The organism is Archangium violaceum Cb vi76, from assembly GCF_000733295.1.
GTDB classification, from domain to species: Bacteria; Myxococcota; Myxococcia; order Myxococcales; family Myxococcaceae; genus Archangium; species Archangium violaceum.
In genome coordinates, this window is the sequence record NZ_JPMI01000220.1 from 57,672 (window position 1) to 171,812 (window position 114,141).

Genomic DNA, 114,141 nt, shown 5'->3' on the forward strand with positions numbered 1-114,141 from the left:
GATGAGCCATCCTTCCCAGCGCACCCGCGGGCGCTCCGGCATGTCCTCGCCGGAGGGCGTCGCGGGTGTCTCGTTCGTGGGGGCCGCTCCGGCGGGAGCGGGCGTCTCGGCCAGGGTGGGGGCTGGCTCGGGCGGTGTCTCCGTTTCGGGCGTGCCCATGGGGGCCTGGAAGCGCAGCAGGGTGCGGCCCAGCTCGATGACGTCGCCCTCGTGGAGCGGGGTGGGGGCCTTCACGGGCTTCCCGTTGAGGAAGAGGCCGTTGGGGCTGTCCAGGTCCTCCAGCAGGAAGGCGCCCTCGTGGTGGCGGATGCGGGCGTGGAGGCGGGACACGGCGATGTCCCGCAGGCGCACGGCCACGTCCCTGCCGCGGCCCAGCTCGGTGCTCGCCTCGGCGAGGGCGAAGGTGCGGCCCACGTCCGCCCCGATGAGGCATTGCAGGGAGGCGGCCCGTGAGGGCGGTGGCTCCTCCAGATCCATGAGGAGGTGCTTGAGCACGGCCACGGTGCCCACCTGCCGCTCGGCGTCTCCGTCCGGTGCCTTCACCTTCAGCCGCATCTCCTCGGACAGGCCCACCACCTCTCCCGGCAGCACGAGGCGGGGGACTCCTGGCGGCACCCCCACGCCCCCCACCGTGAAGGCGTGGGTGGCCTCCACCATCAGCCGGTGGCTCTCGATGCGCAGCGTCAGCAGTCCCGGGGGGAGTCCCTCGAGCCGGACGTGGTCCTCGGGGGCGCCCCCCAGCAGGTGGACGCCCTCGGCCAGCTCGAAGGGGGTGGCGGTGCCCATGTGCTCGAATTCGAAGTGCATGGCCCTGGCCGAGGCAAACCCGGTGCCGGGACGGGCAGGTGGAATCGCGGGGGGTTGCCGCTTCCCGGCCGTCTCGTCTCCGGCCCGTCGTCCACGTGTGCGGACGGGGCCCGGGTCCCTTCTCCGAGACATCCGGCCCCGGCGATTACCTCGTGGACGCTTCGCGGACGAGCCAGTCACGAAACGCAACGAGCTTGGGGAGCGTGGCGCAATCGGGCCGATAGACCACGTAGTAGGAGAGCACCGAGGAGAACTCCACCTCCGGGAACAGGCGCACCAGTCGTCCGGCCGCGAGGTCGTCATGCGCCATGATGCTGCGGGCCAGTGCCACGCCCTGCCCGTCGATTGCCGCCTGCGGCACGGCAGCGGAGTTGTTGATACGCGGGCCTCGCTTGGTGTCGACGTCCCTTGCGCCCGCCTTCGCGAGCCAGGCATCTCGCGTTCACGCCATCGTTGCCGGAGAACCTGGTGCGCGCGTGGCAGCACACCGCGACATGGATGGCGCCGCACGCGAAGTACGTCGCCGTCTTCGACGAGCCGTTCTGGCGCCGGCTCGGACTCTCAGGAGAGGCCCGCAGCAGGGTGGGGCCGCTCGCCGAGGTCCACGACGCTTCCGACTGCGGCGGCGAGGCCGCCCTGTTCGGTATGCGCGCAAGAGCTGATGGGACTCTTGGGGAGGCTCCAGCTCTCTCCCTCTACACGGTCCCCATTCCGCCTCTACGCCCGCGCATGTAGGCCTGGGGGCTGCACCCCATGTCGGTACGGAACGCGTACACGAAAGCGGACGTCGAGCCGTAGCCGAGCTCCATGGCCGTCCGGGTCACGTCCAGGCCGCCGCCCAGCAGTTCAATCGCCTTGAACAGCCGCAGGCGGCGGCGCCAGGAGCGCAGGCTCATGCCCACCTCCGCCTCGAAGCGGCGGGCCAGGGTCCGTTCCGACATTCCAAGCTCCCGGCCCCACGCCTCCGGCCCACGCGGGTCGGCCGGGTCCGCGTAGAGCGCCTCGCACAGCGCCGTCAGGGATGAGTCCCCACGTGGCCACGGGAGCGCGCCCGGGAGGGGCCTCGCGCGCCGAAGCTGGTCCAGGATCAGGTCCGTCACACGGCGGGCATAGCCGTCACGATCCTCCTCTCCCTCGAGCTCGGTGGCCTCGACGATGAGCGCCTTCAGAAGCGGCGTGACGCCGAACACGGTCGGACTCACGGGGAGGCCACGGCCGGCCTCGTCGGCGATCCAGAGACTGCGGAACTCCGCCCCGAGCAGTGAGCCGACCCGGTGCCGCAGGCCTGTCGGCAGCCAGACGGCCTGCTCCGGCGAGATCACGAAGGAGCGCCCCTCCACCGCCACCGTCAGCACGCCAGAGATCGCGTAAGCCATCTGGTTCCAGCGGTGCCTGTGTTCCGGGAAATAGTGGCGCGCCGGGATCGACTGCGCGCGCACGGTCATCGGTTGGGGCGGCGCCAGGCCGGGTGGTGCCTCGATTGCCGCCCATGCCATGCCCGGCCTCCCGTTTGGCTGTTGGTCTACATGATCTGGCAGGCTGTCGAAATACGGACAGGAGGCTTTCCCGTATAGAGATCGCTGGAACGAGCGCCGAAGCCCGCCCGCTCTCAGAGCGAGGAGCCTGCCATGACCCACCTCGACAGCCGAGGCCTGCCACTCTCGACCACGTCCGACCTCGCGGCCGGACGCTACCGGGAGGGGATCGACCTGCTCCTCTCGACCTGGCCTGGCGCCGCGGAGGTCCTGGAGGAGGCAATCGCGGCCGACCCGGACTTCGCTCTCGCCCATGCGGCGCGCGCGCGCCTGCATGCCATCCGTGCCGAACCGGCGAAGGCCCGGGCGCGGATCGCGACGGCGGAAGAGCTCGTTGCCCGGCGTGGGACCGAGCGGGAGCGGAGCCATGTGGACATCCTGTCCCTCGCCATCAACGGCCAGCCGGCAAAAGCGCTGGAGCGGGCGCTCGCACACGCCGACACCTGGCCGCGGGACATCCTGATCCTCTCGCTGCCTCTCGGCGCCTTCGGGCTCTTCGCCTTCTCCGGGATGACGGACCACGACCAGGCGCGCGTGGAGCTCTGCGAGCGCCATGCCCGGCACTTCGACGCCGACGATTGGTGGTTCCTCACCTACCGGGGCTGGGCCCATGCGGAGAACGGCAACGTGGCGCTCGGCCGGGCCCTCACGCAGCGCGGCTACGACCTGCGGACCCACAACGCGAACGCGGCGCACGCGCTCGCGCACGTCATGTACGAGAGTGGCGCAGGCGAGGAGGCGGAGAAGCTGATCGCGAACTGGCTGCCGGGCTATGACCGCGCCGGAATCCTCCATGGCCACATCGCCTGGCACTCGGCCCTCGGCGCCCTGGAGCGGGGGGATTCCGAGCGGGCCCTCGCCATCTACGCGGAGTATATCCAGCCGTCGGTTTCGGCCGGAATGCCGGTCAACGTGGTCAGCGACACCGCCTCCTTCCTGTGGCGGCTCCAGGCCTACGGCCACCCGGTGCCGCCGGGGCTGTGGGAGGCGGCGGCGGCCTATTCCGGGGGAGTCTTCCAAAAGGCTGGCTTCGCCTTCGCTGATGTCCACATGGCCCTCATCGCGGCGGCGACCGGCGACAGGGCCGCGGTGGAGCAGCGCGTGGAGGCATTGACGGGCCTGCTCGAGGCGGGGGCCCTGGCCGCCGGACCGGTGGTGCCGGCGATCTGCCGCGCCGCCCTTGCCTTCGCGGAGGATGACTACGCGGGCTGCGTTCGCCTCCTGAAGCCGCTCGCGGCCGAGGTCGTGCGTATCGGCGGCAGCGGCGCTCAGCGCGAGGTATTCGAGGACATGCTCCTCCTCGCCCTGATGCGGAGCGGCGAGGCCGTGAAGGCTCGTGAGCTTCTCGACCGCCGCCTGCACCGCCGCCCGTCACCGCGCGACACGCGCTGGTATGGTCTGCTCACGGCCTGAGGCTCCCCAGTGGTGTGACGCGCTGTGGCTGAGAGAAGTCGAAGAGCTGAGTTACGAGGAGATCGCCCAGGTGCAGGGCTGCCCGATGGAATGCCGGCGGCGAGGGCTTCCGAGCCCCGCTTCGCGCCTCCGGAATCCGATGGAGCCGCTCCTCTCTCCTGAGGAGGCCCTTCGCAAGGCCGGTTGCCTCGCCTGGGGCTTCTGGTTGCACGATTTGTTAGAGAACTTCTGGCGACCTACTTAGGATTCGCGGCCCCGATGCGTTCCGCCTCCCGCCTCCTGACGCTGCTGACGCTCACGCTGCTCGCCACCGCCTGTCGCGACGAGCAGGCCGGCCCGAAACCCCGCGCCAAGGCCCTGCCTCCGCCCGCCCAGGCCCGGGTGCTGGATGCCGCGCCGGCGGACCTCACGTACCGCGGCGGGGCCACGTTCGGCGGGGGCGCGGTGCGCTACCTCGGGACGCGTATCTCTCCGCCGGTGGCGGCGCCCGGGCAGCCGGTGAAGCTCGAGCACTACTTCCAGGCCGTGAGCGAGGTGCCTCGGGGCTGGCAGTTCTTCGTGCACGTGGTGGACGCCGCCAGCGGGCAGATGGTGGTCAACGCGGACCATGACTTCGCGGGAGGCGCGGCGCCCCTGGGCTCGTGGCCCGTGGGCAAGGTGGTGGAGGACGTCCACACGGTGCCGATGCCTCCAGCTCCCGCCCGGGTGCTGCTCGGGTTCTGGCGGGGAGACGAGCGCCTCGCGGTGGACGACCCGAAGGCTCACGGCGGCGACAACCGGATGCTGGGCCCGCAGCTCGGCGGCGCTCCTCCGTCCCTGCCCGAGTACACCGTCCGCCGCGCGGCGAAGGCCCCTGTCATCGACGGGGAGCTCGACGACGCGGTGTGGAAGGACGCGGCCCCGGTGGTGCTGCGCGGCAGCTTCGATGGCCGCCAGCCCTCGCTGCGCACCGAGGCGCGCCTGGCCTACGACGAGCAGCACCTCTACGTGGCCTTCGACGTGGAGGACCCGGACGTCTGGGGCACGCTGCGCGAGCGGGACGCGCCCATCTACGAGCAGGAGGTGGTGGAGATCTTCCTCGACGCGAACGCGGACGGGCGCACCTACAACGAGCTGCAGGTGTCTCCGCACAACGTGAACTTCGATGCGTACTTCCCCGCGCGCCGGCAGGGCATGGACCTGAGCTGGGACTCGGGGATGAGGACGGCGGTGAAGGTGCGCGGCACGCTGGACAATCCCGAGGACCGCGACGAGGGCTGGCGCGTGGAGATGCGGATTCCCTTCGAGCGGCTCGCCGAGGTGCCGAACCGTCCGCCGAAGAAGGGGGACCGCTGGCGCTTCAACCTCTACCGGTTGGAGCACGTGAAGCGGCAGCAGGTGGAAGGCCAGTCCTTCTCGCCACTCTTCGTGGGGGACTTCCACGCGCTGCCGCGCTTCGGTTGGCTCGTCTTCGAGTAGACGTTACGAGTGGGGGGAGATCTCCCAATGGGCGTCCGCGATGGAACGCTCGGTGGGGTCTCCCAGGAAGCGCAGGAAGCCGCGCAGCTCGAGGGTGTCGATGAGCTCCTCGGCCTCCAATTCCGAGAAGCCCTTCGTCTCCACGAGCAGGTTGCGCATGAGCGACTTGCCTCGCAGGTAGCCCACGGGCTCGCCCGGGGCCAGCATGTGCTTCAGGTCGGCGGTGAGCTGACGCAGATCCAGGTCGTCGGAGATCATCACCTCAAGGCTGGGGATGGGCGGCCGTGTGGGCAACCCTGGACGGGGGAATAGGGGGCTCGGCGGGCAGGAAGGTGCTCAGCCGGACATCGTGCCCATCGCTCTCCAGGGTGATGGCGCCGTGCACGTCCGTCCGCAGGCACTCGGTGCCCAGCGAGCGGTAGCGGGCTTCCACCTCGGGATGGGGGAAGCCGAAGCGGTTGCGGCGGCCCACGCAGAAGACGGCGAAGCGGGGACGGAGCCGTGTGAGGAACTCCTCGGTGGACGAGGTGCGCGAGCCGTGGTGCGCCGCCTTCAGCACCGTCACCGGCCCCAGCTTCCCACTGGCGAGCAGCGCGGCCTCGCCCTCTTCCTCCACGTCGCCGGGCAGCAACACGGTGACGTCGCCATGGCGCACGAGCAGCACCACGCTCTTGTCGTTCACGCCCTCCATCAACTCGCGGTCCTCGGGCGGGCCGAGCACCTCCAGGGTGGCCTCTCCCAGCCGGTAGGACGGATGGCCGAGCTGCACCTCCTCCACGTGCGCGCCGGTGGCCGCGGCGATGAGTTGTTTCGACAGGTGCCCGTCCGTGCTGTCCGCGGAGAGCCAGAGTCGTTCGGTGGGGACCTGTCCCAGGGCGGAGATGAGCCCGAGCGCATGGTCCGGGTGGGGGTGGGAGAGGACGGCCAGGTCGAGCCGCTCGATGCGGGAGGCGCGCAGGAAGGGGACGACGACGCGGAGCCCCGGGTCCGCGCCACCGGGCACGCCGCCCCCATCGATGAGCGCATGGTGTCCCCGGGAGCTGAGCACGATGCCATCGCCCTGGCCCACGGCGAGGAAGGTGATGCGCAGACCGGGCTCGGGGACGAGGCGCGGCACGACGAAGACGAGCGCGAGCCCCACGGGGAGGAGCAGGCCCCCCAGACGCGCGCGCCGCTCACCGAGGGCCCAGCACGCGAGCCCCGCGGCGTAGAGCAGGGAGGCCGCGGTGCCGAAGGCCGGCAGGTCCATGGTGGCCAGCGGCACGTGCGCGAAGAAGCGGGTGAGCCACAGCAGCACCTGCGAGGCCCACGCACCGCCCCACAGCAGCGGGGTGGCCAGCACGGGCGCCACGACGTAGAGGGCCGCGCCGCCCGCGGCGAAGCCGGTGAGCAGGCCGCACAGGGGCATGCAGACGATGTTGGAGACGAGCCCCGCGAGGCTCGCGCGTCCGAAGGTGCCCGCCACCAGGGGCAGGCTGGCCACCGTCACGGCGGCGCTCGCGCAGAACGTCTCCAGCACCGTCTCCCGGGTGCTCGCGAGCAGGCGCTCGAGCCGATGTTGTTCCTGTGGATTGGGCGGAGCAACGGGAAGGGCCTCGCGCAGGGCGGGGGTGAGCAGCAGCAGGCTGAAGACGGCGAGGAAGGACAGTTGCAGCGACAGGTCCGCGACGCTGGAGGGAGTCCAGGCGACGAGCAGCGCGGCGGCGGCGGCGAGGCTGTTGAGCCCATCGGCCCGGCGCCAGAGCGCGAGTCCCAGCAGCACCACCGTGGCCATGACGGCCGAGCGCACCGCGGGAGGCTGGTTGCCGGTGAAGACGACGTAGGCCCAGACGAAGGGGATGGAGGCGGGGGCGGCCAGGCGCCGGGCATCCACGCGCCGCAGACCCTGCACGCGCGCCCCGGCCCGGACGAGCAGCTTTCGCAGCAGCGCCAGCGTCATGAGCGCGAGCGCCGCCACATGCAGGCCACTCACGCTGAGTACGTGTGCCAGTCCACTGCGGGAGAAGTCCTCTTCCAGCCCGTCATCGAGCGCGGCGCGCTGTCCGGCGGCCAGGGTGAGGAAGAGGGCGGCGGCCTCGGTGGAGGGGGCCACGGCGTGGACGGCCGCTGTGAGGCCCTCCTGCGTGCGCACCAGGTGCTGGCGCCAGCGCGGGGGAGGGGAGAGCACCAGCAGGCTCGCGCCCTGGAAGCTGCCGGTGAAGGCGAGCCCCTGCCGCCGCCGGGTTGCGGAGAAATCCTTTTCTCCGGGATTCGACGCGGACTCGAGCGGCTTGAGCCGGGCCTCCACGCGGATGCGCTGGCCGGGCAGCAGTGAGGGGGCGGCCCCGTGGGCATACAGGCTCGCGTGGAAGCGGACGGGGTTGCCGGTGCCCTGTCCCAGGCGGGCCACGGCCAGGAGGACGCGGGTGGAGTCCTCGAAGCGGTCCACGCGCTCCACCTCGCCCTCCAGCACCGCGGTGCCTCCCTGCAGGAGGGGAGGCGGCACATCCACCCCGGCTTCCAGACTGGCCAGGCCCGCGCCCGTCAGCCCCAGACACAGGAGCACGCCCAGATGGGCACCAGGCAGGCGAGCGAGCGCCAGGGAGGCCGCACCCACGAAAGCGGCGGCCATAAGCTGAAATAATCCATTAAAGGCATCTGTTCTCAGTCCCAGACCCGCGCCGAGCATCAAGCTCACAGCGGGGAAGAACAGAGGACGCCCGGTCAGATCGCGCCACGAATAACGGCCCACGCCCCACCCCCGCCCACCCAACGACCCGATCCGTCCCGTCGTGGTGAATCGCCCTACCGGGCGACCGCACACACGTAAAGGCGCGCAGGCTAGTCAGGAATTTCCGGGCGGGTCAAGACTGCAATGTTGCTGTAAGGGGTGAATCGTGGTATTCGTGAGCAGCTTTCCGAGGCCGGGTGAGTCGAGCCAAGCCATCCTAGAGGAGGCGGTAAGAGTGCAGACGAGCTTCAAGACCGGCGACAAGGCTGTGTACCCTGGGCAGGGTGTGGGTGAGGTGATGGGGATTGAGCACACCGAGGTCGCCGGGCAGCGGCAGTCCTTCTACGTGCTGCGCATCCTGGAGAATGGGATGCGGATCATGATCCCCATCAACAAGGTCGGTTCGGTCGGCCTCCGGGAGATCATCAGCGAGGAGGACGTCAAGCAGGTCTACTCCATCCTGAAGGAGAAGGACATCTCGGTGGATTCCACGACGTGGAACCGTCGGTACCGGGAGTACATGGAGAAGATCAAGACTGGCTCCGTGTTCGAGATCGCCGAGGTTTTGCGCGACCTCTACTTGCTGAAGGGAGACAAGGATCTGTCGTTCGGTGAGCGGAAGATGCTGGATACGGCGCGCTCGCTGCTCATCAAGGAGCTGTCGCTGGCCAAGGACTGCTCCGAGGAAGAGATCGAGTCGGACCTGAAGAAGATCTTCAACCTGGCCTGATCCGCCCCTGGCGGAGGTAGAAAGCCCCGGTTCCCCGATGGTGGGGACCGGGGTTTTTTCATGTCCTTTTCGCATGTCTACTGAGTCGGAGCTTCAGGAGGAGCGAGACCGGCGCATCGCGGAGTTGGAGGAGCGGCTCCAGCGGCGCGGGGTGGGGGTGAAGGCCCCGGTGGCGGTGTTGGCGCTGGTGGTGGGTGGGGTGTTGCTGGGGCTGTTGTGGAAGGACCTGGCGTACTTCTTCTCCTCGAGCACGCCGGTGACATTGGGGGCGGAGGGCGAGTACCGGTACGAGGCGCTGGAGTCGAACCGCTACGTGCAGTTGCACGGGGTGCCGACGCTGCGAGGGGCGTACGGGAGGGAGGGCGAGGACGTCTACGTGGTGGTGGGGCTGCGGGAGTCGCCGTTCCTGGTGCGGCGGAGGGCGCTGACGGGGGAGGAGTGGTCACCGGGGAGGGTGCCGCCGAGGCCGGATCCGAGGCCCTTTGGAGTCAGGGGCCGACTGTTGGTGGAGGAGGACGCGGAGCGCTACCGGGAGGGCTTCAAGCTGCTGAGGGAGATGGGGGAGGTGCAGCCGAGGGACGGGAGGCTGTGGCTGGTGGTGGAAGGGGAGAGGCCGGGAGGGGACAAGGGGGTGCTGTTGGCGGCGCTCGTCCTGGTGGCGTTCATGCTGGGAAACGCCGCGCTGCTCTACCGGGGGCTCAAGGGGAAAGGGCCCAAGGGAAAAGGGCCCAAGAGAAAACCCAACTGACCCAATATCCCCTCTCCCCCCGGGAGAGGGACGGGGTGAGGGTATCCGGCCCCCGGGTTGCCCCCGTGCGATGCTCCCTCTCCCTCTGGGAGAGGGTTGGGGTGAGGGTCTACTTCCCTGCCTCCGCCTGAGTCTGCGCCTGAGTAAGCGCCTTGCGAATCCTCGGCGCGAGAGAGCCCCATCCCTGGGAAATCTTCTGATCCAGCTCGAGGGCGGCGGAGAGGTGCAGGACGGCGGAGGACGGGTCGCCGTTGGAGAGGGAGGCATTGCCGGCGCGCCACTCCTCCTGGAAGCGGGCGAGCGTGGTGGCGAGGGGTTCCAGCCGGGCACGCCGGGCGAGGGTGAGGGCGGAGTCGACGTGGCCCGCCTCGTAGTGGGAGAGGGCCTCGGCTTCGGCCTCCTCGTTGGAGACGAGTCCGGCCTGGGGCTCGGCGGGAGCGGGCTTCACGGAGGCCTTCCCACTCGTGGCCTTCACGCGCCCACCGGGCTCTCTTCTACCTCCAGGGCCAGCGATGGACTCGGCGCTGAGGGGCCGTGCTCCGGAGGTACTCCGCACCTTCGTGGCCGGAGCTGGAGCCGCGGGCACCGGCTCCACCGCCCTGGCCTCGGGAGGGGCCACCTCGACAGGGGGCACCACCTCGACGGTCTCGGCCTCTGCCTCGGGAACGACCTCCGCCGGAGTCTCGGCCACCGGCTCGGCCGCCACCGCGCCCAACCGCACGAAGCGCCTGGTGGCGAGCGTGAGGAACACGGCCACGAGGGCGCCGGTGGCGACGGCGAGCAGGAGGATGCGGCGGGAGCCCAGCCCCACGCGGAGTGACGAGCCCGTCCGGGTGGAGGAGGTCCGGGGGCGGGCGGGGGCGGGACCCGGTCCGCGCAGCTGGAGGATGGCATTGCCGAGGGCGAGCTCATCCCCGGAGCGGAGCTCCACCTCGCCGGAGAGGCGGGTGCGGTTGACGTAGGTGCCGTTCTGGCTGCCGAGGTCCTTCAGGGTGAGGCGGTCACCGCGGCGGGTGAGCTGGGCATGGCGGCGGCTGATGGAGGGGTGCTGCAGGCGCAAGTCCGAGGTGGAGGCACGGCCGAGCACGAGCACGCCCTGCTTGACGGGGAGCAGCTGGCCGACGCCGGGGCCGCGCTCGACGTAGAGGAAGGCGGGGGTGTGGCCGGGGTCCTCGTACTCGCCGGAGTCGAAGCGGGTGGGCAGCTCGCGGTCGCGGCCTTCGCGGGGGGAGCCGCCGGGGCCGCGGCGGGGGCGGCGGCGGGGGCCGGCGGGGAACTGGGGGACGCGCTGGGGACGGGGGTCGTCCGCCTGGAGGGGGGCCACCTCGTCATCGTCGAAGGGGAGCTCGACCTCCGGCTCCTGGCGCGAAGCCGAGTCCCCCGGCGGGCGCGGCGAGCGGGGCGGGCGCTTGGGATTGGGAGGACTCATGGGGGCGCATTCTCCCAGATTCGACGGCCGACGGAGATGGGGGCGGGCAGGGGAGCGGAAGGATAGTCCTTTTTCGGCGGCCTGGAGTGCCCACGGGGCGTCAGAGTTGTCTCACACTGTCAGGCACTTGTGGTCCTGGACGTGGGGAAGTCCTAGAGTCCGGCTTTCCAACCCTGGGTGGACCAGCGGAGGTTATCGCACGTGGCCGCAGCATCGATTCGCCTCTTCAACACGATGACGATGCAGAAGGAGACCCTGGAGCCGGCGGTGCCGGGCAAGCTGGGGGTCTACGTCTGCGGCCCGACGGTCTACAGCTACGTCCACATTGGCAACGCGAGGACGTTCACCTCGTTCGACGTGGTGGTGCGCTACCTGCGCTACCGCGGCTTCGAGGTGAAGTACGTGCGCAACTACACGGACGTGGACGACAAGATCATCAAGGCGGCGCACGAGACGGGCGAGGAGCCGGTGGCGCTGGCGGCGCGCTTCGTGGAGGCCTTCCGGGAGGACGCCCGGGCGCTGCACCTGCTGGAGCCGGACGTCTCGCCGAAGGTGAGCGATCACCTGGCGGAGATCATCGGCATCATTGGCAAGCTGGTGGACAAGGGCCTGGCGTACGAGTCGAAGGGGGACGTGTACTTCTCGGTGAGGCACTACCCGGAGTACGCGAAGCTGTCCAAGCGCAACCTGGACGACCTGTGCGCGGGCGAGCGGGTGCAGCCGGGCGAGCAGAAGCACGAGCCGCTGGACTTCGCGCTGTGGAAGGCGGCGAAGCCGGGCGAGCCCGCGTGGGACAGCCCGTGGGGCAAGGGCCGGCCGGGCTGGCACATCGAGTGCTCGGCGATGAGCGCGAAGTACCTCGGGGAGACGTTCGACATCCACGGGGGCGGGTTGGATCTGATCTTCCCGCACCACGAGAACGAGATTGCCCAGAGCGAGGGCGCGAGCGGGAAGACGTTCTCGCGCTACTGGATGCACTGCGGCTTCCTGGATCTCGAGGGGGCGAAGATGTCCAAGTCCCTGGGGAACGTGGTGAGGCTGAGGGACGCGCTCACGAAGGTGGATCCGGAGGCGTTGCGCTTCTTCTTCGTGGGGACGCACTACCGGCACCCGCTGAACTTCGCGGACAAGGGGCTGGCGGACGCGGAGCAGCGCATGGAGTACTTCTACGAGACGCTGCGCAAGGTGGACGAGCGCGTGAGCGGGAAGGACTTCGGCAAGGGTCCGCTGTACGGGGAGCCGCACAAGCACCTCACCGAGTTCGAGTCGCAGATGGATGACGACTTCAACACGGCGGGAGCGCTGGGGGCGTTGTCGGGGCTGTTCGCGCAGATGAACGAGCTGACGGACAAGCCGCCGGTGAAGGACAAGGCGCAGGTGGGGAGGACGCTGCAGGCGCTGCGTGAGGACGTGCGGAAGGTGTCGGGGGTGCTGGGCCTGTTCGAGGACGAGCCGGCGCAGTGGCTGCTGCGGCGGCGGGATCGGGCGGTGAAGGAGCGGGGAATCGACGTGGCGAAGGTGGAGTCGCTCATCCAGGCGAGGAACGAGGCCCGCAAGGCGAAGAACTTCGCGGAGGGAGACCGGCTGCGCGAGGAGCTCAAGGGGATGGGAGTGGAGATCCTGGACACGGCGGCGGGCACCGTGTGGAAGGTGGCCCCGCAGTAACCCAGCGGACCGCGGCGAAGCCTCATGTATCTTCGCGAGCACGTCGTACTGGTTGAGCATCGGGCCCCTCGGGTACCGGCTCGGGTGGGGCGATGGGGCAGGGCAGAGGGTCGGCCGTTCAACCATCCAGACGAAGAACCCCCCTGCTCCAGCGGTCAGGTCATGGTAGGGGCACACGAGCCATGAAGCGAACGCTGGTGCTCCTCGCCGCCCTGACCCCCCTGCCGCTCGCCGCCCAGTCCCAGCTCACGACACCGGCGGAGAAGACCGCCGCGCAGAGCATCGAGGCGGGGGACCTCCGGGCCCACATCGGCTTCCTGGCCTCGGATCTGCTCGAGGGCCGGGGCCCTGGCACGCGGGGGGACGCGCTGGCGCAGCAATACATCGCGGCCCAGTTCCAGCTCCTGGGCCTGAAGCCCGCGGGTCCCAACGGCAGCTACCTGCAACCCTTCGAGCTGGTCGGCATGACGGGCCACCCCGAGACGCTGACCTTCATCAACGCGACGGAGCGGATGGAGCTCCGGTTCCACGACGACTTCATCGCGAGCTCGGGGGTGCAGGAGGCGGAGGCGGTGCTCCAGGACTCGGAGCTGGTGTTCGTGGGCTACGGCATCCAGGCGCCCGAGTACCAGTGGGACGACTTCAAGGGGATGGACCTGCGGGGCAAGACGCTCCTCATCCTGAACAACGATCCGGAGGATGACCCGAAGCTCTTCGGCGGCAAGGCGCGGCTGCGCTACGGCCGGTGGGACTACAAGTACGAGCAGGCCGCGAAGGTGGGGGCGGCGGGGGCCATCCTCCTCCACACCACGCCGAGCGCGGGGTACGCGTGGCAGGTGGTGCAGACGTCCTGGTCGGGCGAGCAGTTCGAGCTGCCGGCCCCGGAGGGCACGCCGCGCCTGCGGATGAAGGCCTGGACGACGGACGAGGCCACGCGTCGGGTGCTGCGGCTGTCGGACGTGGACCTGGACTCGCTGCGCTCGGCGGCCCAGCGGCGGGAGTTCCGCCCGGTGCCGCTGGGGGTGAAGGTGTCCACGCGCTTCGCCAACCGGGTGCGCCGCCGTCCCACGGCGAACGTGCTGGGCCTGCTGCCGGGGAGCGACCCCAGGCTGTCCAGGGAAGTGGTGCTCTACACGGCGCACCATGATCACCTGGGCATGAAGGACGACGCGAAGCCGGGCGAGGACGCCATCTACAACGGGGCGGTGGACAACGCGTCCGGCGTGGCGGCGATGCTCGAGGCGGCCGAGGCCTTCACCGTGCTGCCCAAGGCGCCGCCGCGCTCCATCCTCTTCGCGTCGGTGGCGGCCGAGGAGCAGGGCCTGCTGGGCTCGCAGTACCTCGCCGAGCACCTGCCGGTCCCTCCGGGGCGCGTGGCGGCCAACGTCAACATCGACGGGCTCAACATCCACGGGCGCACGCGGGACGTGACGGTCATCGGCCTGGGCAAGTCCTCGCTGGACGGACCCCTGACGGCGCTGGCCCGGGCGCAGGGACGCATCATCAAGGCGGACCAATTGCCGGACCGGGGCTTCTTCTACCGCTCGGACCAGTACAACTTCGCCCGGCTGGGCATCCCCGCCGCCTACTTCAGCAGCGGCATGGACTTCATCGGCCGGCCGCCGGGGTGGGGCAAGGAGCGCCGCGAGAAGTGGGAGGCGCTGCACTACCACCAGCCCTCGGACGAGCTGGGCTCCGAGTGGGACTTCTCCGGCGCGGTGGAGGACGTGCGGCTCTTCTTCCTCCTCGGGGCTCACGTGGCCCGGACGCGTGAGCTGCCCCGCTGGAACAAGGGGGACGAGTTCGAGGCCCCCCGGCTCCAGGCGCTCGAGGCCCTGAAGAGCGAGGAGGCGAAGTAGCTCCCGCTTCGTCTTTCGGTGGGCGGATCGACGATTTGGACCCGGCATCCCCGGACTCCGGGTGTTAAACCCCTGAGCCATGCCTGAGTTCCAGATCGTCAGCGACTACAAGCCCCAGGGCGACCAACCGCGCGCCATCGGTGAGCTCACCGAGGCCCTGCTGCGCGGCGACCGCTACCAGACGCTGCTGGGCGTCACGGGTTCGGGCAAGACGTTCACCATGGCGAACGTCATCGCCAACGTGAAGCGGCCCACCCTGCTCATCGCGCACAACAAGTTGCTCGCCGCCCAGCTCTACGGGGAGTTCAAGGCCCTCCTTCCGCACAACGCCGTCGAGTACTTCGTCTCGTACTTCGACTACTACCAGCCCGAGGCCTACATCCCCACCACGGACACCTTCATCGAGAAGGACTCCTCCGTGAACGATGAGATCGAGCGCATGCGCCACTCGGCCACGCACTCGCTGCGCACGCGCGACGACGTGCTCATCGTGGCCAGCGTCTCCTGCATCTACGGCCTCGGTACCGCGCGCTCGTACGTGGACATGGCCGTCACCGTGAACGTGGGTGCCGAGCTCGGCCGCGACAGCTTCATCCGCAAGCTGGTGGAGAGCCAGTACGAGCGCAACGACCTCGACTTCCATCGCGGAACCTTCCGCGCCCGGGGCGACACCGTGGAAGTGTTCCCCGCCTACGAGGAAGAGCGCGCCGTGCGCGTCAGCTTCTTCGGCGACGAGGTGGAGAAGATCACCGAGTTCGATCCGCTGCGTGGCGAGACGCTGGGCGCGCTGGAGAAGGTCGTCATCTTCCCCGCGAGCCACTACGTCACCGAGGTGGACACCCGGCGGAACGCGCTCCAGACCATCCGCGACGAGCTGTCCGAGCGCCTCCAGGAGTTCAAGCGCGAGGGCAAGCTGCTCGAGGCCCAGCGGCTGGAGCAGCGCACGATGTACGACCTCGAGATGATCGAGCAGGTGGGGTACTGCAATGGCATCGAGAACTACTCGCGGCACTTCTCGGGCCGGAGCCCGGGCGAGGCCCCGCCGTGCCTGCTGGACTACTTCCCGCGCAACATGTTGGTGCTCATCGACGAGAGCCACCAGACGGTGCCGCAGATCGGCGCCATGTACCGTGGGGACCGCTCGCGCAAGGAGACGCTGGTGGGGCACGGTTTCCGTCTGCCCAGCGCCCTGGACAACCGCCCGCTCAAGTTCAACGAGTTCGAGGACATGGTGCAGCAGGCCGTCTTCGTCTCGGCCACTCCCGCCGAGTACGAGCTGCAGAAGTCCAAGGGCGTGGTGGTGGAGCAGATCATCCGCCCCACGGGACTGACCGATCCCGAGGTGGAGGTCCGTCCCGCGCGCAACCAGGTGGATGACGTGCTGGAGGAGGTGCGCAAGCGCGTGGCGAAGCAGGAGCGCGTCCTCGTCACCACCCTCACCAAGCGCATGGCGGAGGACCTCACCGAGTACCTCACCGAGGTGGGCGTCAAGGTGCGCTACCTGCACTCGGACATCGGCGCCATCGAGCGCACCGCCATCATCCGCGACCTGCGCAAGGGCGAGTTCGACGTGCTCGTGGGCATCAACCTGCTGCGCGAGGGCCTCGACATCCCCGAGGTGTCCCTGGTGGCCATCTTCGACGCGGACAAGGAGGGCTTCCTCCGCAGCCACGTGTCCCTCATCCAGACCATCGGCCGCGCCGCCCGCAACCTCAACGGCCGCGTCATCATGTACGCCGAGTCCCTGACGGACTCGATGAAGCTCGCCATCGAGGAGACCAACCGCCGCCGCGAGGTGCAGCGGGCCTACAACGCCCAGCACGGCATTACGCCCAAGGCGGTCAAGAGCAACATCCTCGACCTGTCCGAGCACCTCTACGACGCGGACCCGTCCGCGCTGCCCATGGCCGCGGATTCGGCCAACGACGTGCTGGAGCCCAAGGAGATCAAACGCCTCATCGGCGAGTTCACCAAGGACATGCAGCACTACGCCGACGAGATGCAGTTCGAGAAGGCCGCGGAGCTCCGCGACCGCATCCTCCTGCTCAAGGACATGGAGCTGGGACTCAAGCCGCCCAGCCGCACGCTGCTCAAGGCCCCGCCCAGGCCGGCCGACGAGAAGAAGCCCGGCACTCCCGGTCCCAAGGGCAGGCGCGGAGGCAAGGGCGGCGGTGGCCCGCCTCACGGCAAGACGGGCATCGGACCGAGGAAGAGCCGCTAATTCCGTATGGACGCGAAGCTCGAAGCCAAGCTGGAGTCGCTGCCCACCGAGCCCGGCGTGTACCTGATGAAGGACCGCCGCGGGGAAATCATCTACGTGGGCAAGGCGGTCAACCTGCGCAACCGCGTGCGCTCCTACTTCACCCGCACCGGAGACACGCGCGCCTTCGTCTCGCTGCTCGACCAGTTCCTCGGCGACATCGAGACGGTGCTCGTCCACAACGAGAAGGAAGCCCTCCTCCTCGAGAACGAGCTCATCAAGAAGCACAAGCCGCGCTTCAACGTCCTCCTCAAGGACGACAAGCAGTACATCTCCCTGCGGCTCGACCGGACCCAGTCCTATCCCCGCCTGGAGGTGGTGCGCCGGTACGAGAAGGACGGCGCGCGCTACTTCGGCCCGTACTCCAGCGCCAGCGCCATCCGCGAGACGCTGCGCATCATCAACCGCTACTTCCACCTGCGCACCTGCACGGACCACGTGCTCGCCAACCGCAAGCGGCCCTGTCTGCTCCATCAGATCGGCCGCTGCCCCGCGCCCTGCGTCTACCCCGTCCCCGAGCAGGACTACCGCAAGAGCGTGGACGAGGTGGTCCTCTTCCTCGAGGGCAAGGCGGGTGAATTGGTGGAGGGGCTGCGCTCGCGCATGAAGCAGGCCGCCGGCGAGCTCAAGTTCGAGGAGGCCGCGCGCATCCGCGACCAACTGCTCGCCATCGAGCGCAGCCTCGAGCGCCAGAAGGTGGCCACCACCGACTTCAAGGACCAGGACGTCTTCGCCTTCCACCGCGAGGGGGATCGGCTGCTCGTCTACGTCCTCTATGTGCGCCGGGGCCGGCTCAATGGCGGCCAGGCCTTCCCGCTCGGCAGCCAGGAGTTCCCCGACGAGGAGCTGCTGCCCTCCTTCGTCAACCTCTATTACGACCAGGGCAACTTCGTCCCCGAGGAGGTGCTCCTCCCGCTGGACGCCGAGGAGCGCGAGGGCCTCGAGGCGCTGCTCACCGAGCGCAAGGGCGAGAAGGTGCGCGTCATGGTGCCCAAGCGCGGCGAGAAGCGTGATCTGGTGGACATGGCGCAGAAGAACGCCGAGCAGGCCGTCATCGAGCGCCGCCGCACCAAGGACGAGACCGAGGCGGTGCTCTACCGCCTGAAGGAGCGGCTCCACCTGCGCAACCTGCCGCGCCGTGTCGAGTGCTTCGACATCTCGCACTTCCAGGGCTCCAGCATCGTCGCCTCCCAGGTGGCCGCCACCGATGGGGAGATCGACAAGTCGCGTTATCGCCGCTACCGCATCAAGACGCTGGAGACGCAGGACGACTTCGCCAGCATGCACGAGGTCATCTCCCGCCGGCTCGAGCGCGGCCAGGAGGAGGGGGATCTGCCTGATTTGTTGGTCATCGACGGTGGCAAGGGACAGCTCGCCAGCGCGCTCGCCGCCGCCAAGGACCTGGGGGTGGAGGGCGTGGACATCATCTCGCTCGCCAAGAGCAGGGACCTCGAGGTGCACGACCGGGACGAGGAGAGCGCCCGGAGTCCCGAGCGCGTCTTCATCCCCCACCGCAAGGACCCCATCGTCCTGCGGCAGAACTCGGCCGAGCTGTACCTGCTCGCCCGTCTGCGCGACGAGGCCCACCGCTTCGCGATCACCTTCCAACAGAAGTCCATGCGGAAGGGCAACTTCCACTCCGTCCTGGAGGAGATTCCAGGGGTGGGGGAGACGCGCAAGAAGCTCTTGCTGCGCCAGTTCGGCTCCCTCAAGCGGGTGCGCGAGGCCACCATCGAGGAGCTGGCCGAGGCGCTCGGGCCCACCCTGGCCGAGCGGGTTCACGCCGCCCTCCACGGCCACCCCGAGGAGGACTCGGAGGATCCCATCCGGGAAGCCTCCCTGGCGGATGCGGGTGCCCTGGTGGACGAAAAGTCAGAAGAAGGGTCGCCACCCGGCTCGCCGTGATTAATTTCCGGTCGAAAGCGGATGCGGCAAGAGCGCTGAATCCGCGATGTTCCTGGGGTTTTTCATTGCGGCTGGGCTTGGCGCTGATTTATAGCGGACACGTCCAGTCGAGACGTCTTCAAGGGGCGAGGGACCGATATGAGGCTCTATCCGAAGGTGATTCCGATCATCTCCCGGGAGGTCGTCCAGAGGCTGATGCAGGACGGGGATATCGAGGTAGAGCCGATGCGCGTGGCTGATGCCGAGATGGACCTGTCCGCCATCATGCGGGAGTACCTGGCGAACGAGGAGCGCGTGAATCAAGCCACGCGCGAGGCCCTGGAGCGCCGGGGCTACGACTACTCCAAGTTCAACCAGGTCAAGCGTGAGATGGCCGACGTTCGCGGCTTCAAGATGGGTGACGAGGGCATCGAATACGTCATCAACCAGATGATCGAATTCCTCCTCATCAGCCGCAATGTCGAGGAGGTGTACGCCGCCGACAACGTGCTTCGGCAGAAGATCCACGTGGTGATGAAGAAGCACCTGGACGTGGATGACGAGATCGACAAGGAGGCGCGTTCCCGCCTGAAGCACCTGCAGGAGGGCACCAGCGCTTTCGACATCGAGTACAACAAGACGGTGGAGCAGATCCGCCGCGCTCGGGGTCTCATCTAGCGGGCGAGGCGGGCGCTCGTCCGCCTCGCCGCTTGGGGCCGCCAACCACCGCCTCCGCTGCCTACCCTCCCTGGAGGAGGCAGCGTCGATGGCGGGATTCCTCTCCAGCTTCGTGCTCACCGGGCTGCTCGCAGCCAGCCCGGGGGGCTTCAGTTTCGATGGGCCCGAAGTGTCCGCGCGGACGACGGGCAACGTCGGTTTCTTCACACAGGGTACCATTCCCTTCACGGACCTCTTCGAGCGGGGCACCGGCTGGGCCGAGCTGTCCGTCCAGGACCGCATCGCGGACTACCGGGCCACCTATGGGGATGCCGGCAGCCTGGTGGCCACCTTCGACATCGGGGGTGACTCGTACCGGGTGGAGCTGGACCAGGTGGGCTTCCCACCGGCCCAGGCCCTGGCCACGAAGCCCGGGATGGGGCCCTTGCCGGGAGCCCCGGCCCAGCCCATCGCGGGCGGGGTGGTGTTCAATCAGGACATGCACGGCGGGGCGGTGCTCGGCTTCTCCAACACGTCGCGGGTGCACGCGGCGGCGGCGGTCTGGGGCATCGGGCGCGTCTGGCGCAATGGGGAGCTGCTCACCGACGCGGCCCTCATCCATGCCGCCGCGCTGGACCAGGGGTCGCACGCGGACGATGACACGTTCCGCACCCTGCCCGTGGCGCGTCCGGGAGACACCGAGCTGACCGTGCTGGCGTGGAACCTGCCCCTCCAGGCCGAGCCGCGCGGCTTCATCCAGTTCGACTTCGACAACGTGGCCATCACCGTGAATGGCCGGGACGTGCCCGCGGTCGCGGTGGTGCCCACGGCGGGCAATCTCGCTGGCGTGGCGCCGCCGAGCTCGCCGGTGCCGGGTGGCACCTCCCTGGGGGCCGTTACCAACAGCGCCCTGTCGCAGCAGGGCGTGGGGGGCTCCGGTGTGGCGGGGACCCAGCCCGGGGCGGTGGACGGCCTGTCGGATCCGGCGAGGACCCAGAATCTGGCGCCCGTGGCCGACACCACGCTGCCGGGGCCCGCCGCGCAGCAGGGGGTGGTCCTGGACCCCTTCCTGGACGCGGGCCGGGTGTCACCCGCCACGCAGGATCCCACCCAGCCGGGGGTGGCGTCTCCCGGGTTCACGACCACGCCCATCGTTCCGGATGCCTTCGTGACTCCGGAGCTTCCGGGGCGTGTGGCGCTCAACCAGAACCAGCCCGGGGCGCCCGGCCAGCTCGACGCGCAGTTCCCCGGCCAGCGGACGCCCATCGTCCCGGAGTCCTTCCAGAACAACCCCGCGCGCCAGAGCGGTGACCAGCAGCCCCAGCCCACGCTGAACGGCTTCGTGCCGCTGACGACGGCGACGCAGCAGCCCTCCTTCCTGTCCACCCAGGGCTCCTTCTCCGTGGTGCCGCTGGTGCCTGGGGTGGCCGGGCCGGAGTTCGCCTTCGGGGGGACCCGGGTGTCGGCCGGGGTGATTCGCACGCCGAGCCCGGCCCAGGTGCAGACGCCCGCGGTGCCGCTCGTGGCCACGCCCCAGCCGCTCAACGCGCAGCAGCCGGTGCCGTTCGTCGCCGGGCCGCAGCCGCTCAACGCGCAGCCCGCGGTGCCGCTCATCGCCGCACCGCCGCCGCTCAACTCGCAGCCCATCTCCGGCACGCTGCCCGGCGCCACCGCGCCGACGACGACTCAGGGCGCGGGCTCTCTGCCGGGCCTGGTGCCCTCCAACCCCAACGCGGGCGCGAGTCCCGCCGCGACGACTCCGGCCGTGTCGTCGCCAGGAGCCGCGCCCTCGCCGTGACCGTCGAAGGAGAGCGGGGCATTGCCGACGCCCAGCTCCTCGGCCAGGGCGGTGAGCACGTCCCGCGCCCCCTCCAGCCGCGCTTTCGGAACACGAGAGAGCGCGCGCTGCACGGCGGTCTCCACCGTGCCGTCGGCCGGGACACTCAGCCCCTGGCCCGCCTGGGTGAGGTAGAGGGGGGCCCTGCGCGCGTCGAGTGGGTCCGCCCTGCGCTCGACGAGCCCTCGCTTCTGCAGGCGCTTCATGACGCCGGTGAGCGTGCTGGGATGGACATGGAGTATCTCCGCGAGCCCTCCCGCGGTGATGCCGGGGTACTGGCCCACGAGCCGCACCACCAGCCGCTGCGGGCCCGTCAGCCCCAGCGTGGTCTCCATGTGCTTGGAGGTGGAGCGCAGTCCCTGGTCCACGGCCCATAACAGGCGCAGGAACTCCATCACCTCGTCCAACCGGGGGGCTTCGTTCCCGTTCGCGGCGGAGGGGGGGCTGGCCGCGTCGAGCTCCTTCAGGGGGGCCATGGGAAGCTCGTGGCCGGTTTGGCGGGCAGGGGCATCATCGGGGGCGTCCTTGGGGAAGGTGCTGCACGGTGCCAGTGGCTCCGTCTCCCTGAGCAATGCCCGTGCCTCGTCCTCTTCCCTGTATGGGGTGGTGCGTCAAAGCCCCAGGGCGTGGCAAAGCGCGCGTCCGGGTATGGCGAAATGCCGCTGTCGGCGCACGCCGCGGCACCTCCGGAAGGGGGGAGCGAAAAATTGACCCCCTGCTACCGGCCTGTAGCTTGTCGCACATGACAACACCCGCTGCCGCCCTCGTTGCCGTTCCCGCGACGCTGCGCCGCTCGGGGGCCGATCCGCTCCGCCAGTCGATGGAGCACCTCGGCCACGTGCTGCCCGTGCGTGCCGATTCCACCGTGCTCCTGGACTTCCTGGAGGACGACCTGCGCGAGGGGCTCGACGCGCTCGGGGATGTCGAAGCGCACTTCACCGACGTGCTCGACGCCCTCCATCCGGACGCGCTCTCCCCCCTGGGAATGCTGCAGGCGGGAGACGAACAGTTGGTGCTTCAACGGTTGGAGCTGTTGATGGACGTGGTGACGCGGGTGCGCCGCCGGCTGTCGCAGGCGGCGGGGTTGATGCGTCAGACGACTACCACTTGAGCTGCTCCTTGCCCTGGGCCTGCTTCGCCTTCTCGCCCGGGCGGGAGTACGAGGTCAGGGTGGCGCGCACCGCGCCCAGGTCGATGGTGCCCACGGCCGCGAGCGGCAGCCGGCGCGCGTCGTCGGTGATCCAGACGTGGACCTCGCGCTTCATCTTGGGGTTGTCCAGACGCACGGCGACGCCCTCCAGGTGCCAGGCGTCGAACTCGCCGAGCGGCAGGGACACGTGCTCGCGCTTCACCACGGAGCCCGTCATGCGCCACATGCGGCGCACACCGTAGACGTCGAAGCACACGGGCAGGCCCTCCTTCAGGGGCAGCTGGCGCATCATGTAGATGGCCCCGGCCACATCCATGCCCTCGTGCTCGTAGGATTGGTTGCTGCGGCCCGGCTTGCCCTTGACGACGTAGTCGATGCGGACGTTGCGCTCCTTGGTGTTGAAGGCCACGTCCACGGTGCGGTGCTGCTCGTTCTCCGTGGCCTCCTCGGTGTAGCGCGAGGGCCGGAGCGTCTTGGGGTGCATGTAGCTCATCGCGGTGGCGTTCACCCGGCGCACCTTGGAGAAGAAGGAGTTGGTCTGGACCTTGATCTGCACCGGCAGCGAGCCGTCCTTCTTCTTCTGCACGGACATGGTCATCTTGCCGGCGGTGGCGCCCATGGCGTCGAGGTCGAACTCGAGCTCCTCGCCTGGAGCGAAGGACAGCGGGGTGCGCAGGGTGGGCAGGCGCTGGGGGCAGGCGGGCACGGAGGGCTTCTCGGCCGGAGCCTGCTGAGCCGGGGCGGCGGGCGCCTGGGTGTCCTCGGGACCGTCCGCGTCGGGCAGCTGCGCCCAGGCAGCGGAGGAGAAGCTGAACAGGAGGGCTGCGAGGGCGGTGCGCATGGCGGTCATCCTTGATTCCAGGTGAGACGTCTCCAATTCACTTGGGACGGACGCCCGAACGCTTCGCGTATTCGGACGCTTCCCATCGTTTCCTCAGACGGAGGGTCATCTCCCGGCGTACCTGCTCCCACTGCCGGGCATCCGTCTCCACTTCATAGCCCGAGCGGGTGAGCCGCCGCGCGGCCTCTCGGGCGAATGTCCGCTCCCCGAGCGACTCCAGCAGCCTCAGGTACTCGTAGTCCTCGAGCCCCTCGCGGATGCTCTTGAGGCGCAGGGAGACCACGGGCTGGTGGCGGGAGAAGCCCGGCCGGGCCGGAGTACCCGGGTAGAAGAGGGTGCCGTCGCCGTTGCCGCCGAACTCGAAGACGTCCTTCCACGGGTCCTTGGTGTTGTAGGCGAAGACGGTGTCGAAATAGAGCTCGCCATCCACGCCGGAGAGGAAGGCCAGCGGCCCCATGGCGCGGTTGAGCGGGGTGGGGTGGTCCACCATGTACGAGGCCCAGCCGCTGTAGACCTTCTCGGCGGCGGCGTCCGGAGTGGGCCCGCCGTTGCAGCCGTGTGAGTTGCAGCTCTGGTACCACCACACCTTCACGTGGGGGTCGAGCTTGCCGCGCAGCGTCTGGAGCGGGACGACGTTGCGGCACGTCTGGGGCCCGGGGCGGGGGAAGAAGCAGTTGAGTGTGGGCGCGAGGATGTCCGCCGAGCCACGCAGCGCGTCATCCAGGGGGGCGGTGACGAGCACCGGCACGTCCTGTTTGGCCGCGCGCACGCGCAGGGCCTGGGTGCGGACGAGGGCCACGTCCTCGGGCTTGGGCTCGTCCTTGGCGTAGAAGAAGAGGCGGGCCTTCCAGCCCTTCTGGCGGAAGTGCTCGGCGAAGGCGCGGTAGTACGCGGACTTCTCGGCGTCGGTGCGGGCCGCCTTGCTGTCGCGCACGTCGGCGGTGGTGAAGCGGGCCCCCGAGTCCAGCGCGGAGCCCTCGAGGAAGGGCCCCAGCTCCGCGTCGTACGCGCTGAAGTCCACCACCGCCTTGCCGCCCTCGAAGCGCACCGGCGGCGCTTCCATGCTCATGCCATGGGCGCTGACCCGGTGGGCCAGCAGGGCGCTCACGTAGTCGCGCAGCAGCGCGCGGGCCTCGGGAGACTCGGGCTTCAGCCCGTGTGCCTTGGAGATGCTGTAGAGCGAGATGCCGAAGCTGTTGGGCAGCGAGGACGTGGCGGGCAGGACGAAGGGCTGCACCTCCGCGGTGAAGGGGACGGGCGCCAGCGCCTTGCCACCGGCCTCCACGTGCAGCGCGCCCTGGTACGTGCCCGGCACCTGGGACTCCGGGGCACACAGCTCCACGTAGAGGACGTTGGGCGCTCCCTCCGGCCCTGGCGGGGACTCCACCGGCACCAACGCGTCCGGCCACAGCCCCGTGGCGCCCTGGGAGTTGGAGGGCGTCTTCACGTCCAGGTACGCCTCGCGCCACACCGAGGCCTCCAGCGTCTTGCCCTCGGGCCCGCGCAGGGCCAGCCGCTTCACCTTCAGCCGCGCGCCGCCGGGCGGGAGCACCACCTGGGCGGCCTCGCACTCACCCCGCGCGAGGCTCAACCGGGCTTCCTTCTCTCCCTTCAGCTCGACGCCGGGCCGTACCTTCTCCAGCGCGGACACCACTCGAGGTTCGGGCGCCGCGGTCAGCATCTCCGCGAGCAGCCACCCCATCGCCCAACCCGCCCCCATGTCGCCCCCCTCCGCGGCCCCCGGCCGCTCTAGGTTCCGTTCCGCGCCGTCGCCATGACGGACGCCATGATCTTCCCCTGCTGGTACTCCGTCAGCTCCGCCACGATCGAGCCCAGGGCGAGCTCCGCCTCGATGCGCACCGGCAGGCGGCGCGCGTCCGCGGTGAACCAGGCCACCATGTCGCGCTTGGAGGCCAGCTTGCCGGAGAACTCCGTGTACACGCGCATGCGGAACACGTCCTGCTTGCCCAGCACCGTGTCCAGCGTCTCGCGGGCCTCCACCTTCGCCTTCATCTGGAAGGTCCTCGAGCCGGTGAAGACGGGGTACGCGTACTCCTGCCCCACCTCCAACGCGCGGTTGCGCAACGCGAAGGTGGCCCCGGCCACGTCGAGCGTGCCCTCGGCCAGCTCGTGGATGGACTCGCGAGGCGTCTCGCCCTCCTTCTGCTTCACCACCTGGGCGGACTTGCCGTCCTCGGCCAGCTTCACGCGCACGCGGCGGCGCTTGTTGTTCTGGTCCTCGTGCATGTCCGAGCCCAGCACCCGCTGCGCGCCGAAGTCCCAATAGGAGACGTATTTGTCCTTCACGGGCCACACGCCCGCGATGGCTTCCGACCTCGCCAACGACACGATGGGCCAGACGTCCTTGCCCCACTGCTTCATGGGGGCGCCCACCGTCACCTGCGCCGAGCCCGCCGTCATTCCGAGGTACTGGATGCGGTAGCGCGCCTGCTCACCGGGACCGAAGGCGGACCGCGGCCCACCCTGGGCGAGGGCAGCCCCCGACAGCAGGAGGCTCAACAGCATCCCGGTGAACATTCCCTTGGACTGCATGCGCATCAATGGCTCCTGGCAAGGTAGGCAGCCGCTGGCCGAGGTGCCAACCGCACCTCCAGTCGCGTTTCTCTGACTGCCTCCTCACGGACGAATCGCGGGGTGGCCCATTCAACCGCAGAATTCCACCCGGGTGTGCGCTGGTTCAGGGGCGGGGAGTTGCCGGTAGGACAGCATGCGGCCAGCCACGAGCCAGGGCCCGGGTGAGAGGGGGGAGCCCTTCCCCCGGCGAGGCTGCTAGCCTGAGCGGAGCCCGGCCGGCGTGGAGCCGGTGCCCGGCCCAGGAGGGACGCGATGCCGCTGGACTACTACGAGGACGAGGACGAGAAGGACTCGGGCTCGAAAAACGGCCGTAAGGACTTCGACTGCCCCGAGTGCAACGCCAACAACCCGCTCGAGGAGGCGCTCGCGGACGGCCAGGAGTTGCTCTGCAACTATTGCGGCTGCGAGTTCTCCGTGAAGGCCCTGGACAACGGCCGCTTCAAGTTCAAGGAAGTGTGAGCGGGCCGTGAGCCCCGGGCGGGGCCCTCGCGCTCAGGTGCGCTCGCCGAAGATGGCGGTGCCCACGCGCACCAGGGTGGCCCCTTCCTCGATGGCCAGCTCGAAGTCGTGGGTGGTGCCCATGGACAGGCCCGTCAGCCCGTGCTGGCGGGCCAGCTCCCGGAGGGTGCGGAAGGAGCCCCGGGCCACCTGCTCGTCCTCGGTGGGCGGGGGCAGGGACATGAGGCCCTCCACCCGCAGCCCCGGCAGCGCGCGCACGGACTCCAGGAAGGGCCCGAGCGCCTCGGGGGCCAGCCCGCTCTTGCTGGCCTCGCCGCCCACGTTCACCTCCACGTAGCAGGGAATGGGCGAGTCCTGCCGGCGGCGCGACAGCTCCTGGGCCACCTCCAGCCTGTCCAACGCGTGGAAGGAGAGGGCGGCCTTCGCCACGTACTTCACCTTGTTCGTCTGCAGCGGCCCGATGGCGTGCCAGCGCAGGCCCTCCAGGTCCGCCAGCTCCGCGGCCTTGTCCCGCAGCTCCTGGGCGTAGTTCTCCCCGAAGTCGCGCTGGCCCGCCGCGTACGCCTCGCGGATGAGGGCCGCCGGCTTCAGCTTGGACACGGCCACCAGGGTGACGGAGCCGGGCTCCCGGCCCGCTCGGGCACACGCCGCGGCCACCCGGGCTCGAATCCCCTCCAACCGCTCGGCGACTCCGCTCATGGCTTGCTCCAGGGAAGGGGGACGCCGGCCCGGGCGAGCAGCTCCAGGGTCTCGCCGAGGGGCAGGCCGATGACGTTGGTGGGGCTGCCCTCGATGCCCGCCACGAGGAAGCCGCCCTTGCCCTGGATGGCGTAGCCACCGGCCTTGTCCAGGGACTCGCCGGTGCTGGCGTACCAGGCGATCTCCCCCTCACCCAGGGGGCGGAAGGTGACGCGGGTGCGGACCACCATGGAGTGCTCGCCAGGGTGCTCGCCGGGGTGCTCGCCCCCGGGGCCGGCGAGCGCCACGCCGGTCTGGACCTCGTGTGTCCTACCCGACAGACGGCGCATCATGTCGCGGACCTCGGCCGCGTCGTGGGGCTTGCCGAGCAGCTCGTCGCCGAGGACGACGGTGGTGTCGGCGGCCAATACCCAGGCTCCGGGAGTGCGGGTGGCCACCGTTCTGGCCTTTTCCCGGGCCAGCCTCAGCACGTAGGCTGTGGCGGCCTCGCCCTGGTGGGGGGTTTCGTCGATGTCCGCCGCGGACACGTCGAAAGCCAGTCCGAGCTGGCCGAGGAGCTCGCGCCGCCGCGGCGAAGCGGACGCGAGAACGAGCCGGGTTTGACCCACTGAAGTGTGCATGTTACGGCTCGCCTCTAGCAGAACTGCGCCCTGGAGTGGACCCTGGATGAATCCCGCGGACCTGCTCGCGGCCATGACGCGCACGGTGGAGCAGTTGGCCGCCTACAACGACATCGCGAAGGCTCTGACCTCGACGCTCGAGTTGCGCGAGGTGCTGAACCTGATGATGGAGAAGGTGCGCGCCCTGCTCAGGCCCCGCAACTGGTCGCTGCTGTTGCAGGACGAGCGCACGGGCAAGCTCTACTTCGAGATCGCCGTGGGGGAGGGGGCGGAGGTGCTCAAGGGGCTGCAACTCTCCCCGGGAGAGGGCATCGCCGGGGCGGTCTTCTCCTCGGGGACGGCCCGGCTGGTGGAGGACGTGACGCGCGACCCGCTGTTCGCCTCCCGCTTCGATGAGGCCTCGGCCTTCCGCACCCGCTCCATCGTGGCGGTGCCGCTGATTGCCCGCGGGAGGGTGCTGGGGGTCATCGAGCTGGTGAACGGGGCGACGGACAGGCCCTTCACGCAGGAAGACCTGATGGCGCTGACGGCCATCTCGGACTTCGCGGCCATCGCCATCGAGAACGCGCGCAACTTCCGGCGGGTGCAGGAGCTGACGATTACGGACGAGCACACGGGCGTGTACAACGCCCGGCACCTGCGGGCGCAGCTGGAGCACGAGGTCCGGCGCTCGCAGCGCTTCCACCACCCGGTGTCGCTCATCTTCCTGGACCTGGACCGCTTCAAGTCCATCAACGACGCGCACGGGCACCTGGTGGGCAGCGCGGTGCTCAAGGAGGTGGGCGAGCTGCTCGTCTCCTGCTGCCGGCAGTTGGACTACGTGTTCCGCTACGGCGGGGACGAGTTCGCCCTGCTGCTGGTGGAGACGGGCACGGACGGGGCGATGACGAGCGCCACGCGCATCCGAGACACCTTCCGCAACCGGCGCTTCCAGGAGTCGGCGGGGTTGGACCTGCAGCTGACGGCGAGCCTGGGGGTGGCGACCTACCCGGAGCACGCGCTGTCGTCGGTGGACCTGGTGAGGGCGGCGGACTTCGCCATGTACGCGGCGAAGGCGCGGGGCCGGGACGACGTGTGCCTCGCGGTGCCCCACGCGGACCTGCCCGGGGGCGCGGCCATGATGCCCCGCAAGAAGTAGGGCGGTGGCGCGCGTCAGTAGACGAAGCAGTCGAACTGCTCGATGACCGCCCTGAGTTCTTCCGGGGTGGTCTCGAGCTTTTTCGCGACGGCGGGAGCGTACTTCGTCAGAGCCACTGTGGACGGCGGTTGGTTGTGCAACTCGTCCACGACGACACTGCCAAACAGACCGGGCCACTTGCCGCGACGTAGCTCTGGAGCCCGGCCGATGGGGTCCAGGAAGGTGAAGCAGGGCCACCTGGGAAATCGCAGGGTGCGGGGGTCACACCCCATGAAGCGGCAGCCGTCCAGGCGGGCTTCGGAGAAGTCGCAGTCCTCGATGGAGCCCAGTTGGTACTCCGGCCCCTTTCCGTACTCGGGCCAGTGCCCGAAGTCACATCCCGACAGCCGCCCCTTGAACTGGCAGCCCTTGAGTGAGGCTCTTATCCACTGCTGGTGGTTTTTCAGTTCCTGCTTCACCTCGAAGGTGCAGTCGGTGAACCGTACGTCGCGAATGAACAGGTTGCTGGCGGCCACCTTCAGCACCAGGGTGCAGTTCTTCAGCGTCAGATTGCGGCCCAGGAAGTAGAGGGTGCCTTTGTCCGTCAGTTCCAGCCGCTCGTGTTCCAACTGCGTGTTCTCGTAGAAAACCTTCTTGGCAATCATCCGCCGCCCTTTCAGAAGGTGAGCATCCGGAAGAACTCGCCCGCCATGCGCCGACCATGGTGCGCGAGGTTCGACGCCGTCCCGGAAAGAATCTCGTACCGGCGGCCGTTCGCTGGGTCAATGACGTCGACGCCCTTGCTCAGGCTGAAGTCGTAGAGATGTCCAAGCTGGTCTTTCACCGTATTTTGCACGAAGCGGCCCCGGGCCTCGCGCTCCAACAGGTGCGCCAGCCAGTATTTGCCCTTCTTGAGGGCCTCCTTGATTGCATCTCTCTCGTTGTCCGTGAGCCGATGAGGCCCCCATTGCTGGGCCGCCTCGGTGACCGCCTTCTGGAGTCTGTCGCCCACCTCGTCCGTGACGGGGATGTCGTGGATGGACTTGCCACGAGGCAGGTGCCACCGCTGCCCATTGGGCAGAAGGACCTGCAGGTTTCCACCCCGGTGACGGATGGCGACAATGCCCGAGGAGCCGCCTCCAGAGGCCGTACCGCCACCCCGCCCCTTCTTGAGCATCACCACTGCCAGGGGGCCGTGCGGGGTGGCCGCCACCGTCTCCACCGCCGCCACCGCTCGCGCCAGTGCGCCCTCCTGGGCCGCCAGGACTTCCACCCGCCCCAGCACCGCGGCGCCCCCCTGCGCCCGCCACTGCGCGCTCGCCAGCCCGTAGCCCGGTAGCTCGCGCACCCGCGCCGCTACCTCCCCCACTGTGCGACCGGTGAGCGCCCCCACTGCCAGAATCATCGCCCGCGCCGCGTCCGTGCCCAGCACCCGGGCGAAGCCCTCACCCGCCTCGCGCAACTCCGCGAAGGTGGTGGCCTCGTGCGCCCGGGTGGCCATGGCCGCCCAGCCGTCCATCAGTCCCCACAGCGTGTCCACGCCGAGCCACGCCACCAGCACGACGGACAGCCCGGCGGCCAGGAGCTTCGTCGTCGGCTCGGGCACCAGCCAGAGGGCCAGGTACGCCCCGAGCGTCCACATGCACGAGGCCACCAGCACCTGCGGGTCCAACTCCCGCCCCAGCGCCGCCTTCGTCTCCTCCAGTACCGAGCCAAACGCCATGGCCAGGGCCAGCGTGCGCCGGTCGTCCGTCTTGAGGTAGGGCCCGTCGTCCAACAGGCGCAGGCAGTCGCCCCCGCCTCGTCCCCAGGTGCACCACAGCAGGTACCTCTCGCGCAGGGCCTCGTCCGCCACGGGCTTCAACCGGCTGTCCTCGTCCTCGGGCACCAACGTGAGGACGCGGCCCTTATCCACCTCGGCCACCCACGTCCCACTCAACTGCTCCCACTCCGGGTGTTGCTCCACCTGGCCCTTGAGCCACTCGCGTGCGGCCTCGCGCGGGCTCTTGCCCTCGTGCTGCACCTGGTGGGAGATGTGCCGCAGGGCGCGCTGGAAGTCCGCCCGGCTCACCGGCACCGGCCGCGTGGTGCCACGGCCCGGCTCCACCACCGCCACCTCGTACACCACCGCGTCCACGAGCTCGGCGTCCGAGGCCGGGGTGCTTTCCTCCTGGGGAGCCGGTGGCGGGGTGAGCGACAGCGCGGCCCCCCGGCCCGAGAACATGCCGCCCGGCGGATGGCCCGTGGCACAGGCCGAGAAGAGCAACGGGACGAGCCACACCCACCAGCGGCGCGGAGGCCAGCCTGTCGGGTGGGAATGCTTCAGACGGGGGGACATGCCGCACCGCTCCCTCCAGCCGGGCCGGCTGGGGCCAGGGGTTTCCGGGAGTACACGGAAATGCGGAGGCGGCCGTCAAGCCATTGGGGTAGGGAGAATGCTGGAGGACGTAGCGGGTTGGCAGCGGACACGAGCACTACGGGAAGGTGACTTTCCCCAGGGTGACGGTGCGCTTCTGCTCGGCGTCCCAGAGCGTGAGGGTGTACGTGCCCCGGGCCTCCGTCTCCGACGCGGGCACCTCCACCACCACGCGGCGAGCTGACTTCTGCTCGTCGGCGACGGCCTCGCGTGGAGGGACAGGCTCCGGCTGCCAGAGGGGCAATGGCTTCAACACCTCGCCCTTGGGCCCACGCAGCACCGCGCCCGCCGCCATCCACGGCAGCGTGCCGGGATTCTCCAGCCACACCTCCACCGCCACCCGGCCCTCGGCGCGGTAGCTATAGACGTCACCCGGGCCCAGTGCGTTGCCCTTCGGCTTGGTGACGCTTTCCGACAGGTCCTTGAAGGCAATGCGCCCCTTTTCCAGCAACCCCGACGCCAGTACGCCCCGGAGCCCCTCGGGGGCGCCGCGCTCGGCGCGCAGTTGGTGCACCTCCTCCTGGCACTGCCGCGTCTCGGCCCGGGCCGCCTTCTCCCCCTCCTGGAAGGAGGCCACTGAGCGGGGCTGGCGAAACACCTTCACCTGCTGCATGCCCAGGGCCGGGTGGGCCAGCAGGACGAAGGTGGCGCAGGCGGGGGCCGCGTCATCCGCGAAGCACGCCTCCACCTGGAAGCGCTCCCCGGCCGCCAGGTTCTCCGGGGGAGTCAGTGTGAAGCTGCGCTGGCCCACCGACACATCCGCGAAGCGCTCCCGCTCCTCCATCCGCACGGACTCTGGCCGGAGCGCCGTGTCGAAGCGCAGCGTGAGGGGCAGGTCCGGGCTGATGCACACCACGGGCGGCGTCGAGGGGGGCTCGGCTGACAGCACGAGCTGGGGACTCGCCGTTTCACACACGTCCGGTGAGGACGGCTCGGCAGCCTGGGGGGAGATGGCGAGGAGGGCCAGCGCGAGCAGGCCCACGGGGGACGCAAGGAGCACGGGGAGACAACCTCCAGGGGAAGGCGAGGCGGGGTGACGGGAGGCGTTGGCCTCTACCACACCTCCCTGTTTCCGTGCCCCCCTGCGTCCTACTCGAAACGCTCCACCGCCCGGAGACCTTGTGTAGTGATGACCACGGCGGCGTCGGCGGGGCCGCCAACGTCGTCCCGGGGAACGCCGAGCGTCTCGCCGTCGCGGGTGACCAACTCCAGGCACACCGGGCGCGTCGTCCCGTCACGCCAGTTGGCCTGGGTGAAGCGGCCATACACGCGCTCCGGCCCGAGATAGAGCCGCCCGGTGAGCGTTAAATTGCTCAGCCGCTCAAAGCGCATAGCCCGCATCGGCGTGGACTCGCGCACGGTCTTGAGCAAGCGGCCCTCTTCTTTATCGGGCTCGCCGAAGGATGCGATCCCCACGTCCCCAATATCGATGCCCAACTCCTTCATCGTCTCCACGGCACCGGGAGGGCAGTCGGCGGGCCGGGGCGGGGGGCGCACCACCTGGGGCGTACTGGTGCAGCCGGTGAGCAGCACGGTGCAGAAGCCCACCACGCACATCTCCTGGCGGCCCGGCACACAGTGCAACGCCTTGCGCCGCGACCGGGCGGCGGGCTTCTCGTCGGGCTTCGAGCGGGTGTCGGTCTCGCGGAGCATGGAAGTGAGCGCGGGGGAAGAGTCCAGGAATGCAGCCGCGCTCCTTTCAGCTTCGGACGGCTCGCCCGGCTCCGCCACTTCGCGGACGAGCGCGGCTTGCAGCGTGGGGTTGCTCGCCCACCACCCGGCGGGTGATGGCACCACCGGAGCGGCCGATGCTGACGGGCGCTCGCCCTCGGACTCCAGGCGGGAGTGCAGCGCCCATGTGCCCGCCAGCACCAGCAGCAGTGCCACGGCCGCTGCCGCGGCGCGAACTGGCCGTCCTCGGCCTGACTTTCGCGCGGGGGGCATTGGCGCCACCGCGCCGTGCCCGGCTCCGGCGTCGTGTCTGGCTTCGGCGGCGGGCCCGGGTGCGGCGGCGGCCTCGTGCGCCGACACGGGCAGGGGCGGCTCATACAGCCGCGCTTCCAGCGCTTCCGCCATCGCCTCGAGGCTTCCGGCCGGCGCCTCTTCTTCCAGCGCGGCCACGGCGGCGGCGGCGGGTGCCTGGGGCGGGGGGGCGGGCTCACTCCGCGCTTTCTTGCGCACCCGCCCGCGCCGGGGCATCACCGCCTTCAGCTGCTGCTGGACGCGCTCCCACGAGTCGCGGTCCACCACCTGGCCGGGGATCTCCTCCGTGGTGCGCACCTCCGGGGCGAAGGGGTCCATCAGCGGCATGTCCCAGTCCGCCCCCGCCCCCGCCAGCGCCTCCTCCAGCGCCCCGGCCACCGCGTCCATGTCCGCCAGCCTCTCCCCGGGCGCCTTCTCCAGCATGCGCAGGCACACCTGATTGAGTGCCACCGGCACCCGCGGGTTGCGCTCGTGCGGCGCCAGCGGCGGGCGGGTGCGGATGTCCTCCACCATGCGCGGGTTGCCCAGGCGCGAGCCGAAGGGCAGCCTGTCCGTCAGCAACTCGTACAGCGTGACGCCGAAGGCCCACACCTCGTCGGCCACGCCCGGCTGGTAGCGCGCCTCCTCCTCCGGGTGCTCCCGGAGGAAACGGTACGTCTCGGGGCTGGTGTACTCGGGCGTCCCCGGCGGCAGCCGCCTCATGCGCGGCAGCGTGGCGCGGCCCTCCAGGTGGCCCACCCCGAAGTCCACCCACACCGGCCTTCCGTCCGCCTCCCTCACCAACAGGTTGTCCGGTTTGATGTCTCTGTGCAGCACGCCCCGGCGGTGCACCACCGCGAGCGCCCTCGCCGCCTCCAGCATCAGCGTGGCGCCCGTGCGCGCCGAGGGGTTGTGCTCCAGGGCATGTCGCAACAGCGTCCGGCCCTCCACGTACTCCATGACGAGGTAGAAGTAGCCCTCCTCCGGGTACGGCCAGCGCCCATGGCCCAGCACCCGCACCACGTTGGGGTGCTCCAGGTGGCGCAGAATATCCAGCTCCAACTCCCCCGAGTGGCTCACCGGCAGCGAGCGGAAGAGCTTGAGGACATAGGAGCGGCCCTCCCACTCGGCCAGCAGGACGTGGCCCTGGCCGCCCTGGCCCAGCGGGCCCACCACCCGGTACTGGCCCACCTTTTCATCGGGCTGGGGCAGTCTGTACACCCACGCTCTCTCCACTGGGGGGCTACCTCCGAAGTCCGGAGGCTAACATGACTCGTTGGCTCCTCCTCCGCTCCCGGCGCGCGGGCGGTCAGCCCTGGCACGATGTCCACAGGGCCTGAAAACAGGGCGCGGTGCTCCTCAGGTGTAGATATCTACACTTGGGGTAGGGTATGGACCCACATCGCCTGCGCACATGAACACACACGAAGTGTAGATATCTACACCTGAGCGGGCTTTGGCCCGTTGAAGCGCCTCACCGCCAGAAAACGCGAAAGGGGCGCCCCCCGAAGGGAGACGCCCCCTGGTCCGAGAGGCCGGGCCTCTCGTGACGGCTACCCGCCGGAGACCTGCTCGAGCGCCGCGGTGTTGGTCTTCACCTCGCCGCTCTTGCGCAGCGACTTGAGGAAGGAGTCGGCCACCTCGTACTGCTTGGCCTGCACGGCCTGCTTGCGCAGCTCCTCCTTCTTCTGGGCGAAGTTGGTGTCATCCGCCAGCTGGCGCTCGGTCACCTGGGCAATCACGAAGCCGTCGCCCACCGCGTACGCCTGGTCCAGCACCTGCGGACCCTTGCTGGCGAACACCGCCGTGAGCAGGTCCGGCGCCGGGCCCAGGTGGGGCACGTTGACGCTCGCCGCGTTGAAGGTGTCCGTCTGCACCGCCTCCGGACGCGTCTCCGTCTCGAAGCGCAGCAGCGCCGGCTGCTCCTTCTCCGGCTTGAACAGCTCGGAGATCGTCTTGCCGCCCTTCACCGCGGCCAGCGCCTTCTCGGCCTCGGCGCGCGCCGTCTCCTTCGCCTTGTCCTTCTTGTAGAGCGTGGTGGCGATCTCGTCCTGCACCTGCTCCAGCGCCTTGTCCTGCGCCGGCTTCTTCTCATCCACCTTCACCAGGTGGATGCCGAACTTCGTCTCCACCGGCTGCGTCACCTTGCCCGGCTCGAGCGCGAAGGCCGCGTTGGCCAGCGCCGGGTCCCAGTTGGCGCGCTCCACCCAGCCCAGATCCCCGCCGCTCGGCCGCGTCGCCTGGTCCTCACTGCTCGCCTTGGCCACCTCGGCGAAGTCCTTGCCGCCTTCAATCTCCTTGCTCAGCGCCTGCGCACGCTCCATCGCCTTGGCCTTCGCCTCCGGCGTGGCGTCCGGGGCCACCTTCACGAGGATCTGCCGCGCGCGGATGCGCTCCGGCTGCTGGTACACGAAGCGGTTGGCCTCGTAGTACTCCTTGATCTCCTTCTCGTGGGCCTGCTTGTAGGCGGTCAGGTCCGCGGCGCTCGGGGCCGGCACCTTGTCCGCGTACATGCTCGGCAGGAAGCGGGCGAACACGATGCGCGCCTGGTTGCCCTCCTTCTCGAACTTCGTCCGGACCTCGTCGTCCGACACCACGGCGCCGCCCTGCACCATGCCGATCATCTTCTGCGCCGTCAGCTGCCGGCGGAGGTCCTCCTCGAAGTCCGCGGGCGTCTGCCGGTAGTAGTCCCGGAGCATCTGCTGGTACATGGCGTAGTCGAACTGGCCGTCCTTCTGGAAGTCGGGCCGCTGCTGGAGGATCTTCAGGATCTCCTCGTCCGACGCCTTCACCCCATGACGCTCGGCCGCCTGGGCCAGGAGCTCCGTGTTCACCATCCGGTCCAGCACGGACTGCGGGAGGCCGAACTGGCGGGCGAGCGCCTCGGACACCGGCTGGCCCTGCGAGCGCAGGTACTGCAGCTGGTTCACGTACTCCCGCCGGAACTCCATCAACGAGATTTCCTTGCCGTTGACCACCGCGGCGGAGGACGGCGCGGCGTTCGGGTCGGCCCGGCCGAACCCCGAGCTGCCAGGTCCAAACTGGAGGGTGAACACCACCGCGATCGCGATGATGAAGAGGTAGACGGCGATCTTCCGCGGCTCGAGAGCGTCCTTCATGATGCCTTTTGCCTTGAGACGCGCCGGGTGTATCCCCCGTGGAAGGATTCGCGGCGCGCGTGTGTTGGGTGCCCGGTCGGATGGTGGACGATGAAACGCCACCCTCCGTGAAGACCTTGACTGCCTAGAGCAACACCCCGGAAAATGCAAGCGATTCAGAGTAGTTAGCGAGCCCCCTGTCGTAGCTGCCGCTCCCTCTCTCCTACACGGACCTTCACGAAGTGCTGTCGCTTCTCAAGCGCTACCGAACGCTTCTCATCGTGGGTGTGCTGCTGCTGTACCCGTTCGGGGCTTTCCTGACGACGGGCCGGCGGGGGCGCGATCCCAATTTCGTGGACCGGGCGGTCATTGGTGTCTCCGCCCCCCTGCAACGCGGACTGATTGGCCTCATCGATGGGGTCAAGGCCGTGGTGTACGGCTACATCGACCTGCGGGAGGTGCGTCAGGCCAACGAGGAGCTGCGCGCGGAGAACCTGCAGCTGCGGGCCACCGTGCAGGCGCTGGGCGAGACGCGGGCGGAGAACGAGCGGCTGAGAGAGCTGCTCGGCTACGCGGAGGCGGCGCCGGGGCCGGAGATTCCAGCGCGGGTCATCGGCGTCAACCCGGTGGCCAAGCTGCTGTCGGTGCGCATCAACCGGGGTGAGAAGGACGGCGTGTTCCGCGGCATGCCCGTGGTGACGCCGGACGGCATCATCGGCCAGGTGGTGCGCGCCACGGGCGGGTGGGCGGACGTGGCCCTGGTGACGGACCTGCAGAGCCGGGTGGGTGTGCGGGTACAGCGCTCGCGGGCGCGGGGCACGGCGGCGGGGGCGGGCAAGGGTCCGCTGCGGCTGGAGAACATGTTGCGCACCGAGGATGTCCAGGAGGGAGATCAGATCATCACCTCCGGTACGGACGGGGTGTACCCGCCGGGGCTGGTGGTGGGGAAGGTGACGCGCCTGGAGAAGACGGAGCACGGCATGTTCCTGGGTGGCGACGTGGAGCCCGCGGTGGACACCACGCGGTTGGAGGAGGTGCTCGTGATGGGCAGCCCGTTTGGCGCCCTGGTGCAGGGGTCCGCCGGTGGTTCCGGAGGTGAGCGTTAGATGAAGTTCCTGGTCACCCTCGGACTGGCGTTGTTGTTGCTCACCCTGGAGTCGGTGGTGGTGCAGCAGTTGGGCCTGGCCATCAGCCGCATCGACGTGACGGTGGTGCTCGTGGCCTTCCTGGCCGTGCGCGCCACGACGCTGGAGGGCGCCATCTCCTCCTTCTCGGTGGGCTACCTGCTGGACTTGATGAGCGGCCAGCCCACGGGCCTCTTCACCTTCCTGGCGGTGCTGACCTTCCTGGTGGGCAAGCTGGTGGTGAGCCTGGTGGAAGTGCGCGGCCGCGCGGCCTTCGTCCTCTTCGCCATGGGCGCGGACGTGGGCCATGGGCTGCTCGCCAGCTTCTTCACGTGGATGACCACGAAGGAAGGCGGCGTGGCCTCGTCGCTGTTGCCGGGCCTGCCGTTGCAGGTGACGCTCACGGGCGTGGTGGCGGTGTTCCTCTATCCTCTGTTGCGGCGCTTCGAGGCGTCGCAGGACCGTACCTCTTCCGCGGGGTTGCTGCGTTGACGCCTCCGACGCTGTCCGAGACGACTCCAGGGCGCGATCTCAAGCGCCGCTTCGTGTGGGTGGGTCTGGCCATGATCGCCGGCATGGTGGCGCTCGCGGTCCAGCTCTACCGCCTGCAGATCATCCAGGGCGAGGAGTACGCCGCCAAGAGCGTGGCGAACTTCGTCAAGGAGGTGCGCCTGCGCGCGGACCGCGGTCTCATCAAGGACCGGCGCGGCAGCATCCTGGTGGACAGCCGTCCCTCCTTCGACGCCTTCATCACCCCGGCCTTCTGCACCAACTGCGCCGTCGAGGTGCTGCCGCGCCTGGGCGAGCTGCTCGGCTGGGACGAGCCCACGCGCAAGAAGATGGAGGATCAGATCAAGGCGGCGCGCCGCACGGCTCCCTTCCATCCGTTGCCGGTGCGCATCGACCTGACGCGTGACGAGTACGACCGCATCAACGCCCGGCGCGACATGCTGGATGGCGTGGAAGTGGTGCCCGTGCCGCACCGCAACTACCGCACCGGGAGCGTGCTCTCGCACGTGCTCGGGTACATGAACGAGATCACCACGGAGGAGCTCGAGAGGCTCAAGTCCGAGGGTGCGCGCTACGCGCTGGGGGACTACATCGGCCGGCGCGGCCTGGAGCGCTACTTCGAGTCCACGCTGCGGGGGACGGACGGCGTGCGCAAGGAAGTCGTCAACGCGCGAGGCCGGGTGCTCGAGGAGTTCAGCGACAAGCTGGGCGATGACGCGGTGGTGCCCTCGCGGCCGGGCAACAACCTGGTGCTGTCCATCGACATGCGCCTGCAGGAGGAAGCCGAGCGTGCCTTCCCGGGCGCCGCGGGCGCGGTGGTGGCGGTGGACGTGAAGACGGGCCTCATCCGCGCGGTGGTGTCGCGCCCGGGGTTCGATCCCAACCTGCTCACCGGCCGCATCACCCCGTCGCAGATGACCTCGCTGGCGAGGGATCCCCTCCAGCCGATGATCAACCGCATCTCCGCGGACCACTTCAGCCCGGGCTCCACCTTCAAGGTGATTACCGCGCTGGCGGCCTACAAGTCGGGCCTCTTCCGGCCGGAGACGGTGGTGAACTGCCCGGGCGGTTACCGGCTCGGTGCGCGCACGTGGCGCTGCCACAAGGAAAGCGGCCACGGGCCGGTGAACGGCAAGACGGCGCTGCAGTACTCGTGCGACACCTGGTACTTCAAGGTGGCGGATACCCTCGGCCTGGATCCCATCGCCGAGATGGGCAAGGCCCTGGGCCTGGGCTCGCCCACGGGCGTTGGCGTGCTCGCCGAGGTCCCGGGGATCATGCCCTCCAGCAAGTATCACGACAAGGTGTCCCCGGGCGGTTACACCAAGGGCATGGCGCTCAACAGCGCCATCGGCCAGGGCGATGACAACGTGACGCCGCTGCAGCTCGCCATGGTGTACGCCGCCATCGCCAATGGGGGCACGCTGCTCAAGCCTCAGCTCGTCGAGCGCATCGAGGGGCTGGACGGTGAGGTCATCCAGCAGTTCGACCCGCAGGTGGTGAGCAAGGTGGAGATTCCCGAGGCGCACCTCAAGGCGGTGCTGGAGGGGCTGGTCGCCACGGCGATGGTTCCCGGTGGTACGGCCTACAGGGCGATGGTGCAGTCGGGGCTGAAGGACATCTCGGTGGCGGGCAAGACGGGGACCGCGCAGGTGGTGAAGATCGGCGCGGTGCGTCTCAAGACGCACCAGATGGACTTCTTCCAGCGTGACCACGCGTGGTTCGCCGGGTTCGCGCCCGCGGAGGATCCGGAGATCGCCGTGGTCGTCATCAACGAGCACGGTGGCCACGGTGGCTCGGACGCCGCGCCCGCCGGCATGGCGGTCATCAAGAAGTACTTCGACCTGAAGAAGGAGGACGCGGCCAACCCGGCGCCTCGGCAGAACACGCCCTACGTCTCGACGCTGCCGGACGCGCCGAGCGTGAATGACGTGCTCACCCGCGCGGTGGCGGGAGGTGATGATGCAGCTGCGGATTGAGCGGCGCATGGTGCCCCACATTCCGTGGGGGCTGCTGCTGAGCGTGCTCGCGGTGTCGGGGCTGGGCATCTACAACCTGGCCTCGGCCTCGCGCGCGCAGGCCTCGCCGGTGTGGACGAGCCAGGCCATCTACCTGGGCGTCAGCCTGGCCATCGGCATGGTGGTGTGCCTGGTGGACTACCGCGTCCTGCACCGGATGGCGCTGCCCATCTACGTCGCCAACATCCTGGCGCTCATCGCGCTGCGCTTCATCGGCCACAAGGCCAAGGGCGCCGAGAGCTGGTTCGTCCTGGGACCCATCCGCATCCAGCCCGCCGAGTTCATGAAGATCGGCGTGCTGCTGATGCTGGCCAAGGTGTACCACGACGACTTCAAGCCCGGAGACGGCTCCTACGGCCTCAAGCGGCTGGTGAAGCCGGTGGCCGTGGTGCTGGTGCCCTTCACGCTGGTGCTGGTGCAGCCGGACCTGGGCACCGCGCTGATGATCTTCCTGTCCTCGCTGACGGTCATCCTGTTCGGCAAGGTGCGCTGGTACCTGGTGGCGGTGATGGTGGCGGGCATCCTCGCCGGGGCCCTCGTCATCTGGAACGACTACGTGCGGGACATGCCCGAGCCGCGCACCACCATCATCCGGGACAGGCTCAAGCCCCACCAGAGCAAGCGCATCTCCGGGTGGTTGGATCCGGAGTCGGACCTGCGGGGCAGCGGCTACCACGCGGCGCAGTCGAAGATCGCCGTGGGCTCCGGAGGCATGTCCGGCAAGGGCTGGAAGGAGGGGACGCAGACGGGCCTGTCCTTCCTCCCCGAGCAGCACACGGACTTCATCTTCTCCGTGTGGGCCGAGGAGCAGGGCTACGTCCTGTGCGTGCTCCTGCTGGTGCTCTACGGCCTGATCTTCACCTTCGGGCTGGGGGTGGGCTTCAACGCCCGGGACAGATTCGGCGCCTTCACCGCGGTGGGGGTGGTGGCCATGCTCTTCTGGCAGGTGTTCGAGAACATCGGCATGGTCATCGGCCTGCTGCCGGTGACGGGCATCACCCTGCCGCTGCTGAGTTACGGCGGCTCCTCGCTGGTGAGCGTGATGCTCAGCATCGGGCTGCTGGTGAACATCAGCATGCGCCGCCACATGTTCTGAGCCCGCGTCCGGGCCGGCCGTGGCCTACAGGGCGCGGCCGGTGAGGATGGTGGTGACGACGGTGAAGTAGATGACCACGCCGGTGACGTCCACCAGCGTGGCCACGAAGGGCGCCGAGGCGGTGGCTGGATCCAATCCGAGCCGCCGCAGCAGGAAGGGCAGCATCGAGCCACACAGCGTGCCGAACATCACCACGCCCACCACGCTCAGGCCCACCGCCAGGCCCACCCACTTGTAATGGGGGCCATAGACGACCTCGTGCTGCGGCCACAGGAGGATGCGCAAGAAGCCCAGCAGTCCCAGGAAGACGCCCAGGGCCACGCCACTGACGGCCTCGCGCATCGCCACCTTCCACCAGTCCTTGAGCTCCACGTCGCGCACCGCCAGCGCGCGGATGATGAGCGAGGTGGCCTGGGAGCCCGAGTTGCCTCCCGAGGAGATGATGAGCGGCACGAAGGCACTGAGGAACACCGCCTGGGCGATGGCGTCCTGGTAGTGGGCCATGGCCGTGGCGGTGAACATCTGCCCCACGAAGAGCACCGTCAGCCAGCCCACGCGCTTGCGCAGCATGCCGGTGATGCCGATGTCCAGGTAGGGCGCCTCGAGGGCCTCCATACCGCCGATGCGCTGGATGTCCTCGGTGGCCTCCTCCTCGGCCGCGTCGAGCACGTCGTCCACGGTGATGATGCCCACCAGCACGCCCTGCGAGTCCGTCACCGGCAGCGCCACCCGGTCGTACTTCTCGAACATGCTGATGAACTCCTCGCGGTCCGCCGTGGCCGGGATGCTCACCAACTGCCTGTCGTGGATGTCCGTCACCTTCGTGTCCGGGCCCGCCAGCACCAGCGACGCCAGCCGCACGTCATCCAGCAGCCGGCCCTTCTCGTCCACGATGTAGAGCACGTGCAGCGTCTCGCGGCCCTGGCCGTGGGCGCGCACGTACGCCAGCGCCTCACCCGCCGTCAGGTTGCCCGGGATGGTGAGGTACTCCGGCGTCATGTACCGGCCGGCGCTCTTCTCCGGGTAGCCCAGCAGGTTGCGGGCGACCTTCAGCTCCTCCGGTGACAGCGAGGTGAGCAGCCGCTTCGTCACCTCGGCCGGCAGCTCCTCCAGCAGGCGGGTGCGGTCGTCCGGCGCCATCTCGTCCAGCAGGTTCTTCAACTGCTCCCGGCCCAGCGTCCCGACGATCTCCGTCTGCTGGTGCGGGGGCAGGTACTCGAAGACGAGCGCCGCCATGTCGCGCGGCAGCAACCGGAAGATGATGCCGCTCTCGTCCGCGGGCAGATCCTCGATGACCTCGGCCACGTCTGCGGGATCCATCTCCGAGAACGCATCCCGCAGGGCACTCCAGTCCTTGGCGGCGATGAGCGCGTCGAACTCGGGCTTCAGGAGGTTTCCCAGCATCACAATCTCCGCGCGCGGACGAGGCGGCGCATGGTGTATGAAACCCGCCGGTTGGGGTATGGAAATCTGAGTCCGTTCCCCAGGAGGAGAAGATGGACAGGAAGGGCTCCCGGAAGAAGGCTCCCGGCCAGGCAGAAGACACCGAGCGCACGGAGGTCGTCCCAGAGGCTCCGCGTCCCGAGCCGGCCCGGGCGGCACCGCCCGCCGCGCCCCCACCGCGCGTGGAGCCGTCCCGCCGTCCCATCCCCACCGTGACGCCCTCGCGGCCCCCGCTGCCCGGCCGCGCCCCGGCGCCTTCGGCTCCCACCTCGCCCCGGAGCTTCTTCTCCCCCATCATCGAGGTGGGGGCGGACGAGGAAGTGGAGCACCGGCACTTCCCCCGCGCCCGGCTCACCACGAACTTCGAGCTGTGGATCGACGAAGAAGGGGATCGGCGCTTCACCGCCACCCTGCGCTCGAGCAACGTGAGCGTGGGCGGGGCCTTCCTGGAGAGCACCTTCTTCCTGCCCATGGACACCGAGCTGCGGGTGCGCTTCTCGCTGGAGGAGGGCGGGTCACCCGTGGAGGCGCGGGCCCGCATCGTCCGCGAGCAGCGGCCTCGCCGCGAGGGCGACCCCACTGGCTTCGGCATCCGCTTCGAGGAGTTCTACGGGCAGACGGAGGTGTCGCTGGCACGCCTCTTCCTGGACATGCGGCTGCGCACCTTCGCCGAGGAGTACCTGCGCTCCAACCGCGCCCGTGGCCTGCCCAACGAGCTGGAGCGGGTGGTGGACGCCCTGGCCGCGTGGGAGCTCCTCAAGGCCAACAACCCCACGGACACCTGGCGCGGTGAGTGAGCCTCCCGCGCGGAGCCCTCGGGAGGCACTCCGCGCGGGGACGGGGCCCTACAGCGCCTTGGTGAGCGCCGCCTCGATCTTCGCCTTGGGCACGGCGCCGACGAGCTGCTCCACCACCTTGCCGCCCTTGAAGACGAGCAGGGTGGGGATGGAGCGGATGCCGTACTGCTCGGCGACCTGCTGGTTGCTGTCGATGTCGATCTTCGCGACCTTCACCTTGCCCTTGTACTGGGTGGCCAGCGCATCGACGCTCGGCGCGATGGCCCGGCACGGGGCGCACCACGTGGCCCAGAAATCCACCAGCACGGGCTGGTCGGACTTGATCACTTCCTTGTCGAAATCCGCGTCTCCGATGTTCATCACGTCAGGGCCTGCCATGGTGTCTCCTTCGGCGTGCAGCCAAGCAGAGGGGCGCGTGCTCTAGTACGTGCCCGGGGTACCTGCAAGAACCCGCTTCCCGGTCCTCTGCCTGCTTAGATGCGGACGGGGCGGAAGCGTCGCAAGCCGTTCCGGGTCTTTAGGTAGATGTGGCTTCGGCTCGGGGCGAGGAGGTGTAAGCTAGCGGGGTGATGAGGCTCTTCCTTCCCCAGGCCCAGCTCGAGGAGTGGGCACTGGAGGACAAAGCGGACGTGAAGGACGGGGTGCTGGTGGTGACCGGTGAGGAAGGTGTGTACCCGGTAACACCCGCGGTGCACATCGTGCAGCTCGTCACCGGCGAGGATGACAATGACCTGGTGGCCCGGGTGAAGACCGAGGCCCAGCTCCAGGCCCTGGGGGCCGAGCAGATGGCCGACTCCGTGCTGCTCGGAGATACGGCATACGAGGTTGTCCCTGGTTATGTGGCCGAGGTCCCCGTCTCTCCCTCGGATGCCGGCTCCAAGGACGGCAAGCCGGGCTCCGAGACGGATCTCCTCGCCGCGTTCCTCCTGAACAAAATGGGCTGAAGCACCCGGCCCAATAGGTTGTCTCCGCCATGAACCACGCGCTGGTCTCCCTCGCCTGCCACGCCTATGTCGTCGCGGCGCTGGTCTACCTCGTCTACCTCGTCCGGCAGATGGACGCGCTCGCCACCGGCGGCCGTGTGCTGGTGGGCACGGGGCTGGCCCTGCACGCCGTGGCCCTCGTCGGGCTCTTCGGCGCCCAGGGAGGCCGGCCGGTCGGGGTGGCCCAGGGCTTCTCCACCTTCGCCTTCCTGCTGCTGACCATCTTCCTGGTGGTGGATGTGTGCTACCGCAAGCCGGTGATTGGCGCCTTCATCACCCCGCTGGCGGTGGCCGTGCTGATGCCGGGCCTGTTGCTGGACCCGGGGCATGTGATGAGCCCGGACGTGCAGCGGCCCCTGTTGCCGGTGCACATCACCATCGCCCTGTTGGGCGTGGCGGCGTCGGCGGTGGCCACGGGCGTGGCGGTCATGTACCTGCTGATGGAGCGGCAGGTGAAGGGCAAGCGCTTCGGCCTGCTCTTCTCGCGCCTGCCCTCGCTGGAGTTCCTCGACACCCTCAACCGCCGGCTGGCGGTGCTGGGGTTCATCGCCCTGTCGGTGACGCTCGTCACCGGGGCCTTCTTCTCGAGCGCCGCGCCGGGCTTCTTCTGGACGTGGACGTCCAAGCAGATCGCCACGCTGGTGGCCTGGGCCGTGTTCGCCGCGCTCGTGGGTGCCCGCTCCTTTGGCGGGTGGCGGGGACGGCGTGTCGCGCTGTTGACCATGACGGGGTTCTGCTTGCTGCTGGTGTCCTTCCTCTCGTCGTATGACTTCATCCACGTGGGTGGGGGGGCGCACTAGCCATGGAGTTCCTGTGCATCGGCTTGTCGCACCGGACGGCGCCCCTCGGAGTGCGTGAGCGCCTGGCGCTCCCGGAAGCCCGGCAGGTGGAATTGCTGCAGCGGCTGGCCCAGTCCCCCAACGAGGCGTTCCTCGTGTCCACCTGCAACCGGGTGGAGCTGTACATGGCGGCGCCGGACATGAACCGGGTGCGCGAGAGCGCCCGCGAGGAGCTGCAACAACTGGGTGGCCCGGATGCGCTGGAGCACCTCTACGAGCACCGCGGCGAGGACGCGCTGGTGCACCTCTTCCGGGTGGCGGCGAGCCTGGACTCCATGGTGCTGGGCGAGGCGCAGATCCTCGGCCAGGTGAAGGAGGCCTTCGAGAAGGGGCAGGGCGTGGGCGCGGTGCGTGGCGAGCTGACGCGCGTGTGCGCGGCGGCGTTCGGCTGCGCCAAGCGGGTGCGCACGGAGACGGCCATTGGCCGGGCCGCCACCTCCATGGCGAGCGCGGCGGTGTCGCTGGCGAGCAAGGTATTCGACGGGCTGAAGGACAAGACGGTGCTGCTGGTGGGCGCGGGCGAGATGGCGGAGCTGGCCGCGCGTCACCTGAAGCAGGCGGGCGCCACGAAGCTGCTGGTGGCCAACCGGACGCTGGCGCGCGCCGAGGCGCTCGCGGCCGAGGTGGGAGCCACGGCGCGTCCCTACGAGGAGCTGTTCACGCTGCTGACCGCGGCGGACGTGGTGGTGTGCAGCACGGCGTCGCCGGTGCCCATCTTCACCAAGGAGAACGTGGGCGCGGTGGGCAAGGCGCGCAAGCACCGGACGCTCTTCATGGTGGACCTGGCCGTGCCGCGCGACATCGCCCCCGAGGTGGGGGAGCTGGACTGGGTGCACGCGTACGACGTGGACGACATCCAGAAGTTCGTGGCGGAGAACGCCGCCGCCCGCGCCGAGGAGGCGCAGAAGGCCGGTGTGCTGGTGGCCCAGGAGGTGGCGCGCTTCGTGCGCGACCGGGCCGTGCGCAACGGCGTGCCCGTGCTCGCCCAGCTGCGCCAGCGCGGTGAGTCCATCGCCCGCGCCGAGGTGGAGCGGACGCTCGCGGCCATCGGTGACGGCCTCACGGACAAGCAGCGCAAGAGTGTCGAGGCGATGGCGCGTGCCATCGTCAACAAGCTGCTCCACGAGCCCACGGCCCGGCTGCGCTCGGTGGGCCCGGAGCACGAGGGCAACCGGCTGGCCGGTGCCGCCGCCGAGCTCTTCGGGCTCGAGGAAGCAGCTCCGCCCACTGGGGCGGGTGGTCCCAATGTCGTGGCCAACGGAGGCAAGGGATGAAGGCCGTACGCATCGCCACGCGGCAGAGCCCGCTGGCCCTCTGGCAGGCCCGGCACGTGGCCTCGTTGCTCTCCCAGGTGCACCCCGGACTGGAGTGCACCCTGGTGGAGATGACCACCGCGGGAGACCGTTTCCTCTCCGCGCCCCTGTCCACCGTGGGCGGCAAGGGGCTGTTCGTGAAGGAGATCGAGCAGTCGCTGCTCGATGGCCGCGCGGACCTGGCGGTGCACAGCCTCAAGGACATGACGTCCGTGCTGCCCGCGGGCCTGTTGCTGGCGGCCGTGCCCAAGCGCGAGGATCCGCGCGACGCGTTCTGCAGCCCGGCGGGTCTGTCGCTGGAGATGCTGCCCAAGGGCGCGCGCGTGGGGACGTCCTCGCTGCGGCGCAGTTGCATCCTGCGCTCCCGGCGGCCGGACCTGGAGATCATCAGTCTGCGCGGCAACGTGCAGACGCGCCTGGCACGCATGCGCGAGCTGGGCCTGCACGGCGCGGTGCTCGCCTTCGCGGGCCTCAAGCGCCTGGGGCTGGAGACGGAGATCACCGAGGTGCTGCCCACCAGTATCAGTCTGCCGGCGGTGGGGCAGGGGGTGCTCGCCATCCAGTGCCGGACCGAGGACGCCGGGGTGCGCGGCCTGCTCGCGGCGCTGGAGGACGACACCACGCGCGTGGCGGTGACGGCCGAGCGCGCCTACATGGCCCGGCTGGAGGGCGGGTGCACCGTGCCGCTGGCCGGACACGCCACCGTGGAGGGTGGCACCGTCCGCCTGCGTGGGCTGGTGGGACGGCCAGACGGCACGAAGGTGGTGGAGGGCGAGCGCAGCGGTCCGGTGGAGACGGCGCTCGCGGTGGGTGAGGCGCTCGCCGAGGAGCTGCTCTCGCGCGGCGCGGCGGAGATCCTCCGGGATTTCGGCCGCGCTTCCCCCGTGCCGGAGTCCTGACGGGAGCGGGTCACGTCACTTTGTCGGTCGGCTGGAAACAATAGGCGCGAGCAGCCCCTTCGCGAGCAGTACATCCTGGACACGTTGGCCGAGGGCAACAGCACTCGCGCTGGCTCCGGCAGGGCAGGTACCTCTCCTCGGCTGTGAGACATTCAGAGCCATCGCCTCAACCCGGGAAGAGTCATCATGAGCATCACCCAGGAGAACAAGCCGCGAGTCAAAAGCGCATGGAAGCTGTCGAGCCTCTTTTTCCTGCTCTCCTGCTCCGCGCCTGTAGCAAACCTCTCACCCGACAGCAGACATCAACCTGACCTCCTGACCACTCAGTCCACTGCGCCTTGTGGTGAGCCGGGCTCGAAGACTCCACAGGTCTACAAGGCTCCCGGCCGCAAGCTCGGTTCCAAGGAGCCTTGGGTATTCTTCCTCGGCAACGCCGCGCATGAGGCGATTACTCACGTCTATGGTGTGTACCATCCCGCGAGCACTGTCCCTGAGTGAAGCAGCGGAGTCCTGTCACTCGAGACGGCGCCTGTTGTTCTGCCAGGCCCCGGCCATTGCATGCTCCCGGAAGCAGCCCCATGCCAACCCGCTCACCCTTGCTCCAGTTCCCTGCCTTCCTGCACGGCACTCTCTCCGAGATACAACGCAAGGCCAGAAGCGAGGGCCGCCGGTTCGCCAGGCAATACAAGAAAGATGGCACCTTCCCTGCGCCATTGCACCTGCGTGAGGTGCGGCCCGGCGAACTCGTGCTGACCCACACGCTCTCGGATTTCCTGACGAAGGAGCAACCCGTCTGGCGGCTCCACTCGTTCTTCGATGTCCTCAGCGGTTTGGGCGAGGACGTCGAGGGACAGGAGTGGCCGCAGATGGCGGAGGCCTATGAGGTGTTCTGCCGGGCAACGGCTTGGGGCTCCCTCTTCCATGTCCTGGAGCCGGATGCCCCGAGAAGCGCGGAACTCATGGCGGCTCGGTTTGGTGCAGTACTCCGTCACTGGGATTCACTCCAGCTTCCTCGGTATCTCCACAAGAAGCTCGGGGTGGCGCATACGCTGGAGGAACTCCTGGAGGAAATCTACGGCAGGACCCTGGAGGCATGGTGCCCGGGAGTGCGCCCGGGGCGTGGACATCTCGAGGCGGTTGTTGAGCGCATGGCCCTCGCCACCAGGGATGAGTGTATCGAGGCAGTCCTCCGCCTGATTCCCCATATCCTGGCGCAGCCCTCCAGGTTGAAACACCGCGAGGTACTCGGAGATCCAGCCTCTCAGCGCGAGCGTCTCACCGCGCTCCTTCCGGGCCAATTCGAGCGTTTCTCCAGCGCGGACGCGTTCGCCGTGTACGAACAGCTGGCCAGTTGGGACAGAGAACTGGGGCGCAAACAGAACACATAGGGTGGCGATCACTGGACCCGTTCGATGTCCCGCGGATGTTCGTCAAGATTCTTCGGGCCGTCCTCTTGGGGGCTCGCGGAGTTGGATGAGATCCGCGGGCACGTTGTTTCGCCGGGCCAGCACCAGGAAGGGCAATGACATGGCCTGGATGGCGGCGCTGACGACATAGGCCGAGGCATAGCCGGCGACATCGGCCACGCGTCCCAGCGCGGGTTGCACCACGACTCCTCCGGCGGACCCCATCAGGTTGTCGAAGGACAGCACGGTCGCGCGTTGTCCGGAGGGGATGACGCCGTTCAGGTACGCCTGTCTCATGGGCCGGGTGGCCGCCTGGGACAGCGCCGAGACGACGAGCGCGGCGATGGCCACCCAGAAGTGCGTCGTCCCTCCGATGAGGGCCAGACACCCCACGCCGAGGGCCGTGGCGACGAGCAGCCCGTGCGTGCGCCGGCTGAACAACTTCCGCACGTGGGGGGCAATCAACCCCGCGACGATCTCGCACCCGGCGACGATGGCCGCGGCCAGACCGGAGATCCAGAACGCGCGTGGGTCGCCGTAGAGCTGAAGCAGATAGGGCTGGAGGGCATAGAACGTGAACATGCTCACCCCCATGCTGAAGGGCGCCGCCAGCATCAGCCATCGCGCCGGGGGATTTCGCAAGCCCTGGTCGAGCGACCCGCGCACCACCGCTCGCACCGTTTCCAGCGGGCTCTTTCCGCGCTCGGGCGTGAAGCCGAGATCCTTCATCGACACGAAGGCCACGGCCAGGGTGACTCCGAGCAGGATCGACCGGAGGACATAGGGCATTCCCAGGTCGGTCATCTGAGCGACGACGCCACCCATGACCGAGCCGGTCAACATGGCCACACCCGCCAGGGTCTGGCCCCTGGCGAGCACCGATTCGAGGGTGTGCCTGGCACCGGAGAAGGTGAGCGCATCGACCAGCCAGGCCTCGGTGGCACCGGAGAAGAACGTGAAGCCGAGGCCGAGCAGGATCGATGCGATGGCCCAGCCCCACATCGGCGCATGGACCCGCCACATGGCCACGTAGAGCAACGTCGAGAGCAGCAACGTGGCCGTGCCGAGCAGATACGAGGCGCGCCTGCCCCAGGTGTCCGCCACCACGCCGGTGGGGATCTCGAAGAGCACCTGTCCGCCGGTGAAGAACGCATTGGCGGCGAAGGCCTCGGTGTTGCTGAGGCCCGCGTCGAGGAGGAACAGGGTGTTGATGCCCCAGATGAAGGAGGCCGCCAGCGTCGACAGCACGGTCAGCAGCAGATAGGTGCGCTGGACGCTTCTCGCTTCACTCAAGAGAACACTCCCTCCAAGTCCCTACATTGACACATGAGACTGAATGATTGTGACGTTCAGTCCATGACCAACCAAGACTCCGAGTACCAGTCCTGCATCCAGAATTCCGAGCGCGTGTCCTGGAAGCTCGATGAGCTGCTGCCCAGGGACACCGTCATCGACTTCAGCCGGCGCATCCTCTCGGACGCGCTCACCGGAACGGAGGGGATCGGCTGCTTGAGCGCGGAGGAGAAGCTGCTGCTCAATCAGATCCGCTCCAACAGCTACGCCCACCTGTTCCTGTTCCTGGAGGAGTACGCCGTGGCCCTGGCCGCGCACCGCGCCGGCCTCGAGCTCCACAAGAACCAGACCCACATGCGCGCGCTCGTGCGCTTCACCGATGAGGAGCTCAAGCACCAGATGCTCTTCGCCCGGTACACCGCCGCGTTCGCCCGCGGGTTCAAGGTCGTCCCCGGTCTGCTCGACAACCAGGTCGCGGTGGCCAAGGCCATCATGGCGAAGTCGAACCTCGGCGTGCTGATCTTCAACCTCCACATGGAGCTGATGACGCAGCAGCACTACGTGGAGACCATCCGCGACAATGCGCGCGAGACGCTCGATCCACTCTTCTGCAACCTGCTCAAGCACCACTGGCTCGAGGAGGCGCAGCACACCCGGCTCGATTTCCTCGAGGCCCAGAAGATCGTCGCCGTGGAGCCCGGGGCGGTGGACGCGGCCATGCTCGAGTACGCCGAGCTCCTCCAGGCGCTCCGGGGCACCCTGAACGCGCAGCTCCAGTTGGACTTGCAGACCCTGGAGAAGGCCTCGGGCCGGACGTTCTCGGAGGCCGAGCGCGAGGAGATCTTCAAGGCCCAGGAGCGCTCGTACGTCTGGTCCTTCATCGGCATGGGGATGAAGGCCCCGCTGTTCCTCTCGCGCCTGCGCGCGCTCTCCCCCGCGGCCGAGCAGCGCGTCCTCGAGCTCGCCCCCCAGTACTACTGCAACTGAGCGCACGGTACTCCTGGCACCCAGGGAACGGACCTCGCGGGTCACCCACCGGAGACATGACCTGTCTCCGGATTGGGACTCGAAGAGGGAACTGTGACATCGGCGCAAATGCCCTAGAGTGCGCCGCCGTGGAAAGGCGACTCGAAGGCATTCGTATCCTGGTGACGCGACCCCGTGAACGCTCGGAGGAGCTGTGCTTCCTCCTGGAGGACGAGGGCGCGGAAGTCCTGCATGTGCCGCTGCTGGAGCTGCTGCCTCCGGAGGATCCGCGTCCGCTGGTGGCGGCGGCGGAGTCCATCCAGCGCTACAAGTGGGTGGTGTTCGCGAGCCCCTCGGGGGTGGAGGCGCTCATGGAGGCGCTGCGCGAGGCGGGCACGGTGGAGATTCTGTCCCGGGTGCGCATCGCCGTGGTGGGGCCGCGCACCGCGCGCACCGTGGAGGGCTATGGGCTGAACGTGGCCGTCGAGTCCCCCGAGGGCACGGGCGCCGCGCTCTACGAGGTGATGCGCCCCGGGTTGGATCCGGAGGACGAGGTCCTGCTGCCGGCGGCGGAGGAGGGCCGCCGCGAGATAGAGGACGCGTTGCGCGAGCATGGCGCGCGGGTGACGCGGGTGACGGCGTACCGCTCCCGGCCCGCGCCGCTGCCGCCCGAGGCCCAGGCGTTGCTCGAGTCCTCTCCGCCCGACGTGGCCCTGTTCGCCTCGCCGCGCACGGCGGAGGCCTTCCTGGAGGCGGTGGGACGCGAGCGGCTCGGGGCGGCCCGGCTCGTGGCCATTGGCCCCACCACGGCGGCGGCGCTGACGCACCTGGGGTTGCCGGTGGCCTCGGTCGCCGAGCGGCCCACCCCCGAGGCACTCGTCGAGGCCACCGTCCGGGCCATTCGCGGGTAGACTGTCGCCCCCAGGGGGACGGCTTCCGTCCCGAGCGCCGGATGGGCCGGCCCGCCATGTCGTTCCCCCTGGCCGCAAGGAGACGCCGTTGCCAGCGCCCGTGACCCCGCCCGCTGCTCCGCCGAGCCGGAGCAAGACCGACTTCTCCCTCGCCTTCGCGCTCGAGGCGCTCGTCTCGCAGCGGGTCCTCACCGCCGAGCAGGCGCAGAACATCGCCGCCCGTGAGGCCGCCGCTCGGGCCCGGGTCCTCAAGAACAAGGGCATCGTCGGCACGGACGCCGCCCGCTACGAGGTCTCCCCGGTGGAGATCGTCGCCGCCTTCCAGGTGCCCCTGTCCGATGGCCGCGGCTCGCTCGACGAGGACCGCGTCACGGAGCTCGTCGCCCGGGCCTCGGGCCTGCCCTACAAGAAGATCGATCCGCTCAAGCTGGACATGGCCCTGGCCACCCGCACCGTGTCCCGCCCCTTCGCGCAGAAGCACGTGCTGCTGCCGCTGGAGAAGGCCCAGGATGGCCGGCTGGTGGTGGCCGTGGCCAATCCCTTCGACAAGGAGCTCTTCGAGAGCATCCACGTGCTCACCGGCATGCCCATCGAGCCGGTGTTCTCCTCGAAGACGGACATCCTCAAGGCCATCGCGGACGTCTACGGCTTCAAGCGCACGCTGGCGAAGGCCGCGGATGACTTCACCAACAACTCCCACAACTCGCCGCAGGTCAGCAACTTCGAGCAGCTCGTCACGCTCAGCGGCCGCCAGGAGCTGGACGCGGCGGATCAGCCCGTGGTGCAGGCCGTGGACTACATGCTGCGCTACGCCTTCGACAACCGGGCCTCGGATATCCACATCGAGCCCAAGCGCAACACCTCCCTGGTGCGTCTGCGCATCGACGGCGTGCTGCACCCCGTGTACACGCTGCCCGCCGGCGTGCACCCGCCCATCGTCTCGCGCGTGAAGACGCTGGCGCGCATCGACATCTCCGAGAAGCGCAAGCCCCAGGACGGCCGCATCAAGACCGAGCGCGATGGCCGCGAGGTGGAGCTCCGTGTCTCCACGCTGCCCACCGCCTTCGGCGAGAAGGTGGTCATCCGTGTCTTCGATCCCGAGACGCTGGTGCAGGACATCGCCCAGCTCGGTTTCGATCCGGACGAGAAGCGCGTCTTCGAGTCGTGGATCGACCAGCCCCACGGCATCATCCTCGTCACCGGCCCCACGGGCAGCGGCAAGACGACGACGCTCTACTCGGCCCTGAAGGCGGTGGCCGGCCCGGACGTGAACGTCGTCACCATCGAGGACCCCATCGAAATGGTGTGGGACGGCTTCAACCAGGTGCAGGTGCAGCCCAAGGTGGGGCTGGACTTCGCCAACGCGCTGCGCAGCATCCTGCGTCAGGACCCGGACGTCATCATGGTGGGAGAAATCCGTGACGCGGAGACGGCGGAGAACGCCGTGCAGGCCGCGCTCACGGGCCACCTGGTGCTCTCCACGCTGCACACCAACGACGCCATCGGCGCGGTGGCGCGCTTGAAGGACCTGGGCGTGCCGCCCTTCCTGCTGGCGCAGAGCCTCATCGGCATGATGGCCCAGCGTCTGTTGCGGCGCGTGTGCCCCCACTGCGCGCAGCCCACGGCGCTCACGCCGGACGAGCTCACCCTGCTGGGCGCGCCCATCCCCCTGCTGCCGGGTGGGGTGAACATCGTGAAGGGCGCCGGGTGTCCGCGCTGCCGCGGCACCGGCTACTGGGGCCGGACGGGCGCCTTCGAGATTGTCAACCTGAACAATGACCTGCGCGAGCAGATCTCCCGGGGCGGTAATCATCAGCAGATGCTGGACGCGGCGCGCCGGGGCGGCACGCGGACCCTGCGCGAGGCGGCGGTGCGCAAGCTGGCCATGGGCCTCACCTCCTTCGACGAGGTGGTGCGCATGACGTCCGTGGCTTGAGCCGGCGGCCCTGGAGGCGGCCGGTGCGACACCCGGGTGCCCGGCCCGTTCCCTGTCGTGTAGCCCACGGATGGGCGAGGGGTGGGGATTTTCGGAATACTCGCCTGCCCGTGGGGTTACGCTCTGGATGCGCGGTGACCTTCACTGAAAAGGGAGAGCCATGGCGGGAGGAAAGACCGGAATGACTCGACGTGACTTCGTTGGCTACGGCACGACGGCGTTGGCGATGGCGGGAGCGGGCGAGCTGTTGTCTGGCTGTGCGACGACGCAGCGGGCGGGCGGGCCCGGCGGCGGCTCGGATGGACCGTCCAACTCCATTGGCTACTTCGCCCGCTTTGGCGTGGACGAGACCCTCATCCGCGAGACGCTGGCCGCCGCCCTGTCGCGGGGCGGGGACTACAGCGACCTCTTCTTCCAGCACCGTGTGGCTACCTCCATGGCGCTCGAGGACGGCGCGGTGAACAAGGCGTTCACCACGGTGGAGCTCGGCGTGGGCGTGCGCGTCGTCAAGGGTGACCAGACGGGCTATGCGTACACCGAGGAGCTCACGCTGGATGCGATGCGCAGCGCCGCCCGCACGGCCGCGGCCATCGCCGATGGTCCCGCGCGTCCCGGCCCCCAGCGCCTCCACGTCTACAAGGACATTCCGCAGCGCTACGTGCTCAAGATGGGCTGGGACGCCGTCCGCCCCGAGCAGAAGCTGCCCATCCTCGAGGGCCTGAACTCGGCGGCCTTCAAGGCGGACAAGCGCGTCTCCAAGGTGACGCTCTCGTTCTCGGATGAGCACGGCGCCGTGCTCGTGGCCGACAGCAACGGCCGGCTCGTCGAGGACGTGCAGCCGATGACGAGCCTCTACCTGTCGTGCGTGGCCGAGCAGAACGGCAAGCGCGAGCAGAACACCTACGGCGTCGCGGGCCGCGCGGGGCTGGACTTCTACTCGACGGACCGGCTGGACCGCATCGTGCGCGAGGCGGTGGGCCGCACCACCATCCTCTTCGAGGCCGTGCAGCCCCCCGCTGGCGAGATGCCGGTGGTGCTCGCGGCGGGCTCGTCCGGCATCCTCCTGCACGAGGCCATCGGTCACGGCATGGAGGCGGACTTCAACCGCAAGGGCACGTCCATCTACGCGGACAAGCTCAACAAGTCGATCGCCCACCCCTTCGTGAACATCGTCGACGACGGCACCAACGAGTACGCGCGCGGCGCCATCAACGTGGATGACGAGGGCAACGAGCCCGGCAAGACGATGCTCGTGGAGAACGGCATCCTCACCACGTACCTGCACGACTCCATCTCCGCGAAGCACTACAAGGTGAAGCCCACGGGCAACGGCCGCCGCGAGAGCTACCGGTACGCGCCGCTGCCGCGCATGCGCTCCACGTACATGCTCCCGGGCCCGCACAAGCAGGAGGAGATCATCGCGTCCGTGAAGCGGGGCATCTACTGCTCCAACTTCAGCAACGGGCAGGTGAACATCGGCGCGGGCGACTTCACGTTCTACGTGAAGAACGGCTACCTCATCGAGGACGGCAAGCTGACGCGGCCCATCAAGGACGTGAACATCATCGGCAACGGGCCGAAGGTGCTCGAGAAGGTGGACATGGTGGCCGATGACCTCGTCATCGACGAGGGCGGCTGGACGTGCGGCAAGGACGGCCAGGGCGTGCCGGTGTCCCAGGGCATTCCCACGGTCCGGGTCGCGTCGATCACCGTGGGCGGACGCAACGCTTGAGGGAGGCGGGAATGAGCACGACGAACACCACGAATCTGGCGGATGTCGCGCGGCAGGCGGTGGACCTGGCGCGTCAGAAGGGCGCTTCCGAGGCGGCGGCCACGGCCAACCGCACGCGCGATGTGGAGACGCAGTGGCGCGATGGCCGGCTGGACAAGGTCTCCGAGGCCACCACGCGCGGCCTCTCGCTGCAGCTCTACGTCGATGGGCGTTACTCCGCGGTGGCCACGAGCGATCTGCGTCCGGAGGCGCTGGAGCGCTTCATCACGGACTCCATCGCGATGACGCGGGTGCTGGCGCGTGACGAGCACCGCCGGCTGCCGGAGCCCGAGTTCTACGCGAACCGGACCGCGGTGGACCTGTCCATCGAGGATCCGCGCCAGGCGACGCTCACCGCCGAGGACCGTCAGCGCTTCGTCAAGGATCTCGAGGCGGGCGCGCGCGCGACGGACAAGAAGGGCGCCATCCTGTCCGTCACCACCGCCTTCGGGGACACGCTCCGGGAGATGTACCGGGTGAGCTCCAACGGCTTCGAGGGCGGGCTGCGTGGGACGCAGTTCGTCGCCTCGGCGGAGGTGAGCGCGCAGGATCCGGACGGGCGCCGGCCGGAGGAGGGCGACTACGCCGTGGCGCGCTTCTTCGAGGACCTGCCCGACGCGGCCTCCCTGGGCCGCCGTGCCGGAGAGCGGGCCCTGGGGCGCATCGGCTCGACGAAGGGCGCGTCGGCGGTGCTGACCATGGCCGTGGACAACCGGTCCGCGGGCCGGCTCGTGTCGATGCTGCTCGGGCCCATGTCGGGCGGCGCCGTCCAGCAGAAGCGCTCCTTCCTGGATGGGAAGCTCGGCCAGCAGGTGGGCAGCGGGTTGCTCGTGCTCACCGATGAGCCGCACGTGAAGCGGGGCCTCGGCTCGCGCCTGTTCGACGGCGAGGGCATCACCGCCCGGTCCATGCCGCTGTTCGAGGGGGGCGTGCTCCGCACGTACTTCATCGACACCTACTACGGCCGCAAGCTCAAGGCGCGTCCGACGTCGGGCAGCGCCTCGAACCTCTCCTGGAAGCTCGGGAGCAAGGGGCAGGCGGAGATGCTGGCGGACCTGAAGGAGGGCGTCCTCGTGACGGGGTTCCTCGGAGGCAACTCCAACGGCGTCACCGGTGACTTCTCGCTCGGCGTGCAGGGCTTCCGCGTGCGCGGCGGGAAGATCGCGGAGCCCATCGGCGAGATGAACATCTCGGGCAACCAGATGGATCTGTGGAAGCGGCTCGTGGCGGTGGGGAACGATCCCTACGTCAACAGCGCGATGCGCACGCCCACCCTCGTCTTCGAGGGCGTGCAGTTCGCGGGCGTGTAGCCGCGGGCCCGCGACGTGGAGGGCACTCGCTCCCCGGTGGATGGCCGGGGAGCGGAGTGCGCCCACGGCTCAAGCGGGCTCGATGAAGTTGAGCCGGTAGCCGTCGGGATCCGTGACGATGATCTCCCGCGTGAACCACGGCTGGACGGTGGGCCCCTCGACGTGCGCGCCCTGGGCCCGAGCGCGTAAGGCCACCTCCTCCAGGTCCACGGCGCCGATGCGGAAGCCCAGCAGTACGCCGAGCCCTCGCTGGCCCACCAGCTTCACCGCGGGAGGCAGGGAGACCAGGTACACCTCCGCCCGCTTCTCCCACTGTAGATGGATGAAGGGTGGAGCGGCCTGGGTCCGCTTGAAGCCGAGCGCCTCGTAGAACGTCGCCGAGCGCTCGGGGTCGGACACGAGCACCTTCACGAAGGACGACAACACCTGATCGCTATCCATACGCGGCGTCTGTAACACGAGGCCGTGTCAGTCGCTCACGGACATGGCATCCCCAGTCCCCGGGCTGGCACACTGGGGAGCATGGATTGCTTCAGTGTGCTCTTCCTGAGCTTCTTCGCCATCTCGCTGGTGACTGGCACGGCGTATCACCGCGGCACCATCCGCCGGGATGAGAACCCCACGGCCTACTGGGTAACTACGATTGGCTATCTGCTCATCGGGCTGCTGATCGCCTTCCCGACGATCATGAGGAAGCTCCGGGGACACTGAGCCAATATCCCCTCTCCCCTCGGGAGAGGGTCGGGGTGAGGGTATCCGAGCCCGTTCTTTCAACCCGTGGCCTCCAGTGTGGACAGGGGGTTCAACCCGGTTTCTCCCGATACCCTCACCCCGTCCCTCTCCCGGAGGGCGAGGGGAGATGTCCGCGGATCAGTCCATGTGCCCACGAGGAAGCCACCGCGCGCTCATGCCGCCACGCTCAACACGAGCCGCTGCTCGGGCCACCGTGCTCCCGGCGGAGGCCGGACACTCACTCCCCGAGGCCCCTGGGTGCGGAAGCGGATCCTCCGGTCCTTCAAATGCCGCCAGTCGTCGAGCACGACCAGCCACCGCCACTCCAGGACACCGGACGTCTCGGTGAACTCCAGCAGGAACGTGTGGTTCTGATCATCAAGGGGCCGGTTCGCGCTCCGCAGCACCTCGCCTGTGTCCGCGTCCTCGAGCCGGATCCACGCGCCCCAGCCCAGCTCGCTCCGCTCCTGTGGCGCCCAGGCGAACCACCGGCCCGCGATCACCAGCCGTCCATTGACGACCCTCGGTTCCGCGAACTCGGGTGACCGGGGCCAGAACGGAGTCGGCTCGGCGGTGGGCGGCCGGGGCTCGGAGAGGGCCCGGTGCACGCCGGGGTTCATCGTGAAGCGCGCCGTCCCCGATGGAACGGCCGTCGCGGCGCTCATCGCGAGCGCATCGAAGTGCTCGACGAGCCAGTGCTCCGTGTTCCGTCCCCAGAGCGTGCTCGAGCCCTCGTAGTGCTGCGCCTGGTACTCCCGCTCGGTGGTGAGGTAGCCGGCGTAGTCTCCGCATACGGCCGCGACCATGACCTCCCGTGCGCCCCTCGCGCGCATCACCTGGGCCAACTCATGTGTCAGCCAGGTGGTGGGCTCTCCGGGGCAGCCCATCAACCACACCTCGCCCACCTTCAGCAGCCGCAGGGGCAGGGTGTGCGGCTGGTACTTGAGGGACTCGCGGATCAGCCGCTCCAGGGCGCGCGGAGGCGCCTTGGGCCACTGGGGATCCGTGTCCGGCAACTCCTCCAGCCGCTCTCCCTCCTTGAAGAAGGGCACGCCGCCGCCCATCTCCGAGCCCCGGAGCGTGGGCGCGCCGATCAGTGCCGACAGCGCCAGGCGCCGGCCGTCCTTCAAGGTCGCGTCGCGAATGGTGGGCTCGTCGAAGAGGGCGGTGATGCTCAGCGAGGGGCTCACGTGCGCGCGCGCGTCCTCGCAGGCCCTGGCGAGCTGATGGCCCACCGCCCGGCCCACCTCCTCCAACAGCGACAGATTCCGCGTCCGGTCCTGGCGCGCCTTCTTCAACGCCTCGAGCCCCACGCCAGGCCGTGCCGCGTCCGAGTCACCGATGGCGCCCGCGGCGAGCCCCACCACGGGTCCGGGCTCCGCCGAGGCGCCGCGCAGCAGGCGCTCCGCGTGGCGCGCGGCCACCCCGAAGATATCCGGCGAGCAGAGGGAATGCTCCTTGGCGAGCAGCGAGGCATGAGCGCCGAAGGTACCGAAGGCACCGATGGGCCGATGGGGCGCCTCGGCCTCCTCGGCCCAGAGGACCTGGATGCGCGGATCCACACAGGCCTGCTCCACCGGCAGGCCCGAGGGCGCGTCCAACGCGTCGACCCGCTGACGGAGGGCCGCGTCATCCACACCGGGGAAGTTCTCGCGCAGGGCCGCGAGGCTCCGGTTGCGCGAGTACCCCCAGAGCCGGGCCACGCCGTGACCGACCCGCGCGGGACGGAGGCGCGCGCACGCCTCGCGCACGGCCAGCCCGAGCCGTTCCACGAGGTAGTCCACCATGACCTGGTCCAGCCCCCGCTCCTTCAGGAGCGACTCGGTGGCCGCGAACGTGTCGTAGTACGTGTTGGCGTAGATGTTCCCCGGCCCGCTGTGGTTGTGCGTGCCCGCGAGGAACAGGCGGCCCACGTGCAGGCCCAGGGCCGCAGTGTGCTCCGCCAGCCGCTCGGTGAGGTAGCGCGTGCCGGCGTGGAGGTCCACCGCGATGAGGGCCACGCGCTCGCCCTGGCCGTCGTCCAGCACGAGCACCCGCGCGAAGAGCCGACCCCACGCGGCACGTGCGCGCCGTGCTCCCAGCAGGGTGGGGCCCCAGCCCGCGAGCGACGCCAGGAAGCCGGGCGTGAGGTCGACCCGGGAGGCGCCTGCCTGGAGGCGGCCCGTGACGGGGATCGGCTCCGGAGGGCGCCGCGGGAGCTCGACCACCGAAGGAGGGAGGTTCATCAACAGCGTGTCGTCTCGTCCCATGGTGTCTCCGCCCCCCGTGTCACAAGAATGGAGGGGCGGGCACCCGCGTGTGACGGCACCCTGCCCAGGGCCTGGCTGCTCGCCACCCCATCCGGCTCACTCCTGGGTGACGTACAGGAAGGCCACGCACATCTCGTCGTTGGTGCCCTCGCCCCAGTTCAGGTCGGCCACGGCCGGGAGCGGGGCGCCATGGTGGGGGATGAAGCCCGCGTTGTTCCAGTGGCACTCGATGCGCAGCGAATCTCCGGGCGAGATGCGCACCGCCTGCTGGAGGACGTGCATGCCCTGCCAGTGGAAGTTCCACTCGGGGATCTCCAGCAGGCAGGCCTTCTCCTTGTCCCCCTTCTCGACGGTGAGCGCCGTCCTCGTCCCGCGCTGGTGCATGTGCAGCTGCGCGCCGTAGACGCTGATGGGCGCATTGGCGCGGATCTTCTGCTTGCTCGCGCGCGAGGCGAACTCGAGCGCGTCGTAGCCGAAGATGTGGAAGGCGTCGCTCTCGCCCTGGGGGATGGACATCTTCCTGTCCCGGATCCACTGCGGATTGGTGAAGGGGAACAGGAAGGCCTCGTGCTCGACCGAGTCATCCAGCTTCAGCAGCAGCTTGGAGACGTCCGGGGCGGGCGGCGCGGACGAGGTGTTGTAGTGCAGTTGCATCACCAGCTTGGAGCCCGGTTGGATGCGGACGCCCGTGCCGCCGGGCAGATCCCTTCCCTCGCCACCGGGGGCCCAGCCGCCGATCAGGCTGCCATTGCTGCCCTGACCCTGCGGGACACCCGGGGGATTGAGGCCACCGGGACACGAGAAGCCAGGACCCGGGTCGGCCTCGTCCGCCTGGAGGTAGGCACCCAGGTTCTCCGGCGCGACGGCGGCGATCAGCACGTGGTGCACGATCTCCGTCCGGCCCGGGCGCACGCCGATTCCGGTGATGAACTTCTCCTCGGTCTCGGGCCAGTCGAGCATGAAGCAGCGGTACTCGTCGGGCTGCTCCTGGGGCGTGTAGGGCTCGCTCATGGCCAGCTCGAGGTCCACCCGTGAGAGCTGCTCGCTGTTCGACGGCGTCTCCGCGGGCGCATCGCTCGCATCTCCCAGGGGAGCGCCGGCACGCACCCAGTCTCGGATGAGGGCGATCTGCTCGTCCGAGAGCGAGCGGTCATGTTGGTACTGGTTGCAATCCCGGTGGGCCAGCCAGGGCGGCATGCTGCGCTCGCAGACCGAGTGGAGGATGGCACCCTTCATGGCGAGGACCTGCTCGGTCGTCGTCAGCGCGAAGGGCGCGATGCCTCCCTCCTGGTGGCACCCGGCACACTTCGCGTCGAGCACCGGCTTCACGTCGCGGTACCAGGTCACCTCGCGCTGGGCACTGGCCTCGGCGCACACGTCCGGGAGGGCGGGCGAGGACTCCCGGGGTTTCTCCTCCGTGCAGGCGGAGAGCGCGAGGGCGCCCAGCACGCTGGCGATCCAGGCGGTGGTGCGGCGCGGAGTGGAGGGGGGCGAGGGGGTGGAGCGATGGGTCGCATACGAGTCTCCTCGGGAATGACGTCTCCCAGCGCGGCCACAGTAGGGACAGATCCTTGAGAAAAGATGGAGAAGGGGAGGACGCCCCTCCCGGCGGGGCGCGGACTAACATCGCGGCCCCTATGAAACGGGTGCTGATGGTCGAGGACGATCCGGTCATCGCCAGGACGCTCCAGCTCGGCCTGGCGTACCGCGGCTTCGAGGTGACTCCGTGCGAGACGGCGCGGGAGGGACTGAGCGCCTTCGCGCGGCGGCGTTTCGAGCTGGTGCTGCTCGACGTGGCCCTCCCGGATGGGACCGGGTACGACGTGTGCCGGAAGATCCGCGAGCGGGATGCGGAGGTGCCCATCCTCATGCTGACCGCGCGGCTCGACGAGCAGTCCGCCGTGGACGGTCTCGAGGCCGGCGCGGATGACTACCTGCGCAAGCCCTGTGGGTTGAACGAGCTCGTCGCGCGGATGACCCGCCTGGCGGAGCGGCGGGTCCGGAGCGAGGACGTGTTGACGCTCGGTCCCCTGCGGCTGAGCCCCCAGCAGCGCCAGGTCTGGGTGGAGGAGACGCCCGTGCACCTGGCCCGGCGGGAGTTCGACATCCTCGCCATGCTCCTGCGCCGCCCGGGTGACGTCGTCCGCCGCCAGGACATCCTCGATGGGTTGGGCGACACGGGAGAGGTGTTCGACCGCACCATCGACTCGCATGTGAGCCACCTGCGGCGGAAGCTGCGCGAGGCGGGCCTGGCCGAGGTGCACATCGCGTCCGTCTACGGGGTGGGTTACCGCCTGGAGCGCAAGTGACGCGGTGGACCCTGGTGCGGCTGGTCCTGCTCGGCGCCTTCTGTGCGCTGGCCCTGGCGGTGTTGACCGTCGTGGTGCTCCGGACGCTCGGTGAGACCGCGAGCGCCGGGGCCGGCAGGACCGCCATCTTCCTCATCGCGCGGATGCTCGAGAGTGGCACTCCCGCGCGTTCCCTCTCCCGTGACGACAGCCCGGGTCTGGACGAGGCGGGGCTCCGGGCGGACTTATGGGTCGTGACCCCGGACGGCGCGGTGCTCGAGAGCAACACGTCCCACCCGCTCCCCTGGCGTTGGGAGCGGCTGCCCCGGCCCGAGCGCATCCACCAGGTGCGGGTCTCCTTCCGTCCCTTCGGCCTCGTGGCCGAGGAGGTCATCACGCGGCTCGATACGCTGGAGCCCCGCTACCTCGTCGCCCGGTTCGAGCCGCGGGGCTCGTCGTGGCGGACGCGGACGCTGCGCGTGACGGTTCCGGTGCTGGCCGCCGTCACCTCCGGCTTCCTCTCCCTGCTCTTCACCTTCGTGTACCTCCGGCGCAAATCGAGGGAGGCGCGGGAGGTGCTCGCGCGCATGGAGCAGGGGGACCTGAAGGCCCGCTTCCGGGTGAAGCATTTCGACGAGGTCGGCAGCCTGATGCTCGACTTCAACCGGATGGCGACGGAGATCGAGCGGCTCGTCGCGCGCATCGAGGAGACGGAGCGCACGCGCGGCGCCCTGCTCCAGGAGCTGAGCCATGATCTCCGTACGCCCCTCATGAGCCTCCGGGCGTCGGCGGACACGCTGGTGCAGTGCTCCGGCGAGCTGTCGGAGGCGCACCGCCGCGAGCTGCTGGGCGTGCTCCAGTCGGAGCTCGCGTATTTCTCGAGCCTGTTGGAGGAGCTCTTCTTCATCGCCCGCATGGGCGAGCCCCGCTACAAGCGGACCACCGAGCGCATCGACCTCCGGGAGCTGCTGAGCGCCGAGCTTCAGGCCGTCCGGGCCCAGGAGGCCACCTCTCCGCGGGCCCTGTCCTGGGTCCTCTCGCTGCCGGGGGAGGGGGAGAGCCTCGCCATGAGCGGGGATCCGCGCCTCATCCGGAGGCTGCTCCGCAACGCCCTGGACAACGCCGCGAGGTTCGCGCGTGGCCGCGTGAGTGTCGAGGTGTCGGCCAGCGCGGAGGAACTGTCCGTACGCATCGTGGATGATGGACCGGGGATGCCGCCCGGGCAGCTGGCCCGGTTCGGCGAGGTGCGCTCACGCCGGACGGTGGTGGAGGAGGGCCCGGTCCTGCGCGTCTCGCTCGGACTGGGCTCCGTCATCATGCGCACCATCCTGGAGCTGCACCGCGGTGCCTGGCGCGTCGAGAGCCCGCCCCCCGGAGGAGAGCCCGCCTCCGGGGTGGCCCTGACGCTGAGGCTGCCGCGCGCCTAGAAGCGCGCCTGCAACAGCGTGTTGAAGCCCAGCGCGTGGGGATCCTCGAAGCTGGGCTGCGCGACGCCGAAGACGTCGTCCCGGAACGTCGTCCGGTTGCGGTCGTAGGTGTAATAGACCTCACCCACCGCCGAGACGCTCTCGGAGAGATCCCACCGGAAGGTGGCCTTGGCGGAGATGATGGGATCGGCGCGGCAGATGGCGTTGTCATCGCCGCAGTTGGTGGGGAGGATGCTCAGCACGTTGACGTCACGCACCACCACGGTGCGCGTGCCCGTGAGGCCCGGGGGCGGGTTGTTGCCACCGAAGAGCGGATCCGGGCTGCGGAACGACGCCGGCTGCTGCACGCCGAAGATGAAGCCCGGGGTGAAGTGCCACGCGGGGATGTGGTAGTCCGCGCCCACCGCGAAGAACATCTCCGGCTTCACCTCGGTGCCGTCCGGGAAGTCGTTGAAGGGCGGCAGGCCGGGCACCTCGAACTGGATGAAGGACAGGTCGCGGTACAGGCCCAGCGCGTGGAAGCGCCAGTAGTTCCACTTGGCGCGCGCCTGCAGCGCCACCGCCTTGGCCTCCTGCGGCACCGTGCGGCCGAACACGTCCGGATCCGACAGCGACTGCGACAGGTAGCTGCCCTCGAGCGACACCGTGTAGGCCAGGCCGCCCGGGTACTGCTCCGGCGAGAAGAAGCGCTGGTACACCTCCGGATCGTTCTTGTAGAGCCGGAAGTCGATGCTCGTGCCCACCGGCGCGCCCACGTGGTAGACGGCCTGCGCGGACACGCCCGCCGAGTTCACCGGTGCCTCGACACCCAGCGCGGCCAGGCCCGGGACGATGCCCTTCTGGAAGTAGCCGGCGCCGGCCTCCAGGCGCAGCGTGTCCAACACGTCCCATCCGGCGCCGGCCATGACGCCGTAGAGCGTCTCCTGCTCCTTGATGAGATCATTGAGCACCAGCGCCGTCTTGGCGCCCGCGTACGCGTACCACCGGTCGCGCGTGAGCTGGAGCCGGACGCCCGGCACGCCCGCCGCGGCGGCGCGGGTGGTGAAGACGCCGCTGCCACCCCAGGAGATGCGGTAGGCGTAGCCCAGCCGGAAGCGATCCGCGGACACCGGGAAGCCGGTGAGCGACAGACCCTCGTTCTCGCCCCAGCCCGAGGGCCGGTAGTGCAGGCGGATGTAGCTGGAGTTGTCCCGCAGATCGATACCACCCGAGGGCCGCTCCAACATCAACACCGTGAGGGCCGCCTCGGTGGTGAGGCCCTCGAAGAAGGCCGGCATCCGCTTGTAGAGGACGATGTTGGACAGCGTCTCGAAGCCGGAGAACCGGGTGTTGAAGTTGTCGTAGAACTGGGTGTTCTGCAGACCGCCGCCAAACCGGGCCGAGGGGCTGTTGGGCGTCGTCTCGCCCGCGTCGGCGAAGACGTTGTCGTCCGCGAAGGCGAACGACAAGCGGGTATCGACGAAGTCTCCGGCCCAGGCGGGCGCGGAGAGGGTCATCAGCCCGGTCAGGGCCAGCGTGCGCAGCGTTCTCAAATTCCCTCCAGGCGCGGCGTGGGGGCGCCGCTCCTTCCCAGCACCCCGGGGAGCGGGGCGCTCACTACTTTCAAGACAAGGACAACGGCTTCACTGACAAGGCTTGATGGGCTTCGGGCACTCCAGGCCGGGGCCGGGATAGCAGCAGAAATCGTCCTGGTCACGCGGTAGCACCATCCAGCGCGGCCGGGCGGCCTGCACCTGGCGCAGGTGGCCCACGATGTCGAAGGAGGCCCCGTGCAGGTTGCGGCACTGCCTTTCCGCCTCCGTGGCTCCGGTGCCCTCGCTGCAGTCCACGTTCAGGTCCGGGACGGCATCCTTCGTCGTGAGGAGCACGCGCGTATGGGTGTTGCGCGCCACGGAGCAGCGCGGCTGCGAGGTGCCCACCGGCTGCGAGGCCAGGAAGGCCACCAGGCTCTTCCCGTTCTCCATGACGACGTCCTTGCGCGTCCTGGCCGGAAGCAGCTCGTCCGCCGTGGTGGCGGTGACGGTGCCGTCGCCGAGCTTCACGTGGGTGTCCACGTCGCACCAGATGCTCACCCCGACTCCGGGCTCGTAGCCCGAGGAGAGCCGCTTCGACGAGGTGTCGGACACGGTCACGTTCTGCTGGCGGTTGGCCAGCGTGTCATCCAGGCCGGCGTCGCGGGGACCGGGACCGGCGAGCTCCACCACGAACTGGCCGAAGCTCGAGAACTGGGACTTCTCGGAGCAGCGGAGGTTCTGGTACGCGCCGCCGCTGGTGGTGCAGTCGATGCTGCACTGGCGCTCCTCGGCGTCGGGATCCACCGCGGGAGGCGGGAAGGCGCAGCCGGCCCACGTCCACACGCTGTCCACCGTCGTCTCGCAGAACATGGGCACCTGCCCATCTCCGTTGAAGTCGCAGTTCTTGAAGACCTGGGGGAAGCGCACGCGGCGCAGCTTCACCAGGCCCGACTCCATGCTCTCCAGCTTCATGTTGCGCCGGTTCTGGCCGCACGTGGTGTCCGTGACGAAGGGCGCCAGCGTGTTGTCCAGGCCGCAGTGGCGCAGGCTGAGCTCCACCGGCGGGGCGAGCACCAGGTACTTGGTCCACTGCTCCGGCGGCAGCTCGCGCACGCGCTCACGCACCGTCCAGGAGGGGAAGGTGAGCTGCGTGGTGGAGGTGAACTCCTGGAGCGAGCCGGACAGCGTCCACAGCAGATCTCCCGGATCCAGACCCTCGGGGAAGCTGTAGTTGTAGACGAAGATGGAGTTGAAGGAGCCGGGCAGGAAGCCGCTCGGCTCGGGGACGCGCACCTGGGCGGCGGAGGTGACGTCCTCTCGCACGGGGCAGGAGGTGATGTCGGTGACGAAGAAGCCCGAGGGATCCGTCCCCGTCACCAGCAGCGTGACGGGCTTGGGTGCCTCCGGATCCGGCAGGCCATCGCCGTCGAGGTCACGGTCCGGGCAGTTCTGGTACTGCACGGCGCCGGACTCGGGGGCGCGGCCGACGGTGACGAACTGCCCCACGAAGGGCGAGGAGCGGTTGTCGTAGCCCTGGGGCGACTGGATGGCCTGGAGCGTGGGCTCCTGGAAGTACACGGTCTCCGAGGAGCCGGCGGCGTAGGAGCGGCCCGAGTCAGGCTCCTGGGGGAACTGCTTGGGGTCCTCCATGCCACCATCGGTGTAGAAGCGGATGCCGCCATCCGTGTAGCGCAGCTCCATGGGCTCATCCATGGCCCAGACGCGCACCTCGCCGTAGACGTTCTGGGCGCGCACCTTGCCGGTGCCGCGGCCGCGGTTGATCGTCGTCCAGGCGTAGGAGTAGTCCTCGGCGAGATCGCCCGGCACCACCTTGAAGGTCACCGGCCCGGTGAAGTCGAGCGCCTTGCCCGTCTTGTCCAGGGCGGTGATGTCCAGCAGCAGCTCCACCTGGCCATTGGGGATGACGAAGCGGCAGTCCTGGGTGCCACGCACCTTGGCCGGCACGTCCGCCGTCCTGATGACGTTGTGGGCCTTGAGGCAGGACGGCACGACGTCGAGATCCTGGAGCCCACCGCCGGAGCCCACCGCGGAGATGCTCTGCACCACCACGCGGAACGAGCCCAGTGCCTGGGTTCCGGTGGACGGCACCTCATAGCAACCGGACAGGGAGGCCGCGGTCGCGGCCAGGACGAGCCACTGCTTCTTCATCACTTCACCCTCCGGCCGATACGGTTGTCCTCGACGGCGTTGGCGATGGGCATCTCGGTCGGGTTCTTGCAGAAGGTTTCCAGTTGCCTGGTGACCGTGCCGCACTCCTGGGCACCGCCCAGGGCGTCACGGCAGTAGCAGCGTCCGGTGTACGGGCCCTGGGGCACGCTGCCCAGGCAGGTGGAGCGGATGATCTCCGGCGTGAGGCCTTCCACGCCACAGCGCTGGGCGGCATCGGCCCGGGGCGGGAGCACCTCTTCGCAGCTGCAGGTGCCCACCTTCTGGTTCTTCAGCGCCTCGGTCAGCGACGTCTTGTACGCCTTGGTCTGGGTGCAGAAGTTGATGAGCTGGTCGTCGATCTTCCACTCGCCGTTCACCAGCGTGCCGCAGTACTCGCCGGTCTTGGATGTCTTCGGCAGTGGCTTGTCGGGGTCGAGGATGTCGTCGCAGGTGCAGAAGCCCTGCATGTAGCCGATGAGCGAGTCGCGCAGGGAGATGCCCGTCTCCTGGCGGGTGGTGTTGCGCTTGAGGACGCTGAAGCCCGAGCCGCCCTTGGCGATGTAGTCGTTGACGGCCACGCGGTACATGCCGTTGGGGTTGAGGGGCTTGCCGTTGATGACCACGTCCGTGGCGGGGCGCGCATAGCAGCGCGAGCCGTCCTGGTCCTGGAGGCACTGCCAGGGAGCGTGGCCCTCACGGCCCTCCTGCGGGCAGTCCTGGGTGTTGTTCTCGGGCCTGCAGGGGATGCGCAGGTCATTGAGCTGCACCTGGGCGCAGTCCATGGTGAAGCGCGCGCCGGAGATCTGCGCCTGGCTGACGCAGCCGCGTTCGGCGGAGCGCTCGGCGACGAAGTCGAGCATCTCCTGGATCTCCACGCCCGAGAGGTACATGAGGTTGATGGTGTTCTCGAACGGGAAGACGTTGAACATGGACTCCTGGGAGACCACGCCCGCGTAGAGGTTGTCGCGGATGCCCAGCGAGTTGGTGAGCGCCATCTCCGCCTCGACGGCGCGGCGCTTGCGCATGGAGTCCGCGGCGATGTTGCCCAGCGGCGAGTCACCACCCGTGGAGGTGTTGCGGCGGGCCACGTCGCGCGGGGCGTAGGAGAAGATGGACGTGAGCTGCATGTTGAAGTCCATGCCCAGCAGGAAGGGCTGCAGCAGATCCGTGGTCTCCCGGTCCTCCATGTCCCGGCACCGGGCGATGGCCTGGCGCACGCCCGGGGCGTTGATGAACTGGCCGGCGTTCCAGAAGTTGTCCTTGTAGTAGGCGCGCATGGCGTCGTCGCACCACAGGCCGTCCAGCGGGAAGACGCGGTAGTCGTTGCTGACGATCTCCGCGCCGTCGATGGTGCGCTCCTCGGCCTTGGGCACCTTCACCACCAGGTCCGCCCGGCCCACGTACTTGGCGAAGGCGCCCGAGTGGACCAGCAACACCTTGCGGCCGCTCGGATCGCTGAGCTGCTGCGGCGGGTTGAGCACCACGTGCAGGTGGCCGCCGAGGATGGCGTCCAGGCCGGACACGCCCGGGATGAACACCCGCACCACCGCCTTGGGGTTGCCCTCCTGGCTGGGGTCCGCGTACTCCATCAGCTTCCAGGGCTCGTGCGCGCGCTCCAGGTACGGCCTGGCGCGCTCATACTCGTAAAAGGCCTCGTAGCCGCGGATGAGATCCTGGTCCTCGTGCATGCCCAGGTGGCTGACCGCCACGACGAGATCCACCACCGGGCGCAGCATCTCCACGTAGGCGCGCGCCGCCTCGTTCTGCTCCAGCGGGGTGGCCTGCAGCGAGTTGCCGCCCTCCACCAGCGAGTTGAGCGAGGAGATGTTGGCCATGCCGATGATGCCCACCTTCAGGCCCTTCACGTTGCGGATGACGTAGGGGACGGTGTTGAGCAGGGCCTGCGCGTTGCCGGGATCGCTGGGGCTGTCCCAGTAATAGTTGGCCGCCATCAGCGGGAAGGTGGCGAAGTCGCGCGTCTTCTCCACGAAGTTGAGCAGGCCGGCGTCGAACTCGTGGTTGCCGATCACCGCCGCGTCCAGACCCATCCTGGACAGGAAGCTCATCTCCGCCTGACCGTTGTTGAGGTTGAAGATGGGGGCGCCCTGGAAGCAGTCACCCGAGTCCAGGTGCAGCAGGCGGCTGGAGCGGGTGCGCTCGCGCTTGAGGATGGCCCCCATGCGCGTGGCCCCGCCGAAGGGGCCCGCCTCGGGGACGATGCCCAGGTCCGTGTCCGTCTTCAGCGGCGCGAAGTCGTACGGAATGAGGCGTGAGTGGATGTCCGAGGTGTGCAGGAGGGTGAGCCGCACCTCCTGGCCACTGAGATCGAGGTCCTGCTCGCCCGACATCAGGGGCATGCACGAGGTGCACAGCAGGACGCAGAAGAGTCCGGACAGGAGGCTTCGCATTCGGTGGCGGATCCGGGGGGCTTGAAGAATTTGACCGCTAGACGACGTCGCAAGGTACGAGACAAATGGGAGGTGGGCAAGCAACGCCCCAGCGTCAGGGTCTTCCGCTATGGGAGCAGGCATGCGTTCGAGCAGCCAGGCTGTTGTGACGGATATCGAGGTAATCGAGGATTTCTCGTCGACCGCGAAGTGTGACGAGGGGTTTCTGCGGGTGAGGAGGCTGCGCTGCCAGAACCGGCGCGCGGACGGGACGGCCTCCAAGGTGTACCGGGTGGACGTGGTGGATCGGCCGCGGCTGGATGCGGTGGCGGTGCTGGTGTACCGACGCGGTGCGTCGGGGCTGGAGGTGCTGACGCGGATGAACCTGCGGCCGGCGGCGTACTTCCGGCGGGGCAAGGAGATGACGGTGCCGGATGGGGCCTCGTACCTGCGGGTGGAGGAGATCGTCGCGGGGCTGCTGGAGCCGGAGGACAAGGGCGAGCAGGGCCTGCGGCACCGGGCGGCGGAGGAGGTGCTCGAGGAGGCGGGCTTCGAGGTGAAGCCGGAGGAGATTCAATTGTTGGGGGCGGGCTTCTTCGTGGCGCCGGGGATTCTGTCGGAGAAGATCTTCCCCACGGCGGTGGACGTGACGGACAAGCCGCAGGGGACACCGAAGGGGGATGGTTCACCCCTGGAGGAGGGCACGCACCTGCAGTGGAGGCCCATCCGCGAGCTGCTGGCGATGTGCCGGCGGGGGGAGGTGCCGGACGCGAAGACGGAGATGTCCATCCTGAGGTTGCTGGCCGAGCAGGCGTGACGCCGGGGGGAACCCGGGGGTGAAGGTGGCCGGAGCGCGTGGGACGGGGTAGGGTGCCCCCGTCTCGTCTCTCCCCAACGAGGTCATCTGATGTCGTCGTTGCCCCCCTGGCTGCAGCAGCTCCTGCCGATCCTCATCCTGCTGGCGGCGATCTCCCTGGTGATCGCCCGCCTGCCCAAGGTGGAACTCGGGCACACCGAGGCCTTCAAGCGCCGGCGGTTCTTCAACTGGTTCCCGCTGGGCATGACGTACGCGTTCCTCTACATGGGGCGCTACAACCTCAACGAGGCCACCAGCGCGCTGAAGGGGCACACCAGCAACGCGGACTTCGGCACCATCTTCTTCTGGGGCACGCTGACGTACGGCTTCGCCTTCCTGCTCAACGGCCCGCTGACGGACAAGCTGGGCGGCCGCAAGACGATCCTCATCTCCGCGGCTGGCTCGGCGGTGTGCAACGTGCTGATGGGGGCGGTGGTGTACGCGGTGCTCCAGAACGGGTGGCAGCCGCCGGGCGGTCTGGTGGCCACGCTGTCCTTCCTCTACGCGCTGAACATGTACTTCCAGAGCTTCGGCGCGGTCTCCATCGTCAAGGTGAACGCCTCCTGGTTCCACGTGAAGGAGCGCGGTCAGCTGGGCGGGGTGTTCGGCATCCTCATCTCGCTGGGCGTGTACTTCGCCTATGACTGGAGCCGGTTCATCGCGAAGGCTGCGCCCACCTGGTGGGTCTTCTTCGTGCCGGCGGTCATCCTCGCGGTCTTCTTGGTGGTGGACTTCTTCGTCATCCGCGACACGCCCAGCCACACGGGCCACCCGGACTTCGACACCGCGGATGCCTCCTCCGGGGACACGGGGCCCCAGCTCGCGCCCAGGGAGGTGTTCATGAAGATGATCCGCAACCCGATCATCCTCACCATCCTGGGCGTCGAGTTCTGCAGCGGCTTCATGCGCAACGCCATCATGCAGTGGTACCCCAAGTTCGCGAAGGCGACGGGCATCGCCGACACGTTCGTGGCGTCCAACTGGGGCATGCTGCTGTGCGTGGCGGGCATCACCGGCGGCATGTTCGCCGGCCTCATCTCGGACCGGGTGTTCGACTCGCGGCGCGGGCCCGTCTCGGCGGTGCTCTACGCGGGCATGTGCCTGGGGGCCGTGGTCTCGCTCTTCGTGCTCCAGACGCCCGCGTTGGGCTGGACGGTCATCTTCATGTCGCTGTGCGTGATTGGTGTGCACGGCATGCTCTCGGGCACCGCCAGCATGGACTTCGGTGGCAAGAAGAACGCGGGCCTGGCGGTGGGCATCATCGATGGTGCCGTGTACGCGGGCACCGCCCTCCAGTCGCTGCTGCTCGGGAGGATCCTCCCCTCGGGGGATGCGGCGAAGGACATGGCCAACTGGAGCAACTGGCCCATCGCCCTGCTGCCGCTGTCCTTCCTCGGCCTGCTGCTGGCCACCCGGGTGTGGAACGCCCGGCCCCAGCCCAAGGGCGTTCCGGTCGCCCCCGCCGTGGCGGTGGCCCCCTCGAATCAGCAGGGCGCTGGCCGGACCGGCACCGAGGGCTGAGGAGGACCTCCAGACGGAGGCGGACCGATGCACGTCATCGCCCACAACGCGCTCAGTCTGCTGATCATCCAGTTGGTGGTGATCATCGGCCTGTCCCGGTTGATCGGCGGCGGGGCGCGGTGGCTGGGGCAGCCACAGGTCATCGCCGAGGTGCTCGCGGGCATCCTGCTGGGCCCCTCGCTGCTTCCGAGCCGTCGGTGCCCTTCTCCTCGTTCGCGCTCTTCATGGGCTCGGCGATGAGCGTCACCGCCTTCGCGGTGCTGGCGCGAATCCTCTCCGAGCCTGGGTTGCCGCGCTCGAAGCTGGGGATGCTCGCGCTCACCTGCGCGGCGGTGGACGACGTGACGGCGTGGTGTCTGCTGGCCTTCGTCGTCTCGCTCGTGCGCGCCTCGGACCTGCTGCACGCGGGGTACACCCCGCTCTTCGCGCTGCTCTACATCGGCTTCACAGCCCGGGCCGCGAGGCGTCAATGCGGGGAGGTAGGCCGCAATCCGACATCCAGGAGCGTCTTCAGTGCAGGAGGGCGCCGCCCAGCAGCAGCGCCAGCACGCCCCCGAGCAGCGCCGCGAAGACGGCGAGCGCGGCGGGGCCGAAGGGAGACGGGTCGATGGGCTCCCCACGCGAGAGCGCGCGGTGGTTGCGCAGGAAGCGGCGGACGGCCACGAGGTTGGCCACCACGCCGAAGGCGACCATCAGGATGCCGGCCGCCATCGAGGCGGACGCATGTCCCTCTTCTGGCAACGCTCCTGGCGCGGTGACCCCGAGCGCCCGCAGGAAGGCGCCGAAGCGGGCCACGACGAAGCCGAACCCCATCATCGCGAGGCCGGTGCGCACCCAGGCCAGCAAGGTGCGTTCAGCGGCCCAGTCGTAGCGCGCATCCCTCGCCGGGCGGGGCGGGGCCACGGGGTGGGGCTGGATCACCACCTCGGGGGAGGGCTCGGAGGGGAGGGGTTCCGCGGAACGGCTCACCCGCCCATTTCAGCCCCTGGGGGCGGGAGATGCAAGGCGGGGTCCATGGACCTTCAATCAATTCCTCGGGAACCGCGATGATTGTCGGGAAGACGTCTGTGACCTGGGGGCCACTGTCGTGTGACAGGTCTGTCACCTAGACTGCGGGTGTGTCCCAGGCCCCCGCTCCGCTGTTGCAGAACCGGCTCGACGTCCACGACCGGAAGCAGTTCGAGATCAAGCTCGAGTACCAGCCCTCCGGGGCGGACGACGAGACGCGCTATCTCGTGGAGACGTACGTCTTCCTCCCGGCGAGCTTGAACATCGACGCGGAGACGTACCCGCGGGCCGCCTTCTACGCGGACATCCACAACTACATCCGCTTCAAGACGCCGGTGATGTCGCTCGAGGAGCTGTTGGCCTCGGACGTGGCGCCGCTGGCGAGGCTGGAGGCGGGCCTGCTCACGGGGCTCGTGAGCGAAGCGGAGCTCGTCTATCAGGCCAAGCTGCTGTCCTGCATCTTCCGTGGAGCCCTGCGGCGCTTCGCCAACGGCGTGGACGAGCAGTGCGAGGGCATGGCGCGCGTCCCGTCGGAAGGGGCGTGCGCGCGGCTGGAGAGCGATGCGCGGGCGGTGACGGAGGGGGCCCGGCGGGTACTGGAGCGCTTCCGCGTGTGGGCGCGCTCGGCCAATCGCTACCGGCTGCGGGAGAAGACGCGCGCCTCCATCCGCCTGGTGGACGAGTACATGAGCCTCACCGTGGAGCAGTTCTTCCGCAAGGCCGTGGCGGACATGGACGCGCTGCCGCGCTCGGGCGTGTACATCGAGCTGCGCAAGGACTTGATGGAGGAGGTGCTGCGCGAGGAGCAGTACCGCAAGGATCACCAGCTGCGCTCGGTGATCAGCCCCACCGGTGACAACGAGGAGTACATGCACCGGTTCGGGTTCCTGAAGAAGTTCTGCATGAACATCCTCTTCCTGTCGGCGCGGCGGGCGCAGAGGCGCCAGGGCTGGGAGGAGGTGCTGTTCGCGTTGGCGGCGGGCGTGGCGATGACGTTCGCCACGGCGGTGGCCTTCTGGGCGCAGGTCCGCTACACGCAGGCGAGCCTCAACTTCTTCCTCATCATGGTGGTGGGCTACATGATGAAGGACCGCATCAAGGAGGGCATGCGCCGCATCTTCAGCCAGGTGGCGGCGCGGCACCTCTTCGACCGGACGGCGCACATCGTGGATCCGGTGACGGAGCGGAGCCTGGGCACCTGCGAGGAGAAGGTGGACTATGGCCGCGCGGTGCGGGTGCCCGCGGAGGTGATGGCGTTGCGCTTCCGGGACGACTTCATCACCGCGACCCAGGGCGAGCTGTCCGAGACGGTGCTGCGCTACCAGAAGCAGGTGGTGCTGGACGTGGATCTGCTGCCGCGCACCGAGCGGGGCGTGAGTGGAATCACGGACATCGTCCGGCTCAACGTGGAGCGCTTCCTGCGCGACATGGACGAGCCCGAGTACGCGCTGGAGTACGTGGACCTGGAGGACTTCTCGGTGGGGCGGGTGAGGGGGGCCAAGAGCTACCAGGTGGACCTGGCCTTCCGGTTCTTTGTCCAGGAGGCGGGGCAGGAGCGGGTGTCGCTGCAGCTGGTGCGGCTGGTGATGGACCGCAATGGCATCAAGCGGATGCTGCGGCTCTACCCGGAGCAGCCCCCCCGGCCCGAGCAGCCCATGCGCTCGGCCGCCTGAGTGGTGGAATTCCGCGCCGCCCGGGCACCGGGTGCCCTATACAAGGGCCATGTCTTTCGATCTCAAGACCCGCGTCCGGGAGGGCTGGCAGGACACGCTGCGCGGCATCCTGGAGCAGGCGCGCTCGCTCGGCTCCCAGGCGGTGCTGGCCTTCGACCTGGACTCCACCCTCTTCGACAACCTCCCCCGGCAGGCGCGCATCCTCCGGGAGTTCGGCAAGGCCCGGGAGGTGGAGAAGCTGGGGGTCTGCGAGCCGCGCCATTGGGAGAGCGGTTTCGACATGCGGGGCGCCATGCGCAACTGTGGCTTGTCCCCGGAGGAGGTGGAGAACCACTTCCACGCCGCCCGGGACTTCTGGCTGGAGCGCTTCTTCACCAGTGAGTACTGCGTGGATGACGTGGCCATCCAGGGCGCGGCGGCCTTCACCCACGCGGTGGCGGCCTCCGGGGCGCACCTGGCCTACGTCACCGGCCGCCACGAGGGCATGCGGGCGGGCACCGTGGACTGCCTCCGCCGCAACGGCCTGGCCGTGCCCGGCGAGGGGCGGATCCACCTGCTGATGAAGCCGGCCATGCAGGACAACGATGACGAGTTCAAGCGCACCGCCCATGCCCGCCTCGGCGAGCTGGGGACGGTGATCGCCGCCTTCGACAACGAGCCCACCCACGCCAACGACTACCTGCTCCGCTTCCCGGGGGCCAAGGTCGTCCACCTGGCGACCGACCACTCGGGCCGGCCGGTGACGCTCCTCGACGAAATCGTGTCGGTGCCGCACTTCTCACACGACTCGTGACGCAATGCGCCTAAAGGTGGACCGCCAGACGGCCCGCCTGTTTGGTGCACAAAAGCGCTTTGGCAGTCCCATGTCCGCGCGTTATGAGGCGCACGGCGTCTGCCGTCCCCTTTTTCCGGGACGGCCTCAATGTTCGGAGGCTTGGCGGTGGCCAGCAAGTACTCGAAGGACCTGCTGTTGACGATGTACCGGAAGATGTACCTGATGCGCCGGTTCGAGGAACGGGCGGGCCAGCAGTATGGCCTCGGGAAGATCGCCGGTTTCTGTCACCTGTACATCGGCCAGGAAGCCGTGGCGGCCGGCGTCGAGGAGGCCATCCGTCCGGATGACTACATGCTGTCGGGTTACCGCGACCACGCCCAGCCGCTGGCGCGTGGCTCGGACGCCGGCATGGTCATGGCGGAGCTCTTCGGCCGCACCGGCGGCTACAGCAAGGGCAAGGGTGGCTCGATGCACATCTTCGACATCGAGCACCACTTCTACGGCGGCTACGGCATCGTCGGCGCGCAGATTGGCCTGGCGGCGGGCATGGCCTTCGCCAGCCGCTACCGCAACGAGGACCGCATCACCGTGTGCTACTTCGGTGACGCCGCGGCCAACCAGGGCATCTTCCACGAGACGCTGAACATGGCGGCCAAGTGGAAGCTGCCGGTGCTCTACATCTGCGAGAACAACCGCTACGGCATGGGCACGGCCATCGCGCGCGTCGCGGCGGTGCCGGAGATCCACAAGCGTGGCGAGGCCTTCGGCATCCGTCACGAGGCCGTGGACGGCATGGACGTGCTGAAGATGTACGAGGCGGTGAAGGACGCGGCCGCGTACATCCGCGCCGGCAATGGCCCGGTGCTGATGGAGGCCAACACCTACCGCTTCCGTGGCCACTCCATGGCCGACCCCGCCACCTACCGCACCAAGCAGGAGGTGGAGGACGAGCGCAAGAACGACCCCATCCCCCGCCTCAAGGAGTACGCCCTCAAGCACAAGCTGGCGAAGGAGGAGGAGTTCGGCGCCATCGAGGAAGAGGTGAAGCTGCAGGTGGACGCGGCGGTGAAGTTCGCCGACGAGTCGCCCGAGCCGGACCTGTCCGAGCTGTGGAAGGACACCATCGTGGAGGAGGGCGAGGAGGACGTGCGCCCCCGCGAGCGTGTGCTGGGCCAGAAGGTGACGAAGTGGCCGAAGTACCCGTCGGGCCAGGAGCTGAAGGTGACGTGGGACCTCGAGCCCCGCGAGCAGGCCGAAAAGGCGGACAAGGCGGCTGGCCTCAAGCGTTAGTCCTCTTCCACTGACTACCCATTACGGATTTCGCATTCGGAGCCAACAATGGCCGAGTTGATGTACCGCGAGGCGCTGAACCAGGCGCTCGCCGAGGAGATGGAGCGCGACGCCAACGTGTTCCTCATTGGTGAGGAAGTGGGTCGCTACCAGGGCGCCTTCAAGGTGTCGCAGGGACTGCTGGACAAGTTCGGGAGCGCGCGCATCATCGACGCGCCCATCTCCGAGCTGGGCTTCACCGGCCTGGGTGTGGGCGCCGCCATGGTGGGCCTGCGTCCGGTGGTGGAGATGATGACGTGGAACTTCGCCATCCTGGCGATGGATCAGATCGTCAACAACGCGGCGAAGCTGCGGCACATGTCCGGTGGCCAGTTGCGCTGCCCCATCGTGTTCCGCGGCCCGGGTGGCGCGGGCGGCCGGCTCTCCAGCCAGCACAGCCAGGCGCTCGAGGCCAACTACGCCCACTTCCCGGGCCTCAAGGTGATTGCCCCGGCCACGCCGGCGGACGCCAAGGGACTGCTCAAGTCGGCCATCCGCGACGAGAACCCCGTCATCATGATCGAGGGTGAGCGCCTCTACGCCCTCAAGGGCGAGGTGCCCGAGGGCGAGCACATCGTCCCCATCGGCAAGGCGGACGTGAAGCGCGAGGGCAAGGACGTCAGCATCATCACCTGGTCTCGCATGTACTACTTCGTCGAGGAGGCCGCGAAGCAGCTGGAGGCCGAGGGCATCTCCGTGGAGATCCTCGACCTGCGCACGCTGCGGCCCCTGGACGAGGAGGCCATCCTCGCCACGGTGCGCAAGACGAACCGCGCCGTCGTCGTGGAAGAGGGCTGGCCCCTGGCCGGCATCGGTGCGCAGGTGGTGGACATCATCCAGTCCAAGGCCTTCGACGACCTGGACGCTCCCGTCGTGCGCGTGACCGGCCTCGACGTGAACATGTCCTACGCGACGAACCTGGAGAACGCGATCCAGCCGGACGCGCCCAGGATCATCGCCGCAGTGAAGAAGGTCCTCTACCGCGAGGGAGCCTGAGAACCGTATGGCCACGCCCATCCAGATGCCCTCCCTTTCTCCGACGATGAAGGAGGGCAAGATCGTCAAGTGGCTCAAGAAGGAGGGCGACAAGGTCTCCTCCGGCGAGGCGATCGCCGAGTGCGAGACCGACAAGTCGAACCTCGAGATTGAGGCCTATGACGACGGGTATCTCCTGAAGATCGTCGTCCCCGAGGGGGAGATGGCCACCGTGGGTGCGCCCATCGCCTTCCTCGGTGCCAAGGGCGAGAAGGTGGACGCCGGTGGAGCCGCCAAGGCCGCCGCGCCCGCCGCTGCTCCCAAGGCCGAGGCTCCCAAGCCGGCCGCCGCTCCCGCTCCGGCGCCTGCCCAGGCTCCGGCCCCCGCCGCCGCTTCCGGTGGAGGCGAGGGCATCCCCGTGGTGATGCCCTCCCTCTCTCCGACGATGACGGAGGGCAAGCTCATCAAGTGGCTGAAGAAGGAGGGGGACAAGGTCTCCTCCGGACAGGCCATCGCCGAGGTGGAGACGGACAAGTCCAACCTCGAGGTGGAGGCCTACGACGACGGCGTGCTGGCCCGCATCGTGGTGCAGGAGGGCCAGATGGCCAAGGTGGGCTCGCCCATCGCGTTCCTGGCCGGGAAGGGTGGCGCCAAGGCCGCCGCTCCCGCTGCCCAGGCTCCGGCGCCCGCTGCTGCTCCGAAGGCCGCGGCTCCGGCGCCCGCCCAGGCTCCGGCTCCGGCGCCCAAGACCGCTCCGGTTCCCACGCCGGGAGGCCGTGTGCGTGCCAGCCCGCTGGCGAAGCGCATGGCTCGCGATCGCGGTCTGGACCTCTCCCAGGTCCAGGGCTCCGGTCCGCTCGGCCGCATCGTGAAGAGCGACATCGAGAAGGCGCTCACCCAGGCTCCCGCCGCCGCCAAGGCTCCCGCCGCGGCTGCTGCTGCCCCGGGCGTGCGTCCCGAGCCGAAGGCGGTGCCCGTCACCACCATGCGCAAGGTCATCGCCCAGCGCATGGCCGAGGTGAAGCCGGGCGTGCCGCACTTCTACCTCTCGGTGGACGTGGAGATGGACGCCGCGCTGAAGATCCGCGAGGAGGCCAAGGCACTCGAGTCCAAGGTCTCCGTCAACGACATCATCGTGAAGGCGTCGGCGATGGCGCTGCGCCGCTACCCGAAGATGAACGTGTCGCTGCAGGGTGACACCATCCTGCACTTCGAGACGGTGGACGTCGGCATCGCGGTGGCCATCGAGGACGGCCTCATCACCCCCATCATCCGCGACGCGGACAAGAAGGGGCTGTCGGCCATCTCCGCCGAGGCGCGTGACCTGGCCGAGCGGGCCCGCAAGCGCGGCCTCAAGCCGCACGAGTACACGGGCGGCTCGCTGACGGTGTCCAACCTGGGCATGTACGGCATCGACTCGTTCATCGCCGTCATCAACCCGCCCCAGGCGGCCATCCTCGCGGTGGGCTCCGTCTCGGACAAGGTGGTGGTGCGCGACGGGCAGATGGTGGTTCGCAAGCTGATGACGGTGACGCTCTCGGGCGACCACCGCGTCATCGACGGGGCCATCGGCGCCGAGTACCTGCGGGAGCTCAAGGCGCTGCTCGAGCACCCCATGCGGTTGCTGTTCTAGTCGCTCCTCCCCCGGCGGGCCGCCCACACGCGCGGCCCGCCCGGGGTTTCCGGCCCGTTACTCGCGGGCCGGCTCCTCCTCCTCGTGCATCTCGTGCTCCAGCTTGCGCTGGGCCTCGGTGACGCCGGCCTGATCGGCGCGCTGGGTGCCCGTGGGCAGCTCGTTCTCGTGATCCTCGGAGCGGCCCTTGATACCGGGCCACGGCTCCGGGTGGGTGGCCTGCACGTGCTCGATGTGCTCGGCGTAGGGGGGGTCCTTTTTCTTCGCCATCTCGTGCCTCCTCACGGGTGGGAGTCCTGCCATACGGTGGGGGTTGAGGTGGGAGACGGCCACGGTGGGGCCGATTCCGAATGCGCCGCTCCTCCGCTTGCTGGGGAAGCCTTCGAAAAGTGCGCGCAACTCTTTCGTGAGCTGCTTAACTTCTCGCAAATGAATGACGACGACATGCGGCGCACCCGGCTGGAGGAAGGCATGAAGGAGCTGGAGACGCGCATGGGAACTCCCTCGCCGCTGGCTCAGCCTCTTCACCAGGCCCTGCTCGGGGCCGTGTTCCCCCTGTCCGTGGAGCAACTCGTGCTGCTGGCTCGGGAGAACGAGGCCCCTTCGCTCGTCGTCTCCCTGCTGGGCAACCTGCCGGCGCGGCGCTTCGAGTCCCTGGATGCCATCCAGCAGGCGCTGGAGTCCCAGGCGGGCGCGGGTGAGGAGGCCACCGAGGCTCCGCTCGCTCCCATGCCCTCGCGCTGAAGGCCTTCCTGAAGGGCTCCAGGTGCGCTCTCCTGGGAGCGGGTAGGGGAGCGCTTGACGGCGAGCGTGCCGGGGTTGCCGGTGCGTGCGGGTGTTCTCATCTGCTCGAACACGGCCCATCGGGTTTTGGACGTGACGTGGTATCTCTTGGGGAGTGGGCGCAGTGGGGAGGCATGGCGTGAGTGGGGTGGTGGGCCTGGCCCGGAGAGGAATTCCATGAACCCGTCTGACCTGCCCGCCGTCCTCTATGTCGACGACGACGCGCTCAACCTGAGGGTGTTCGAGGCGAACTTCGGCTCGAAGTTCCGCATCTTCCGCTGCTCGACGCCGGCCGAGGCGCTGACGCTGCTGGAGCAGAAGCGCAGTGAGATCGGCGTCATCCTGTCGGACCAGCGCATGCCGCAGATGACGGGCGTGGAGCTGCTGGAGCGCGCGCGCACGCTGGCGCCGGACGCCAAGCGCATGCTCGTCACCGCCTACTCCGACATGCAGGCGGTGATCGACGCGGTGAACCGCGGTCAGGTGAGCCGCTACTTCGTCAAGCCGTGGGATCGCGCCGAGGTGCTGGCCGCGCTCGAGGACGGCCTGAAGATCGCCCGGTTGGAGCTGCGCATCCGCGAGGTGGAAGGGCGGATGATGAAGGCCGAGCGTCTGGCCACGTTGGGCCAGGTGACGGCCGGCATCGCGCACGAGCTGATGGGCCCGGTGGGCTACCTGTCGCAGAACGTGGCCTCGCTGCGGAGGGATCTGGAGTGCGTGGTGCAGTACGCCTCCAAGCACCTGGCGACGGATTCCTCGCCCGAGGTGGCGAGCGTGCTGGAGGATCTGCCGTCGCTCCTGCAGGACCTGGCCACGGGCGCGGATCACCTGCGCGGGGTGGCGTTGGGTCTGAGGGCGCAGGCGCGCGGCGAGGACATGGAGGTCTCGGCGGACGTGGCCGAGGTGGTGTCCTTCGCGGTGAAGCTGGCGCGCGCCGAGGTGCGCGATCGGGCTCGCATCACCACCATGGGCGAGCCGGTGAAGGTGACGTTCGGCCCGGTGAAGCTGACCCAGGTGCTGCTCAACCTGATCGTCAACGCGGCGCAGGCCATGGAGGGCACGGGCCGGCCGGGCCGCATCGAGGTGCGGTGGACGTCGCGCGAGCAGAACGTGGTGCTCACCGTGGCGGACAACGGCTGCGGCATCTCGCAGGAGCTGCAGGAGAAGGTCTTCCAGCCGCTCTTCACCACCAAGCCGGTGGGCATTGGCACGGGCCTGGGCCTGTCCATCTGCAAGGAGCTGGTGACGCAGGCGGGCGGCGCGGTGCGGCTGTCGTCGAAGCAGGGCGAGGGCACCGAGGTGGAGCTCACGCTCCAGCGAGTCCCGCTCCCCTGAGTCCGAAGGCGTTGTGCAGCAGGCGCCACACGCGCAGGAGCGCCTCCTGCTCGTGGGCGCCGATGTGCTCCACCAGCACCTCGCGCCGCGTCTCTTCCTTCTTCGTGTCCTTGCCCCCGGGGCGCCACGCCACCACCAGCGCGTAGCGTCCAGGCGCACGCTCCACCACATCCACCGAGGTCACCTCGTCGAAGGGCACCCACTCGGTGCGGGTGGCTCCCGGGGCCCATCGCAGCCGCTCCAGCCGCAGCCGCTCGCTGGAGAAGTGCAGCACGAAACGGCGCCGGCCGAGCTGTCCCTCCAGCTGGAGCGCGAAGCCCACCAGCGCCACCGCCACCATGCCCAGCGCCAGCGGTACGGAGGCCACCGCCCCGTCGCCGCCCAGCAGTACGCCTGCCACCGCGCCCGCCGTACACAGGGCCGCCAGCACCAGGCAGAAGCCCGGGAGTTGCCGCCGCCAGAAGGAGGGGGGGAGGGATTCGCCCAACAAACGGCCGGGCTCGTACCGCAGTCGTACGTCTCCCAGCCGCCGCGGTGCGGGGTTCTCCTCCAACGCTTCCGAGAAGCTCGCCACGGCTCCCAGCATAGCCTCACATGGCGTTGCTCGAAGTCTGGCGCGAGCTGTGCGATTCTCGACCGTATGGACCTCCCCTTCGAGACGGACGAGGGCGGCGGGGGTGAGGAGGGTGGAGGTACCCTCGCCTCGACCGTGCTGGTGGTGGACGACGAGCCCGTGGTGCGCGACGTGTGCGCCCGGTTGCTGTCGCGTGAGCCGGACCTGGTGGTGAGCCTGGCCGAGGACGCCGAGGAGGCGCTGGAGCTGCTGCGCTCTCAGCGCTTCGACGTGCTCATCACCGACAAGAACCTGCCGGGCATGGGCGGCGTGGAGCTCATCTCCGAGGCCCGCGCCCTGCAACCCGTGCTGGAGGCGGTGATGATCACCGGCTACTCCAGCTCCGAGTCGGTGATCGCCGCCTTCGCGGCGGGCGCGAGCGACTACATCCTCAAGCCCTTCGAGGACCTGCGGCTGGTGCGGGCCAAGGTGCGCGCCGCGTTGGAGCGCCGCTCGGAGCGGGTGAAGGGGCGCGAGCTGGCGCGGCGGGTGGCCCGCGAGGCCTCCGAGCTGTTGCTGGCCGGTGGGCAGGCCTCGCCCGAGGCGCGGGAGCAACTGGAGACGCAACTGCGCGCCTACGAGCAGGCGAGCCGGGTGGCTCCGGGCGGGCAGATCGCCGTGGTGGGCAGTCCGGACGCGCTCCGGACCCTGCTGGACGAGGGGTTGGAGGCCGTGGCGCTGCCCCCGGACTCGCCGGCGCTGATGGGCGCGGCCGTGGTGGTGCTGGAGACGGGCTCGTCGCACTGGTGGGACATCGCCGAGCGCCTCCAGTCGGCCCCGCCGGACGTGGTGCTGCTGGCCGGCCCCCACGCGGACCTGGCGGACCTGCTGGATGCCATCACCCTGCGCCTGGAGTTGGTGGGCTTCGGCACCGCGTCGCCGCTGTCGCTGCCGGAGCGGGTGCGCATGCTGCTGATGCGCCGCAGCCTGCAGCGCGCCCAGGCGAGCCTGGCCTCGGCCCTGGCCACCTTCCGCGCGAGCCTGCACGGTTAGCCTCGAGCCCGCAAAAGCGAAGCGCCCGCCTCTCGAAGAGAAGCGGGCGCCTCAGTGACCCTGCCGGGATTCGAACCCGAGTTTGTGCCGTGAGAGGGCACCGTCCTAACCGCTAGACGACAGGGCCATACTGCCCGACTGTGCTGCGACTGCGTGTGACCCTGCCGGGATTCGAACCCGAGTTTGTGCCGTGAGAGGGCACCGTCCTAACCGCTAGACGACAGGGCCGGTATTGCAACCACCGGGTACTACTTGCTGGGGAACTAGGATTCGAACCTAGATAAGCAGAGTCAGAGTCTGCTGTCCTGCCGTTAGACGATTCCCCAAGAGCTGCTTGCTGCGTGCTGCCGAAGTGCTGTCTGACTACCGCAACCGCCCTGCCACTGCAACTTCCTTTTTCGAACCGCCCGGCTACCTCGACTTCTTCCCGGACTTCGGTTCCGACTTCTTCGCGGGCTTCGCCGGAGCCGACGCCGCCTGCAGCGGAACGACGTAGATACGGACTTCGTCGTTCGCCTCATAGATGTTCAACCCCTCGAAGTTTCTTCCCGAGGGATTGACGATGTGGACGGCCTTCACGCCCGGTTGGTTGACCACCGGCCTTCGAGGGAAGGCACTCGCTGGATAGACCGTCTTGTAATACTCCAGCGTCTTCTCGAAGTTGCCCGGTGCCCGGTACCGCAGCTCGCCGACCTTCCGCGAGCCATCGGGGAGCTGGGCCCCGTTCACCACCTCCGCCGCCGCCACCGAGACCCAGAGCGCCGCTACCGCCGCCCCGAGCGGGCGCGCCTTATAGAAAAGGCCGATCAGGCTGTCAAGCGTTCGAGTCATGGGGCGGAAGGATAGGGCCCACGGGCGGAGGTGTCCACCCCAACCTGTGGGCCCCGTTGAAGGGAGGGACTACGGCCGGGCCAGCGCGGCGTCCAGGCGGTGGAGCGTCTCCTCGCGCCCCAGCAGCTCCAGCGTCTCGCCGATGCCCGGGCTCACCGTGCCGCCCGTGGCCGCCACGCGCACCGGCTGGGCCACCTTGCCCATGCCCACGCCGGCCTGCTCGCTCACCTTCTTCACCACCTCGTCCAGCGCGGCGGCGCTCCACTGCGGCAGCGCGGCCACCTGCTCGCGCACCTGGGTGAGCAGCGGCTTGGACTCGGCGGTGAGGTGCTTGGTCGCGGCCTTCTCGTCCAGCGCCACGCCGTGCTGGAAGTACTTGAGGGCCATGTCCGCCATCTCCTGCAGCGTCTTGGCGCGCTCGCGGAAGGCCATCACCACGCGCTCCAGCCGCGGGTCTCCCGCCTTCACCTGCACGTCCCGGGCGGCGAGGAAGTTCACCAGCTGCTCGGCCACCACCGCGGGAGGCAACATCTTGAGCCACTGCTGGTTGAGCCACATCAGCTTGTCCGGGCTCCACACGCCGGAGGTGGTGCCCACGTGGTCGAAGTCGAACCACTCCACCATCTGCTCGCGCGAGATGACCTCGTCGTTGCCGTGGCTCCAACCCAGGCGGATGACGTAGTTGCTCAGCGCCTCGGCCAGCACGCCGTTGCGCTTGTGCAGCATCACGTCCGCCTCGGGGTGCTTGCGCTTGGAGAGCTTCTCGCGGTCCGGCCCGAGGATGAGCGGGAAGTGGGCGAACTCGGGCGGCTTCCACCCGAAGGCCTGGTACAGCATCAGCTGCGGGAAGGTGGAGTTGACGTGCTCCTGCCCGCGCCCCACCAGGGTGATGTCCATGGTGCGGTCGTCGATGACGCAGCCGTAGTTGTAGAGGGGGATGCCGTCCGCGCGCATCATCACCCAGTCATCCAGGTCCGAGTACTGCTTGGTGATGGGCCCGAGCACCTTGTCGTTGAACGTCACCTGGCCCTCGCCCTCCGGCATCCGGAAGCGGATGACGGCGGAGCGGCCCTCGGGGATGTCCTTGCGGTCGCGGCAGGTGCCCTCGTACTTGTAGGTGCCCGGCTTGCCCGTGGCCTTCTCCACCGCGGCGCGCCGCGCGTCGATCTCCTCGCGGGTGCAGTAGCAGCGGTACGCCTTGCCCTCGGCGATGAGCTGGTCCGCGTACTTCTTGTAGAGCTCCAACCGCTGCGTCTGGAAGTAGGGCGCCACGGGGCCCTCCTTGCCCGGACCCTCGTCCCAGTCGATGCCCAGCCAGGTGAGCCCGTCGAGGATGGCCTTCACGGACTCCGGCGTGGAGCGCTCCTGGTCCGTGTCCTCGATGCGCAGGATGAACACACCCCCGTGGCGCTTGGCGTAGAGGTAGTTGAAGAGGGCGGTGCGGGCGCCTCCGATGTGGAGATAGCCGGTCGGAGACGGAGCGAAGCGGACGCGAGGAACAGGAGCCATATCGAAGGGGCGCGGATAGCAGGAGCGGGCTTGGGTGGTCAACGAGCGGCCGGGACTGGCCGTCTTCGCTGCCCGCGGCCCGGTCAATGCATTAGACTGCCGCGCACCGAGGGCCCTTGCATGAAACTTCACATCGCGCTTCGCGCGCTCCTGCCGTTCGTCCTACTGCTCTCCCAGGCGGCGAGCGCCACCACGATGCTGCGGGCCGACCTGCCAGAGCTCGCCCAGGCGTCCGATGCCATCGTTCACGGCACGGTGCGCCGGGTGGAAAGCCGGTGGAGTGGAGATGGACGCCGAATCATCACCGATGTGGAAATCCAGGTCACCGACGCCCTGAAGGGGCAGGCGGGTGGCACGGTGCTCGTCTCCCAGCCTGGTGGGCGGGTAGGCGACATCGGGCAGCGGGTGAGTGGCCTCGCCACCTTCACCCCCGGGGAGGAGGTCGTCGTCTTCCTGGAGCAGCACGGCAAGCGGGCCTTCCGCGTGTCGGGCATGGTCCAGGGCAAGTACCAGGTGCAGCGCTCGGAGGACGGAAAGAGCGCCATGGCCGTGCCGGAGCCCACCGGGGACGTGCTCCTGCTGGACCGGGACTCGCGGCAGCCCACCCCCTCCTCGCAGCGCTCCATGTCCCTGCCGGAGCTCAAGGCGGCCATCCGCACCGCGCTCGAGCGGAAGCAGGCTCCCACGCGCGTCCAGGAGAAGCGGCCGTGATTGTCGCCTCGCTCCTGGTCTCGCTCGCCCTCGGGCAGAGCGACCCCTTCATCCGCAGCCGCGTGAATCCGACCGCGGAGGCCCAGTGCCTCTTCTGGACGGTGCCCACCCTCTCCTGGAACCTCAGCAGCGTGGGCAATCCGAACGCCAGCACGGAGGACCAGAAGCAGAAGGAGTTCGAGGCCATCCGCCGCTCCTTCCAGAGCTGGCAGCGGATCTTCGACTCCTGCGGCAACCTCCGCTTCTCCGAGGGCCCCCTCGTGGATGACCGCAAGGTGGGCTACGAGATGAAGGGCGACAACCGCAACCTCGTCCTCTTCCGCTCCCGGAGCTGCGTGGACTTCGTCCCCTCCGACAACAAGTGCTGGGACGAGGAGACGTGCGGCAACGACTTCGACTGCTGGGACAACAACGCGGACACCATCGGCCTCACGCTCACCACCTACGACGAGAAGTCCGGCATCATCTACGACTCGGACATCCAGCTGAACGCGAGCGGCTTCGTCTTCACCACCGTGGAGCCGCCCGCGCCCATCTGCTCGCGGCCCATCAGCACCCACCCCGGCAACTGCGTGGCCACCGACGTGCAGAACACCATGACGCACGAGATCGGCCACCTGATCGGCCTGGACCACACCCGGGCGCTCGGCTCCGTCATGAACCCGAGCGCTCCGCAGGGCGAGGTGTCCAAGCGCACCATCGACGAGGGCTCCGCCGACTTCGTGTGCGAGGCGTACCCGAAGGGGCAGGCCAGCCAGAGCTGCGCCTCCCCCTCATTGGAGCGCAGTGGGACTTCCACCGTGCTGGGCCCGCAGGCCATCGGGTGCGCGAGCTCCGGCGCCGGGGCCTGGTTGCCCGCCGTCGCGGGCTGGGCCCTGCTCGCGTGGCGTCGCCGCCGGAGCGGCCGTCGATGATGCGCGCTTCCTCGTGGTCCGCCCTCGTGGCGCTCGTCCTCTGCGCTCCCGGGGCGGAGGCCCAGCGCTACCAGCGCACCCTGGTGCCCGGCTATTCCTACTGTGTCCTCTGGCCCGGCCGGGACTACGTGTACCGGCTGGACGCGGCTGGCAGCCGCCGCACGCCCGGGGACACCGAGTTCGCCGCGCTCGAGGCCGCGTTCGCCTCCTGGCGCGCGGTGTCCGCCACCTGCAGCGACTTCACCTTCACCCGCGGCCCGGACATCCAGAATCCCAAGGTGGGGTACGTGCGGGGCACCCAGGACCCCAACGCCAACGAGAACGTCATCACCTTCCGCGAGGTGGACTGCAACGACGTCGTCCCTCCGGAGGACCCGTGCATCGCGTCCGACACCTGCGCCAACACCTACGCGTGCTGGGACCATGGCGCCGCCGTCATCGGGCTGACCACCACCACCTTCAGCTACCGCACCGCCTACATCCTCGACGCGGACGTCGAGTTCAACGCGAGTGACGACGGCCGGGGCTTCCTCTTCACCACCGTGGACTCGCCGATGTGCGAGGGCGAGCGGACCTCCGGTTGCGTCGTCACGGACGTCCAGAACACGGCGACCCATGAGTTCGGTCACGTGGTGGGGTTGGACCACGTGTTCGAGATCGGCTCCACCATGGAGCCCACCGCTCCGCCGGGGGAGACCCACAAGCGCATCATCGACGCGGGCAGCGCCGCCGGCTTCTGCCAGGCCTACCCCCGGGGCTTGCCGCCCACCCAGTGCGTCGGGCCCGAGCCCGGACGTCACTTCCAGGCCGTTTCGCAAGGCCCGGGCATCGGCTGTGGCGTGGCGCCCGGGGCCCTCTTCCCCACGGCGGCCCTGCTGGGGTTGCTGACGCTCGGCCGGCGGAGGAAGCGGCCAGCCGGGCGTGCCTGAGCGGCCTCCCGACCCCAGGGTGATTAATGAAGAAGGGCCCATGGCCATTGCCTTCTTCGACCTGGACAAGACGCTGCTCGCCGTGAACTCGGGTTCCTTGTGGATCCGCCGCGAGCTCGCCCTGGGTCACATCACCCGGATGCAGGCGATGCGCGCCACCCTGTGGCTCGCCCGCTACCACATGGGCCGCGTCTCCATGCAGGACGCGCTGCTCCAGGGCATGGCCCACCTGCGGGGCAGGGAAGAGCAGCCCATCCGCGAGCGCACCGTCCGCTTCTACGAGGAGTGGGTCCGCTCGCGGTACCGGCCCGGTGCCCTGCGCGCCCTGGAGGAGCACCGCTCGGCCGGGGACAGGCTCGTCCTGCTCACCTCGTCCTCCGGCTACATGTCCGAGCTGGTGGCCCGGGACCTGGGCCTGGATGCCATCCTCTGCAACCGCCTGGAGGTGGATGCCGCCGGCTGCTACACCGGGCGCCCCCTGGGCGAGGTGTGTTTCGGCGAGGGCAAGCGCTCCTACGCCCAGGCCCATGCCGCCGAGGCCGGTGTTCCGCTGTCCGCGTGTGCCTTCTACACGGACTCGTACTCGGACCTGTCCGTCATGGAGGTGGTGGGCCGCCCCGTGGCCGTCCACCCGGATCGCCGCCTGCGCCGCGAGGCCCTGCGGCGCGGCTGGCCCGTGGTGGACTGGGGCACTCCCGAAATGGCGGGCGCCGTGGCCCTCGAGCTGCCCTCTCAGTCGCTGCATCACTCGTAGTCGACTATGAGTGGTGTGGGGCGGTGTGCTACATCACTCGTAGTCGACTACGAGTGATGGAATTGGAGGGCTCAGCGGCGGCGCGGCGCCACCAGCCGGATGTTGAAGACGTAGTCCACCGCCACCGGTTTGCCCTGCAGCTGGATGGGCTTGTAGGTGCGCGCCTGGAGCGCCTGCACCACCGCCTCGTTCATGTGCGGCAGGCCCTTGATGACCCGGCAGTTCTCCACCTGGCCCTTCTTGGTGATGGTGCACTTCAACACCATCGTTCCCTCCACGCGGGCCTGCAGCGCCTCGCGCGTGTAGACGATGTCCTTGCCCTTCACCTCCACCGGACGCGGCATGCCCTCCTGGAAGGGCACCGGCCCGTCTCCCGTGGGCGAGAGGCCTTTGGACAGCGCCAGCACCGGCACCGCCAGGCCGTTCCCCGCCGGAGCCGCCGCCGTCTTCTGCTCCGCCTGCTTCGGCGCCGAACCGGGCAGCGGCGCCGGAGGCGGCTCCGACTCCAACATCACCGGCGCCGACATGGAGCCCAGCGCCGTCGCCGTGGCGTTCCTCCCCTCGGTGCCCGAGGCGTGCTCCACCTGGTTCCTCGAGGAGGACGCGCTCCGGCTGGAGCCCCCGCGCGCACGTTGCAGCTTCTGGGAGAACACCACGTCACCCGAGCCGCCGGTGATGACCGTCTCCGTCTGGTAGCCGTCCAGTGAGAAGGTGAGCTCGGCCGTGACCGTGTCCTGGCCCTGCTCCTTGGGAATCTCCAGCAACAGCGGCGTCGTGCCGCGCTCCTCGCCCTTGTAGACGACGCGCGCGCCCGTGGGCTGGCTCATCAGCCGGAAGCGCACCACCTGCTCCGTGGCCTTCTCGGCGGGCGCCGGCACCTGCGCCGCCGCCACCGGCTCCTGCTTGGGCTCCGCGCGCGAGAAGACCCCCGAGGACAGCAGCAGCCCACCCGCGAGGGCCACGGCGATACCTCCGCCCACCAGCGCTCCCAGCAGCAGCGTGCGCCGGCGCGTCTTCTGCATGTCCGGCGGCACCACCACGCTGATGTCCACCGCCAGCGTGTTGTTCTCCGCCGAGTTGTCCCCGGTGATGCCCGCGAAGAGCGGCGTCTTGTGCGGACCCGTGGTGTTCTGCCCACCCGGCCGCTTGAAGATGCCGCTGTTGCCGCCCGCGGCCATGCTGGCCCCGCGCATCGCCTCCAGCAGCTCCTCCATCGTCTGGTAGCGGCGCGCCGGATCCTTCTCCAGGCATTTGCGCACCAGCGACTCGATCTCCATCGGCACCTGCGCGTCCGGCCTCACCGAGCTGAACGCGGGAGGCAACTCCTTGTGGTGCGCGAAGATGAGCTCGATGTGATCCTTCGAGACGAACGGCGGCCGCCCCACCAGCATCTGGTAGAGCATCACCCCCAGCGAGTACACGTCACTGCGGATGTCCGCCTCGTTGCGCGCCTGCTCCGGCGCCATGTACGCCGGCGAGCCCAGGAACGTCCCGCTCTGGGTGATCTCCGGGTTGGGCGCGTCCTCGGTGGGGGAGATCGACTTCACCAGCCCGAAGTCCAGCACCTTCACGAGATCCTGATCGGACTCGTTGAGGATCATGATGTTGGCCGGCTTGAGATCCCGGTGCACCACGCCCAGGTTGTGGGCCTCGCGCAGCGAGCGGCAGATCTGCTGGGCGATGCTCAGCGCCCGCGACCAGGTCAGGTAGCCCGACTCCGCGAGGAGCTGGCCGAGCGTGCGCCCCTCCAGGTACTCCATGGCGATGTAGTAGATGCCGTCGTCCGTCTGCCCGTAGTCGATCACCGTCACCGTGTTGGGGTGACGGAGCTTGGAGGACAGCGAGGCCTCGCGCAGGAAGCGCTTCTGGAAGCCCGGATCCTTGCTGGTGGGGAAGTTGGGGTTGAGCACCTTGAGCGCGACCACCCGGTCCAGGGGGGTCTGCTGGGCCCGGTAGACCCGGCCCATGCCTCCGACGCCGATCGGCTCGAGGATGCTGAAACGGCCGTTGAGCGTTCGCCCGATGAGGGGATCCGAGCCACCATCGCCCGGTCCCTGCGAGTCGCCCTGCGAGTCGCCGGTCACCATTTTCTTTATGCTCCCCCGGTCTTGGCCTGGGTCGGAACCATCCGCACGGCTTCCCATGAAACCACATCTCCCGGAAACACGCGACCTGTCCACCCAACTCCACTGTGTGCCCGGCGAGCAGCCGGATGAACGGCCCGCATGTACGGCCCGCATTGACGGGTCCCGCAATGTCGGACTACCGTCCAATCCTCTCCCGCATGGACCCCAGCGGGCTCGCGATGGTCGATTCCCCTCCGATGACAGCGGCTGAAGCCCAGGCGAGGCGTGCGTCGGTGCAGAAGCGCCTGACGCAGGTGGAAGAGGAGATCGTCCGGCTCCGGCGCGAGCTGGCCACGCTCGGCGTGGATCAGCGGCTGCCCGGCCTCTACCTCACGGTGGAGGTGGCCGGCACCACCGCCCTGCTGCCCGTGGAGGCGGTAATGGAGGTGGTCCGCCTGGTGGCCATCGAGCCCCTGCCGGCGGCGCTCCCCCATGTGCGCGGCACCATGCTCTACCGGGGCACCCCCGCGGTGGTGGTGGACCTGGCGGCGCTGCTCGGCGTGCGCCGGGAGCCGGATCTGGACGCGCACCTGGTCATCTGTGGGGGCGCCCGCATGGTGGCCGTCCTGGTGGATCGGGTGAGGGACCTGGTCGAGTCCCCGGTGCTGGTGGATGGCGCCGCCTCCGGGGAGACCGCCCACGCCTGGGACGGGACGGGGTTGATGGCGGGCCTGTGCCGCACGTCCGAGGGCATCCGTCCGCTGCTGCGCGCCTCGGCCATCCTGGCCGTTCCGGAGGGGGCGTGAAGGAACCGGCGCGCGTGGAGCGCCTCGACGAGGCGACACTGAGCGGGCTCGAGTCCGTGCTGCGCATCGCGTGCGGCATGGTGCTGGCCCCCAGTGTGCGCCCCTCGTTGGGGACCGCCCTCCATCGCGCCGCCGAGTCCCAGGGACTCCCCACCGCCGACTTCCTCCAGCGGCTGCTGGCGCGCGACACCGCGGCGGTGGAGGCCTTCATCGGCTACGCGGTGATCGGCGAGACGTACTTCTTCCGCCACCCGGAGCAACTGCGCGAGCTGGCGCGCATGGCTCCCTCCCATCCCGGTCCCTTCCTGGTGTGGAGCGCCGGGTGCGCCAGCGGCGAGGAGCCCTACAGCATCGCCATGACGCTGCTGGCGGCGGGCCTGCCCCCCGAGTCCATCCGCGTGGTGGGCACGGACGTGTCCGGGCGGGCCCTGGAGCGGGCCCGGCAGGCCACCTACTCCCCCTGGTCCGTGCGGCGCATGGAGCCCGAGCTGGAGCGGCGCTTCCTCACCATCCGCCCGGAGTCCGTCGGTGTGCCTCCCGAGATTCGCGCCCGGGTGGAGTTCCGCCGGCACAACCTGGTGACGGATCCACCGCCCGTGTCCGGCGCCCAGGCCGTCTTCTGCCGCAACGTCCTCATCTACTTCCCCGCGGAGGTCATCCCCTCGGTACTGGAGCGGCTCGTCCGGGCGCTGGCCCCCGGCGGCTGGCTCTTCCTCGCCCCCGCCGAGGTGCCCTTCGCCAAGGGCATGGGACTGGAGGAGCGCGAGGTGGAGGGCATGCCCGTGTTGTGCAAGCCCATCCCCGGTGAGCCGCGGTCCACCCCGCGGGCGGCCCGCTCCGCGCCCCTCCGGGTGCTCGCCCCCCGTGCTCCCTCCAGCCCGCTGCGGCGCGTGCAGACGCCTTCCCGGGCCACTCCGGCCTCCCAGGAACCGGCCCCCGTGGCACAAGCCATCCGAGGGGGCCCGGCCATGACTCCTCCGCCCCTCCCCCAGGCGTCCCCCGGCACTCCGGTCGCGGGCTCGCTGGAGCAGGCCCTGGCCGCGGCACGTGCCGGCCAGTTCGACGTGGCCGAGGAGTTCGCCCGCCTGGCCGCCCGCGAGCTGTCCCCCGAGGCCTACCTGCTGCTGGCCATGGTGGCCGAAGGGCGGGAGGACGTGCAGGGGGCCGTGGCCGCGGTGCGCAAGGCGCTCTATCTGGAGCCTCAACTGGCCATCGCTCATGCGATGCTCGTGGCGTTGTATGGGCGGTTGGGCCAACCCGAGGAGGCCGAACGGGCCCGCCGCAACGCGTTGCGGGCGCTGGAAGGACTGGATGACGAACACGTGCTGCGCGGAGTGGAGGCGATGACGGCGGGAGGGTTGCGGCGCGCGCTCGTTCCGGGCGTGAGGCAGGGAAAGTCGGGTGCGCGATGAGCTTGGAGGCGCCGTGGAAGTCACTGGCATGAAACCGCCCGAGATCCAGAGGCTGGACATGCGCCGGCTCAGCCTGAGGACCAAGATTTTGGCCATCACGGGCGTGTCGGGTGCGCTGGTGACGGCCGTGCTCGTGGCCGTCTTCTCGTTCCAGATGCGCGAGTCGCTCAAGGTGGAGTTCGCCCGGCGCGCCGCGGCGGCCAGCCAGGAGCTGGCCCACCACCTGGGGATCGCCACCTGGTCCCGGGACGAGGAGAGCCTGCGGCGGGCCACGGCCATCACCCTGCGCACCAACCCCAACATGGCGTACGTGGTGGTGCGCGACCGCCAGGGGGAGCTCCTCGGCCACGCCGAGGTGCAGCGCCTGGTGAACCCGGCCATGCTGCCGTCCCTGCCCGAGGAGGCTCCGGCCCGGCGCGAGCTGTCCGTGGGCAAGCGGCCCGTGTTGGAGACGTCCGCCCCCATCTACTTCGAGCCGCGCGGCCCCCGGACCGAGGGCGGCTCGCAGCCGCGGGAGCTCGTGGGCTCGGTGCAGGTGGGCCTGGAACTGGACGTGCTGGAGGAGGCCGTCCAGGGCATGGCCCTGCGCGCCCTGGGCCTGGGCATGCTGGCGCTCGCCGTGTGCCTGCTGGGCGTGGCCGCCCTGTGCCGCGTGCTCATCGTCCCGCTGGAGCGCCTGGCGCGCGCGGCGGCCGGCATGGCCTCGGGAGACCTGCGGCAGCAGATAGACGCCAACGGCAGCGACGAGGTGGGAGACCTGGCGCGCAGCATCGCCACCATGGCGGAGATGCTCACCAACCTGCTCAAGGACCTGCGCGGCGCGGCGGCGGACATGGAGCGCGAGGCCACCAACGTGCTCGCCACCTCCTCGCAGCAGTCCGCCATGGCCAACGAGCAGGCCTCCGCCATCCACGAGACGGGCGCCACGGTGGCGGAGATCGCCCAGACGTCCAAGCAGGCCACCTCCTTCGCGGACAGCGTCATCAGCGGCACCAGCCGCTCGGACTCCCTGGGCGCCGATGGCCAGAAGGTCGTCGACGAGAGCGTGGCCGCCATGGAGAAGCTCAGCGAGCAGGTGAAGGCCATCGCCCTGGCCATCACCGACCTCAACGAGCAGACGCTTCAGATTGGCGACATCATCACCACGGTGAAGGACGTGGCCGAGCAGTCCAACCTGCTGGCGCTCAACGCCTCCATCGAGGCGGCCAAGGCCGGAGACCAGGGCCGCGGCTTCGCCGTGGTGGCCATGGAGATGCGCACCCTGGCCGAGCAGTCGAAGATGGCCGCCAACCAGGTGCGCGCCCTGCTGGGCGAGGTGCAGAAGGGCACCCGCGCCGCCGTGTCCGCCACCGAGGAGGGCAGCCGCCGCGCCCTGGCCGCCATGGAGCTGGCCCAGAGCGCCGGCGCCGCCATCAAGGGCCTGTCCGACGTCATCCGGGATTCCTCGGGTGCCGCCCGGCAGATCGCCGGCAACACCCGGCAGCAGACCATCGGCGTGGAGCAGATCGCCGCGGCGATGAACGAGTTGACCATCGCCATGCAGGACAACGTGGAGGGCACCAAGCGCATCGAGCAGGTCGCCGGTAATCTCTCCAATCTTTCCAAGCGCTTCTCCGACCTCGTCGGGAAGTACCAGCTGTGACCGGGGGCGTGTTCGTGGAGGCAAGGGACGTATGAAGGTTCTGATCGTCGAAGACACGAAGACCATCACCAACCTCATCCAGGTGTACCTGATGGGGTGGGGACTGGAGTTCTTCGAAGCGAGCAACGGAGTTCAGGGGCTGGCGCGTGCCCGGGAGATCAAGCCGGAGCTGATCATCTCGGACGTGCAGATGCCGGAGATGGACGGGTTCGCCCTGTGCGCGGCGGTCCGCGCCGATCCCATCCTCTTCTCCACGCCCTTCGTGATGCTGACGTCGCTCAAGGATGACGCGAGCCGGCAGCGCGGGCGGCTGGTGGGTGCGAGCGCCTTCCTCAACAAGCCCGTGGCGGTGGAGGACCTGCGCGAGAAGGTGCGCAGCATCCTGAAGCTTCCCGCCAGCAAGTACTGACGAGGGGTCATGGCCGCCGACCAGTCGCGCGAGAAGATCGACTACACGGCACTGCGCCGCAAGCTGGACGAGGCCCAGGCGGTGCTCGAGGGCGCCCAGGTGCTCAGCCCGGAGCGCCGCCGCGAGGTGCTCGCCGAGCGTGCGCGCGCGCTGGCCGAGTCGCGCCACGAGGAGCGGCGCGAGACGATGTCGGTGCTCGCCTTCCGCGTGGGCGGTGAGCGCTACGCCGTGCCCATCGACGCGGTGGACCACGTGCTGGAATCCAAGGGCCTGTGCCCGCTGCCGGGAGCCCCGCGCCACGTGCTGGGCGCGCTGGTGTCGCGCTCACGCGTGGTGCCGGTGTTGGACCTGCGGCAGGTGCTCGGCCTGGAAGGGGGCGGCATGTCCGACCTGACGCGCGTGGTGGTGGTCGAGGTGTCCGAGGAGTTCTTCGGACTGGCGGCCGAAGAGGTGGACGGACGGCAGGAGCTGCCTCGCGCGGACCTGTCCCAACCTCCGCCTGGACCTTTCACGTTCCTCACCCGGGAGCGGCTGATGGTGCTGGATCTCGCCCAGCTCAGCGATCCCGCGGTGGTGGGGCGGGGATAGGACGAGGGACGAATGGATCCTCGGGTTCTGCGGAGCCTCTGGCCCATCTTCGCCGCGGAGACGCGCGAGCAGCTCCAGACCATCGGCACCGCCGTGATGGGGCTGGAGCAGGGCTCGGCCGAGCAATCGGCCGAGCAGCTCATCGCGCTCAAGCGGGAGGTGCACAGCCTCAAGGGGTCCGCGGCCAGTCTGGGCCTGGCGGACATCGAGCAGTTGATGCACGCCCTCGAGGACGGGCTGGCGCGCTGCGCTCCCGGTCATGTGCCGCCTCCCGGACTGGTGGAGACGACACTGCGGATCCTCTCGGCCATGGAGGCCGCGCTCAACCGCGGTGACGCGGGCGAGATGCCGGCCATCGAGGGCCTGGGTCCGCTGCTGGCCGCGCTCGGGCGTGGCGGCTTCGAGCAGGCTCCCGAGGTGAAGGCCAACAAGGTGCCGGCGCAGTTCCGGCGCGACGGCCTGCAGACGCTGGAGAAGCTGGAGACGTCGCTGACCCGGCTGTGCTCACCGGGCCTGGAGGACCGCCCGGGCGCCGTCTGGGAAGCGGTGGGTCTGGCCGAGCTGCTGAAGGCCGCGGCCAACACGGCGGGCATCTCCGCCGTGGAGTCGCTGGCGAGCTCCGTCCGCGCGGGCTTCGCGCGCATGGAGGAGGCGGGCGTCGGGGCCAGCGTGGCGGCCTCGGACATCGCGGGCTCGCTGGTGCAGCTGCGCACCTCCCTGGAGTCGCTCGCCGAGGAGACGCCGGCCGAGCCCGCGGCGGCCCCGGTCGAGCCCGAGGTGACGGCACGCTCGGCGGCCGGCCGCCGCCAGCAGGACATGGACCGGGCGGTGCGCGTGTCCGTGCGGACGCTCGACTCGCTGGCGCTCCAGGTGGAGCAGCTCGCGGCGGGCCGGGCGCAGCAGTTGCGCCGCGCGGAGGCCCACCGCGAGCTGTTGGAGCAGACGCACCAGGCCCTGTTGCAGCTGGAGCGCGCGGCCCAGCAGTTGGCGCTCTCCGGAGGCGGCGGCGCGCTGGAGTCGCTGCGTGCCGGCGTGGGGCAGGTGCGCGGCGTGCAGAAGCGGCTGGTGCAGTTGTCCAAGGACGTGCACCGCGAGGGCGAGCAGCTCTCGCTGGTGGCCCAGGTGGTGCGCGACGACCTGCGCGACCTCCGGATGGTGCCGGCCTCGCAGATGCTGGAGCCGCTCAAGCGCACGGTGCGCGAGCTGGCGGCGCGGCTGGGCAAGGACGTGGAGCTGGCGCTCGCCGGTGGAGACGTGCGCATCGACCGGCGCATCGTGGACGTGCTGAAGGATCCGCTGCAGCACCTGGTGCGCAACGCGCTGGACCATGGCATCGAGACGACGGCCCAGCGGACGGCCGCGGGCAAGCCGCCGCGCGGGTTGCTCACGGTGCGCGTGGAGCCCCGGGGCACGCGCCTGGCGGTGGTGGTGGAGGATGACGGCGGGGGCCTGTCGCCGGAGAACGTGAAGGCCACGGCCGTGCGCCGCGGGCTGCTCACCGAGGCGGAGGCCGCCAAGCTCACCGAGATGCAGGCCGCGCGGCTCGTCTTCGAGCCGGGTTTCTCCACGAGGGACCAGGTGACGGAGACGTCCGGGCGCGGCGTGGGCCTGGACGTGGTGCAGACCACCGCCACGCGGCTGCAGGGCGCGGTGGACCTCTCCTACGAGAAGGGCCAGGGCACGCGCTTCACCATCGACCTGCCGCTGATTCTGGCGGGCGCGCTGGGGCTGCTGGTGCGCACGGGCACGGCGGTGGTGGCCATTCCCTCGGACGCGGTGGAGCGCGTGCTGCGCCTGTCGCCCGGGGACGTGGGCACGGTGGCCGGACATGTGGTGGCGCGCGTGGACGACGAGCAACTGCCCTTCCACCCGCTCTCCACGTCCATCGGCATGCCCCGGCTGCCGCTGGCCATCGAGTCGGGCAAGCCGCAGACGGCCATGGTGCTGGCGCTCGGCGGCGTGCGCGCGGTGTTCGCCATGGACGCGGTGGTGGGACAGCAGGAGATCGTCGTCCGCTCGCTGGGGCGGCACCTGCAGACGGTGTCGCACCTGGCCGGGGCCGCCGTGCTGGACGACGGCAGCGTGGTGCCGGTGCTCAACGCGCCCGAGTTGCTGCGTGTCGCCGCCGCTCCGGTGGTGCTGCGTGCCGCCACCGAGGTGCGCCGCTCGCACATCCTCGTGTGCGACGACGCGCTCACCACCCGCTTCGCCATCAAGTCGCTGCTGGAGATCGCCGGCTACTCGGTGGTGACGGCCGGGGACGGCGAGGAGGCGCTGGGCATCCTCGAGCGCACGCCGTGTCAGCTCGTGGTGAGTGACTGGCAGATGCCGCGCCTGGATGGCATCGGGCTGACCCGCCGCATCCGCGCCCACCCCAAGCTGTCGCACCTGCCCGTCATCCTCTGTACCTCGCTGGACAGTCCGCAGGAGCGGGCCGCCGGCCTGGAGGCGGGGGCGGATGGCTACCTCGTCAAGCGCGAGGTGGAGCGCGGCAAACTGTTGGATCTGGTCCGCCAGTTGCTCCCCTCGGGCGCCTGAAGCAGGCGAGGAGACGGGGCCCTCCCTGGAGGGCGGGGTCCCTTCTCCTCCCGTCCCGGCATGTGCACCTTGCCGGGACCAGGAGGCGGCGTGGAGGAGCAGGTCGCACTATGGATCGCGGGATTCTCGTATCCGGCGGTGTTCCTGCTCCTCGTTCTGTGCGGAGTGGGCGCGCCGCTGAGCGAGGAGTTGATCATCATCACGGGTGGACTGGTGGTCGCGCGCAGTGGCGCGAACCTCCCGGTGATGGTGTTCGCCGCCTATGTGGGGGTCATCGCCGGGGATAGTGCGCTGTACCGGATTGGCCGCTCACTGGGGCCCCGGGTGTTCTCGCATCCCAAGCTGTCGAGGATGCTGACACCCGCGCGCATCGAGTTCCTCCAGGGGATGTTCGCGCGCAGGGGCGCGGTGTCGGTGTTCCTCGCGCGCTTCCTGCCGGGACTGCGCGCTCCGGCGTTCCTGCTGGCGGGGGCCTCCGGGCTGCCCTACCGCCGCTTCTTCCTGGCCGATGCCCTGGCGGCGTGGGTTCCCGCCCTGGGCATGACGTGGCTGGGCTTCCGGTTCGGTCCCCAGGTGCTCGCGGACGTGCAGGGCGGCCTGCGGTGGCTGCTCCTCGCGGCGGTGATGGTGACCGTGAGCGTGCTCGCCGTGCGCTGGGGGCGGCGCCGGGCGGCGTTGCGCACCACGCGCGTGGTGCAGGCTCCCGAGGGAGAGCCCTGAGGTCACTTCCTGGGCCGCGTGTACATCCCAACCTCCGCACCGACTCCGACAAGCGTGGGACATTCAGTGCTCGTGCCTGCAGCGGCCGAGGAAGTGGACCAGTTCCGTGTGGAACCACTGTGGTGCGTCCAGCATCAGCCAGTGACTCGTGTGCGGCAACGTGGAGTGGGACAGCCCGGGCCGCTGGCCCACCAAGGTCTCCGGGCCGGTGGTGGCCGCCAGCGCGTGGGTGGGTCCGGTGAATCGCTCGAAGGCCTCGTCCGGGTTGTAGAGGAAGAGCGACTCCATGTTTCCGGCGATGGCCTCCCGCCGCGAAGTCCGCAGTGTCTTCATGACCAGCGCGCGTGTCTTCTCCTTCGCCTCGAGGAGCAGGGGCGTGAACCAGTGTTCGTGGAAGCCGCCGTACTTCGCCGCGCTGAAGTTCTCGAGCCAGGCGTCCACCTGGGCCTTCTCCTGGCGGCGCAGGTCTCCCACGGGATCGACATAGAGGAGCCCCGCGAGCCGCTCGGGGTAGTACGAGGCGAAGGCGCCGGCCACCGCGGCCCCGAAACCGTGGCCCACCAGGACGAACTTCTCGGGCAGCAGCGCGTCGGCGATGGCGGCGACATCCTCCACCGAGGCCTCCACGCCGAAGGGGCCGTGGCCGCCGCTGCTCTCGCCCATTCCGCGCTGGTCGAACGAGACGCTGCGGGTCGCGAGGCCGTGCTGCGTCTCGGCCCAGTGCGTCCGGTCGGCGGCGAAGTCGTGCACGAAGAGGACGGGGATGCCGCCGTCGCCTTCGACTGTCGCCATCAGCCGCCCCGCGGGTCCGGGCACGGTCACCGTCGTCGCTTCCTTGTGCTTCATCGTGTCTGCTCCCGGCCCCCGCTGTGGGCCGGGCCAGCTTCGGAGTCTGTCCTACTGCTTCGAGAACGAGTAGCTGCCGGGGCTCATGCGCTCACCTTCGAACATCGTGAGCGTGGGCCTATGCGCCTTCCGCCTCGAGCAGCGCCGCGAGGAACAGCTCGTAGGTCAGCTCGGCCACGGGCCGCTTCTCGCGGCGGGCCTGGGTGCGGAGCGCCTTGGGCAGCGAGCACGGTTTGCCTTGCTCGCCATCGCGCATCTTCACATATCCGCGCTCGGAGAACCCGACCACGAGCCATCCCCGTTTGCGGAGTGCCTGGCTGAGGTCATCGGTGAGCTGGTGGTGGACGGCCTTGGCCATCGGCAGCAGGCCGAAAATATCGCTCGACCAGCCGCGCTCTTCCTCGCGCCAGCCCTTCGCGCGCAGGTAGTTGGCCTTGCGGGCGATCGACAGTCCTCCGACGTGGCGCTCGAGCTTCACAGGGACGCGCGGGTCAGCGGACCATCGAAGCTCTGCCCCTCGCACTCGACATAGGCGTGGTCGCCAACGAGGGTCAGCGACAGCTTGATCCGCCGGGAGTCGAAGCCGGAGAGCGAGCGCAGCAGGTCGGAGTCGATCGCGGCGAGCTCGGCCTTGGCCACGCGCAGGGCCTTCGCCTCACGTGCCTCGGTGAGGAACGCCTCGAGCCGCTGGGGGGACTCGAACAGCACCGACACCTTCGCGTGCGGGTTCTGGTCCACCGCGCGCTGGATCTTCACCGGGTCCGCCTTGCCCACGCGCACCCAGCTCGTGACCAGGCCGGTGTAGTCGCGGCATTCGAGGTCTGGCTCCTCGGGCTCGCCCAGTCCCTTGCCGAAGGCCAACCGCTCCTCCCAGAGCCAGCAGTACGCGAGCACCCGCAGCCAGACGCGCTGCATGGTCTCGGACGGGTGGCGTGCGACCTTGAAGCTCAGCTGGGGCTGGTCGATGGCGCGATCGACATGGCTCAAGGCGATCTGGAAGTCGTACAACGTCGGAGCGAGGGTCATCGGAGCGAGCTATAGCGCATCCGCTAACCCGGGAGGCGCGGGAGCAGCACGGCCAGCTCGAGCCCGGGACCCTCCTGCACGGAGACCCGGGCCTGCCATCTCCGCCCGAGCCGCTCCAGGGACTCGAGCGCTCTGCCCGGCAACGGGAGCTGCGTCCGGGCCTGGACGAGCAACCGCCACGCATCCACTCCGTCCGGTGCGTCCACCCGGAGCACCACTTCCGAGGCCCCGGCCCCCGACAACAGCCGCTCCAGGGTTCGCATCAACAGCGCGGAGCCCGTTCGCGGCATCTTCAGCAGCACGGGTCCCAGGGGTAGCTCCAAGCTCGCGGCGCCGGGCCGACCCGGCCCGAAGGTGGCGCTCAACAACGCCCGCTAATCCTCCGCGGGGACGTCCTCGCCCGAGGGCCGTTGCTGGAGACGGACATTCATCTCTCCCGCCGCCCGGCCCATGCGCTCGAGGTAGCGCTGCATGGACGGGGTGAGCGCGCCGGCCATGCCCTTGGTCATCATGTCGATATAACCCTGGATCACCAGCAGCGGCGTGCGCAGGTCATGGGCCGCGCGGGACCAGGCCCGCTCCCGGTGCGCCAGCCGCTCCATCAGCCGCAGCCGCTCCAGGCGCAGCCGCTTGTGCTCGGCCTTCGCCGCATCCTCCCGCTCGCGGCACGCCAGCAACGCGCCGCCCAGCTCCGTCAGACGGGCGAGGTGCCGCCGATCCTCTGTATCCACACAGGGCGTGCCCAGCACCAGCGCCGTGCGCCCATGCTTCATCATCTGAAGGGGATGGGCCCGGGCCGGCACCGGAGGCGCCACACCCGCGAGCGCCACGCACCGGCCATCCGCGTACAGCGCGGCTCCAGGCGTCTCCGTCAGACGCACCACCGACTCCACGAGCGCGGACAGTCCTGCCCTCGCCCCGTGGTGCAGCGCCCGCTCGGCCACGGCCGAGACTGTTCGCTCCACCTCCGAGGCGCTGACACTCCGCCCCACGCGCCACCCGATCCAAGCACCCGCCTGCACACAGGAGGAATGGCCACGGTCGGCGAACGGCGCAATGCATCCCAGTGTGGGAAACAAAAGCGTGACGGAGGGAAAACCCTTTCCCACTCATTCCCCCCGCCACCCAACCTTTTTACTGGACTGCGGGGATTCCTCGTCCCCAAACCCCGCCTTTCCCTGCGTTTACGCTGGCCGAGCACTTGCTATCGCTCACGTCCGGGATGGGACGGGGTGGAATGGGGACGCTGGGATACTACTCGACGATCGCAAGGCTCGCGCCGGCAGGACTCGCCCGGGGGATGGCACGGCGGGTTCAGGGAGTGGCGCGGCAGGCCCTCTATCGGAGGCGCGAGCGGCTCGATGAGCCGGGACTGCTGGAGGCCTTCGGGGCCGCCACCTCGGAGGAACTGGCCGAGCGGGCGCTGACCTCGCGCCCGGGCAATGCCTGGTGCGAGGTGGGGCAACGGGCCTCCGTCCTGGAGGCGCTCGCGGCCCTGCCCGGCGCCAGCGAGCGGGCCCTGGAGCGGGCCCGGGCCGCGCTCAGGGGCGAGTTCGACGTCTTCGGCACCCGGGTGTGCTTCGGCGAGGGCCGGCCAGTGGACTGGAGCAGGGAGCCGGTGAGCGGCTACCGCTACCCGGTCGTCCCGGTGGAGCAGCTGCGGCTGGCCCAGCCGGGGGTGGATCCGAAGTTCCCCTGGGTGCTCGGCCGGTTGGATTGTCTGGTGGCGCTCGGTCAGGGCTACTGGGTGGCGCGCGACGAGGAGGCGCGCCGGGGCTTCGCGCGGGCCTTCGTGACGCGGACCCTGGATTTCCTCCAGGCCAACCCGGTGGGGCAGGGCGTCCACTGGACGTGCGCCATGGAGGTGGCGCTGCGTGCGGCCAACCTGGCGCAGGCGCTGGTGATGTTCTCGGACGCGCCCGAGGCGCGCAGGCCGGAGTTCCTCGTGCCGGTGCTGGAGTCGCTCTCCGAGCACACCGCCTGGGTGGAGGCGCACCTGGAGGATCAGGGCGCGGTGCCCAACAACCACCTCGTGTCCAACCACGTGGGCCTGCTGGTGGCGGGCGTGCTCTTCCCGGAGCTGCCGGACGCGCCGAGGCAGGTGGCGCGCGCGGTGGCGGGGCTGCGCACGCAGATGGAGGCGCAGGTGCACCCCGAGGGCACGTCCTTCGAGGGCTCCATTCCCTACCACCGGCTGTCGGTGGAGCTCTTCACCCTGGCGCTGCTGGTGGCGCATGGACGGGGCGTGGACCTGGGCTCGCGGTACACGGCGCGGCTGCACCGCATGTACGAGGCCTCGCACGCCTGGTGCTCCGAGCGGGGACTGGCGCCGCAGGTGGGCGACAACGACTCGGGCCGCGTCTTCCCCTTCCAGGAGAGGGATCCGCGCGAGCAGGGCTACCTCGCACCCCTGGGGGCCGCGCTCTTCGGTGACGCGAACCTGGCGGAGGGGACGTTCCCGGACGAGGCCGCCTGGCTGCTGGGACTGTCGGGTCTCGAATGCTTCCGGGCGCTGCCCAAGGCAAGGCCCGCGAGCTCGGTGAGCTTCCCCGCGGGAGGCTTCCACGTCCTGCGCGGGGCGGGCGCGGTGGTGACGGTGAGCGCTGGCGCGCAGGGACAGCACGGCGTGGGCGGGCACAGCCACAACGACAAGCTCTCCTTCGAGCTGCACCTGCACGGGCGGCCCGTCATCGTGGATCCGGGCACGGGCACGTACACGCGGGATCCGCTGGTGCGCAACGCGTTCCGCTCCACCGCCGCGCACAACACGCTCGAGCTGGACGGCGTGGAGCAGGCTCCGTTGGATCCACACCGGCTGTTCGCGCTGCCCGAGGCCGCTCGGGCCCGCGTGCAGGTGTTCCAGCCCGGCGCGGAGCTGGAGCGCCTCACCGCGCGGCACGATGGCTACCGCGCGCTGTCTTCTCCGGTGGGCGTGGAGCGCACCTTCGTGCTCGACAAGCGCGAGCGTGCGCTCGGGGTGACGGACGCGCTGGTGGGGGTGGGGCTTCACGATGTGAAGGGGAGGATCCACCTTCCGGACCGCGAGGCGCGAATGAGGGCGCCAACGTCCGAGGAGCTGGCGCGGGCGCTGCGTGTCCCGGAGGCGCCGAAGGGATTCGAGACATTGGGTGTGGAATTGGGGCCGGCGGAGGCACCGGAAGCACTGGTGCTCTTCGCGGTGGGCCTGGAGCCACGGTTGGAGCCAGCCCGGTACTCGCCGGGGTACGGCCTCGTGGTGCCGTCGCAGGTGGTGGTGTTCCGGGGGCGGGTGTCGCCTCCGGTGTGTCTGAGGTGGGTGGTCGTCTTCAAGTGAAGACTCGTGACGGGGTGTGACGGGGGGGACCCGCACGCCTTCAGGAGAGGTGAGTCAGATGCGCGTCATGGTGAGCCCGCTGCTGGAGAAGATCCGCCGGCGGGAGGCGAGGGTGGGCGTGGTGGGGATGGGCTACGTGGGTCTGCCGCTCGGTATGGCGTTCGCGGAGGCCGGCTTCCCCGTGATGGGGCTCGACGTGGATACGCGGAAGGTGGACAACATCAGCAAGGGGGTGAGCTACATCAAGCACATTCCCAGCGCACCGCTGGCGGAACTGACGAGCAAGGGCAAACTCAAGGCGACCACGGACTTCGCGAAGGCTCGCGAGATGGATTGCATCATCATCTGCGTGCCCACGCCGCTGACGGCGTCGCGTGAGCCCGACATGAGCTACATCGTGAAGACGGGCGAGGCGCTGTCGCCCCACGTCCGTCCCGGTCAGCTCTTCATCCTCGAGTCCACCACGTACCCGGGGACCACGGATGAGGTCCTCAAGCCCCTGCTGGAGAAGAGCGGTCTGAAGGCGGGCGTGGACTTCCACCTGGCCTTCAGCCCCGAGCGCGAGGATCCGGGCAACAAGAGCTTCAACACCAAGACGATCCCGAAGATCGTCGGTGGCCACACCCCGGCGTGCCTCGAGGTGGCGCAGGCGCTCTACTCGAGCGCGCTCAAGGAGACGGTGGCCGTGTCCTCCACCCGCGTGGCCGAGCTGGCCAAGCTGCTGGAGAACATCTACCGCTGCGTCAACATCGCCATGGTCAACGAGATGAAGATGCTCTGCGACCGGATGAACATCGACGTGTGGGAGGTCATCAACGCCGCGGCGACCAAGCCCTTCGGCTTCCAGGCCTTCTACCCGGGCCCGGGCCTCGGCGGTCACTGCATCCCGATCGATCCCTTCTACCTGACGTGGAAGGCGCGTGAGTACGAGTTCCACACCAAGTTCATCGAGCTGGCCGGCGAGGTGAACACGCAGATGCCGTACTACGTGGTGACTCGCACCATGGAGGCGCTCAACAAGAACAAGAAGACGCTCAACGGGGCGAAGGTGCTGTGCCTCGGCGCGGCGTACAAGAAGGACATCGACGACATGCGTGAGAGCCCGAGCCTCCGGGTCATCACGCTGCTCAAGGAGAAGGGCGCCGAGGTCGACTACCACGACCCGTACGTGCCCCGCCTCGAGGAGGGCCACGGCTTCCACTTCACGATGCAGTCGGTGCCGTTGCACCCGGAGACGATCGGCAACTACGACGCCGTCGTCATCCTCACGGACCACTCGAGCATCGACTACAACATGGTGGTGAAGCAGTCGCGGTGCGTGGTGGACACGCGCAACGCCTGCAAGAACGTGGGCCCGGGCCGCGAGAAGGTCACCAAGGCCTGAGAGACAGCCAGGCGTGAAGGCGGACCGGCCCGGTTGCCGTTTCCGCCCGAACGCCGGAGGCCCCGCTTCGACGCCTTGAGGGGGGGCGCCGGGGCGGGGCCTCCGCTTTTTCACGGACGCCGGGTGCCGGGCGGGCCGCCCTCGGGGAGGGCCAGGTCCTCGGACGCGTAGTACGCGAGGACCTGCTGCCGGTACTCGGGCCGCGAGTACACGTCCGGGCGGGGCCGCTCGATGACGTCCACGAGGACGCCCGCGGTCTCCTCGACGGATTGCGCGCCGGGAATCTTCCGCGAGTCCACGCCACCGCCGAGCGCGTTCACTCCGAACTCCGTGGCCACCACACCGGGCAGGAAGGTGGTGACATGGATGTCCGGGTACTGCTCGCGCAATTCCTGGCGCAGGTTGGCCGTCAGCGCGTTGAGTGCGTGCTTGGCCGCGTTGTAGGCCGAGCGCACCGGGACGTACGGCACCCGGCCCAGCATGGACGAGACGTTGATGAGGTGCCCCGTCCCGCGCGCCTGGAAGTGCGGCAGCACCGCCTGGATGCCGTAGAGGGCGGACTTGACGTTGACGCGCATCATCTCGTCGAAGTCCTCGTCGGTGAGCTGGGAGACGAGCTTGCTGATGCCGCGCCCGGCGTTGTTCACCCAGACATCCACGCGCCCGAAGCGGGCGAGCGCCGCGTCCAGGATGCGCTGCACGTCCTCACGCCGCGACACATCCGCGACGACCGGGAGCGCCTCGGGGCCCACGCGCGCCGCCACCTGGCGCAGCTCGGGCTCGCGCCGCGCGGCGAGCACCACCTTCCAGCCCTTCTTCCCCACCTGCTCCGCCAGGGCGGCCCCGATGCCCGAGCTCGCCCCGGTGATCACCACCACTTTGTCGTCCATGAACGTCTCCTGAGGAATCCCCGCTCGCGGTGCTGTCTATCCCCGTGCCCCTGGACCGTCCAGGCAAGCGACGCGAGGGGGTTTTCACCCGGCGTTCATGCGAGGTGGAACATGCCGGCTGGGGCGGGCTCGGCTAGAGTCGGGGGGTGCGAACCCGAAACTGGACAGTCCTTCCCCTGCTCGCCGCCTCCGTTCTGCTCACCGCCGCCGCGCCCCCTCCGGACGCGCGTGTGGCACTGCTGGACGCGATGGCGGAGGAGCTTCAACGCAACCAGAAGCAGCTCAAGCTGCAGAACCACGAGCCGCCGTACTTCATGAGCTACCAGCTCAAGGAGGGCGAGCAGGCCGGCATCGTCGCCCGGTACGGGGCGATCTTCCTGGATGACACGTACCACGATCGCAAGCTGTACGTGGACGTGCGGGTGGGCTCGTACGACTTCGACAACTCGGGCCCCGAGGAGTACGACTTCTTCGGCGGCGGCAAGGGCTCCAGCTACATCGCCAACAAGGACGCTCCCGTCGATGACTCGCCGCTGGCGCTGCGCACCGCGCTGTGGCTGGTGACGGACGAGAAGTACAAGGCCGCGCTCTCGCAGTTCCTCAAGAAGAAGGCGGACAACGTCTACGCGGTGGAGGAGCCGAGCAAGACGGCGTCCTTCTCCAAGGAGAAGCCGGTCACGTACGTGCAGCCTGCGGTGGCCTACCCGTTCGACCACGACCGGTGGGTCCGGGTGGCGCGCGAAGTGTCGGCGCGCTTCAAGGCGCACCCGGAGATTTTCGACTCGGAAGTGCGGGTGACGGCGGAAAAGACGAGGCGCCTGTTCGTGTCGACGGAGGGCAGCCGAATCGTGTCGGAAGAGACGATGTACGGGCTGCACGTGATGGCGGTGACGCGCGCCGAGGACGGGCAGCTGCTGGACAACTCGCGCAACTACTACTCGCCCACCGAGGCGGGACTGCCGGACGACAAGAAGCTGGCCGAGGCCGCCAACAAGGTGATCGAGGAGCTGCTGGCGCTGCGCAAGGCACCGGCGATCGATCCGTACACGGGCCCGGCGATCCTCGCGGCGGAGGCTGCGGGGGTGCTGTTCCACGAGACGATGGGGCACCGGCTGGAGGGAGATCGGCAGGATGGGGGAAGGGGAGGGGAAGACGTTCCGGGGCCAGGTGGGCAAGCTGGTGCTGCCGCCGTTCATCACGCTGGTGGATGACCCGACGGTGCGCACGCTGCGGGACGAGCCGCTCAATGGCTTCTACGTGTACGACGAGGAGGGCGTGAAGGGGCAGCGGACGGTGCTGGTGGAGAAGGGAGTGCTGAAGGGCTATCTGCTGTCGAGGCGGCCGGTGGAGGGTTTCCTGCAGTCGAACGGGCACGGGCGCAGCCAGGGCACGCGCAAGCCGGTGGCGCGCATGGCGAACCTGATCGTCGAGTCGTCGAAGCAGGTGGATGACGCGGAGTTGAAGAAGCAGCTGATCGCCGAGGCGAAGCGTCAGGGCAAGCCGTACGGGCTCATCATCCGGGACATCACGGGTGGCAACACGAACACGTCGAGCTACGGTTACCAGGCGTTCAAGGGCGTGCCGCGGATGGTGTACCGGGTGGACGTGAAGACGGGGCAGGAGTCGCTGGTGCGCGGGGTGGAGATCGTGGGGACGCCGCTGTCGTCGATCAACCGGATCATGTCGACGGGCCGCAAGCAGGGCATCTTCAACGGCTACTGCGGAGCGGAGAGCGGAAACGTGCCGGTGTCCACGGTGGCGCCGGCGGTGCTGCTGCAGGAGATCGAGTTGCAGCGCACGGTGGAGGGCAAGGACCGTCCCCCTATCCTGCTCAGCCCGACGGCGGCCACTACCGCCAGCGATGAAGTGAAGTAGGCGCCACGGGGAGAAAGGTTCAAATCCTGTCTCCGTGACCACCTAAGCAGTCGGAATCATTCGGTTACGGGCTGGAGGCCTTCTGGGTCTCCAGCCCGTCTCCATTTTGGGCTTCCAACCTCGTCCCCTCCAGCATACGGATGGCCTCCGACTTGGCCGCCGGGCGATTCCCGGGTGGTGCCAAGCCAGAACGCCTGATATGGCCACCCGCTAGCCGATCCACGCAGGAGAGAAGCTTTGAGCTACCAGTCACGCTCGCTCTACAAGATCATCGAAGCGATCAACAACCGCAGCTTGTTCCTCCCTCACATCCAGCGTCCCTTTGTCTGGTCGAAGGAGCAGATGCAGCGTCTCTTCGACAGCTTGATGCGCAGCTATCCCATCCAGACGATGCTGTTCTGGCGGACCAAGGACGAGATCAAGGCACGCAGGTTCATGCCGGAACTCAAGTGGGAGGCAGATCTCCACCTGCTTTACGACAATGATGCGAGCAAGCCAGGGATCGAGAAGACCTTTGTGCTCGATGGTCAGCAACGAATCCAGACGCTCTACACGCTGTTCTCTGGCGGCGTTTACGTTGATGACAAGCTGCCCATTGAAGAGGCCTATGTCGATGTGACCAGTGGAACCAGCGTCGATGCCAGAGGGCTCTTGTATCACCTGGAATTCTCAGCGACGCCCAAACCCCTGCCCTTCTATCGCTTGCGTGACCTTCGCGAGCGCGATGACAGGAAAGCGGCATTCGACATCAGCTCTGCCCTCAATGATGCGCTTGACACCCAGTTGATCGCGGAGTCCCCCGAGGCTCGAAGGAAACGACAGAGTCAGGTTCATCGAAACCTGTCTCAGATTCACACGCTCCTGAGGAACGACGGCTACTTCTGGGTCGAGGAACTTGATGGCGTGGCCAACGACTACCCTTATACGAAGATCCTCGAAATCTTCGTTCGCGTGAACTCCGGTGGTACCAAACTGGACGCGGCGGACCTGATGTTTGCCGCCATCAAGAGCGTCTGGGAGCCGATCGAGAAAAACATCGAGGAAGCGGTTACGGCTCTCAACAACGACCGGCTCGCTTTCGAGAAGGATTTCGCGCTCAAGTGTCTGGTAACGGCCCATGGACGCGGTGCCACACTGACCCCCGACAAGTTCAACTCCCAGGCAGGCGATGCGCTCCTTGCCGACATCAAGACCCACTGGCAACGCGCCGAGGACACCTTTGATCAGTTGCGAGACTTCATCGTCAACGATCTCAAGATCTACTCGACCAAAGTCATTCGTAGCCACAACAGCTTCGTCCCGCTCTTCGACTACCTCTACAACAATCCAAAGCCTGATCCCGTGAGCCGTGCCTGGATGGTGGCCTACTACTACAAGTCACAGCTTTTCAATTGGTACTCCTCGGGCACAGACGGGACGATTGATGCCCTTCACGGCATTGTCGGCAAGCCGCTTAAGGAGTTTCCGCTCGTCGCAATCAAGAGCTACTTCGCGCCGTCCTCCGACGTCGAGGTCAAGCGCTCACACCTTGAGGACATGCGGCTCCGGTACATCTTCCTAAACATGGTATACGTCTCCCGCTTCGGTACCAGCCCGTTCAATGTCTCCTCCGAGAACAACGAGCCACAGATTGACCACATCTACCCTCAGAGCATGCTGAGGTCGAAGCTCAGTTTCGCCACAAGCGACATCAACCATCTCGGCAACTACCGCTTCATCGGTGCCTCCGACAACCTCCGCAAGCGCGCCGAACTCCCGGCCAGCTACTTCGCGAGGCTCATGCAGTCCGGCGTTGATATCTCTCACCACCTGCTCGTCGACAGGTTTGCTCAAGACCCGAGCAAGCTTGTGTTCGATCGGCCCACCTATCTGACCTTCCGTAACGAGCGTCTCGACAAGATCTTCGATATCGCCAAGAAGATCGTAAATCCCGAGCTACCCTGACAGGGGAACTCGGCCTGCCCCTCCTCTCGCGTCAGTGCCTTGGCAAACGGTGCATCCCCACCCTCGACAGGCGCCGCTGTGAAACGAGAGCATGGGAGAGGTGGGCCAACCGTCTGCGGCTCCGAATCCGCTGGGCCTTCCCACCCACGGGCTCTCTACTTGGCCTGCTTCGATGGCCTCGATGCGGCCGTGAGCCAGCGGATGGTAGTTCGAGGTGTCGAGAACGACCGTCTCGGCGGGCACCGCGGCGAGTAGCGGCGCTATATCCGGGATGCGGTTGAGGGGGAGCGAGAGAATGCCCATAGCGGCGTGCGCTCCATCGTCGACTCCACCGTCGCAGCCTGGGCCGGGCTCTTGAGCCTGCCCCGGTTTTGTGGACACACTTCATAAGTCGGCTACACGGGAGGTAGTGTGGGCCTGCCCCGGTGACGTGGACAGCGGGGTTGATGGTGACAACGCCGTTGACACTCACCGGGCGGCGCTGACGCGTCGGTTGACACGTCAGACAACCCGTCTGACACAGGCGTTCCGCGCGGTGCGGGCCCTCCGCTACTCGGAGAGGCTCGCGGCTGCGAACTGGCATTTGTCTTGCTGTGGTGCGCTCGCTCGAGGCTCTCACTCAACGCAGGAACAGGAGACATCCATGCTGCTCAAGGACAAGGTCATCATCGTCACCGGCGCCACGTCTGGCATTGGAGCCGCTACCGCCATGGAGGCGGCCCGGCAGGGCGCCCGGGTGGTGCTCGCCGGCCGCCGCGAGGAGAAGGGAGAGGCGTTGGCGGGTTACATCCGAGCCAACGGAGGCCATGCGCTCTTCGTCCGCACGGATGTCTCGAAGGAGGCCGACATCGAGGCACTCGTCGCGCGCACCGTTCGCGAGTACGACCGGCTGGATGGTGCCTTCAACAACGCTGGCATCCCCGGCCCCCTTGGGAAGCTCGCGGACCTCCCGCCGGCCGAGTACCGCCAGCTCATGACGGTCAACCTGGACTCCGCCCTCCTTTGCATGCGCTACGAAATCCAGGCGATGAAGAAGCGCGGTGGCGGCTCCATCGTCAACTGCGCCTCCATCCTCGGAGTCGTCTCCGGGCCCGGCTTCAGCGCCTACTCGTCGGCCAAGCATGGATTGCTGGGCATGACCAAGGCCGCGGCCCTCGACTATGCGACGGAGGGCATCCGCGTGAACGCAGTGCTGCCCGGTCCGATCGAGACGGAGCTCTGGGGCCACGTCGACCAGGGCGAGCAGCTCCGCCATGCCTTCGTCGAAGGCGTGCCAATGCAGCGCGCCGCCCGCTCGGAGGAGGTGGCCAGGCCGGTGCTGTTCCTGCTGTCCGACTGGTCCTCGTACGTCACCGGCACGACGCTCGCCATCGACGGCGGGTATACGGCCCGGTAAGGCCCCCGGCCACTCGTGAGGCAGGGGCCCAGTCGTGCACCCGCGACCGGGCCCACGGTCATGGCGGAGCCCGTGCCTGTCAGCGCAACCAACCGATGAAGAGCGTGTTGGTGGGCCCGGGCCAGAACGAGGCGGGCGCCAGGGCGATACCGCGCGCGAGGAGCTCGTGCACCGGCAGCTCGCTCTCAGAGTTCGCAGAAGAGAGCAGAATCGCGCGAGCCTGTGGGTATGACTTCGTGGTGGGGGGGAGCACCGAGGAGCACAAGGCCGCGCTGATGCCAGCACTCGAAGAGGCGGGCCTGCAGATCAAGGTCGTGGTGACGAGGTGCAAACGCTGACGTCGCAATGTCTGGGCGACGCGCATGGTGTACTGCCGCGCATAGCGGCTTCAGGTCAACCCCTGGCCGTGAGTACCAATACTCCTTCTTTCCGAGCTTCGGCTTTCCGGAGGGCGTGGGGGATGAAGGAGAAGAGCTCCTCGGGGTGGACACGGGTGTTGTTCCCGCCTCTCAACCACCTCCGGGCCCGGGCGAGCATCTCCGGGGAGGGGCGTTCGAGCACTGCCTCCAGGGCTGGCAGAAGCTCGCCAACGTCGCTCGGGGCTACGAAGAGGGCGCCGAAGTGGCCGGGTAGGTCTGCCACCTGCGCTGCCCCCAAGCCGAAGTACAAGGCGGCGGGGGCTGGGACGCGGTCGGTTATCATCAGGTTGCCATTGTCCTCGTCGAGCTGGATGCCCCAGCCGTTCGCCTCCGTGCCCGTTCTGATGAATCCCTGACCGAATGCACTCAGCGCCTCCGGACGGAAGAGCTCCTCGAACTCTTCGGTCCCTTCGGGGAATGTCCAAGAGCCAGGATGGGCAGGATCGGGAATAGCCTCGGGAGAAAGGGAACCTGGGTCCTCGCGCCAGCGGTTTAGTACCTGTCGCGCGGTCGGGTTCACAGGCGAGGCGGCCACAGCTGCATCGAAGCTCGACGCAACCTCCGAGGAGTGCTCGGGGGGTATGCAGACAGAGAGCCAGAAGAAGGGTACGCCCATTGCGAAAGCATATTCCTCCCTCGCGAGAGGAGCATAGGCGGCATGGGAGCCCTGTTGCGGGGGAGGGCCGGGGTAGGTGGTGGGCCAGGAGGGCCTTGAGACATGTCCTGGACGGTGAAGGATGCCCGCCCAAGGAGGACTGTACGTCGCGCTCCAGGCGCACCACTGCCTTGCGCGGGCGACCGGTTGCTGCGAGCTGCTCGAGTCAAGCTCTGGACCTGAGGCGGCCTGGCGCCGGGCGTGTGCGATTGGATGCAGGCTCGCCCCTTCAGGCGGATTGCCCCATCGACGGGCTGACATGAGGTTGCGCCCCATCCCTACCGGAGGGGGCGCATATGGAACAGACCAGGAGAAGAGCCACGTGGCTCGCGTGTTGGGGTGCGGCCTTGCTCGGAACGCTGGCGCTCGCGTGTGGACCGACGCCAGAGGACGAGCCGGACGTCGAGAACCTGTCACTCGAGGCCGGGACGGACGGCGTGCGGTCGCTGGGCTCGGAGGCACGGCTCTCCTCTGGCGTCTCCAGCCCCTTCGACGTGAGCCGGCCCGTCCTGGAGGCGCAACGCACGGGCTCCCCCGGGCCCTCCGTGGCCTTCGACGGCAAGGTGTACCTGGTCGTCTGGAGGGACGAACGCACCGGCGGCGTCTTTGGCTCGCGCGTGAAGCCCAATGGTCACATCCTCGACCCGGCGGGCATCCCGCTCAACCTCACCACCGGCATCTCGGGAGGCCGCCCCCGCGTGGCGTATGACGGCACCCAGTTCGTGGTCGTCTGGGTGAGCTCGGATGGCATCTTCGGCGCCCACGTGGAGGGCGACGGAGACGTGCGCCGTCACTTCACCCTCGGTTTCAGCGACGAGGCGGGCGGGCCACCCGGTATCGCCTGTACGAAGAAGCTGTGTCTGGTGGTCTTCACCTTCTCCGGTGACGACGAGAACGTCGTCGTCGCCGCGCGCCTGGACTCCAGGGGCACGGTGCTCGACCGGCGGTCGCTCTCACCCGGGTTCAACAACGCGTTCGATCCCGCCGTGGCGTGGGACGGAAGACAGTTCGTGGTCGTCTGGAGCGACGAGCGCGGCGGGGACGAGGGAGACATCTATGGGTCTCGCGTCAGGAAGGACGGCACGGTGTTGGACGGAATAGGTGTGCCCCTCATCGAGGTGCCCGCTGGCCAGGTCCGCCCCGACGTGACCTGGACCGGGGAGCGCTTCCTCGTCGTCTGGGAGGACGGCCGTGACGGGGAGCCGGACATCTACGGCGCGCGGGTGCATGGCGACCTGAGGGTGGTGGAGCCCACGGGCTTTCCCATCGCCACTCATCCTGGAGCCCAGTCCGCCCCGCGGCTGGCTCACGACGGCCGCGAATCGCTCGTCGCCTGGGGCGACATCCGCGGCGAGGACTTCCTCATTCGTGGCGCCCGCGTGTCGGATGATGGGGAGGTGCTGGAGCCGGCGGGATTCTCCCTGCCGTCCTCCGGGGACTCCCCGAAAGCGAGCGCCCCGGCGGTGGCCTCGAACGGCCGCCACTACTTCGTCACCTTCAGCGCCCAGGCCGAGGACGCCGAGCCCTTCGGCGCGGGGAGCCACATCCTCGGAACCCGGGTGAAGCACGACACGACGGTCCAGGACTCGCCGCCGCTTCTGTTCACCCGCTCGGCCACCGCGCAGGAACTGGCCGCCTCCGCGTATGGCGATGGCCAGTATCTGGTCGTCTGGCGGGAGGCTCGTGCCGACGAGGAGGAGCGGCTGCTGGCCACCCGTGTGCGCACGGATGGCCGCCGCC

The 114,141-nt window shown here is 69.1% G+C and carries 98 protein-coding genes, 3 tRNA genes and 3 pseudogenes (2 of these 104 running past the window's edge); 62 read left to right on the plus strand and 42 right to left on the minus strand.

Going from position 1 to position 114,141, the window contains the following annotated elements:
• The 3 genes and pseudogenes from Q664_RS29040 to Q664_RS29055 all read right to left on the minus strand — a co-directional run.
• Window positions 1–807, minus strand: the 5' portion of a protein-coding gene (locus Q664_RS29040) for an FHA domain-containing protein (protein WP_052518809.1). It extends 60 nt beyond the left edge of the window; 807 of the gene's 867 nt are visible here — the first part of the coding sequence; the start codon lies at window positions 805–807; the stop codon falls past the left edge of the window.
• 145 nt (window positions 808–952) lie between these two features.
• Window positions 953–1,237 (minus strand): annotated as a pseudogene (locus Q664_RS29045) (LysR substrate-binding domain-containing protein); the annotation flags it as partial.
• A 265-nt stretch (window positions 1,238–1,502) separates the two neighbouring features.
• Window positions 1,503–2,303, minus strand: a complete 801-nt coding sequence (locus Q664_RS29055) for an AraC family transcriptional regulator (protein WP_043403043.1) — start codon at window positions 2,301–2,303, stop codon at window positions 1,503–1,505.
• A 132-nt stretch (window positions 2,304–2,435) separates the two neighbouring features.
• On the opposite strand from Q664_RS29055, the gene Q664_RS29060 reads away from it, so the two are divergent.
• Both Q664_RS29060 and Q664_RS29065 read left to right on the plus strand, forming a co-directional pair.
• Entirely contained in the window at window positions 2,436–3,755 is a 1,320-nt protein-coding gene (locus tag Q664_RS29060) for a tetratricopeptide repeat protein (protein ID WP_043403045.1), read from the plus strand.
• Window positions 3,756–4,013: 258 nt separating this feature from the next.
• Complete coding sequence (locus Q664_RS29065) at window positions 4,014–5,213, plus strand: carbohydrate-binding family 9-like protein (RefSeq protein ID WP_043403046.1); 1,200 nt, start codon at window positions 4,014–4,016, stop codon at window positions 5,211–5,213.
• A 3-nt stretch (window positions 5,214–5,216) separates the two neighbouring features.
• Here the strand turns inward: Q664_RS29065 and Q664_RS29070 are convergent, their stop codons facing one another.
• Together Q664_RS29070 and Q664_RS29075 are read right to left on the minus strand one after the other, a co-directional pair.
• A complete protein-coding gene (locus tag Q664_RS29070) occupies window positions 5,217–5,471 on the minus strand; it encodes a hypothetical protein (RefSeq protein ID WP_043403048.1) in 255 nt (84 codons plus the stop codon).
• A gap of 4 nt (window positions 5,472–5,475) precedes the next feature.
• Window positions 5,476–7,824 (minus strand): DNA internalization-related competence protein ComEC/Rec2, encoded by a 2,349-nt coding sequence (locus Q664_RS29075; protein ID WP_235216925.1) that lies wholly within the window; start codon window positions 7,822–7,824, stop codon window positions 5,476–5,478.
• A 334-nt stretch (window positions 7,825–8,158) separates the two neighbouring features.
• Here Q664_RS29075 and Q664_RS29080 point away from each other — a divergent pair, with 334 nt between their 5' ends.
• A complete protein-coding gene (locus Q664_RS29080) occupies window positions 8,159–8,653 on the plus strand; it encodes a CarD family transcriptional regulator (RefSeq protein WP_013939202.1) in 495 nt (164 codons plus the stop codon).
• A gap of 73 nt (window positions 8,654–8,726) precedes the next feature.
• Entirely contained in the window at window positions 8,727–9,401 is a 675-nt protein-coding gene (locus tag Q664_RS29085; RefSeq protein ID WP_043403054.1) for a hypothetical protein, read from the plus strand.
• A gap of 109 nt (window positions 9,402–9,510) precedes the next feature.
• Here the strand turns inward: Q664_RS29085 and Q664_RS52815 are convergent, their stop codons facing one another.
• The gene (locus tag Q664_RS52815; protein WP_052518810.1) at window positions 9,511–10,830 is read right to left on the minus strand and encodes an FHA domain-containing protein; all 1,320 of its coding nucleotides are present in this window, start codon (window positions 10,828–10,830) and stop codon (window positions 9,511–9,513) included.
• Between the two features lie 201 nt (window positions 10,831–11,031).
• On the opposite strand from Q664_RS52815, the gene cysS reads away from it, so the two are divergent.
• From cysS to Q664_RS29120, 6 genes are all read left to right on the plus strand, one after another.
• The gene (cysS, locus tag Q664_RS29095) at window positions 11,032–12,495 is read left to right on the plus strand and encodes a cysteine--tRNA ligase (protein ID WP_084610435.1); all 1,464 of its coding nucleotides are present in this window, start codon (window positions 11,032–11,034) and stop codon (window positions 12,493–12,495) included.
• A gap of 182 nt (window positions 12,496–12,677) precedes the next feature.
• A complete protein-coding gene (locus tag Q664_RS29100; protein ID WP_043403059.1) occupies window positions 12,678–14,354 on the plus strand; it encodes a M20/M25/M40 family metallo-hydrolase in 1,677 nt (558 codons plus the stop codon).
• A 79-nt stretch (window positions 14,355–14,433) separates the two neighbouring features.
• Window positions 14,434–16,575: an excinuclease ABC subunit UvrB gene (uvrB, locus tag Q664_RS29105; protein ID WP_043403062.1), complete on the plus strand. Its 2,142-nt coding sequence runs from the start codon at window positions 14,434–14,436 to the stop codon at window positions 16,573–16,575.
• Between the two features lie 6 nt (window positions 16,576–16,581).
• Window positions 16,582–18,519, plus strand: coding sequence for an excinuclease ABC subunit UvrC (uvrC, locus tag Q664_RS29110; RefSeq protein ID WP_043403065.1), 1,938 nt, complete (start codon window positions 16,582–16,584; stop codon window positions 18,517–18,519).
• A 138-nt stretch (window positions 18,520–18,657) separates the two neighbouring features.
• Complete coding sequence (locus Q664_RS29115; RefSeq protein ID WP_043403067.1) at window positions 18,658–19,176, plus strand: DUF507 family protein; 519 nt, start codon at window positions 18,658–18,660, stop codon at window positions 19,174–19,176.
• An 88-nt stretch (window positions 19,177–19,264) separates the two neighbouring features.
• The gene (locus tag Q664_RS29120; protein WP_052518811.1) at window positions 19,265–20,953 is read left to right on the plus strand and encodes a hypothetical protein; all 1,689 of its coding nucleotides are present in this window, start codon (window positions 19,265–19,267) and stop codon (window positions 20,951–20,953) included.
• Here the strand turns inward: Q664_RS29120 and Q664_RS29125 are convergent.
• Window positions 20,842–21,468 carry a MarR family winged helix-turn-helix transcriptional regulator gene (locus Q664_RS29125; RefSeq protein WP_084610442.1) on the minus strand — a complete coding sequence of 209 codons (627 nt, stop codon included), beginning with the start codon at window positions 21,466–21,468 and terminating at the stop codon, window positions 20,842–20,844. The two genes, Q664_RS29120 and Q664_RS29125, sit on opposite strands and share 112 nt — an antisense overlap.
• Before the next feature lie 266 nt (window positions 21,469–21,734).
• On the opposite strand from Q664_RS29125, the gene Q664_RS29130 reads away from it, so the two are divergent.
• On the plus strand, window positions 21,735–22,103 hold the full coding sequence (locus Q664_RS29130) for a hypothetical protein (protein ID WP_200883779.1): 369 nt from the start codon (window positions 21,735–21,737) through the stop codon (window positions 22,101–22,103).
• On the opposite strand, the gene Q664_RS29135 is transcribed toward Q664_RS29130, so the two are convergent.
• The 3 genes from Q664_RS29135 to Q664_RS29145 are packed head-to-tail and all read right to left on the minus strand — an operon-like array spanning window position 22,093 to window position 25,542.
• Window positions 22,093–22,992 (minus strand): DUF3108 domain-containing protein, encoded by a 900-nt coding sequence (locus Q664_RS29135; RefSeq protein WP_043403069.1) that lies wholly within the window; start codon window positions 22,990–22,992, stop codon window positions 22,093–22,095. The genes Q664_RS29130 and Q664_RS29135 overlap by 11 nt on opposite strands.
• Window positions 22,993–23,020: 28 nt before the next feature.
• Window positions 23,021–24,703 carry a DUF4091 domain-containing protein gene (locus Q664_RS29140; RefSeq protein WP_043403073.1) on the minus strand — a complete coding sequence of 561 codons (1,683 nt, stop codon included), beginning with the start codon at window positions 24,701–24,703 and terminating at the stop codon, window positions 23,021–23,023.
• Between the two features lie 29 nt (window positions 24,704–24,732).
• Window positions 24,733–25,542 (minus strand): DUF3108 domain-containing protein, encoded by an 810-nt coding sequence (locus tag Q664_RS29145; protein WP_043403076.1) that lies wholly within the window; start codon window positions 25,540–25,542, stop codon window positions 24,733–24,735.
• A 288-nt stretch (window positions 25,543–25,830) separates the two neighbouring features.
• Here Q664_RS29145 and Q664_RS29150 point away from each other — a divergent pair, with 288 nt between their 5' ends.
• The gene (locus Q664_RS29150) at window positions 25,831–26,037 is read left to right on the plus strand and encodes a hypothetical protein (protein ID WP_043403078.1); all 207 of its coding nucleotides are present in this window, start codon (window positions 25,831–25,833) and stop codon (window positions 26,035–26,037) included.
• Between the two features lie 33 nt (window positions 26,038–26,070).
• Here the strand turns inward: Q664_RS29150 and Q664_RS29155 are convergent, their stop codons facing one another.
• Both Q664_RS29155 and Q664_RS29160 read right to left on the minus strand, forming a co-directional pair.
• Complete coding sequence (locus Q664_RS29155; protein ID WP_043403082.1) at window positions 26,071–26,736, minus strand: YggS family pyridoxal phosphate-dependent enzyme; 666 nt, start codon at window positions 26,734–26,736, stop codon at window positions 26,071–26,073.
• Window positions 26,733–27,356: a Maf family protein gene (locus tag Q664_RS29160; protein WP_043403310.1), complete on the minus strand. Its 624-nt coding sequence runs from the start codon at window positions 27,354–27,356 to the stop codon at window positions 26,733–26,735. The genes Q664_RS29155 and Q664_RS29160 overlap by 4 nt, the downstream gene beginning before the upstream one ends.
• Before the next feature lie 46 nt (window positions 27,357–27,402).
• Here Q664_RS29160 and Q664_RS29165 point away from each other — a divergent pair, with 46 nt between their 5' ends.
• Window positions 27,403–28,494: a GGDEF domain-containing protein gene (locus Q664_RS29165; protein WP_043403085.1), complete on the plus strand. Its 1,092-nt coding sequence runs from the start codon at window positions 27,403–27,405 to the stop codon at window positions 28,492–28,494.
• 14 nt (window positions 28,495–28,508) lie between these two features.
• Here the strand turns inward: Q664_RS29165 and Q664_RS52820 are convergent, their stop codons facing one another.
• The 5 genes from Q664_RS52820 to Q664_RS29190 form a co-directional block, all read right to left on the minus strand.
• Window positions 28,509–29,138, minus strand: coding sequence for a pentapeptide repeat-containing protein (locus tag Q664_RS52820; protein ID WP_052518812.1), 630 nt, complete (start codon window positions 29,136–29,138; stop codon window positions 28,509–28,511).
• Between the two features lie 11 nt (window positions 29,139–29,149).
• Complete coding sequence (sitA5, locus tag Q664_RS61295; RefSeq protein WP_052518813.1) at window positions 29,150–30,811, minus strand: SitA5 family polymorphic toxin; 1,662 nt, start codon at window positions 30,809–30,811, stop codon at window positions 29,150–29,152.
• 136 nt (window positions 30,812–30,947) lie between these two features.
• Window positions 30,948–31,889, minus strand: coding sequence for a DUF2381 family protein (locus tag Q664_RS29180; RefSeq protein WP_043403088.1), 942 nt, complete (start codon window positions 31,887–31,889; stop codon window positions 30,948–30,950).
• Between the two features lie 89 nt (window positions 31,890–31,978).
• Window positions 31,979–34,072: a serine/threonine protein kinase gene (locus Q664_RS29185; RefSeq protein WP_043403091.1), complete on the minus strand. Its 2,094-nt coding sequence runs from the start codon at window positions 34,070–34,072 to the stop codon at window positions 31,979–31,981.
• Window positions 34,073–34,404: 332 nt separating this feature from the next.
• A complete protein-coding gene (locus tag Q664_RS29190; RefSeq protein WP_043403093.1) occupies window positions 34,405–35,970 on the minus strand; it encodes a peptidylprolyl isomerase in 1,566 nt (521 codons plus the stop codon).
• 221 nt (window positions 35,971–36,191) lie between these two features.
• Between Q664_RS29190 and mreC the strand changes: the two genes are divergently transcribed.
• The 4 genes from mreC to rodA are packed head-to-tail and all read left to right on the plus strand — an operon-like array spanning window position 36,192 to window position 40,697.
• On the plus strand, window positions 36,192–37,055 hold the full coding sequence (mreC, locus tag Q664_RS29195; RefSeq protein WP_043403097.1) for a rod shape-determining protein MreC: 864 nt from the start codon (window positions 36,192–36,194) through the stop codon (window positions 37,053–37,055).
• A complete protein-coding gene (locus tag Q664_RS29200) occupies window positions 37,056–37,565 on the plus strand; it encodes a hypothetical protein (protein ID WP_043403099.1) in 510 nt (169 codons plus the stop codon). It abuts the gene before it with no gap.
• On the plus strand, window positions 37,562–39,562 hold the full coding sequence (mrdA, locus tag Q664_RS29205; protein WP_043403101.1) for a penicillin-binding protein 2: 2,001 nt from the start codon (window positions 37,562–37,564) through the stop codon (window positions 39,560–39,562). The genes Q664_RS29200 and mrdA overlap by 4 nt, the downstream gene beginning before the upstream one ends.
• Window positions 39,546–40,697, plus strand: a complete 1,152-nt coding sequence (rodA, locus tag Q664_RS29210) for a rod shape-determining protein RodA (RefSeq protein ID WP_043403104.1) — start codon at window positions 39,546–39,548, stop codon at window positions 40,695–40,697. Before mrdA ends, rodA begins: the two co-directional genes overlap by 17 nt.
• 24 nt (window positions 40,698–40,721) lie before the next feature.
• Here rodA and mgtE read toward each other — a convergent pair whose 3' ends face one another.
• Window positions 40,722–42,101 (minus strand): magnesium transporter, encoded by a 1,380-nt coding sequence (gene mgtE, locus Q664_RS29215; RefSeq protein WP_043403107.1) that lies wholly within the window; start codon window positions 42,099–42,101, stop codon window positions 40,722–40,724.
• A gap of 92 nt (window positions 42,102–42,193) precedes the next feature.
• Between mgtE and Q664_RS29220 the strand changes: the two genes are divergently transcribed.
• Window positions 42,194–42,937 carry a PilZ domain-containing protein gene (locus Q664_RS29220; RefSeq protein WP_043403109.1) on the plus strand — a complete coding sequence of 248 codons (744 nt, stop codon included), beginning with the start codon at window positions 42,194–42,196 and terminating at the stop codon, window positions 42,935–42,937.
• Between the two features lie 48 nt (window positions 42,938–42,985).
• Here Q664_RS29220 and trxA read toward each other — a convergent pair whose 3' ends face one another.
• Window positions 42,986–43,315: a thioredoxin gene (trxA, locus tag Q664_RS29225; protein WP_043403111.1), complete on the minus strand. Its 330-nt coding sequence runs from the start codon at window positions 43,313–43,315 to the stop codon at window positions 42,986–42,988.
• 191 nt (window positions 43,316–43,506) lie between these two features.
• Here trxA and Q664_RS29230 point away from each other — a divergent pair, with 191 nt between their 5' ends.
• The 6 genes from Q664_RS29230 (at window position 43,507) to Q664_RS29250 (ending at window position 48,359) form a co-directional block, all read left to right on the plus strand.
• Entirely contained in the window at window positions 43,507–43,881 is a 375-nt protein-coding gene (locus tag Q664_RS29230) for a hypothetical protein (RefSeq protein WP_043403113.1), read from the plus strand.
• A gap of 29 nt (window positions 43,882–43,910) precedes the next feature.
• Window positions 43,911–44,720 carry a cytochrome C assembly family protein gene (locus tag Q664_RS29235; RefSeq protein WP_043403116.1) on the plus strand — a complete coding sequence of 270 codons (810 nt, stop codon included), beginning with the start codon at window positions 43,911–43,913 and terminating at the stop codon, window positions 44,718–44,720.
• Window positions 44,721–44,722: 2 nt separating this feature from the next.
• Entirely contained in the window at window positions 44,723–46,033 is a 1,311-nt protein-coding gene (gene hemA / locus Q664_RS29240) for a glutamyl-tRNA reductase (protein ID WP_043403119.1), read from the plus strand.
• Window positions 46,030–46,971, plus strand: a complete 942-nt coding sequence (hemC, locus tag Q664_RS29245; protein WP_043403122.1) for a hydroxymethylbilane synthase — start codon at window positions 46,030–46,032, stop codon at window positions 46,969–46,971. Before hemA ends, hemC begins: the two co-directional genes overlap by 4 nt.
• A gap of 186 nt (window positions 46,972–47,157) precedes the next feature.
• The gene (locus Q664_RS58160; protein WP_152622401.1) at window positions 47,158–47,469 is read left to right on the plus strand and encodes a hypothetical protein; all 312 of its coding nucleotides are present in this window, start codon (window positions 47,158–47,160) and stop codon (window positions 47,467–47,469) included.
• Window positions 47,470–47,717: 248 nt separating this feature from the next.
• A complete protein-coding gene (locus Q664_RS29250; RefSeq protein WP_152622402.1) occupies window positions 47,718–48,359 on the plus strand; it encodes a hypothetical protein in 642 nt (213 codons plus the stop codon).
• A gap of 42 nt (window positions 48,360–48,401) precedes the next feature.
• Here Q664_RS29250 and Q664_RS29255 read toward each other — a convergent pair whose 3' ends face one another.
• Complete coding sequence (locus tag Q664_RS29255; RefSeq protein ID WP_052518815.1) at window positions 48,402–49,670, minus strand: MFS transporter; 1,269 nt, start codon at window positions 49,668–49,670, stop codon at window positions 48,402–48,404.
• 63 nt (window positions 49,671–49,733) lie between these two features.
• On the opposite strand from Q664_RS29255, the gene Q664_RS29260 reads away from it, so the two are divergent.
• The 5 genes from Q664_RS29260 to Q664_RS29280 all read left to right on the plus strand — a co-directional run bounded on the left by Q664_RS29260 (window position 49,734) and on the right by Q664_RS29280 (window position 56,564).
• Window positions 49,734–50,657, plus strand: coding sequence for a hypothetical protein (locus Q664_RS29260; protein ID WP_043403127.1), 924 nt, complete (start codon window positions 49,734–49,736; stop codon window positions 50,655–50,657).
• 158 nt (window positions 50,658–50,815) lie between these two features.
• The gene (locus tag Q664_RS29265) at window positions 50,816–51,547 is read left to right on the plus strand and encodes a uroporphyrinogen-III synthase (RefSeq protein WP_235216932.1); all 732 of its coding nucleotides are present in this window, start codon (window positions 50,816–50,818) and stop codon (window positions 51,545–51,547) included.
• 88 nt (window positions 51,548–51,635) lie between these two features.
• Complete coding sequence (locus Q664_RS29270) at window positions 51,636–53,483, plus strand: GspE/PulE family protein (RefSeq protein ID WP_084610439.1); 1,848 nt, start codon at window positions 51,636–51,638, stop codon at window positions 53,481–53,483.
• A gap of 181 nt (window positions 53,484–53,664) precedes the next feature.
• Window positions 53,665–55,215 (plus strand): TldD/PmbA family protein, encoded by a 1,551-nt coding sequence (locus Q664_RS29275; RefSeq protein ID WP_043403138.1) that lies wholly within the window; start codon window positions 53,665–53,667, stop codon window positions 55,213–55,215.
• 11 nt (window positions 55,216–55,226) lie between these two features.
• Window positions 55,227–56,564 carry a TldD/PmbA family protein gene (locus tag Q664_RS29280; RefSeq protein ID WP_043403141.1) on the plus strand — a complete coding sequence of 446 codons (1,338 nt, stop codon included), beginning with the start codon at window positions 55,227–55,229 and terminating at the stop codon, window positions 56,562–56,564.
• 69 nt (window positions 56,565–56,633) lie between these two features.
• Here the strand turns inward: Q664_RS29280 and Q664_RS29285 are convergent, their stop codons facing one another.
• On the minus strand, window positions 56,634–57,005 hold the full coding sequence (locus Q664_RS29285) for a VOC family protein (protein ID WP_043403144.1): 372 nt from the start codon (window positions 57,003–57,005) through the stop codon (window positions 56,634–56,636).
• An 81-nt stretch (window positions 57,006–57,086) separates the two neighbouring features.
• Between Q664_RS29285 and Q664_RS29290 the strand changes: the two genes are divergently transcribed.
• A complete protein-coding gene (locus Q664_RS29290; protein WP_043403148.1) occupies window positions 57,087–57,275 on the plus strand; it encodes a hypothetical protein in 189 nt (62 codons plus the stop codon).
• 194 nt (window positions 57,276–57,469) lie between these two features.
• Here the strand turns inward: Q664_RS29290 and Q664_RS29295 are convergent, their stop codons facing one another.
• Both Q664_RS29295 and Q664_RS29300 read right to left on the minus strand, forming a co-directional pair.
• Window positions 57,470–59,545, minus strand: a complete 2,076-nt coding sequence (locus tag Q664_RS29295; protein ID WP_043403151.1) for a neutral/alkaline non-lysosomal ceramidase N-terminal domain-containing protein — start codon at window positions 59,543–59,545, stop codon at window positions 57,470–57,472.
• Window positions 59,546–59,641: 96 nt separating this feature from the next.
• Window positions 59,642–60,994, minus strand: a complete 1,353-nt coding sequence (locus Q664_RS29300) for a monooxygenase (RefSeq protein WP_052518816.1) — start codon at window positions 60,992–60,994, stop codon at window positions 59,642–59,644.
• 188 nt (window positions 60,995–61,182) lie between these two features.
• Here Q664_RS29300 and Q664_RS29305 point away from each other — a divergent pair, with 188 nt between their 5' ends.
• Together Q664_RS29305 and Q664_RS29310 are read left to right on the plus strand one after the other, a co-directional pair.
• Window positions 61,183–61,854 carry a response regulator transcription factor gene (locus Q664_RS29305; RefSeq protein ID WP_043403153.1) on the plus strand — a complete coding sequence of 224 codons (672 nt, stop codon included), beginning with the start codon at window positions 61,183–61,185 and terminating at the stop codon, window positions 61,852–61,854.
• Window positions 61,851–63,260, plus strand: coding sequence for a sensor histidine kinase (locus Q664_RS29310; RefSeq protein WP_052518817.1), 1,410 nt, complete (start codon window positions 61,851–61,853; stop codon window positions 63,258–63,260). Before Q664_RS29305 ends, Q664_RS29310 begins: the two co-directional genes overlap by 4 nt.
• Here the strand turns inward: Q664_RS29310 and Q664_RS29315 are convergent.
• The 3 genes from Q664_RS29315 to Q664_RS29325 form a co-directional block, all read right to left on the minus strand.
• Window positions 63,257–64,792, minus strand: a complete 1,536-nt coding sequence (locus tag Q664_RS29315) for a hypothetical protein (protein WP_200883780.1) — start codon at window positions 64,790–64,792, stop codon at window positions 63,257–63,259. The genes Q664_RS29310 and Q664_RS29315 overlap by 4 nt on opposite strands.
• Window positions 64,793–64,882: 90 nt before the next feature.
• A complete protein-coding gene (locus Q664_RS29320) occupies window positions 64,883–66,943 on the minus strand; it encodes a hypothetical protein (RefSeq protein ID WP_043403155.1) in 2,061 nt (686 codons plus the stop codon).
• Complete coding sequence (locus Q664_RS29325; RefSeq protein WP_043403158.1) at window positions 66,943–69,351, minus strand: bifunctional metallophosphatase/5'-nucleotidase; 2,409 nt, start codon at window positions 69,349–69,351, stop codon at window positions 66,943–66,945. Before Q664_RS29325 ends, Q664_RS29320 begins: the two co-directional genes overlap by 1 nt.
• A gap of 121 nt (window positions 69,352–69,472) precedes the next feature.
• On the opposite strand from Q664_RS29325, the gene Q664_RS29330 reads away from it, so the two are divergent.
• From Q664_RS29330 to Q664_RS63130, 4 genes and pseudogenes are all read left to right on the plus strand, one after another.
• Window positions 69,473–70,147: an NUDIX hydrolase gene (locus Q664_RS29330; RefSeq protein WP_043403161.1), complete on the plus strand. Its 675-nt coding sequence runs from the start codon at window positions 69,473–69,475 to the stop codon at window positions 70,145–70,147.
• A gap of 90 nt (window positions 70,148–70,237) precedes the next feature.
• Window positions 70,238–71,707, plus strand: a complete 1,470-nt coding sequence (locus Q664_RS29335; protein ID WP_043403163.1) for an MFS transporter — start codon at window positions 70,238–70,240, stop codon at window positions 71,705–71,707.
• Between the two features lie 27 nt (window positions 71,708–71,734).
• A complete protein-coding gene (locus Q664_RS63125) occupies window positions 71,735–71,947 on the plus strand; it encodes a hypothetical protein (protein ID WP_043403166.1) in 213 nt (70 codons plus the stop codon).
• A pseudogene (locus Q664_RS63130) lies at window positions 71,944–72,096 on the plus strand (cation:proton antiporter); the annotation flags it as partial. The gene Q664_RS63125 and the pseudogene Q664_RS63130, both read left to right, overlap by 4 nt.
• Window positions 72,097–72,217: 121 nt before the next feature.
• Here Q664_RS63130 and Q664_RS29345 read toward each other — a convergent pair.
• Window positions 72,218–72,676 (minus strand): YidH family protein, encoded by a 459-nt coding sequence (locus Q664_RS29345; RefSeq protein ID WP_052518818.1) that lies wholly within the window; start codon window positions 72,674–72,676, stop codon window positions 72,218–72,220.
• 149 nt (window positions 72,677–72,825) lie between these two features.
• Between Q664_RS29345 and Q664_RS29350 the strand changes: the two genes are divergently transcribed.
• The 5 genes from Q664_RS29350 to Q664_RS29370 all read left to right on the plus strand — a co-directional run bounded on the left by Q664_RS29350 (window position 72,826) and on the right by Q664_RS29370 (window position 79,100).
• Complete coding sequence (locus Q664_RS29350) at window positions 72,826–74,388, plus strand: hypothetical protein (protein ID WP_043403169.1); 1,563 nt, start codon at window positions 72,826–72,828, stop codon at window positions 74,386–74,388.
• 49 nt (window positions 74,389–74,437) lie between these two features.
• A complete protein-coding gene (locus Q664_RS29355; RefSeq protein WP_043403172.1) occupies window positions 74,438–75,181 on the plus strand; it encodes a hypothetical protein in 744 nt (247 codons plus the stop codon).
• Between the two features lie 147 nt (window positions 75,182–75,328).
• Entirely contained in the window at window positions 75,329–76,453 is a 1,125-nt protein-coding gene (gene pdhA, locus Q664_RS29360) for a pyruvate dehydrogenase (acetyl-transferring) E1 component subunit alpha (protein WP_200883783.1), read from the plus strand.
• A 48-nt stretch (window positions 76,454–76,501) separates the two neighbouring features.
• A complete protein-coding gene (locus Q664_RS29365; RefSeq protein WP_043403177.1) occupies window positions 76,502–77,488 on the plus strand; it encodes a pyruvate dehydrogenase complex E1 component subunit beta in 987 nt (328 codons plus the stop codon).
• Between the two features lie 7 nt (window positions 77,489–77,495).
• Window positions 77,496–79,100, plus strand: a complete 1,605-nt coding sequence (locus Q664_RS29370) for a pyruvate dehydrogenase complex dihydrolipoamide acetyltransferase (RefSeq protein ID WP_043403180.1) — start codon at window positions 77,496–77,498, stop codon at window positions 79,098–79,100.
• Between the two features lie 57 nt (window positions 79,101–79,157).
• Here the strand turns inward: Q664_RS29370 and Q664_RS29375 are convergent, their stop codons facing one another.
• A complete protein-coding gene (locus Q664_RS29375; RefSeq protein WP_043403183.1) occupies window positions 79,158–79,370 on the minus strand; it encodes a hypothetical protein in 213 nt (70 codons plus the stop codon).
• Between the two features lie 159 nt (window positions 79,371–79,529).
• Here Q664_RS29375 and Q664_RS29380 point away from each other — a divergent pair, with 159 nt between their 5' ends.
• Both Q664_RS29380 and Q664_RS29385 read left to right on the plus strand, forming a co-directional pair.
• Window positions 79,530–79,844, plus strand: a complete 315-nt coding sequence (locus Q664_RS29380) for a DUF2795 domain-containing protein (protein ID WP_052518819.1) — start codon at window positions 79,530–79,532, stop codon at window positions 79,842–79,844.
• A gap of 216 nt (window positions 79,845–80,060) precedes the next feature.
• Window positions 80,061–81,218, plus strand: coding sequence for a sensor histidine kinase (locus Q664_RS29385; protein WP_043403186.1), 1,158 nt, complete (start codon window positions 80,061–80,063; stop codon window positions 81,216–81,218).
• Here the strand turns inward: Q664_RS29385 and Q664_RS29390 are convergent.
• Entirely contained in the window at window positions 81,190–81,792 is a 603-nt protein-coding gene (locus tag Q664_RS29390; RefSeq protein WP_084610446.1) for a hypothetical protein, read from the minus strand. The genes Q664_RS29385 and Q664_RS29390 overlap by 29 nt on opposite strands.
• Window positions 81,793–81,858: 66 nt before the next feature.
• Between Q664_RS29390 and Q664_RS29395 the strand changes: the two genes are divergently transcribed.
• Window positions 81,859–82,824, plus strand: a complete 966-nt coding sequence (locus Q664_RS29395; RefSeq protein ID WP_043403189.1) for a response regulator — start codon at window positions 81,859–81,861, stop codon at window positions 82,822–82,824.
• 55 nt (window positions 82,825–82,879) lie between these two features.
• On the opposite strand, the gene Q664_RS29400 is transcribed toward Q664_RS29395, so the two are convergent.
• The 5 genes from Q664_RS29400 to gltX all read right to left on the minus strand — a co-directional run bounded on the left by Q664_RS29400 (window position 82,880) and on the right by gltX (window position 85,164).
• Window positions 82,880–82,951 (minus strand) — tRNA-Glu (locus Q664_RS29400).
• Between the two features lie 29 nt (window positions 82,952–82,980).
• Window positions 82,981–83,052: transfer RNA gene (locus tag Q664_RS29405), tRNA-Glu, on the minus strand.
• Between the two features lie 27 nt (window positions 83,053–83,079).
• Window positions 83,080–83,150 (minus strand) — tRNA-Gln (locus Q664_RS29410).
• An 85-nt stretch (window positions 83,151–83,235) separates the two neighbouring features.
• Window positions 83,236–83,655 carry a hypothetical protein gene (locus Q664_RS29415; protein WP_043403193.1) on the minus strand — a complete coding sequence of 140 codons (420 nt, stop codon included), beginning with the start codon at window positions 83,653–83,655 and terminating at the stop codon, window positions 83,236–83,238.
• 69 nt (window positions 83,656–83,724) lie between these two features.
• Window positions 83,725–85,164, minus strand: a complete 1,440-nt coding sequence (gene gltX / locus Q664_RS29420; protein WP_043403333.1) for a glutamate--tRNA ligase — start codon at window positions 85,162–85,164, stop codon at window positions 83,725–83,727.
• Window positions 85,165–85,284: 120 nt separating this feature from the next.
• Here gltX and Q664_RS29425 point away from each other — a divergent pair, with 120 nt between their 5' ends.
• From Q664_RS29425 to Q664_RS29440, 4 genes are read left to right on the plus strand one after another with little or no spacing between them, the layout of a single operon-like run.
• Window positions 85,285–85,875 carry a hypothetical protein gene (locus tag Q664_RS29425; RefSeq protein WP_043403196.1) on the plus strand — a complete coding sequence of 197 codons (591 nt, stop codon included), beginning with the start codon at window positions 85,285–85,287 and terminating at the stop codon, window positions 85,873–85,875.
• Window positions 85,872–86,789, plus strand: a complete 918-nt coding sequence (locus tag Q664_RS29430) for a myxosortase-dependent metalloprotease, MXAN_2677/MXAN_2678 family (RefSeq protein ID WP_043403198.1) — start codon at window positions 85,872–85,874, stop codon at window positions 86,787–86,789. The genes Q664_RS29425 and Q664_RS29430 overlap by 4 nt, the downstream gene beginning before the upstream one ends.
• Entirely contained in the window at window positions 86,786–87,718 is a 933-nt protein-coding gene (locus Q664_RS29435; protein ID WP_235216926.1) for a myxosortase-dependent metalloprotease, MXAN_2677/MXAN_2678 family, read from the plus strand. The genes Q664_RS29430 and Q664_RS29435 overlap by 4 nt, the downstream gene beginning before the upstream one ends.
• Before the next feature lie 40 nt (window positions 87,719–87,758).
• A complete protein-coding gene (locus tag Q664_RS29440; protein ID WP_052518820.1) occupies window positions 87,759–88,472 on the plus strand; it encodes an HAD family hydrolase in 714 nt (237 codons plus the stop codon).
• Between the two features lie 71 nt (window positions 88,473–88,543).
• Here the strand turns inward: Q664_RS29440 and Q664_RS29445 are convergent, their stop codons facing one another.
• Window positions 88,544–90,559, minus strand: coding sequence for a TonB family protein (locus tag Q664_RS29445; RefSeq protein WP_043403201.1), 2,016 nt, complete (start codon window positions 90,557–90,559; stop codon window positions 88,544–88,546).
• Window positions 90,560–90,777: 218 nt separating this feature from the next.
• Here Q664_RS29445 and Q664_RS29450 point away from each other — a divergent pair, with 218 nt between their 5' ends.
• The 7 genes from Q664_RS29450 to Q664_RS29480 all read left to right on the plus strand — a co-directional run bounded on the left by Q664_RS29450 (window position 90,778) and on the right by Q664_RS29480 (window position 98,653).
• Window positions 90,778–91,344 (plus strand): chemotaxis protein CheW, encoded by a 567-nt coding sequence (locus Q664_RS29450; protein ID WP_043403340.1) that lies wholly within the window; start codon window positions 90,778–90,780, stop codon window positions 91,342–91,344.
• Window positions 91,341–92,756 carry a CheR family methyltransferase gene (locus tag Q664_RS29455; RefSeq protein ID WP_043403204.1) on the plus strand — a complete coding sequence of 472 codons (1,416 nt, stop codon included), beginning with the start codon at window positions 91,341–91,343 and terminating at the stop codon, window positions 92,754–92,756. The genes Q664_RS29450 and Q664_RS29455 overlap by 4 nt, the downstream gene beginning before the upstream one ends.
• 28 nt (window positions 92,757–92,784) lie before the next feature.
• On the plus strand, window positions 92,785–94,398 hold the full coding sequence (locus Q664_RS29460; protein ID WP_043403206.1) for a methyl-accepting chemotaxis protein: 1,614 nt from the start codon (window positions 92,785–92,787) through the stop codon (window positions 94,396–94,398).
• Between the two features lie 31 nt (window positions 94,399–94,429).
• Window positions 94,430–94,807 carry a response regulator gene (locus Q664_RS29465; protein ID WP_043403209.1) on the plus strand — a complete coding sequence of 126 codons (378 nt, stop codon included), beginning with the start codon at window positions 94,430–94,432 and terminating at the stop codon, window positions 94,805–94,807.
• A 9-nt stretch (window positions 94,808–94,816) separates the two neighbouring features.
• A complete protein-coding gene (locus Q664_RS29470; protein ID WP_043403213.1) occupies window positions 94,817–95,395 on the plus strand; it encodes a chemotaxis protein CheW in 579 nt (192 codons plus the stop codon).
• Between the two features lie 12 nt (window positions 95,396–95,407).
• Window positions 95,408–97,933: a hybrid sensor histidine kinase/response regulator gene (locus Q664_RS29475; protein WP_043403216.1), complete on the plus strand. Its 2,526-nt coding sequence runs from the start codon at window positions 95,408–95,410 to the stop codon at window positions 97,931–97,933.
• Window positions 97,934–98,023: 90 nt separating this feature from the next.
• Window positions 98,024–98,653, plus strand: coding sequence for a DedA family protein (locus Q664_RS29480; protein WP_043403218.1), 630 nt, complete (start codon window positions 98,024–98,026; stop codon window positions 98,651–98,653).
• A gap of 63 nt (window positions 98,654–98,716) precedes the next feature.
• Here Q664_RS29480 and Q664_RS29485 read toward each other — a convergent pair whose 3' ends face one another.
• From Q664_RS29485 to Q664_RS29500, 5 genes are all read right to left on the minus strand, one after another.
• A complete protein-coding gene (locus Q664_RS29485; RefSeq protein ID WP_043403220.1) occupies window positions 98,717–99,499 on the minus strand; it encodes an alpha/beta fold hydrolase in 783 nt (260 codons plus the stop codon).
• A gap of 118 nt (window positions 99,500–99,617) precedes the next feature.
• Window positions 99,618–99,977: a hypothetical protein gene (locus Q664_RS29490; RefSeq protein WP_043403223.1), complete on the minus strand. Its 360-nt coding sequence runs from the start codon at window positions 99,975–99,977 to the stop codon at window positions 99,618–99,620.
• Complete coding sequence (locus Q664_RS29495; protein ID WP_043403226.1) at window positions 99,974–100,525, minus strand: YaeQ family protein; 552 nt, start codon at window positions 100,523–100,525, stop codon at window positions 99,974–99,976. The genes Q664_RS29490 and Q664_RS29495 overlap by 4 nt, the downstream gene beginning before the upstream one ends.
• 23 nt (window positions 100,526–100,548) lie before the next feature.
• Window positions 100,549–100,827 carry a hypothetical protein gene (locus Q664_RS52830; protein ID WP_152622403.1) on the minus strand — a complete coding sequence of 93 codons (279 nt, stop codon included), beginning with the start codon at window positions 100,825–100,827 and terminating at the stop codon, window positions 100,549–100,551.
• Window positions 100,828–100,899: 72 nt separating this feature from the next.
• Window positions 100,900–101,490, minus strand: coding sequence for a histidine kinase dimerization/phospho-acceptor domain-containing protein (locus tag Q664_RS29500; RefSeq protein ID WP_160174525.1), 591 nt, complete (start codon window positions 101,488–101,490; stop codon window positions 100,900–100,902).
• A 272-nt stretch (window positions 101,491–101,762) separates the two neighbouring features.
• Here Q664_RS29500 and Q664_RS29505 point away from each other — a divergent pair, with 272 nt between their 5' ends.
• Together Q664_RS29505 and Q664_RS29510 are read left to right on the plus strand one after the other, a co-directional pair.
• Complete coding sequence (locus Q664_RS29505; RefSeq protein ID WP_075207544.1) at window positions 101,763–103,838, plus strand: alginate lyase family protein; 2,076 nt, start codon at window positions 101,763–101,765, stop codon at window positions 103,836–103,838.
• A 58-nt stretch (window positions 103,839–103,896) separates the two neighbouring features.
• Window positions 103,897–105,222, plus strand: a complete 1,326-nt coding sequence (locus tag Q664_RS29510; RefSeq protein ID WP_043403231.1) for a nucleotide sugar dehydrogenase — start codon at window positions 103,897–103,899, stop codon at window positions 105,220–105,222.
• A gap of 110 nt (window positions 105,223–105,332) precedes the next feature.
• Here Q664_RS29510 and Q664_RS29515 read toward each other — a convergent pair whose 3' ends face one another.
• Window positions 105,333–106,112, minus strand: coding sequence for an SDR family oxidoreductase (locus tag Q664_RS29515; RefSeq protein ID WP_043403233.1), 780 nt, complete (start codon window positions 106,110–106,112; stop codon window positions 105,333–105,335).
• Window positions 106,113–106,258: 146 nt separating this feature from the next.
• Between Q664_RS29515 and Q664_RS29520 the strand changes: the two are divergent.
• The 4 genes and pseudogenes from Q664_RS29520 (at window position 106,259) to Q664_RS59395 (ending at window position 111,665) form a co-directional block, all read left to right on the plus strand.
• Window positions 106,259–107,987: pseudogene (locus Q664_RS29520) on the plus strand (TldD/PmbA family protein).
• Window positions 107,988–108,224: 237 nt separating this feature from the next.
• Window positions 108,225–109,931: a GmrSD restriction endonuclease domain-containing protein gene (locus Q664_RS29525; protein WP_043403235.1), complete on the plus strand. Its 1,707-nt coding sequence runs from the start codon at window positions 108,225–108,227 to the stop codon at window positions 109,929–109,931.
• 643 nt (window positions 109,932–110,574) lie between these two features.
• Window positions 110,575–111,327: an SDR family NAD(P)-dependent oxidoreductase gene (locus Q664_RS29530; RefSeq protein WP_052518823.1), complete on the plus strand. Its 753-nt coding sequence runs from the start codon at window positions 110,575–110,577 to the stop codon at window positions 111,325–111,327.
• A 95-nt stretch (window positions 111,328–111,422) separates the two neighbouring features.
• Window positions 111,423–111,665, plus strand: coding sequence for a DUF6310 domain-containing protein (locus Q664_RS59395; RefSeq protein ID WP_043403238.1), 243 nt, complete (start codon window positions 111,423–111,425; stop codon window positions 111,663–111,665).
• A gap of 55 nt (window positions 111,666–111,720) precedes the next feature.
• Here the strand turns inward: Q664_RS59395 and Q664_RS29540 are convergent, their stop codons facing one another.
• Complete coding sequence (locus Q664_RS29540; RefSeq protein ID WP_043403241.1) at window positions 111,721–112,362, minus strand: hypothetical protein; 642 nt, start codon at window positions 112,360–112,362, stop codon at window positions 111,721–111,723.
• A gap of 386 nt (window positions 112,363–112,748) precedes the next feature.
• Between Q664_RS29540 and Q664_RS29545 the strand changes: the two genes are divergently transcribed.
• Window positions 112,749–114,141: the 5' portion of a hypothetical protein gene (locus Q664_RS29545; RefSeq protein WP_052518824.1), read on the plus strand. 1,007 nt of this gene lie beyond the right edge of the window; the window shows 1,393 of its 2,400 coding nt (coding positions 1–1,393); it begins with the start codon at window positions 112,749–112,751; the stop codon falls past the right edge of the window.

Bases quoted from the DNA above. Each gene is read 5' to 3' on its own strand.
- Q664_RS29055 (WP_043403043.1), bottom strand. From the start codon at position 2,303: ATGGCATGGGCGGCAATCGAGGCACCACCCGGCCTGGCGCCGCCCCAA.
- Q664_RS29060 (WP_043403045.1), top strand. From the start codon at position 2,436: ATGACCCACCTCGACAGCCGAGGCCTGCCACTCTCGACCACGTCCGAC.
- Q664_RS29065 (WP_043403046.1), top strand. From the start codon at position 4,014: ATGCGTTCCGCCTCCCGCCTCCTGACGCTGCTGACGCTCACGCTGCTC.
- Q664_RS29070 (WP_043403048.1), bottom strand. From the start codon at position 5,471: ATGATCTCCGACGACCTGGATCTGCGTCAGCTCACCGCCGACCTGAAG.
- Q664_RS29075 (WP_235216925.1), bottom strand. From the start codon at position 7,824: ATGGCCGCCGCTTTCGTGGGTGCGGCCTCCCTGGCGCTCGCTCGCCTG.
- Q664_RS29085 (WP_043403054.1), top strand. From the start codon at position 8,727: ATGTCTACTGAGTCGGAGCTTCAGGAGGAGCGAGACCGGCGCATCGCG.
- Q664_RS52815 (WP_052518810.1), bottom strand. From the start codon at position 10,830: ATGAGTCCTCCCAATCCCAAGCGCCCGCCCCGCTCGCCGCGCCCGCCG.
- Q664_RS29100 (WP_043403059.1), top strand. From the start codon at position 12,678: ATGAAGCGAACGCTGGTGCTCCTCGCCGCCCTGACCCCCCTGCCGCTC.
- uvrB (WP_043403062.1), top strand. From the start codon at position 14,434: ATGCCTGAGTTCCAGATCGTCAGCGACTACAAGCCCCAGGGCGACCAA.
- uvrC (WP_043403065.1), top strand. From the start codon at position 16,582: ATGGACGCGAAGCTCGAAGCCAAGCTGGAGTCGCTGCCCACCGAGCCC.
- Q664_RS29115 (WP_043403067.1), top strand. From the start codon at position 18,658: ATGAGGCTCTATCCGAAGGTGATTCCGATCATCTCCCGGGAGGTCGTC.
- Q664_RS29120 (WP_052518811.1), top strand. From the start codon at position 19,265: ATGGCGGGATTCCTCTCCAGCTTCGTGCTCACCGGGCTGCTCGCAGCC.
- Q664_RS29125 (WP_084610442.1), bottom strand. From the start codon at position 21,468: ATGGCCCCCCTGAAGGAGCTCGACGCGGCCAGCCCCCCCTCCGCCGCG.
- Q664_RS29130 (WP_200883779.1), top strand. From the start codon at position 21,735: ATGACAACACCCGCTGCCGCCCTCGTTGCCGTTCCCGCGACGCTGCGC.
- Q664_RS29135 (WP_043403069.1), bottom strand. From the start codon at position 22,992: ATGACCGCCATGCGCACCGCCCTCGCAGCCCTCCTGTTCAGCTTCTCC.
- Q664_RS29140 (WP_043403073.1), bottom strand. From the start codon at position 24,703: ATGGGGGCGGGTTGGGCGATGGGGTGGCTGCTCGCGGAGATGCTGACC.
- Q664_RS29145 (WP_043403076.1), bottom strand. From the start codon at position 25,542: ATGCGCATGCAGTCCAAGGGAATGTTCACCGGGATGCTGTTGAGCCTC.
- Q664_RS29150 (WP_043403078.1), top strand. From the start codon at position 25,831: ATGCCGCTGGACTACTACGAGGACGAGGACGAGAAGGACTCGGGCTCG.
- Q664_RS29155 (WP_043403082.1), bottom strand. From the start codon at position 26,736: ATGAGCGGAGTCGCCGAGCGGTTGGAGGGGATTCGAGCCCGGGTGGCC.
- Q664_RS29160 (WP_043403310.1), bottom strand. From the start codon at position 27,356: ATGCACACTTCAGTGGGTCAAACCCGGCTCGTTCTCGCGTCCGCTTCG.
- Q664_RS29165 (WP_043403085.1), top strand. From the start codon at position 27,403: ATGAATCCCGCGGACCTGCTCGCGGCCATGACGCGCACGGTGGAGCAG.
- Q664_RS52820 (WP_052518812.1), bottom strand. From the start codon at position 29,138: ATGATTGCCAAGAAGGTTTTCTACGAGAACACGCAGTTGGAACACGAG.
- sitA5 (WP_052518813.1), bottom strand. From the start codon at position 30,811: ATGTCCCCCCGTCTGAAGCATTCCCACCCGACAGGCTGGCCTCCGCGC.
- Q664_RS29190 (WP_043403093.1), bottom strand. From the start codon at position 35,970: ATGAAGGACGCTCTCGAGCCGCGGAAGATCGCCGTCTACCTCTTCATC.
- Q664_RS29200 (WP_043403099.1), top strand. From the start codon at position 37,056: ATGAAGTTCCTGGTCACCCTCGGACTGGCGTTGTTGTTGCTCACCCTG.
- rodA (WP_043403104.1), top strand. From the start codon at position 39,546: ATGCAGCTGCGGATTGAGCGGCGCATGGTGCCCCACATTCCGTGGGGG.
- mgtE (WP_043403107.1), bottom strand. From the start codon at position 42,101: ATGCTGGGAAACCTCCTGAAGCCCGAGTTCGACGCGCTCATCGCCGCC.
- Q664_RS29220 (WP_043403109.1), top strand. From the start codon at position 42,194: ATGGACAGGAAGGGCTCCCGGAAGAAGGCTCCCGGCCAGGCAGAAGAC.
- trxA (WP_043403111.1), bottom strand. From the start codon at position 43,315: ATGGCAGGCCCTGACGTGATGAACATCGGAGACGCGGATTTCGACAAG.
- Q664_RS29230 (WP_043403113.1), top strand. From the start codon at position 43,507: ATGAGGCTCTTCCTTCCCCAGGCCCAGCTCGAGGAGTGGGCACTGGAG.
- Q664_RS29235 (WP_043403116.1), top strand. From the start codon at position 43,911: ATGAACCACGCGCTGGTCTCCCTCGCCTGCCACGCCTATGTCGTCGCG.
- hemA (WP_043403119.1), top strand. From the start codon at position 44,723: ATGGAGTTCCTGTGCATCGGCTTGTCGCACCGGACGGCGCCCCTCGGA.
- hemC (WP_043403122.1), top strand. From the start codon at position 46,030: ATGAAGGCCGTACGCATCGCCACGCGGCAGAGCCCGCTGGCCCTCTGG.
- Q664_RS58160 (WP_152622401.1), top strand. From the start codon at position 47,158: ATGAGCATCACCCAGGAGAACAAGCCGCGAGTCAAAAGCGCATGGAAG.
- Q664_RS29260 (WP_043403127.1), top strand. From the start codon at position 49,734: ATGACCAACCAAGACTCCGAGTACCAGTCCTGCATCCAGAATTCCGAG.
- Q664_RS29275 (WP_043403138.1), top strand. From the start codon at position 53,665: ATGACTCGACGTGACTTCGTTGGCTACGGCACGACGGCGTTGGCGATG.
- Q664_RS29280 (WP_043403141.1), top strand. From the start codon at position 55,227: ATGAGCACGACGAACACCACGAATCTGGCGGATGTCGCGCGGCAGGCG.
- Q664_RS29285 (WP_043403144.1), bottom strand. From the start codon at position 57,005: ATGGATAGCGATCAGGTGTTGTCGTCCTTCGTGAAGGTGCTCGTGTCC.
- Q664_RS29290 (WP_043403148.1), top strand. From the start codon at position 57,087: ATGGATTGCTTCAGTGTGCTCTTCCTGAGCTTCTTCGCCATCTCGCTG.
- Q664_RS29295 (WP_043403151.1), bottom strand. From the start codon at position 59,545: ATGGGACGAGACGACACGCTGTTGATGAACCTCCCTCCTTCGGTGGTC.
- Q664_RS29305 (WP_043403153.1), top strand. From the start codon at position 61,183: ATGAAACGGGTGCTGATGGTCGAGGACGATCCGGTCATCGCCAGGACG.
- Q664_RS29320 (WP_043403155.1), bottom strand. From the start codon at position 66,943: ATGAAGAAGCAGTGGCTCGTCCTGGCCGCGACCGCGGCCTCCCTGTCC.
- Q664_RS29325 (WP_043403158.1), bottom strand. From the start codon at position 69,351: ATGCGAAGCCTCCTGTCCGGACTCTTCTGCGTCCTGCTGTGCACCTCG.
- Q664_RS29330 (WP_043403161.1), top strand. From the start codon at position 69,473: ATGCGTTCGAGCAGCCAGGCTGTTGTGACGGATATCGAGGTAATCGAG.
- Q664_RS29335 (WP_043403163.1), top strand. From the start codon at position 70,238: ATGTCGTCGTTGCCCCCCTGGCTGCAGCAGCTCCTGCCGATCCTCATC.
- Q664_RS63125 (WP_043403166.1), top strand. From the start codon at position 71,735: ATGCACGTCATCGCCCACAACGCGCTCAGTCTGCTGATCATCCAGTTG.
- Q664_RS29355 (WP_043403172.1), top strand. From the start codon at position 74,438: ATGTCTTTCGATCTCAAGACCCGCGTCCGGGAGGGCTGGCAGGACACG.
- Q664_RS29365 (WP_043403177.1), top strand. From the start codon at position 76,502: ATGGCCGAGTTGATGTACCGCGAGGCGCTGAACCAGGCGCTCGCCGAG.
- Q664_RS29370 (WP_043403180.1), top strand. From the start codon at position 77,496: ATGGCCACGCCCATCCAGATGCCCTCCCTTTCTCCGACGATGAAGGAG.
- Q664_RS29375 (WP_043403183.1), bottom strand. From the start codon at position 79,370: ATGGCGAAGAAAAAGGACCCCCCCTACGCCGAGCACATCGAGCACGTG.
- Q664_RS29380 (WP_052518819.1), top strand. From the start codon at position 79,530: ATGAATGACGACGACATGCGGCGCACCCGGCTGGAGGAAGGCATGAAG.
- Q664_RS29385 (WP_043403186.1), top strand. From the start codon at position 80,061: ATGAACCCGTCTGACCTGCCCGCCGTCCTCTATGTCGACGACGACGCG.
- Q664_RS29395 (WP_043403189.1), top strand. From the start codon at position 81,859: ATGGACCTCCCCTTCGAGACGGACGAGGGCGGCGGGGGTGAGGAGGGT.
- Q664_RS29415 (WP_043403193.1), bottom strand. From the start codon at position 83,655: ATGACTCGAACGCTTGACAGCCTGATCGGCCTTTTCTATAAGGCGCGC.
- gltX (WP_043403333.1), bottom strand. From the start codon at position 85,164: ATGGCTCCTGTTCCTCGCGTCCGCTTCGCTCCGTCTCCGACCGGCTAT.
- Q664_RS29425 (WP_043403196.1), top strand. From the start codon at position 85,285: ATGAAACTTCACATCGCGCTTCGCGCGCTCCTGCCGTTCGTCCTACTG.
- Q664_RS29435 (WP_235216926.1), top strand. From the start codon at position 86,786: ATGATGCGCGCTTCCTCGTGGTCCGCCCTCGTGGCGCTCGTCCTCTGC.
- Q664_RS29440 (WP_052518820.1), top strand. From the start codon at position 87,759: ATGGCCATTGCCTTCTTCGACCTGGACAAGACGCTGCTCGCCGTGAAC.
- Q664_RS29445 (WP_043403201.1), bottom strand. From the start codon at position 90,559: ATGGTGACCGGCGACTCGCAGGGCGACTCGCAGGGACCGGGCGATGGT.
- Q664_RS29450 (WP_043403340.1), top strand. From the start codon at position 90,778: ATGGTCGATTCCCCTCCGATGACAGCGGCTGAAGCCCAGGCGAGGCGT.
- Q664_RS29460 (WP_043403206.1), top strand. From the start codon at position 92,785: ATGAAACCGCCCGAGATCCAGAGGCTGGACATGCGCCGGCTCAGCCTG.
- Q664_RS29465 (WP_043403209.1), top strand. From the start codon at position 94,430: ATGAAGGTTCTGATCGTCGAAGACACGAAGACCATCACCAACCTCATC.
- Q664_RS29470 (WP_043403213.1), top strand. From the start codon at position 94,817: ATGGCCGCCGACCAGTCGCGCGAGAAGATCGACTACACGGCACTGCGC.
- Q664_RS29475 (WP_043403216.1), top strand. From the start codon at position 95,408: ATGGATCCTCGGGTTCTGCGGAGCCTCTGGCCCATCTTCGCCGCGGAG.
- Q664_RS29485 (WP_043403220.1), bottom strand. From the start codon at position 99,499: ATGAAGCACAAGGAAGCGACGACGGTGACCGTGCCCGGACCCGCGGGG.
- Q664_RS29495 (WP_043403226.1), bottom strand. From the start codon at position 100,525: ATGACCCTCGCTCCGACGTTGTACGACTTCCAGATCGCCTTGAGCCAT.
- Q664_RS29505 (WP_075207544.1), top strand. From the start codon at position 101,763: ATGGGGACGCTGGGATACTACTCGACGATCGCAAGGCTCGCGCCGGCA.
- Q664_RS29510 (WP_043403231.1), top strand. From the start codon at position 103,897: ATGCGCGTCATGGTGAGCCCGCTGCTGGAGAAGATCCGCCGGCGGGAG.
- Q664_RS29515 (WP_043403233.1), bottom strand. From the start codon at position 106,112: ATGGACGACAAAGTGGTGGTGATCACCGGGGCGAGCTCGGGCATCGGG.
- Q664_RS29530 (WP_052518823.1), top strand. From the start codon at position 110,575: ATGCTGCTCAAGGACAAGGTCATCATCGTCACCGGCGCCACGTCTGGC.
- Q664_RS59395 (WP_043403238.1), top strand. From the start codon at position 111,423: ATGAAGAGCGTGTTGGTGGGCCCGGGCCAGAACGAGGCGGGCGCCAGG.
- Q664_RS29540 (WP_043403241.1), bottom strand. From the start codon at position 112,362: ATGGGCGTACCCTTCTTCTGGCTCTCTGTCTGCATACCCCCCGAGCAC.